This is a genomic window from Brevundimonas albigilva (assembly GCF_023503965.1).
GTDB classification, from domain to species: Bacteria; Pseudomonadota; Alphaproteobacteria; order Caulobacterales; family Caulobacteraceae; genus Brevundimonas; species Brevundimonas albigilva.
The window spans coordinates 1,166,345-1,276,061 of sequence record NZ_CP097298.1 but is presented as its reverse complement, the minus strand read 5'-3'; the positions used below and the strand labels follow the sequence as shown (position 1 = coordinate 1,276,061).

Genomic DNA, 109,717 nt, shown 5'->3' with positions numbered 1-109,717 from the left:
CGCCGCCGCCTAGACCGGCGCCGGGCGTCCCGGACCGATCGCGAGGGCGGCGTCCTGTCCGCTGGCGACCAGCCTTCGGGCGACGAAGCCGGAGGCGACCAGATCTTTGAGAAGCGCCTCCAGGAAACCGCGCCCGTGAGGCCGCTCGCGGGGAGGGCGACGGCCTGCTCGATGGCCTGGAAACTGTCCGGGAGCAGGCGGACGCCGGCCCGGTCGTGCGCCGCCGCCTCGAGCGTCTGGCGCACACCGGCGCAGACGTCTGCGCCGCCCTCCAGGAAGAGGGCGACGGCCGCCTGGGAGGAGGGCGTATGAATCCGTCGGGCCTGTTTCAGCGAGCGGTTGAGAAAGAGATCGTAGGCGGTGTTCAGGCCCGACGCGATCGTCACATCCGCGACGTCCACGTCGCGGACGGAGCGGAAGCGGGACTCGGAGGGAACCAGATAGGAGGCTTCGATCCGGACGTAGGGCGCGGTATAGTCCAGGACGGCGCGACGATCCGGATCGATTGCGAGGAAGGCGAGATCGCAGGCCTGATCCTGAAGCGCCGCCACCGCCGCCCCCGCCGTGGCGAGGTTCGACAGCTCCATCTCCACGCCGAGGCGCACAGCGATCTCCCAGGCGAGATCGACAGACACGCCGGCGAGAGCCCCGTCCGCCGCCCTCTGCGCCAAGACTGGATTGCCGAGATTGATCGCCACGCGCAACCGTCCCAGGGGCGCCAGTTCGGACCGGATGATCTGCATCGACACGTCCATTGCCATCCTCAAGCGCCGCACCGTTTCGACCGGTCTGGCTGACGATAGGTGTTTGGTCCTCGCCGTTCCACTCCGGCGAGAGCCGCGTCCGTCATATCCTCGTGGTCCGCAGCCGAAGCGCATTGCCGATCACGCTGACCGACGAGAGAGCCATGGCCGCGGCGGCGATGACCGGCGACAGCAGCAGGCCGAACACCGGATAGAGCGCCCCCGCCGCGATCGGCACGCCGGCGGCGTTGTAGAGGAAGGCGAAAGCCAGGTTCTGCCGGATGTTGGCCATGGTCGCCCGCGACAGGCGCCGCGCCCGGACGATGCCGGTCAGATCGCCCCTCAACAGTGTCACGCCGGCGCTTTCGATCGCCACGTCCGTGCCCGAGCCCATGGCGATTCCGACATCGGCGGCGGCGAGCGCGGGCGCGTCGTTGACGCCGTCGCCCGCCATGGCGACCACCCTGCCTTGAGCCCTCAACCGTGCGACGACCGCCGCCTTCTGGTCGGGCAGCACATCGGCCTCGACGTCGTCGATGCCGAGCTCGCGGGCGACCGCCTCGGCGGTCGTGCGATTGTCGCCGGTCAGCATGACGATGCGGATGCCCTCGCCGTGCAAGGCCTTCAGCGCCGCCGGCGTCGTGGCCTTGATCGGATCGGCGATGGCGAAGACCCCGCCGAGCGCGCGGTCGATGGCGATGTAGATGGCGCTGGCGCCGTCGCGTCTCAGAGCGTCCGCCTCCCGCGCGAGCGCGGCCGTATCGACGCCGTGTTCCGCAAGGAAGGCCGCGCCGCCGAGAAGGACGAACTGCCCGTCCACAAGACCGGTCGCCCCCTGGCCGATCGGCGAATCGAAGTCGGACACCTCGGGTATCGGAATGCGGCGTTGTTCGGCCGCGGCGACGATCGCCCGGGCGAGCGGGTGCTCCGACGCCTTTTCCACCCCGGCGGCGAAGCGCAGGAGGGGCTCCTCGCCGAAGCCGGGCGCGGCGACGATCCGGACCACTGACGGCCGGCCTTCGGTCAGGGTGCCGGTCTTGTCCACCACCAGGGTGTCGACCGTCTCCATCCGTTCGAGCGCCTCGGCGTTTCGGATCAGAACGCCGCTGGCCGCGCCCTTGCCGACGCCGACCATGATCGACATCGGCGTCGCGAGCCCGAGGGCGCATGGACAGGCGATGATCAGGACGGAGACGGCGGCGATCAGACCATGGGCGAGGCGAGGTTCCGGCCCCCAGATCGCCCATGCCGTGAACGCCGACAGGGCGATGGCGATGACGATCGGGACGAACCATCCCGAAACCCTGTCCGCCATGCGCTGGATCGGCGCACGCGACCGCTGCGCATCGGCCACCATCTGGACGATCCGGGCCAGCATGGTGTCGCGCCCGACCTTTTCCGCGCGGATGATGAGCGCTCCCGTCTGGTTCAACGTGCCTCCGGTCACGGCCTGGCCGGCCGTGCGGGTGACCGGCATGGATTCTCCGGTCACCATGGATTCGTCGATCGACGAGCGCCCCTCCTCGACCACCCCGTCGACCGGCACGGTTTCGCCGGGCCGGATCCTGAGCCTGTCGCCGATGGCGACGGCGTCGATCGGCACATCCTCCTCCCGACCGTCCCGTCCGATCCTCCGCGCGGTCTTCGGTGCGAGGTCGAGCAAAGCGCGGATCGCGCCGGAGGTCTGTTCGCGGGCGCGCAACTCCAACACCTGGCCGAGCAGCACCAGAACCGTGATGACGGCGGCCGCCTCGAAATAGACCGGGACCGCGCCGTCGGCGGTGCGGAAGGCCCGGGGAAGAGGTGCGGCGCCAGGGTCGCGACGACGCTGTAGACCCAGGCGACGCCTGTTCCCATGGCGATCAGGGTGAACATGTTGAGATTGCGGTTCGCCAGCGAGGCCCAGCCGCGTTCGAAGAACGGCCATCCCGCCCAGAGGACCACCGGCGTCGCCAGGACGAACTGAATCCAGACAGAGACGCGCATCGGCACGAGATGGTGCAGCGCCGGGACCAGGTGAGCGCCCATTTCCAGCAGAAAGACCGGAAGAGCCAGCGCCAGACCGATCCAGAACCGCCGCGTCATGTCGGCCAGCTCGGGACTTAGGCCGAGGTCCGCCGTCGCGACCAGAGGCTCCAGCGCCATGCCGCAGATCGGGCAGCTTCCCGGCGCGTCGCGGCGAATTTCCGGATGCATCGGACAGGTCCAGATCACGTCCATGGATGCCGACGCCGTGTTTCGGCTTGCAGGTTTTCCGTGCGGATGGGGGCGGGCATGCGGACGGTCATCGGCGCTCAAGGCGTTGTTCTGGCCGGCCGATGACGCATAGCGGTGCGGATCGGCAACGAACTTCGCCTTGCAGCCTGACGAGCAGAAGAAGAAGCGCCGACCCTCGTGCTCCGTATGAACGGCGGTCGCTGGATCGACCGCCATGCCGCAGACCGGATCGCGCAGGGGCGGGCCGGCCGGCGTCGCGCCGTCCGATCCCTTAGGATGGTGATGTCGCCGGCCTGCGGCGGGGCCGCTGCGGCGATCGTCGTTGGTCATTCTTCACCTTCTTTCGCGACGACGTCGCGCTTCGCTCACTCCGATATCAGGTGAAACTCCTCGATCAGTTTCGCAATCTCGGTGCCTTCAAGCTTCTTCATCAGCAGTTTGCGCAGGAAGGCGGGGCCGGGAACTTCTATGCCTTCGCCATCCCGAAGAGGCGTGATGGCGGCGAGCAGGGTCCGAATGTCATAGGTGGAGTTGAACACTTCCGGCACGCCGCGTTCGACATTCATCAACGTATAAACGGCCTCCATCGGCGTACGCACCGAATATTCGGTGGTGAAGATGCAGTCGCGTTGTCTGGATTCCGCGAACTGGCCAATGAAGGCGAAGTTGACCGCTCCCTCCGGCACCACGTCGGGCCGATCGCCGACCTGGCGCGGCATGAAGAAGGCGGTGATGTAGGCTCAGGACCCATTGAAGTGAGGCGTGCGATCTGATTCAGGCTCCTGAGGAGTCTGGATATGAGCGACCTGTATTGGCTGACGGACGAGCAGATGGCTCGGCTGGAGCCCTTCTTCCCCAAGAGCCACGGCAAGCCGCGCGTTGACGACCGCCGGGTATTGAGCGGGATCATCTTCGTCAACCGCAACGGCCTGCGCTGGCGGGATGCGCCGTCGGCCTATGGGCCGCACAAGACGCTCTACAATCGCTGGAAGCGGTGGAGCGAGGCGGGCGTCTTCGTCCGGATGATGGAGGGCCTGTCCGGCGCCCAGACCGAACGTCGGACTGTCATGATCGACGCGACCTATCTGAAGGCGCACCGCACGGCTTCGAGCCTCGCGGTAAAAAAGGGGCCTCGGGCGGCTGATCGGACGCACGAAAGGCGGCATGAACACCAAGCTTCACGCCGTGACAGACGTCAACGGAAGGCCCATCAGCCTCTTCATGACAGCGGGTCAGGTCAGCGACTACATCGGCGCTGCCGCTCGCTCTCGGACAGTCTGCCCCGCGCCCAGTGGCTGCTGGGGGACCGGGGCTACGACGCCGACTGGTTCCGGGACGCCTTGCAGGCCAGGGGATCACGCCGTGCATCCCTGGCCGCAAATCCCGGACCGAACCCATCCGCTACGACAAGCGACGCTACAAGCGGCGAAACCGGATCGAAATCATGTTTGGCCGCCTGAAAGACTGGCGACGGGTCGCCACTCGCTACGATCGCTGCCCGACCGTCTTCCTGTCCGCCATAGCCCTCGCCGCCACAGTGCTGTTCTGGCTATGAGTCCTGAGCCTAGTGTTGATGCAGGCCATTCGAGAGCGACTGACGGCCGGGCTGACGCCCTATCAGGCCGCCATCGAAGGCGCGTCCAGCCGTCTGCGGGCCGTGCTGACGACGGCGCTCGTCGCCATCGTCGGCTTCATCCCGATGGCCCTGGCGCACGGAGCGGGCGCCGAGGTGCAGAAGCCCCTGGCGACGGTCGTCATCGGCAGCCTTCTGACCGCCACCGCGTTGACCCTGCTGGTATTGCCGACATTCGCCGCCAAAGCGGTCAAGCACCGCGCTTCGGAAGGAATTGACGAGTGACCGCCTTCAACGCCCAAGACCAGCGGCAGCGCCGAACGCTGCTGCTGGTGCTCGTCCTGAACTTTGGTCTCTTCCTGGCGCTGGCGCTGGCGGGCTGGCTGGCCGACTCCAGCGCCTTGCTGGCGAACGCGGCCGATAACGCGTCGGACAGCGCCGTTTATCTGATCAGTTTTCTGGCTGTGGGCCGCGCCCCGCGATGGAAGAAGACGGCGGCCACGGTGTCCGGGGTTCTCCTGCTCCTGTTCGCCATCGGGGTTCTGGCGGACGTTGCCCGTCGATGGCTGATGGGGACGGAGCCCATCGGGCCGACCATGATGGTCATGGCGCTCGCGGCGGCCCTGGTGAACCTCTGGTGCCTTAAGCTACTGCAAAAGGTGGACAGCGACGACGTCAACATGCGCGCCGCCGAAACCTTCAGCTTCAACGACTTCGTGTCGAACGGCGGCATCCTGGTTGCGGGGGCTTGGTGCTCTGGCTCGGCCAGGCTTGGCCCGACCTGGTCGTCGGCGCCCTGGTCGCGATTGTGGCAGCCAAGGGAGCGTTCGAGATATTGCGCGACGTCAGGGATCAGCCTTCCTGAAACGCAGAACGCCGGGCCTGCAAGCCCGGCGTTTTTCGTCAGCGCCCGCGAGCCAAAGCCCGCGCCATCTCTCGGAGTTCTTCCCGCGTAGGCCGGGGTGCTCCGCTTTTACCTCAGCCATCAAGGCTTCCTCTGTGGCCGTGATAGGCGTTTCGTCGTCTTCAGTTTCGCCCGAAAACCGGCGGGCGGCCCGCACCATGCGGGCCGCTCGCTCGTCATCGCGCGTCCTGTCTCTTCGCGTCATCCGCACCTCGTCTCGGTCAGCATAGCACGCATCGCCGGCTTAGGTCAGGCCGCCGGAGAGTAGGCGAGACGGCGCAGGCGAGAGCAAACGGCGCCCTCCTTGGTCGGCGACTGCACGCAGACGCGGCCATCGACTCGACCGATGTAGCGGACTACCCCTCCGATGAACTCCTGAGCGACGGTGAGCGTCTGGTTTCCCCGACGCAGTTCCATGGTTTCGATGTTGTAGCGCATGGCGATCTCCTCTGTTCGCCACGCATCGCTCCGGCCGCTGATCACCGTTATCAATCCAGAAAATCAAACTGCGTCACCACCCGGAAAGCGTGGCCGCTGGGTCGCTTAGACGAGTGACGGTTCCATGGCCCAGTGGGTCGGAAGGGCTATCGCTAGATAAATGCCGATGGCACTGGCCAGACCTCTCTGGCGGCCGCAAACAACTCGAAGGCGCGGCGCTTCATGCATCCCTCGTCCCAGCGCTCTGGATGATCGCGAACAAGGCGGGCATTCATGTCCAGCTTGCTGTGGAGTTCGAGCGCGGCTCGCTTCGAGTTTTTGACGCCGCCGTCGGCAACCAGGGAGCGTTGGAGAGCGATGGATTCAGCTTGTCGCTGACCAGCGTCAGGTTGCCGACGCCATGTAGCGCGATGTCACGCTCGTAGCTTGCAACGCCATCCGTCAACGGCCAGTGGTTCTGCCAAGTCTGCGGCAGGATGTGTTCGATCGTCAGCTTGGAGAAGTCGAATTTCAGGACCGGCTCCGACTTGGTAGAGGCCTTCTGGTTCCATTCCTCGATCGCCTGAAGGATCATCAGCACCCGGTCCTTGCGCAGGCTGCCGTAGAACCGCCGGTTCGTGAACTCGTGCTTGAACAGGGCATCGTCCGGCCACTGCATGGCGGATTGGGGCGGCTGGTCCAGCGCCTTGATGATCGCTGGCGCGGCCGGCTCGCCCGCCGGCACGCCGGCCAACACGTCCAGCAGGTCTAGCGCCAAGGCACCGTAACCGCGCGTCTGCAAATTGCAGATCATGCGCCGCACCAAGTAGCTTTCGAGTGCCAAGGCGATCCGATCCCGATCGTTGAGGTCGGTATCCTCGCGCCCCATGACGGCGAGGATTAAGGGGTAGAATACAACGACGTCCAGCCGATCGAGGCGACGCAGAAAGTCGTCGAACCGGGTCGATCCCGTGGGCGACTGGATTTCGCGGAACCGCACCGCATCGTCGCGGATGTCGCCTAGGACCGCGTGAATGTCGGTGATGGCGTCCTCGACCTTCGGAGCGGCACCCGCCATGTAGCGGATGAACCCGTCGTAAATGTGCTTGGGCGAGACCGGCTTCTTCGTATGCCGGGTGAGCCAGTTCTGGAAGAAGGTGTCAATGCGCGGCCGCGCGGCGTGGCCCACACCAGTCTTCTCGCGCCAGTGGCCGGCATCCTTGTCGAACGGGCGCCAGTATTCCTCATAGAGGGCGGCGACCGGCAACTTCTGCTTGGTCGCCTCCCAGAGAATCCAGTTTTTCATCAGGTCGGCGGGCAGAAGCGGCGTGCCGTGAGCGTTGAGGGTCTCGAAGATCGCCTGGGGTTCGTCGGTCTCGTCAAGGTCTAGAACAATCAGACGCAGATGGTCCTTCAGTCCGGACGCCAGCGCCTGGGCGCGATTGGCGACGTTCGCGCCGGTGAGCCACTTGATGAAGGTCTCACGGAAGTAGGCATAGGCGTCAGCCATGCGGGTGGTCTGTCCCGTGACGCCGACGCGGGCGCCGGTGTTCATCACCGCCTGGAACGGCAACCGGTCCTCGTTGGTCGGCCAGACCTTGAAAGACTCCTCGTCCGTGGACGTCGCCATGTTCTTGGTGAGGAATGCCAACTGCTCAGACGCCCGTCGCACGAGCATCGCCTCCTCGGCCTCTGTGGACGTTTCGGCGACAACCGCCAGGGCGTGTTCGGCGGCTTTGAGCAGGATTTGCAGTGTCGTCAGGCGCTGCTGACCGTCGATGACTTCACGGCGCGGCAGGTTCACGATCGAGACGGGCGTCTGCTCCAACACGACGGTGCCGAGGAAGTGGCCCGCGATGGGCTTGCCCGCCTCGGTGACGAGGACACGTTCGACCAACTGGCGCAGATCATCCCACAGCGGTTCCCACTGGTCGGTCTTGGACCAGACGTAAGGACGCTGAAATAACGGCACGGTGTAGCGAGTCTGGACGCCGAATAAGTTGGCTATCGAGATGTAGTTCGGCTGCAAGTGATTTCCCCCGAAAGCGCAACGCCCAGTTGCGGTTACGTCAAAGCGATCCCGCTGTCATCCGCTCGGCGACTGGGCCTTGGAAACAACCGCTGCCAATGTCTCCGTCAGGAGCCGATTGTCGGTGATCCAAGCCCTGAGGACTTCCGCCTGCCTGAGGCCTTCAATGACGGCGACCTCTTGGTCGAGCAGCGGCTTCTGGTTTGACACGGCCGGCGTCATGCTGACGATCATCAGGCCGGATCGACCGCCTTTACGCTTGTTCACGGTTGGCATGATCTTGAAGCCGGTGCCCTTCAACGCGACGCTCAACGGGGTCACCAGATCGGCGAAGTGGTCTCCCCAGCCGTAGAAGCACAGGTTCACGTTCGCTTCTCGAAGTTGATGAACCAGTCGCATCTGCGGGAGGTGCGACCATTTGGGCAACGTGTCGGGGGCGAAGATCATCGTGACGCTCTCGCCCGGTGAAGCCGCCTTCAACATGGCGGGGCCAGGCTTCAGGTTGGGAAAATCTCGACGACAGAGGGTTACGTAGGCCGAGTTGAAATCCGCAATGACGGGCAATGGCACAGCCCTATAGCCGCGCCTTCCCTTGGTGACGGCCTGGTCCAGCAAGCGGGCGCGATGCGATAGGCGTTCGCCGAGTTCGCCACCGATATCGTCGGCACGCTGACTCAGGAAGCGGGCTATCTCCTCATAGGACAGACGGTGGTCGAACTGCGTCAAAGGCCGCGTTCGTCAGGCCGTATTCTTTCGGCCGAACCAAGACCGTCTTGACCGTGGACGCCGCCCCGGTGGCTTCGAGATGAGCAGCTTCCTCCCGGTAAGATAGCGCTTGATCGACCTGTTCTCCGGCGTCCAGCTTGTTCTCGATCAGAAGGATGATCGGCTTCCCCGCCGCTGTTTTGATCTCGACGGTGATGTCAATCTCGCGCCTGTTATGCATTCGGCGACTGCTATGCAGCACCCGGTGCGAGAGGTAGTCCATATCAGTCAAGGTTTGGCCGATGATTTGATTAGCGAGGAAGGCCAGAAATGCGCTGCCAGAGATGATCTCTTCTACAAGCAACAGATCGACGTCACGCTCCGTCGCGTGCGATAATGTCAGGATTTCCTCTTCAGGCATCTCTAGTCTCGCATCCGCCCTGTGAGCCGTGGGCTCTGTCAGGTAAGGCAGTCTGACGGGGATAGGCGGGGTCGGTGTTCAGGTCTTCGAACGACGTGATCCCTGCGGCTCGCCCGGCACGCGAAGCCGAGCGCCTGCACCCAATTCATCGGCATCAATAAAAATCACGCCTTCGTCCTCCAGGGCTTGCCGGAGCAATTGGGCATTGGGCCTGTAGACAGACATGTAGTTCTGGGCGCTTTCCGCCTTACGGACAGTGTTGATTGCCAGGCCGGTTCGTTCCGACAACTCCGAAACCGACCAATTTAGTAGCCCTCGCGCGGCCCGCAGTTGGGCGGGAGTGACGACGGGAACGTCCTGACGATCACTTTCTTTAGCTGCCATAGTTGACGTTTAACACCATCGATGCATAATAGCACCTCCACAACAGGGGGTGCCCTTGAATCAGCATAACGTCATTCCCGCCACCTGTCCGGTCCACGGTTCGCCCAGGCATCGCCAAAAGTGCTCGGGCTGCAACGCCGCCTACATGCGCGGCTACCAGCGGACGAGCCGCAGGAAGAGGCCTGTTCGCGCCCTGCTGGACCGGGCGAAGCAGCGTGCCCGCACCCAGAGCGCCAGCTTCTCACTGCGCTTGGATGACATTTGTGTCCCGGATGTCTGTCCTGTGCTCGGCATTCCGCTCGTGATTGGCGGCCCTCGCTCCGATGCCTCGCCCTCCCTTGATCGTATTGAACCCGACAAGGGTTATGTGGCGGGCAACGTCCGTGTGATCAGCGATAAGGCCAACCGGCTCAAGGGGAGCCGCACCTTGGCTGAGGTCGAAATCCTGAGCCGCTCGGGGCGGCTCGCCCGCCGCAAGGAGTTCGCCGCTATCGCGCGCTACCTGGAACGCGAAGCGTTGCTGCTCGATGTCAAACGTAAGGCTCGCGAGGCCGGCCCCGATAGTCCGTGGGCCAAAATCGCTGAGTTCCTTGAAGCCAAGTTCCGCCGCTTCTTGCCTGTCGCCAAATAGATGCGAAAGTAAAAAGTAACTATTCGTTCGGGTTAATCACTTATTAATGAAAGATGACAGCGATTCCGTGTGAATTTCTCTTGACTTTCGGAAGTAGTTAATCCACCGTAAACCATCAACCGCCCGCACCGACCAATGGAGACGTGCAACGAAACAGGAGGATTCATGACCGACGCGACCCACGCCTTTTCCCCGCTGGATGACCGCTGGCTTACGCCGAAAGAAGCAGCGGCATATCTCAGCGTTCAAATCGAGACGCTGGCGAAGTGGCGGCAGCGCGGACATGGTCCGCTTTACTCGGCCGCGATCGGCAAGGTCCCTCGTTATCGCGTCTCTGATCTCGTTGAGTTCATGAGCACGAAGATGGCGGCCAATACCCGTGAGGCGAAGGCCGTTCGTCGCGAAACGCCCAGCGTTATCGGGGTCCGCTATACTGCCCGCCGTCAGCAGCGTCCCATGGGGCGCCACGCTTGATGATCTCGCACCCGTCCCACATCCATCTCACATCCGCCCTCCAACGGAACACCGGGATCGTGCCCGCCGGTGGCGGCTTCTACGCAGCGGTCTCCCAACTCGAACACCGAATCCACCCGCCGACCGCTGGGGAGGTGCTAGTGCTCCCGCCGGGCACGCCTCTGATCTGTGGGCCTGTCAAGACTTTCAGCGACGCGGTGCACGCCCATCTGCACGGCACGTTCGCCCAGTCGGACCTTCGTCTCGGCGTCGCAATCATGCTGGGCCACCACCCCGATGACGGGCTCGACGGCGCCTACGGCGCGCGGGTCCGCGCTGAGATCGACAACTGGCTCGGCACCCTGACGGCCTTCCATTTCTGGTGCGGCGACGAGACGCCTCCGATGGACAAGGTGTTTGGGTTCTTCGACGGCGTTGCCGGTTCCTGGGCCAATCGACGCACTGGCGGGCGCCGCCGCCTGAACTAGGTCGCCGGGGTCTGTCTCCGATAGCGGTCAGGGTGTTGCTGGCACTCCTCCAGCACCCGATTCACCCAAGGCTCATACCAGCACCAGGTGTTGCCGACCGCTACGGCCCCATAGCCCTTGGCTGGATCCTTGGCCCCCAATTGCTTCCACAGCTTGGTGTGGCTATCCATCGTGAACCGGTTCCAGCCTTCGGCCCGAATCTTTTTCACGACCTCGCCTGGCAGATACTTCCGCTTCTCGACTTCCTTCAACGCCATCTGGAACTTGTCGTCGACCTCGGAGCCAGGCGGAACGAGTTCAACCGCAAGGTCGGCGCCGGGCGCACGGTTGGCCGTGCGGTGGATCATGAAGACCCGGTAGGCGAACCTCGGATCGGCCTGCTGCTCGGCTGTCAGGTTCTGCTCAAAGCCTTCCATGCGCGTCATGACGTGACCCGGCAGACCGCTAGCCTTCTTGAGGAGCGCCCTCTGGTCCGGGCTGAAGGTGACGAACTGAAGGGCGATCGGCAGCCGACGCTCCAAGGCATACTGGGCGCCGAACTGCGACTTGATCGCGTCGTTGAAGTTGATGCAGCAGGCCTGAAGCTTGGCGCTGACCGTGTCGTCGATCCGACTGGTCGAGCGATGCTCGATCTCGTGTCGCAGTTCGAGCAGGAAGTTCAGATTGTCTGCCGCGCCGCGTTCGACGGGGCAGCGCGCGTGCTTGAGGCACTGGGCGAGTTCCCAGTATTTGTCGGCTCCGCCCGGCGTTTTCATCACGACCTTCTGGCCGTTCTCGTTGCGGGTATGGCGGTAGTCGATTCCTTCGCGCTTGAACCAGGCGTGCAGCAGGTAGGTCCAGGCGATCACCGCCGTGACGATGAACAGTTCGGCCCGGAAGGTGAGGCCCGCGCTGTTGAACGTATGAACCGCCGAGATCATGGCCTCGCGCGCCTTGATCAGCAGTTCGTCACCACGGATGCTGAGACCCGTCTCGGCATCGATCTCGGGCCACGAGGCTATGAAGCCGTCCAACTCGTCTGCGGTCGCGGCCTTAACCGTCGTGTGCTTCGACTTGGTCCTGATCTCGGCGATGGCGCGATGGTTCACCGACCGGGTCGGGCGCGTGAAATAGGCTAGGATGTCCTGATCGTTCGGCCACCGCCCGTCATCGATCATGGCCTTGATCAACGCGATCTCCCAGCGCTCCAGGGAGTTGCCGCGCCGACGGACGGGCACCTTTGGCTTTGCTGGTGCTGATGCTGGTGCTGGTGCTGGTGCTGGCGCAGGTGCCGCAGGGGCTGGGGAACTGCTGGTGGCACCTGCCCGACGAACGGCGTCTTCATCCCGCGATCACCGCGTCAGGCTCGCCGGCTAACAAGGCGTTGATCCAGGCGAGCGTGAGGTCACGGCTCCTGTAGCGGCCCCACTTTGCTGTCTCCTCGCGCTCCACGATGGGGAAGGTCGAGTAGATGTAGCGGATGTCGTCGCGACTGCGGGCCGGGTCGGTGGGGTCATGGACGCCGTAGAGGATGAAGTAGAGGGCATCCAGCTTGGCGCGTAGGATCAGACGCCGGTCCTCGTCCCAGACAAACGGCGGCAGGACCTCGCCGTCCTCGTCCACACGGTCTAAGTCGCGGGCGAACGGCGCCAGGTCGTGGGCGGTGTAGCTAAGTTCGAGGACGGCCTCCCTAACGATGTTACCGGCGGTCTTGCCGCCGAAGGCGCGGTCGTAGGCGACTGGCGGAACGACAGGCAGCTGTTCGACAATATACCAGTTGAGGTGGGTGCTCTGCGCCTTCTGGCGTGCGACGTAATCGAGAACCAACGCATTCAGGTTGGCGAGAAGGAGGACCTGCTCGGTGGCGGGCATCGACGAGACGATCAAAGGAGCAGTATTGCCGGCTGCGCGATGGGGAAGCATGGCGGCGATCATTGTGCGCGCATCTGTGGCGCGCGCGATGTCGCGGAAGGCGATCGCCGACCCGTCCATCACGCCTTGGTGTTGAAGCCAATACTGAGGTTCCGGAACGAAAGCAGGGTCCGCCTTCTGTTCGTCGGTGACCTCACCGCTGAGCGCGGCGTTGTGAACGTTGGCGGCGTTGACCGTGACGGAGGCGGCCCGGTGGTCGAACTGGTGGATCATCCGCCCAGCGTAAAGTGGTAGCCAATCCCCCGACGTCGAACGGAACCGATTGCCCTCAACGGCCCAGGCTCCTTCTCGCTCCTCCAACTCCGTGCGCGTGCGGAAAAGGTGGCTGTCATTGGTCATGTGGAACATGGTCGCGTAGCGCACCGGCCAGGCCGCCACGGCGGCGGCGCCCGAGCGATCCACCAGCACTGGGAGCCGTTGGTAGATCGCCGTGGTCAGGGCCATATCGCGCCGGGACCGGAAGATGGGCGCGGTTCCCGTATTTGGGTTCACGGCCGCAAAGTCGTCGGCGGTGATCGAGAAAGCGCGGTCCGGGTCGCGGGTCTCGCCCGTCGCCTGGAGGAAGAAGCCGCACTGGGCCGACGGGAACATCCGCCCTGGGCTGGCGATCATGGCGACGAATTTGAACCGACTATCCACGTCCGGGAAGAAAGGTTCCAGCCCGTGCCGCGTCCGACGGTTTTCGAAATCGTAGAGCGCCTTCAACCGCCCCTCGGTCGCCACACCCCGGAAAAAGGCACTGGCCGACAGGTCCGATGCGATGCCGCTTGGTGTCAACAAACCCACCATGCCGGACGGCTTCACCAAGGCGTGCGCCCGTTCGACGAACAGGCTGTAAAGGTTGATGTCGCCTCGGCTGAGCAGGGGATATTGGCCCGACGCCCGCGCCATCCGGGCTGTATCCAGCGCCCGAGCCTCGGCCTTCTCGAAGTCGCCGTGCAGCGGGTCGTCCGCCTTCTTGAGCACCGAGATCATCTTTGTCCGATCCGACGCGCGCTGGGCCAGAGCGATCTCAGGCCTGCGGGCCGCGAACCATTCGATCTGTTGCAGCTTGATCCGGTCCCAAGGCGGATTGCCGACGACGGCGTCGAACCCGCCGTGCCGCTCCTCGTCGTCCCAGCGGTCCCACACGCCGGGGAATGCGATCTGCCAGTTCAGGAATCGCTCTTCGGCGATCAGGTCGCGAGCCCGGCGCCAGATGTCGGCGAAGGCCTCGAAGTCTTCCTTCTTGGATCGCCGCCGCTCGGGCTCGGCACGACCGCGCGCGATGGCCAAGGCGTCACCGAACTGTCCATCCAGCCATAGCCGGATCAGCCCCTTCTCGGTCCGGTTCAGGTTCAGCCACTCCAAGGCGTGCATGAAGCTGACAAAGCTATCCAGCGGACCGACCTGGGCCTCCACGTCGGTCCACATGGCAGCGGACCGGTGCGCCTCGGCGATCTCGGCATCCGTCGCCATCTCGATCGTCTTCATCGCCAGCGCCTGACGCTGGGCGTTCTTCAGGGCCTCGTCGTAGAACAGTGGGGCGCCAAAACCGTGGGCCTTGTCGATCGCGTCGCGGACCCAAAGGCCAAACAGACTGTCGCCAGCGTGCAGGTGGTGGTCGATGAATGACAGGGGCGCGCCGACGGTGAAGGTGTGGAGCCACAGGGCCACCTTCGCCAGCTCGACCGCCATCGGGTTCTTGTCGACGCCGTAGACGCAACGCTTCAGCACCATGCGCCGGACGATGTGGCGGTCATCCAGTTGCGCTTCATCGATCGCCCAGCCGGCGGCCTTGGCGTTCTTCAGGATGGTGGCGCGGATGTCGTCGATCTTCTCCGCCAGGGGGAGACGTAACCGAGGTCCTCGCCCAAGGCGGCGGCCTCGGCCATGGCGTCGAGAACGTGGTCAGCCAGAGTATCGACCAGGCTGACCAGGAAGTGCCCCGACCCCATCGCTGGGTCGCAGACCCGCAGGGACAAGATCGCTTCGGCGGCGTCGGCGTCCTTCAGCGCACGGCGGCGGACGCCTTCGTCGTCGTTGTCGGAAAAGCCTTCGAGTGCTGCCGAGAACGCATCGCGCCGTTCCTCAACAAGCGGCTCCAGCGTCTCGTCCAGGATCAGTCCGACCAGTTCATCGGGTGTGTAGTAGCTGCCCGAGTTCTTGCGGGCGAAGAGGTTGGGTCGAACGGTCAGGTGTCCCGCTTCGCCAGCCAGCCCTTCCCGGACGATCTCGAACTCCAGCAGCCGTTCGTAGATCGAGCCCAATGCTGGACCGACAAGTCGCGGTAGTTGATATATCGGCGCTGGCCGGTCGATCGTTCGAAGGAAAGGGCGTCGAGAGCGGGTGCCATGACGCTGTCAGGGATTGCGCGCGCTCGCCAGCAGGGTCGTGCCCGACGTCGCGAACAGGCCCCCGTTGTAGGGCGGGATGCCCACTGAGGCGTCGCCCTTGTCGACGATCCGCGACAGGTCCGAAATGTGCGCCCAGACCTTGGCGGCGGTCGATGAGAAGGTGTCGCCGTTGGTGACCCGCTCGCCGATGTCGAGGCGGACGGGCCGGAGCGCATAATCGTCATACCGGTCGTCGTTTACAGGCAGCAGGTCCCGGTCCTCGGCGTAGAGAAGGAACAGCAGCCGGTAGAGAAGGATCAGTGCCGCATCCCGCACGTCATCCAGCGAGGCCTCGGGCGCGGACTCGGCCAGCGCGCGAGCGAGGCTCGGGAAGACCTGATCGAAGACAACCCTGGACAGGCTGGCGGCGACCCGCTCCTCGTAGAAGGCCGCCTCGGACCTGGCGCGCTCGTGGAACGTCTTCTGGTCGATCCCGGTGGCCAGGAAGGCCTCGCGGCCGAACATGACCGCAAAGACGCGCAGCCAGTGGTCGCTGGCTTCCTCGTCGCTGAACAGATCAACGCCCACGAGCCCCAACACGCGGCCGAGGTCGATCTCCAGGAACTCTTCCGAGATCGACCGAGCGCCCGCCCAATAAAGCCTCCAGCGCAGCCCGTTGGTCAGGATGCCCCAGCGCAGCTTACCGTTCGTCAGATCGTCGATCCGCCGGAGGTAGCGCAACATCTGTGTCGACGGCGCGGTGGTCTCGTGGCGGCCCGACGCCCGGTCGAGAGGGCGAGCCCATCGCTTGCTCTCAACGACGGCCAGACCATGTTCATACCGCCGCCACTGTTCCGGCTGGGCGTTGGCAGCCGCCTTGGCCTCGGCGTTGGCGAACAGGAGGCCGTCCGGGACGTCGTCGCGACCACTGACGGTGAGATTCTGTTGCCGCAGCGACTCCGACCAGCCCAGCGCGGCTAACACGGGCCAGATGAAGTCGTCCTCGGTCTGGCTCTCGTTGGTCTTGGTGTCCTGCGGGAAGGCGGCGGCGATCCGGTTCAGGTCACCACGGAGCGTCGCCACATCGACACCCTGATAGGCCGGCGACGACTTGATGGCCTCGGCCAAGTAGTCGGTGCTGAACAAAGAGCCAGCGCTGAACAATGTCGATCAGCCAAGCCGGCCCCTCCAGTCACCCCGCCATCCTTTAGCAGGCCATCATCGTAGGCAACGGGAGAGGCGCGGCGAGGCGGTCACGCGCAAATGTTTTCGAGATGGGCGATCAAGCGAGACAGTTCGCCCCCGTCATGCGCTCGACTTCCTCGCCCCATTTGAGGTGCGCTTCCGTCATATGCGGGAGCATCTCTTCAACATCATAAAGACGGGCCCCCTCGTGTTGTTGGCCGACGTGGTTGATCACCGCCTCTGCTACGTCATTCGAGAACCCCAGTTTGGCGCGAATCTGAGTGCGACCGAACCTCCTGCCATCGTAGAGTTCGACATCCTCGTCATCGAGCAGACCGGCCTTGATCAGACGGCGACGCGCTCGTATCCAGCCAGTGGTCAAGGAATGCTCGTCCATGTGCGGGCCGTTTGCGCGATTGCTGGGGAAGAGCATCTCCCCGTCTGCGATCGACATGACGATCCGAAGCAGTCGGGCCACCGGGTCAGACAGTGGGACGTGATACTCGTGACCTGTCTTTGTGTAGTCCTCCGGGATAATCCACATACGCTTGGACAGGTTGATGTGAGAGCGGATCGCACGGGCCACATCGATCGGCCGCTGTAGGGTCAACAGGAACAGCAGGATCGCCAGCAGGCCCGGCTTCGGGCTCGACATGGAGTAGAGGCGCCCGGACAGATCGGCCCAGAACTGCGCAAACCGCTCCTCGGTCAAGCGCCCGCGCCGCTTTTCGCGCTTGATCTCGAACAGCGGCGGGAAGTCAGCGGGGTTCTTCGTGGCAACTTCCTTCTTGCACGCCCACTTGTAGACGCGCTTGATCGCACGATGACATGCGTTGGCTGTCGTCTTGCCGTTTGCCCCCTTCCTGCGGTGGCGAGCGCCGACTTCGTTCTTCACTGCGATCACCAAGTCCTCAACGCACTGGGCGGTGACCTTGTCGAACTTCCGCGACCCGAGAACGGGCAGGACGTAGCGGTTCAAGAAGAAGACCTCGTCCAAAGGCTTCTGCCCTGGCCGCTGCTCGGCCTTGGCGGCCATGAACGCCACCGCGAGATCGCCGAACGTCTTTAACTTAGGCGCCTTGGCTTCTTCCCGGGCTTCTCGACGGGCCTCGACCGGATCGATGCCGTGCGCGTGCAGGTCGTTGAGCAACCGTCGCGCCTCAGTGCGAGCGCTGTCGATCGCGATCTTGTCGACCGAGCCGATAGAGTAGTCGCCGTCCGTGCCGTCCAGTTTGGTGTAGCGCAGCATGAAGCTGGGCCGGCCCGTCCGTTTGGCGTTGAACTGCACACACAGGTCCGGGACGGTCGTGTCCCAGTATCGGCGAGCCCGCTCGTCGGCGGACAGGGAACACACCTCGTCGATTACGCGGTTGGTCAACCGCTGGCGGGTGGGGATAGGGGCCTTCATCTAAATCACTCCGTTCTGAACGACGGAGGAGGTCCGGCAATTGACGGGCCGCCGAGGCTGGGCCTGAACCACCTGACAAACCACCTTTGGAGGTCTCAAAAGGTCCGACTCAGTCCTACTTGATCCGCATTGCCGCCCGGCGATTAATGCACTGAAATAATTCGCAAAATGACACATCTTGTTGATGCGATTGGCCATTTTGAAACAGCCGTGCCTCTGCACCTGCTACAGATGATTTTCCCCTTGCGGGAGAAGGTGGGCCCGAAGGGCTCGGATGAGGGGGCTCTGTCCGCATCCAGAACGGAAAGAGGGAGGCCGGGTCAACCAGCCCCCTCATCCGTCTTGCGGAGTTTATCCTCGGGATCGCCGGAGGCGATACCCAGGGGCGTTCTAGTTCTTACTCCACGCCCAGTTCTTCCAGCAGGCGGGGCTGGTGATAGACGTTGCGCAGCGCCTCGGTGATGGCGGCGGTGGAGACCGTGACCGTGCGGTTCAGGTTTCCGTCGTAGCCGAAGCTGCCGCCCAGCGAGTGGATGTTGCCGTCGAAGGCGGCGCCGATCACCTCGCCCTTGGCGTTGATCACCGGCGAGCCGGAGTTGCCGCCGATGATGTCGTTGGTCGAGACGAAGTCATAGACGGTCTGCTTGTTGACCTTGTCCTCGGCCGCCAGCCAGTCCTCGGCCGCGTTGAAGGGCTCGGCGCCGGTGTTCCGCTCATACAGGCCGCCGATGTAGGTGAAGGGCTCCACCGTCACTCCCTGGTAGGTCCAGCCCTTGACCGAGCCGTAGGACAGGCGAAGGCTGAAGGTGGCGTCCGGATAGAGATTGGTGCCGTAGGCGGCGAAGCGGGCCTGGGCGATCTTTTCTCCCGCGCGGCTGGTCGGGCCCGAGACGGCCGATTCCCACTGGGTGCGGATGGCCTGGGCCGCGTCGTCGTTGGCCAGGACGAACTGGATCATGGCGTCGCCCGAGGCGGCCAGCTGTTCCGGCGTCATGGCCAGGGCCTGGGCGCGGAAGGCCGGGTCGGCCAGGCGGGTGCCCGAGACGGTGCGCTGGGCGATCTGTTCGGGGCTGTCTTTGCCCAGCAGCGCCTTCACCTGCGGATTGTCGACGGTCAGGTATTCGCGGGTCTTGGACAGCCAGAACGCCATGTAGATCTCCTCGATGTCGTTCGAGATCGGCGCGTTCTGGGCCAGGCGGCGGCCCAGGGCGGCGATGTCGGCGTCGGTGTAGCCGGGGCGGCGTTCGGCGACCGGCTTGGCGCGTTCCTTGGCCGCGCGGACGATGGCCTTGGCGTAGCTGTAGAGCTGCGAACGCGGGCCGGATTCCAGCTGGCGATAGGGCAGGTAGAGGTCGCGCTGGGCCTGGGCCACGCGCTCCAGGTCGGCCCAGGGGTCGCCGATGCGGGCGGCCAGTTCGGGGTCGGCGGCGACGCGCTGGCGCAGGTCGGCCTCTTCCTGGCGCTTCCTGGCCATGAAGGCCGGATCGGTCAGGGCGCCCTGCTGCCCGTAATAGACCTTGAAGCTGTTCTCCAGGCCGAAGATCGGATCGACGGCGACGCGCTTGGCCTCATCGCCGGTGGTCGAATACTCCAGCAGGCGGCCGCGCAGTTCGGAGAACTGGATCAGGCTGATCGGCAGCTGCTGGTCGCGCAGCGCCTCCAGCTGGGCCACCGTCAGCAGGCGCTGGGTCGTGCCGGGGTTGCCGGCGACGAAGGTGACGTCGCCTTCCTTGGGCGCGTTCGGATTCCAGGTCAGGTGGTTGGGCGTGGCGACCGGCTTGCCGTCCTCGTAGATGCGCAGGAAGCCGCTATCCAGGGCATAGCGCGGGAAGTTGAAGTTGTCCGGATCGCCGCCGAAGAAGGCGGCCTGGAACTCGGGCGCGAAGACCAGGCGCACGTCGTCGTACTTGCGGAACTTGTAGAGCTTGTATTGGCCGCCGCGGTACAGGCTGATGACCTGGCAGGTCCACTTCGGATCGTCGCCGCAGCCTTCCTTCTGGATTTTCTCAGCCTCGGCGTTGCGGGCCTGGACGAAGGCGGCGCCCTCCAGGCCCTGGCCGGCGCCCTGGACGCGTTCGGTGACGTCGGTGATGTCGGTCAGGATCTCGGCCGTCTGGCCGGGGCACTTCTTCTCGTCCTCGCGGGTCGCGGGCATCCAGCCGTTCTTGACGTAGTCGTGCTGGGCGTCCGACAGGTCCTGGACGCAGCCGACGACGCAGTGGTGGTTGGTCAGGATCAGGCCTTCGCCCGACACCAGCGACGCCGAGCAGCCCTGCAGCCGCACCGCCGCCTCACGCACCCGGTCCAGCCAGGCCTGGTCGATGTTCACGCCATAGGTCTGGTTCACCGTGGCGATCGGGAAGTTGTCGAACGTCCACATTCCCTCCTCGGCCTTGGCCGGAGCGGCGGGCGCGGACAGGACGGCGGTCGCGGCGCCCAGGGCGGCCAGCGAGGCGGTGAGACGAAGCGAAGGCAGGGACATCGGGCGTGTTCTCCGGGCGCCGGGATCGGGTCGATCCGGCCGTTATTCTGTAACTAGACCCGCCGCCGCGGCGTGGGCAAGTCGGTGCGTCGGCGCCGCCTTACCCCGATTTAACTTGGCCGCGAGCAAGCGCGCGGTCAGATAGAACTCGGTTCGGGGGATTTCAGCGCTTCATGTCGCTCGCTTTATCTACATTGCTGTTCGAATGGCGTCGCTACATGGCCGCGGTCATGGCCCTGGCGCTGTCGGGGTTGCTGGTCCTGGCCATGACCGGGGTGTTCATCGGCATCGGCAAGGGGTTCACCGCCGCCATCGAGCGGTCGCGCGCCGACGTCATCATCATGCAGCCCGGCGCGACCCAGCTGTTCGGCGGCTCCATGGGCGTGCCCCGGCGGTTCATCCCCCTGGCCTACAACCACCCCGAGGTGGTCGAGGTGCGGGCCATGGAGATCAACGGCGGCAACCTGCAGAACGTCGCGCGACGTCGATCCGACGATGAGCCAGGCCGAGCGCGCGCGCCAGGGCGCGCCCAAGTCGCGTCAGGTGATGGTCAACGTCATCGACACCCAGCCCGGCTCGGTCACCATACCGACCGACTATTCCGACGAACTGGTCGCGGCGCTGCGCCAGCCCTTCACCATCGCGGTGGACGAGACCGCGCTGGGAACCCTGGGCGTCAAGCTGGGCGACCGCGCCATCTACGCCGGCCAGACGGTGACGGTGGTGGGGGTGCTGCGCGGCTATCCCAACATGATGCAGCCGACCATCGTGATGTCGCGGGACTCGCTGCGGATGCTGGGCCAGTCGTGGGGCAACACCATGGGCGGCCCGCTGATGATCAAGCTGCGCGACCCGGCCAAGGCGACGGTGGTCGCGGCCCAGCTGAACGAGATGGGCAAGGGCCAGTGGCGCGCCTGGACCCGTCAGGAGCTGGCCGACGCCAACGCCAAGTCGATGTTCGAGGAAGGCATACTGGTCATCATCATCGGCGGCTGCGTGGTGCTGGGCATCATCATCGGCGTGGCCATCACCTGGCAGACCCTGCGCGGCGCCATCATGGCCAACATCAAGGAGTTCGCCTCGCTGCGGGCCCTGGGCGTGGGCATGGGCAGCCTGCGCCGGATCGTCGTCGAACTGAGTTTCTGGGTCGGTCTGGTGGGGGTGGCGGCGGCCGTCCTGCTGACGTGGCTGCTGTCGCTGCTGGCGCGGATGGGCGGGGTCATCATCGCCCTGCCGTTCAGCCTGCTGCTGGTGGTCGGCGTCGGTCTGGTCCTGATCGCCATGGGGTCGGGCCTGCTGTCGCTGGGCGTCCTGAAGAAGAGCCAACCGGCGGATTTGCTGCGATGATCCATACCAAGACCCACGGCAAGCATGGCGACTACGCCATCGAGGCCACCGGCCTGATCAAGCGGTTCAAGTCGGGCCGCGCCTTCGTCGAGGTGCTGAAGGGCGTCGATTTCGACGCGCGGCACGGCGACCTGACCATGGTCATGGGGCCGTCCGGCTCAGGCAAGTCGACGCTGATCGCGGCGCTGTCCGGCCTGCTGAAGCCCGAGGAAGGGCGCGTCGACGCCCTGGACGTCGACGACCTGTGGAAGCTGTCGACCGGACGGATCGACCGGTTCCGGCTGGAGAACTGCGGCTTCATCTTCCAGGGCTTCAACCTGTTCCCGTCGCTGACCGCCCTGCAGCAGGTCGAGACGGTGCTGAAGTTCCAGGGCCTGTCCTCGGGCCAGGCCAAGAAGCGCGCCACGACGGCGCTGGAGGAGGTCGGCCTGGGCCATCGCCTGCACCAGCGGCCGGCGGCCCTGTCGGGCGGCGAGAAGCAGCGCGTGGCCATCGCCCGCGCCCTGGCCAAGGATCCCAAGATCCTGTTCGCCGACGAACCGACCTCGGCCCTGGACGGCGAGAACGGGCAGGTGGTGATCAAGCTGCTGCGCCGGGCCGCCACCGAACACGGCGCGGCCGTCATCTGCGTGACCCACGACCCGCGCCTGGAAGCCTGGGCCGACCGAGTGATCCACATCGAGGACGGCAAGATCCTGGACGATCAGCGCCGTAATCCCGACCCGGACGCCGTCCTGGCGTCGCATCACTGAACCCCCAAGACGAACCCCTTAGGACGACACGCCCCATGCCCGGCTTCCTGAAGAAAAAACGCACCTGGCTCGGCCTGCTGGTCATCATCGTGCTGGTGGTGGGCTTCATGCTGTTCCAGTCGGCCGCCAAGACCAAGAAGGCCGAGGCCGAGAAGGCGGCCGCCACCAAGGTCGAAAGCCCCTATGCGGCCATCGCCAACGGCAAGGTGGACGTCGAGGGCGGCATCATCCAGATCGCCGCCCGGCGCGGCGGCGTGGTGCGCGACGTCCTGGTGCAGGAAGGCGACCGCGTCGTGGCCGGCCAGATCCTGGCCCGCCAGGAGGACGACGAGGCGCGCCTGGCCGTGCAGAGCGCCCAGGCCGCCGTCAACCAGGCCGGAGAGCCAACTGGCCCAGATCCAGGTCGACATCCGCACCGCCCAGCGCGAGCACGATCGCCTGTCGCGACTGGTCGCCACCAACTTCGTCGCCGCCCAGCGCATGGACCAGGCCCAGGACGCCATCGCCACGGCCCAGGCCCGGCTGGGATCGCAGACCGCCGCCGTCCAGACCGCCCGCGCCCAGCTGGCCCAGGCCCGCTATGACGAGGAGCTGACGGTCATCCGCGCCCCGACCGCGGGCCGCATCGTGCGTCGCTACGCCAACCCCGGCGCCGGCGCCTCGACCCTGAACGTCTCGACCATGTTCGACCTGGAGCCCGACGCGCCGCGCATCGTCCGCGCCGAGGTGGTCGAGAGCGACCTGCCCAACCTGACCGACGGCCAGGCGGTGGAGATCACCCCGGAGGGCGACCCGTCCAAGGTCTATGTCGGCTCGGTCATGCGTCGGGCGGCGGTGTTCGGCGCGCGCAAGCTGGCGTCCGACGATCCCTCGCAGCGCACCGACGAGCGGGTGGTCGAGGTGGTGGCCTCGGCCGGCGACGCGCCGCTGCTGATCGGCCAGCGCGTCCTGGTCAAGTTCATGAAGCCGGGCGAGACCGCGGGCGCCAAGCGCGAAGCCGCCGTCGGCGTCGGCCCCGAGCGGGCGATGGTGCGGCCGCAGTAGGCCGCACGACCCCTGACCTCGACTAGCGCCCCGTGAAGTCGGCGGGGCGCTTTTCCAGGACGGCGGCGACGCCTTCCCGGTGGTCGTCGGTCTGGTGGGCCAGGGCCTGCAGGGCGGCCGACAACTCCAGGATCTGCTCGAAGGTCTGGTCGCGGCCCTGGCGCATCAGGGCTTTGGCCATGCGCAGGGCGTGGGGCGGCTGGGCCGCGATCTGGCCGGCGGTCAGCAGGGCCTCGTCCATCAGCCGGTCGTGGGGACCACGCGATTGACCAGGCCCCAGCGCTCGGCCGTCTCGGCGTCGACGCTGCGGCCGGTGAACAGCATTTCGGCGGCGCGGGCGTAGCCGACGTCGCGCGGCAGCCGCCAGGCCCCGCCGTCGCCGGGGATGATGCCCAGCTTGAGGAAGGGCACGCCGAAGCTGGCCCGGTCCGAGGCGATGCGGATGTCGGCGGTGCAGGCGATGCCGCATCCCAGGCCCATGGCCGGGCCGTTGACGGCCGAGACCAGCGGAACCTCCAGATCGTAGAGCGCGCGCACGATGCGGTGAACCACGCGGCGATAGCGCTGGCGGATTTCGGCGCCCGAGCCCGCGAACAGGTCGCGCCCGTCGCGCATGGCCGTCAGGTCGCCGCCGGCGGAAAAGGCGCGCCCCGCGCCGGTCAGCACCACGCAGCGGACGCCGTGATCCGCATTGGCCTCGGCGCAGGCGGCGGCGAATTCCTCGCCGTCGGTCAGGTCGGGCAGGGCGTTCAGCCGATGCTCGCGGTCCAGCGTCCAGATCAGGACGCCGCCCTGGCGGTCGTGACGGATCAGGCGATGTTCGGGGACCGGGGCCATGCGTCGTCTCCTTCGGCTGGCCCCGTCATCGACGCTGGACGCCGGGTCAGGCAAGCCCGGATTGCAAAAGCCCCGGTCGAACCGGGGCTTTCGTATCGCCGGCCGCGGGCGGCTTCAGCGTTTCTTGATCGGATAGGGGACGAAGTTGGAGGGATGGCTGACCACCCGGCCCGCGTTCGACGGCATATGCCGACTGTTCACCAGCATCCCGCCCCACAGGGCGAAGGACATCATGGCGTGCTGGAGGTTGCGCTCCTTATCGTTCATCTTGGCGTCTCCTTTCGCAGAACGATGAAAAGAGACGCGTCGTACTTATGGGGGTCTCACCCTCAGTCGTTTCGCGTCATCGGACAATATAAGGCGGTTTCGTGAATTTGCAAATTTATAAGTCCGAGGTCGGAGCATTATTCGCTTCGATGTCACAATGAGCGAGGGGCCGCCGCGCGCCATCGCCAGCCCGTGCGTGATGGTCTGCGCCGTCGACGGCGAGAGCGGCCTGTGCCTGGGATGCTTTCGCACGCTGAAGGAGATCGCGGGCTGGCGGGCGCTGAGCGATGCGGAGCGGGCGGCGGTGATGGCGGACCTGCCGTCGCGGCGGGGGCGCATCGACCCGGTCAAGCTGGGCGGGTAAGGTTTCGTCAGCCACGTCGCTTCACCGCATCCCAAGACCGGTCCGCTAGACCGGGGCCATGATCCGGTTCGACCTGCAGTCCGTCATCGTGATCGGCGTCGCCCTGACGCTCTCGTGCGCCACCGCGCTGGCGGTGCGCAGCCTGGACGGCGCGGGCCAGGCCCAGGCCGCCGTGGTCGCGCCCCGGCCGCCCCAGGCCAGCGGCGCCTCGGCCCAGGTCGTGCGTGGCGCCGACGGCCATTACTGGACCCAGGCCCGCATCGACGGCCGGGCCGTGGACGTGCTGGTCGACACCGGCGCCACGGTGGTGGCCCTGACCCGCCAGGACGCGCGCCGGCTGGGCGTCGATCCCGGCCCGGACGCCTTCACGCGGCAGGTGCAGACGGCCTCGGGCCTGGCGCGGGCCGCGCCGGTGCGGCTGTCCTCCGTCTCCGTCGGCGGGACGCGGGTCGAGGCGGTCGAGGCCCTGGTGGTCGAGGAAGGCCTGGCCTATTCGCTGCTGGGCATGAGCTTCCTGGGCCGGCTGTCGGGCTTCGAAGCCACGCCGCACGGCCTGACCCTGAGGCCCTGATTTTGCGGCCCTAGATCGCCCGCATCTGGCGGCGCGCCTCGCGGAAATACTGCCAGCCGGTCCACAGGGTGATGATGGCCGCCAGCCAGATCAGCACGTCCGAGAAAAACTGGAACTCGTCCAGATATTCGAACGACAGGCCGAAGCCGTCCCAGTTGCGGGCGAACAGCTGGCAGCCCAGAGCCACCATCTGCAGCGTCGTCTTCCACTTGGCGGCCAGGGTGACCGGCAGCTCGATGCGGCCGGCCATCGTCTCGCGCAGGGCCGAGACGGCGAATTCGCGGAACAGGATCAGCCCGCAGGGAATGATGATCTGCGGCACCGAGCCCGAGGTCAGCACGCCCAGGATGGCGCCGGTGGTCAGCACCTTGTCGGCGATCGGGTCCAGGATGGCGCCCCAGTTGGAGGTCGCGTTCCAGCGCCGCGCCAGCCAGCCGTCGAACCAGTCGGTCGAGGCGGCGATGACGAAGATCCAGAACCCCGTCCGGTAGAGGGCGAACTGATCGTCCGGGCTCATCCACTGATCGGCGAAGGGAAAGCCGCTGGTGGCGCCGGCCAGGATCAGGAACATCACCACGCCCGCGAACAGGCGAAGGCCCGTCAGGATGTTGGGGATGGGATTGGCGCGGTGGGCGGGCGCGGTCATGACGGGGTCTCCAGCAGCGACGCCAGCAGGGGGTGCAAGGTTTCCGCGAACGGATTGGCGACGGTCACGCCTCGATAGACGAAGCCGTCCTGCATGTCTTCGGAAAGCAGAAGCGCGCAGCCCGCCTCGGCGGCGATGCTCAGAACTAGCGCATCCCAGATCTGCAGGTTGAAGAAGGCCGCGCCTTCCAAAGCCGCCTCCATCGTCGCGGCGGTCGGCGCGGTCAGGCCGATGGCGTCCGCCCAGTTCCGGACGACGCCGCGGGCTGTCTTCGGGTCGTGGCCGCCCTTGCGGGTCAGGATGTTGTAGAATTCCCCCGCGACCTGGGTCGGCAGAACCATGGACGATCCAGCGAGAGCCCGGATCAGCCCCAGCGCCAGCCGCCGCTTCACCTCGTCGTCGCCGATGCCGGCGGCGTAGCCCAGGACGTTGGTGTCCAGGGCGACCTTCAAGCGTAGCCGTCTTCGCGGGTGATCGGACCCGGCGCCCGGCCAGGCAGGACCGCCAGTTCGTCCGCCAGGACCCGAAGGCGCGCGGCGCGGTCTTCGACTGTCGCCGGCTCCGCCGCAGGCTCCATCCGCACCATGGGCTTGCCGTGGGCGGTGATGACATAGCGCTCGCCGCGCGCCACATCGCGGAAGATGCGGGAGAAGTCCCGATTGGCCTCGGTCGCGGTTACCGTGCGTTCCATGCGATTAAAGTAGTGGAAGACACTACTTTGCGCAACTCAGGCCAACGGTTCGAACCGGGGGGCGTCGGTCAGAGCGGTCAGGACGCCGTCGGCGATGCCGAAGTGCAGGCCGCTGAGCCGCAGGGCGCCGCTGGCTTCGCGCTCGGCGATCCAGGGGAAGGTGCGCAGGTTTCGGATCGACAGGCGCACGATGGCTTCCTCGGCCGCGCGTTCCAGCTGGTCGGGGGCGACGGTCTCGGCGACGTGCTGGACGACGGGCGCGCCCTGGGCGATCCAGGGGCCGACGAAATCGGCGACGACGTCGGGCGCGCCGTTGATCATGGCGTTGACCCCGCCGCAGTGGGCGTGACCCATGACGACGATCCGCTTAACCCCCAGCACCTTGACCCCGAACTCCAGCGCCGCCGACACGCCGTGCAGCTTGCCGTCCGGCTCATACGGCGGGACCAGATTGGCGACGTTGCGCACCACGAACAGTTCGCCCGGCTTGGCGTCGAAGATCAGGGCCGGGTCGGCGCGGCTGTCGGAACAGGCCACGATCAGGGTGTGCGGCTTCTGGCCCTTCTCGGCCAGGGTTTCGTACTCGGCGCGCGCTTCGGGCCAGTGATCGGCCCGGAAACGGTGATAGCCGGCGGTCAGTTCGTCGTCATGATGGTCGCACATGCAGCGTCGTGTAGCGCCTTGGGCGGCGCTGCAAAATCGTGTATACGCGTATATACCAGGGAGCGCGCGATGGCCGTCACCAGTCGAACTTTCAAAAGCGGCAATAGCGACGCCGTGCGCCTGCCCAAGGAAATCTCCTTCGGCCCCGGCGTGGAGGTCGAAATCGAGCGCAAGGGCGATGTGGTGACGATTTCACCCAAGCGTAAATCGGTGAGAGAGATGCTGGCGAAGCTGCGGAGCTTGCCGAAGCCGTCCAGCGTCGGCGTCCGCCACGAAATCGAAATCCCCGAACGTTCAGGTCTTTAGGTTTGGCCTATATGCTCGACACCAACGTCGCCATCCATCTGCGGGATGGCGACGAGCGGATCGACGAACGGGTGGATGCTCTGGATCCGCCGCTTCTGCTTTCCGTCATCACCCGGATAGAGCTCGAGGCGGATCTCGGGCGGGCGGATGAAGACGCCGACAATCGGCGAGCAAGGCTGGACGCCCTGCTGGACGCGGTGCCCGTCCTGCCGTTCGGCGAGGCCGAAGCGAGGGCTTATCGCACCATTGTCGAGACCTGTGGGTTTTCGCGCCGGAAGGCTCTGGACCGGATGATCGCCGCTCAAGCGATCGCGGCCGAGGCGGCTCTGGTGACACGCAACGGCGACGACTTCCGCGACATTCCCGGACTGACGCTGCTGGAGTGGTGAAGGCCGCTCACGCCTTGCGGAAGAAGGCGTGGATGCGTTCGGCCAGGGGCTGGCTGACGCCGTCCACCTTCACCAGGTCGGCGACCGAGGCGCGGCCCACGCCCTTGGCCGAGCCGAAGGCGTGCAGCAGGGCCTTCTTGCGGCCGGGGCCCACGCCCTCGATCTCGTCCAGCGGGTTCCTCTTGATGTCCATCGAGCGGCGCTTGGCGTGGGCGCCGTTGGCGAAGCGGTGGGCCTCGTCGCGCAGGCGCTGCAGGTAGTAGAGCGCCGGCGACTTCAGCGGCAGCATGAAGGGCGGCTTGCCGGGCATGAAGAACTTCTCCATGCCCGCATCCCGGTCCGGCCCCTTGGCGACGCCGACCACGGCGATGTCGTCGACGCCCATCTCGGCCATCACCGCCAGCACCTCGGCCAGCTGGCCCGCGCCGCCGTCGATCAGCAGCAGGTCGGGGCGCACGACCTCCTCGCCCTCGGCCTCGTCCTTGACCAGGCGCGAGAAGCGGCGGCGCAGCACCTCGCGCATCATGCCGTAGTCGTCGCCGGGGGTCAGGTCGTCGCCCCGGATGTTGAACTTGCGGTACTGGGATTTCTGGAAGCCCTCGGGCCCGGCCACGATCATGCCGCCGACGGCGTTGGTCCCCTGGATGTGGGCGTTGTCATAGACCTCGATCCGTTCGGGTCGGGCCTCCAGGCCGAAGGCCTCGCACACCTCGTCCAGGATTTTCCCTTGCGCCGAGCTTTCCGCCAGGCGGCGGCCCAGGGCCTCGCGGGCGTTCGTCAGGGCGTGGTCGACCAGGGCCTTGCGGTCGCCGCGCTGGGGACGCTCGATGGCGACGACGCGCCGGCCGTCGGCCTGCTTGGCCTTCATCGAGAAGGCCTCTTCCAGCAGTTCCAGCTCGTGCGGGCGGACGTTGGACAGGATCAGGCGCGGAACCGGCTTGTCCTCGTAGAACTGCCCCAGGAACGACGCCAGGATCTCCGGATCCGTGTCCGACTTGTCCACGCGCGGGAAATAGGCGCGCCCGCCCCAGTTCTGGCCGGCGCGATAGAAGAAGACCTGGACGCAGGCCTGGCCGCCGTCGGAATGCAGGGCGAAGACGTCCGCCTCGGCCAGGCCCTCGGCGCTGACGGAATTCTCCATGGCGATGGCCGACAGGGCGCGGATGCGGTCGCGGATGCGCGCCGCCTGTTCGAAGTCCATGTCGTCGGACGCGGCCTGCATCTCCTGGGACAGGCGGCCGATGACGGCGCGCGACTTGCCGCGCAGGAACTGCTCGGCCTCGGTGACCAGCTCGCCATAGTCCTCAAGGCTGATCAGGCCGGTGCAGGGCGCCGAGCAGCGCTTGATCTGGTGCAGCATGCACGGGCGGGTGCGGGTCTCATAGACGCTGTCCGAGCAGGACCGCAGCAGGAAGGCCTTCTGAAGGGTGTTCAGCGTGTTGTTGACCGCCCAGGTGGAGGCGAAGGGGCCGAAATAGTCGCCCTTGATGGTGTGGGCGCCGCGATGCTTTCGGACCTGCGGCGCGCGGTGGTCGCGCCGGATCATCAGTTCGGCGAAGGACTTGTCGTCGCGCAGCACCACGTTGAAGCGCGGCTTCAGCTTCTTGATGAAGTTGGATTCCAGCAGCAAGGCCTCGGTCTCGGACGCCGTGACCACCAGCTCCATCGACCGGGTCAGCGACACCATCAGGCCGATGCGCTGGGTGTGGAACCGCCCCTGGGCGTACTGGACGATGCGCTTCTTCAGGCTGCGGGCCTTGCCGACATAGAGGCACGTCCCGTCCTCGCCGTACATGCGATAGACGCCCGGCTTGTCGGGCGCGCGCCGCGCCTCGTCGGCGATCAGCGCGGCGGCCTTAAGGTCGGTGAGCGGCTCCTCGGTCATCGCCGGGGATATAGGGCGCTTCGCCCGTTCGCGCGACGCCATCGCATGGCCATCAAGGTTTCGTTCACCATATGGCGCAAACCTTCGTTAACCCTGCTCGATTCGGAGCCGACCATGCAGACCCGAAATCCCCTCCTCGACGAGTTCGCCAAGCTGACGACCGGGGCGATGGGCCTGGCCCAGGCGGCGGGGGAAGAGGCCAGGACCGCCTGGCGCGCCCAGACCGACCGCCTGGCGGCCGAGATGGATCTGGTGCGCCGCGACGAATTCGACGTGCTGAAGGACGAGATCGCGGCCCTGCGCGCCGAGATCGCGGCGCTGAAGGCGGCGGAAAAGCCCGCCGGCAAGCCTCGCAAGGGAACGTCCACAGGCGGAACTCCCCGCAGGACGCAGCCGGTTGAGCCGAATCCGCGAACACGCCTAACGTCCCGTTAACGGTCGCGAATCGCGTGGCCTGAGTCAGAATCGAGATTGCTCTCCATGGACGCAGCCCGGCCCGAAGAGGTGGAGATCCCCGTCGACCCGCTGGAAGTCGTCGAACATGTGCTGACGGCCGAGAACCTGCCGTTCGACCGCACCGACGACGGGGACCTGGCCTTTTCCCTGGCCGGCGACTGGAAGGACTACGAGCTGTGGTTCGCCTGGCGGCCCGAGGGCGACTGCCTGCAGCTGTGCTGCGCCCTGGACCTGCGCGTGGCCAAGAGCCGCAAGACGGCGGCCTATGAACTGGTCGGACTGATCAACCAGCGCACCTGGATGGGCCATTTCGAGGTGTGGGCCGAGGACGGCGAGATCGTCTTCCGCCACTCTCTGGCCCTGCCGCTGGGCGAGCGGCCGACCCTGGCCCAGGCGGCGTCGATGATCGACGCGGCCATCGAGGCGGCGGACCGCTACTATCCCGCCTTCGACTTCATGGTCCGGGGCAACAAGAAGCCGCAGGAGGCGATCGACGCCTGCCTGTTCGAGACGGTCGGCACGGCCTGATGGCGGTTTCCGGTCCCGTCGTCCTGGTCGGCTGCGGCCGGCTGGGGTCCGCCATTCTGGAGGGCTGGCTGCTGACCGGCGCGGTCGCGCCCGCCGATTTGATCGTCCTGACCCCGTCCGAAAAGCCGGCCTCGGAGGCGGCGCGGGCGCGCGGCGCGCGGATCAATCCCGAGCCCGAGGCGCTGAGGGACGCGCGCGCCGTGGTGATCGCGGTCAAGCCGGCGATGTGGCGCACGGTGATGCCGCCGCTGCTGCCCTTCCTGGGCGACCAGGCGGTGATCCTGTCGGTGATGGCGGGCGTGACGGCGCCGACCCTGGCCGAAGGGCTGGGCGGATGGCCCATCGGGCGGGTGATGCCGACGACGGGCGTGTCGCGCGGCCGGGGCGTGGCCTCGGTCTGGGCGGCCGATCCCGCGGCGCGGGCGCTGGGACGCGCCCTGTTCGAGCCGATGGCCGAGACGGTCGACCTGCCGGACGAAGGCCTGATGGACGCCGCGACCGCCGTCGCCGGATCGGGCGCGGCCTATGTGTACGCCTTCACCGAAGCGCTGGCGCGCGGCGGCCAGGCGGCGGGCCTGGACAAGCAGACGGCCGACGTGCTGGCGCGCGCGACCCTGCGTTCGGCGGCGGACTCCATGGGCGACGACGCCTTGGAGACCCTGATCGCGCGCATCGCCTCGCCCGGCGGCTCGACCCGGGCGGGTCTGGACGCCCTGGACCAGGACGGCCGGCTGACGACGGCGTTGCGGGAAACGGTTGCGGCGGCGGTGCGCCGCAACCGAGAGATGGGCTGACGCTCTAAGGCGTCAGTAGCGCCCGCGCTCGATGCCCGCGCCCAGACGGTCGAAGGCGCGATCGGCGTCGTGCCAGACCCCGTAGCCATAGACGTCGCGGATGCTGGGCGAGAAGTAGGAGAACTTCACCGGGCGGCTTTCGCCGTCGGCGGTGACGATGGTTCCCTCGACCGCCGCGCCGCCGATCGAGACGCTGCGGATCGGGTCCAGGCCCGGGGTGTCGCGCATCTGCTGCATGGTCGGACGATTGGGCTTCAGGTCGGTCAGCACCAGTTGGGCCGAGGCGCCGGGATAGCGCTGGGACAGGGCCTGTTCGACCTCGGTCTGCAGGCGCGCGACCTGTTCGCCGACTTCTCGGTCGCCCAGCTTGTCGACGCGGCTCTGAAGCTCCGCGCCCAGGGTGACGTTGACGGCCGATTGAGCGGCCTCCGGTTGCGCCTGGGCGGCGCCGGCGACCGCGAGGGCGGCGGCCACGGCGGCGGCGGGCGCGAAGAAAGGCGATTTACGCATGGTGATCCATCTCCAGTCCCTGTCGGACCTGAAGATGACCCCTAGGGCGCCGTTTCGCTAGAGGGGGCGGCGGTGGAAACCGGCGTCGGCAGGCGGATGATCGCCTTCAGCCCGCCCAGGTCGCTGCGCCCCAGGGTCACCTCGCCGCCGTGGCCGCGCGCCACGTCGCGGGCGATGGCCAGGCCCAGGCCCACGCCCTTGCGGTTCTGGTTGCGGGATTCGTCCAGGCGCGAGAAGGGGCGGAACGCCTCCTCGTGCAACCCCTCGGGAATGCCCGGCCCGTCGTCCTCGACCAGGATCTCCAGCCCGCCCGAGGCCAGGGGACGGGCCGACAGCCGCACCCGGTCGCCGTGGGCGGCGGCGTTGCCGGTCAGGTTCACCAGGGCGCGCTTGAAGGCCAGGGGGCGCACGGCCGTGGTCAGGCCGGCGGGGCGACCACCTCGACCTCGGCGCCCACGCGGCGGGCGTCCGCGGCGGCGGCCTCCAGCAGATCGGGGATGACGACGGGGGCCGGCGGCTCCCCGGCCTCGCCGCGGGCGAAGTCCAGGTATTCGTCGATCATGTGCTCCATCTCGTCCAGGTCGCCGCGCATGGCGGCCTGGCGCTTGAAGGGCGGGGCCAGCGCCAGTTCCAGCCGCAGACGGGTCAGGGGCGTGCGCAGGTCGTGGCTGACCGAGGCCAGAAGAGCCGTGCGCTGGTCGATGTGGCGCTGGATGCGGTCGCGCATGGCCAGAAAGGCGGTGGCGGCGGCCCGGACCTCGCGCGCGCCGTGCGGCTTGAAGCGCGGCACGGTCTCGCCGCGCCCGAAGGCCTCGGCGGCGTCGGCCAGCCGCTCGATGGCGCGCACCTGGTTGCGGATGAACAGGATGGCCACCCCCATCAGCAGGATGGTCGCCACCGCCAGCCACAGCACGAAGATGTGCGCTGGGTCGCCACCGCCCGTTCGCGCGGGGCGATGATGCGCAGCACGCCCTGCGGCTCCTGCACCTGGATGTCGACATAGGCGGGGTAGCGGGTGGTGTCGAACCAGTAGGGGCGGTCCAGCCGGCCCGCCAGCGCCCGGTCCAGCACCCGGTCGACCACGCCGATGGCCCCGCGGCGCTGCTCGGTGGGCAGGGTGCGGTCCTCCTGCAAGGCGATGGACAGGGACATGGATCGTTCGGCCCGTTCGGCGATCCGGTCCAGGTTCTCGCGCGTCGGATCGTCCTCGTAGCTTTCGACCGCCCAGGCGATGTCGCCGGCCAGCCCCTCCGACAGGCGCGCGGTCACGGTCTGCCAGTGGGCGTCGAAGAAGATCCAGGTCACCGCCGTCTGCATCACCAGCACCGGCAGGACGATGATCAGCAGCGACCGGCCCCACAGCGAGGTGGGCAGGCGCCGCTTCAGGAAGCGCGGCCACAGATAGGCGGGCAGCAGCCGCATGGCGCGCTCCGGGGCTCAGTCCGGCGCCAGCATGTAGCCGACGCCGCGCACGGTCTGGAGATAGCGCGGGTTCTTGGGGTCGGCCTCCAGCTTGCGGCGCAGGCGCGTGACCTGGACGTCGACCGCGCGGCCGGTGATGTCGGCGGTGTCGGGCGACAGGCTCATCCGCTCGACCGGGGCGTGGGCGTGCAGCGCCAGGGTCTTCAGCAGCTGCGCCTCGGCCTCGGTCAGGCGCTGGGGCTTGCCCTCGCGGGTCAGCTCCAGCCGCTCCATGTCGAAGACGGCGGCGCCCAGCTTGATCTCGCGCGGGGTCAGGGGCTTGCCGCCCGTGCGGCGCAGGATGGCCTCGATCCGAAGCACCAGTTCGCGCGGTTCGAACGGCTTGGCCATATAGTCGTCGGCGCCGCGCGACAGGCCCTCGATCCGGTCCTCGGCGTCGCCCCGGGCGGTCAGCAGCAGGACGGGGGTCTTGGAGGTCTCGGCCTTCTCGCGAACCCAGGTGGTCAGGTCCAGGCCGCTTTCGCCGGGCATCATGACGTCCAGCACGACCAGGTCGAACTCGATCAGCTCCATCATCCGCTTGGCCGCCGCCGCGTGGGCGGCGCCCGTGACCCGGTAGCCCTCGCGCGAGAGGAACTCCTTCAGCAGCTCACGAATGCGGTCGTCGTCGTCGACGATCAGCAGATGGCGGCCCACGCCGGGTCCCGCGATCGGCCCGGAACGGCCGTAAGGACGCGATTCCGTCAGGCTCATGCGGCCTTCTCCCCGCTCAAGGCGTTGACCTGAGCGATTCGGGCGGGTCTAACACCCTCAGTTCCGCGGGAGACGTATTGCAATGGCCTTCGTTCCTTTCGACGATCGTGACGGCTGGATCTGGGTAGATGGCGATTTCGTGCCCTGGCGGGAAGCGAAAACGCACGTTCTGACCCATGCCCTGCATTACGGATCGTCCGTGTTCGAGGGTGAGCGTATGTATGGCGGCGAAATCTTCAAGCTGACGCCCCATTCTGAGCGCCTGAAGCGGTCGGCCGAACTGCTCGATTTCGAAATCCCTTACAGCGTCGCCGAGATCGACGCCATCTGCAACGACACCTGCGCCCGGAACGGCCTGACCGACTGCTACGTGCGGCCCGTCGCCTTCCTGGGGCCGGAGCAGACCAGCGTCTCGGCCCTGAACAACAAGGTGCACCTGGCCGTCGCCGTGTGGGACTGGCCCAGCTATTTCGACCCCGAGGTCAAGGCGCGCGGCCTGCGGCTGGAATGGTCCAAGTGGCGCCGCCCCGATCCGGCCACCGCCCCGACCACGGCCAAGGCGGCGGGTCTGTACATGATCTGCACCATGTCCAAGAACGCGGCCGAGCGGCGCGGCTTCGCCGACGCCATGATGCTGGACTGGCGCGGCTTCGTGGCCGAGGCGACCGGCGCCAACGTCTTCTTCGTCAAGGACGGCGTGCTGCACACGCCAAGGGTCGACCACATCCTGGACGGCATCACCCGCCAGACGGTGATCGAGATCGCCCAGGCCAAGGGGATCGAGGTGGTGGTGCGCGACATCCGGCCGGAGGAACTGTCGGACTTCTCCGAATGCTTCCTGACCGGCACGGCGGTCGAGGTGACCCCGGTCAGCGAGATCGGCGACTATCGCTTCACGCCCGGCGCCCTGTCGCTGGACTTGATGGAGCACTACGGCAGGCTGGTGCGCCGCCAGCTGTAGGGCGTCACCAGCGCAGGGCGAAACGGCCGACCACGGCGCCGATCAGGCCCGCCGCGGCCACGCCCAGCGTGTACCAGGTGGCGACGAAGGCTGCCGTCGCCTCGCCGCAATGCAGCAGGCCGTAGGCGGTCGCGGCGATGCCGCCGGCCGCCACGCCCAGCGCCAGGCCCGCCGCCGTCGGGCGCGTGGGGGCCAGCTTGCGCGCCGACAGGAAGACCAGCGGCGCGGCGAAGGCCGACGCCAGCACGATGTTGCGCCCGCAGACGGTCCAGGTTCCGCCCAGCCAGCCGGCCATGCGCTGGTCCGCCGGGGTCATCGCCGTCTCAATCCCGCCCCACAGGACGGCGGCCGCCACCACCGCCAGCAGCATCGCCGCCGCCGGGCGCGCGTCGATGCCGGGACGCCCCAGGCGCGTGGCCAGCCGGATCGCCGCCCCCGCCAGAAGGGCGGTGTAGATCGCCTTGAGCCAGGGCGTCGGCGCCTGCAGCGCCTCGGTCAGGTCGGGGCGGACGCCCAGGAGCAGGGCCACCGCGACCGTCGCCGCGCCGCCCGCCCAGCAGAGCCATGCCGGGTCCATCCGCGCGGGCGCGACGGGTTCCAGTCCCGCCGCCAGGGCGTCGATCAGGTCGTCAGTCTTCATCGGTCTTCACGCTGGCGGACAGCGTCTTCATGGAGCGGTGGACGCTGACCTTGGCCGCGCCCTCGGTGAAGCCGTTGCGGGCGGCCGCCTCGGCCAGGCTGAAACCGCCGATGCGCACGTCCTCGATCAGGCGGCGCTGGCGCAGCGGCAGATGGACAGGACCGTCTTCAAGTCGCGGCGGATGACGCCGTCCTCGACCGTGTGTTCGGCCAGAAGGACCGAGGCCTCCTCCAGCGGCACGTCGGGGCGCCGGCCCAGGCGGCGGAAATGGTCGATCAGCTTGTAGCGGGCGATCGCATAGGCCCAGGCCGTGAACGGCAGCGACCGGTCATAGGTCGCGCGCTTGGCGTGGATGGCGATCAGACAGTCCTGCACGAGATCCTCCGCATCGGCCTCGCAGCCGATCAGGCGACGTTTGAAGAAGGGGGTCAGGGCGCCGCGCATCTCGGACAGCAGGGCGCGCCAGGCCGCGGCGTCGCCATCGAGACCCCGCAACATCAGACGCTTGAGCTCGGCTTCCCTGTCGACCACGCAGCGTTCCATTCGCGTCGGACCGGTCGATGGTTACACGACGGCGCGGAAATTCCTCGAGGACTTTTTTCGTAACCTGCGCCGCCGTCGCGACGAACCCTCTCCCGTCAGGCCGCTCCGCCCCGGACCGGTCCCCTACAGGAGACGACCCCGATGCAAACCACCCTCGCCACCTCCGCCAAGATCGCGATCGGCGCCGGCGCCCTTCTGGCCCTGGGCGCCCACGCCGCCGCCGCGCAAAACCGTCCCTCCGCCGAGCAGGAACGCGCGATGGAGAAGTGCTACGGCGTGGCCAAGGCCGGCCAGAACGACTGCGCCGCCGGCCCCGGCACCACCTGCGCCGGCACCTCGGTGCGCGACTATCAGGGCAACGCCTGGAAGCTGGTCGCCAAGGGCACCTGCACCTCGATCCAGACGCCCAAGGGCAATGGCTCGCTGACCGCCATTCCGAACCGCTGATGTCCGTCGCCCCGACCGCCGGGCTCGGTCTGAAGCCCCAGCACTATGCCGAGGCGGACGGCCAGCCGGCGGTCGGCGCGCAGGACGGCCTGTGGTTCGAGGTCCATCCCGAGAACTACATGGTCGCCGGCGGGCCGCGCCTGACCTGGCTGGAGCGCATCGCGCGCGCCGGCCGCTGTCGCTGCACGGCGTGGGCCTGTCGCTGGCCGGGGACGAGCGCCCCGACCGCGCGCACCTGGCCCGCTTCCGCGCCCTGATCGATCGGTTCGAGCCCTTCGTGGTGTCCGAACATCTGGCCTGGTCGCGGCGCGGGAACGTCTATCACCCTGACCTCCTGCCGGTCCCGCGCAGCCGCGAGATGCTGCGACTGGTCTGCGACCACGTTGAAGAGGCGCAGGAACATCTGGGACGCCGCCTGCTGATCGAGAACCCGACCGCCTATCTGCCGATGGCCGGTCATGAGTGGGACGAGGTCGACTTTCTGGTCGAGATCGCCCGGCGCACCGGCTGCGGCCTGCTGGTGGACGTCAACAATGTGCACGTCAGCGCCGCCAACATGGGCCTGTCGGCCGAGGCGTGGCTGGACGCCGTGCCCGGCGACTTGGTCGGCGAAATCCACCTGGCGGGGCATCGCCCCGATCCGGTCTGGGGCGAAAGCCTGCTGATCGACAGCCACGACGCCCCGGTCGACGAGGCCGTCTGGCGCCTGCACCGGCGCCTAGTCGACCGCATCGGCGCCCGGCCGACCCTGATCGAGCGGGACGGACAGGTCCCCGCCTTTGCCGAGCTTCTGGCCGAACAGGCCCGCGCCGCCGACGCGCTGGCCGCCGTGGAGACCCACGCATGACCGCCTTTCACGACGCCTTCGAGACCGCGCTTCAGGGCCGGTTCGACGATCTGTGGCCGCATCTGGCGCCGGACGACCGAACGCTGGGCGCCGTCGCCGTCTATCGCAACACCGCCATCAAAGGCCGCATCGACGCCTTGGAGGCCAACTATCCGACCGTGTCGCAGCTGGTTGGCGGCGAATGGTTCCGCGCCGCCGCGCGCGAGTTCGTCGAGGAACAGCCCGGCGACGATCCCGTCCTGGCCGCCTATGGCGCGGGCTTTCCCGACTGGCTGGCCCGGTTCGAGCCGGCGCGGGAGATGGCCTATCTGGCGCGCCGCGCGCTTGGACCGCGCCTGGACCGAGGCGCACCTGGCGCCGGACGCGCGCACGCTGAACGCCCGTCAGGCCGCGGCCCTGGGCCTGGCCCTGACCGGCGTCCCCGCCCGGCTGCACCCGTCGGCGCGCCTGTTCTGGTTCGACTGGACCGCGCCTTCGCTGTGGCTGGCGCACCGCTATCCTCAGTCCGGGGCCGAACTGGCCTGGCGCGCCGAGCCGGAGGGCCTGCTGGTCCACCGTCCGGACGCCGAGGTCCGGGCGCGCCGCCTGACCCGCGCCGAATGGGTCTTCCTGGGCGCCTGCCGCAAGGGCCGCGCCTTCGGCGCCGCCGCGCTTTCCGCCCAGTCGGCCCAGCCGGGCCTGGACGTCCCCGCCCTGTTCGCCGGCCTGATCGCGCTCGGCGTCTTCGAAACCATCCAGAGACCGAACCCATGACCGTCATCGCCCGTTTCCACCAGCGCCTCACCGACGCCGTTCCCGAATGGCCGCTGGCCCTGCTGCTGCGCGTCGGCGTCGCCGCGCCCTTCTTCCTGTCCGGCCGCACCAAGGTCGACGGCCTGCTGACCCTGTCGCCGTCAACGGAGTATCTGTTCGCCGAGGAGTACCGCGTGCCGCTGCTGCCGCCGGACCTGGCGGCGCATCTGGCGACCTATGCCGAACACGCCCTGCCGATCCTGCTGGTGCTGGGCCTGCTGACCCGGCCGGCGGCGATCGGCCTGCTGCTGATGACGGCGGTGATCCAGCTGTTCGTCGTGCCGACCGGCTGGCCCACCCACCTGCTGTGGGCCGGGCCGCTGGTCTATCTGATCGCGCGCGGGCCCGGCGCGGCCAGCCTGGATCGGGTTTTCCGTCTGGACTGAGGCCCCGGCGCCCTTGCCAGCCGCGTCAACTTGTCCTTGAAGCGGATGAAGCCGCCGCGCGGCGTGGGAATCCGACTTCATGTTCAGCCTCCTGAACCTCCAGAGCCTGTTCGGCCTGGTCGTCATCGTCGCCCTGTGCTGGGCGATCTCGGAGAACCGCCGGGTGTTCCCGTGGAAGCTGGCGCTGGGCGCGGTGGCGGTGCAGGCGGCGCTGGTCCTGGCCCTGTTCGCCATCCCCGGATCGCGCGGCGTGCTGGCGGCGGTGACGGGCGCCATCGACGGCCTGGCGGCCGCCACGGCCCAGGGCACGCGGTTCGTGTTCGGCTATCTGGCGGGCGGCGAGCAGCCCTATGCGGTGGCCAACGAGGGGGCGCTGTTCACCTTCGCCTTCAACGTGCTGCCGCTGATCCTGGTGATCTCGGCCCTGTCGGCCCTGCTGTGGCACTGGAAAATCCTGAAGTGGCTGATCCGGGGCTTCGGCTTCCTGTTCCAGCGGACCATGGGTCTGGGCGGCGCCTCGGCCCTGGCGGTGGCGGCCAACATCTTTCTGGGCACGATCGAGAGCCCGATCGTCATCAAGGCCTATCTGGACAAGCTGAGCCGGTCGGAGATCTTCCTGATGATGACCGTCGGCCTGCCACCGTCGCGGGTTCGACCATGGTGGCCTACGCCAGCATCCTGTCCCAGACCCTGCCCAATGCGGCGGGGCACGTGCTGGTCGCCTCCATCGTCTCGGCGCCCGCCGGGGTGCTGCTGGCGCGGATCATCGTGCCGGAGCCCAACAAGGAGGCCGCCCAGGCCATCAGCTACGATTCCGCGCTGAAGTACGACAGCGCCATCGACGCCATCTCCAAAGGCACGTCGGACGGGCTGATGGTGGTGCTGAACATTTCGGCGGTGCTGATCGTCTTCGTGGCGCTGGTGGCTCTGGTCAATGTGATGCTGAGCGGTTTCGTCGTGTTCGGCGAGCCGCTGACGGTCGAGCGGATGCTGGGCGTGCTGTTCACCCCCCTGGCCTGGCTGACGGGGGTCGAGGCGTCCGAGGCGGGCAAGGCCGGCTGGCTCTTGGGCGTCAAACTGACCCTGACCGAGTTCGTCGCCTTCATCGACCTGGGTCGCATTCCGGCGGGCGAGATGAGCGAGCGCACGCGGATGCTGATGACCTACGCCCTGTGCGGCTTCGCCAACATCGGTTCGGTCGGCATCACGGTGACCGGCCTGTCGGTCCTGATGCCCGAGCGGCGCGAAGAGGTGCTGGGCCTGATCTGGAAGGCCCTGTTCGCCGGCTTCATGGCCACCTTGATGAGCGCGGCCATCGTCGGCGCCTTGCCCGCGGCGGTGTTCGCGCAGTAGCGTTTCCAAACGCAACGGGAACGCCGCTATGAAGCTGTACACCTCACACCGCGCGCCCAACCCGCGCCGGGTCCGCTGGATCATGGCCGAGAAGGGCATCCAGGACGTCGAGGTCGTCGAGATCGACATCATGTCGGGCGAACACCGCACGCCCGACTACCGGGCGAAGTTCGGCGTGCCGCACGTTCCGGCCTTGGAGCTGGCTGACGGAACCCGGCTGACGGAATCGATCGCTATCGGCCGCTATCTGGAGGCGCTGCATCCGGAGCCGAACCTGTTCGGCCGCGACCCGAAGGAGCAGGCCGTCATCGAGATGTGGATGCGCCGGTGCGAAATCTATCTGGCCAATCCGATGATGCTGACCGTGCGCTTCAGCCATCCGGCCCTGGCGGTGCTGGAGACGCCGCAGCCCCAGGTGGCCGAGTACAATCGCGCGGGCGCCGAGAGGTTCATGAAGACGCTGGACCGGCGCCTGGCCGACACCGAATTCATCGCCGACCGCTTCACCATCGCCGACATCGTCGCCGTGGTGGGCCTGGATTTCGGCCGGCTGATCAAATACCGCCCGCCGGCCGAGCTGGAGAACCTGGCGCGCTGGCTGGAGACGTGCCGCGCGCGGCCGGCGGCGCAGGCGGGGGTGTGATTGAAAATTCGGGTTAGCTAGGTTAGCTTACCGGCATGGCCGTCACCGCGAACATCCACGAAGCCAAGACCACGCTGTCGAAGCTGATCGAACGCGCGCTGGCGGGCGAGGAGGTGGTGATCGCCAAGGCGGGCAGGCCGCTGGTGCGGCTCAATCCGATCCAGCCGGAGGAGAGTCCGAAAAGGAAGCGGGAGTTCGGCCGGATGCGAGACGAAATCCACTTGGCGGACGATTGGGACAGCCCCGAAACCAACGAGGAGATCGCCCGCATGTTCTATGAAAGCGAAATCTCTCCGGGCGATCCGAGCCCCACGGATTGAGATACCTGCTCGACACCAACGTCGCGATCTGGCTGATCGCGAAGCCCGAGAGATTGTCGGGCTTAACCCTTGAACGACTGGGCGACACGTCCAACGAAATAGTCGTCAGCGCCGTGTCCGTGGTGGAAGTCGCGATCAAGCGCTCTCTCGGCAAGCTCGATATCAACGAGCGCTTCATCGAGGAGTTGCAGGCCCAGGACTGTCGGTTCCTGTCGGTGAACGTTCGTCATGCCTGGCAAGTCTCCAGCCTGCCTTGGATTCATCGGGATCCCTTCGATCGATTGATCGTCGCGCAGGCCCAGATAGAAGGTGCGACGTTGGTCACGTCCGACCGGACCTTGATCGACTATGACGTCCAGGTCCTGCTGGTCTGACCCGATCACCTGGGCGTGAACTTCCGGATCACGCCCGAGAAGGTCATCAGCAGACGCTCGCCGGCGGTGATCTGGCCGCGCACGAAGATCAGGCTCTTGCCGGCCTTGCTGACCTGGCCGGTCGCCTCGATCAGTTCGCCGACATAGGCGCCGTCGATGAACGTGGAATCCAGCTGCACCGTGACGCCCGAGGCGCCTTCCAGCTCCTGATAGGCAATCTGGAACAGGGCGATGTCGGCGAAGGTCATCAGGCAGCCGCCGTGCATCCGCCCGCCGGCGTTCATGTGCTTGGGCTCGGCGCGGAAGGCGCAGCGCATCTGGCCGTCCGGGTCCGGGCGGCCGTAGAAGGGTCCCACGACGGTGTCGAAGGTGGCGTGGTGGTCGTAGGTCTGCCAGCCGGCGAACTCGCCCTCGGTCACGGTGATCTTGTTGGCCATGTCTTGGTCTTACTTCTGAGCGTGCGGTGCAGCATATAGGCGCGATGAGCGATCCGATCGAAGCCGCAATTTTCGAAAAACTGTCCGCCCTCGGCCCGGGCAAGAGCATAGAGCCGGCCGAGGTGGCCAAGGCGCTGCAGCCCGAACAGTGGCAGCGCATGCTGCCCAAGGTGCGCACGACCGCGCTGGGGCTGATGCGCCAGGGCCGTCTGACCATCACCAAGAAGGGCAAGCCCGTCGATCCGGACGACTTCCGGGGCGTGACCCGGCTGCGGCTGCCGACCGAGGAGGAGACGGCCCTGGCCCTGAGCCGCCGCCCGCCGGTCGAAGAAGGCGATGACGACTGACCTCGACGCGGTCGTCGCCGACATCCGCGCCTGCCGCGCCTGCGCCGGGGCGCTGCCGCATACGCCCCGGCCGGTGGTCTGGGTCTCGCCCGAGACGCGTCTGCTGATCTGCGGCCAGGCGCCGGGTCGGCGGGTGCACGAGAGCGGGCGGCCCTTCACCGACCCTTCGGGCGACCGGCTGCGCGACTGGATGGGGGTGGATTACGAGACCTTCTACGGCGATCCCCGCATCGGGGTGGCGGCCCAGGCCTTCTGCTATCCGGGAACCGCTCCGAAAGGCGGCGACTATCCGCCGCCGCGGCGCTGCGCCGAGCTGTGGCGGCCGCGCTTGCTGGAGGCCCTGCCGGCGGTGGAGCTGACCCTGCTGGTCGGCGGCTACGCCCAGGCCTGGGCGCTGGGCGGACGGGCCAAGGCCAACATGACGGAGACGGTGCGGGCCTGGCGCGACTACGGCCCGGCGGTCCTGCCCCTGCCGCACCCGTCATGGCGCAACACCGCCTGGCTGAAGCGCAATCCCTGGTTCGAGGCCGAGGTCCTGCCGCACCTCAGACAAAGGGTCCGCGCGCTGCGGGAGCGCGCGGACCCCTGAGGTCGTCGTGACGAAATCAGCCGCGGCGGTTGTCGCGGTCGCGACGCTCGTAGCGGACCTGGGCCGACAGGCGGTCGAAGCGACGATCCAGGTCGTTGCGCTCCCAGGCGCTCAGGCCGCCGCGGCGGTAGTTGGCTTCCAGACGCAGCAGGCTGGCGAATTCGCCGCGCACCCGGGTGGCTTCCCGGCGGCTCAGCTGGCCGGTGCGGACGCCCTGGTCGATGCGGCGGTCCAGATTGGCCTGGCGGGCGTTGATCGACTGCCACGAGCCGTAGCTGACGGCGTGCGGCGCCGGGCGATGATAGGATTGGGCGAACGACGGCGCGGCGACCGAAACGGCGGCCAGGGCGACGGCGGTGATGACGAACTTCCGCATGGGAGGACTCCTCGTTTTCGGCGCCGGTCGGGGCGACCAGCGATGAGGCCAGATGACCACCCGGCGGCTGAGCCCGATCTGAACAGGGACGATCAGGTTCGGTTCATCCAGATGAGAAATCGGTCACGATCACCGTTCCTTGGTTTTGCCGCGCCGCCCATTTCACCTATACGGACCATTCAGCGCCTGTTCAGGCGCACGGGGCTAGATCGACCGCCATGTTCCGCAAACCCGCCAGTCTCATCGTCGCCGTCGCGGCCCTGGCCTTCGCTCCCGTCCTGTCGACGGAGGCGGTCGCCCAGTCGCGCGATCAACGTCAGCAGTCGCAGGAGCGGCCCGCGCCGCGCGTCAGCCCGGACGAGGCCCGCCGACGCGGCGGCCAGGCCGGCGGCGGCCGCGTGATCGACACCCAGCCGCGCCGCAACGGCGACTATTCCGTGCTGGTCGAGCGCGACGGCCGGGTGCGCGAGGTCGTGGTCGACGGCCAGACCGGCCGCACCAGCCAGGGCGGAAACGACAACAACACCCAGCGTCGCAGGCCGAACTGATGCGCGTGCTTCTGGTCGAGGACGACGCGGACCTGTCGCGTCAGCTGAAGACGGCCCTGGGCGACGCCGGCTATGCGGTCGATCACGCCCCGGGCGGCGAGGAAGCCCATTATCTGGGCGAGAACGAACCCTATGACGTCATCGTGCTGGACCTGGGCCTGCCCAAGATCGACGGCGTGTCGGTGCTGGAGCGCTGGCGGCGCGAGGGCAAGGCGACGCCGGTGCTGATCCTGACCGCGCGCGGCGCCTGGTCGGACAAGGTGGCGGGCTTCGACGCCGGGGCCGACGACTATCTGACCAAGCCCTTCCATACCGAGGAGCTGCTGGCGCGGCTGCGCGCGCTGCTGCGCCGCTCGGCCGGCCACGCCTCGGCGACGCTGTCGTGCGGCGGCCTGCGGCTGGACCCGCGCGCGGCGCGGGCCAGCGTCAACGGCGAGCCCCTGCGCCTGACCAGCCTGGAATACCGGCTGCTGCACTACATGATGATGCACCAGGGCCGGGTCATCAGCCGCACCGAACTGGTCGAGCACCTGTATGACCAGGACTTCGACCGCGACTCCAACACCATCGAGGTGTTCATCGGCCGGGTGCGCAAGAAGGTCGGATCGGATCGGATCGAGACCGTGCGCGGCCTGGGCTATCGGCTGACGCCCCTGCCGGGCGAGACCGAAGCGGCGTGAACGAGGCCCCGGCCCCCGCGTCCGCGCGGCCGCCGCGGCGGGACTGGGGCCGCTGGTTCGGGCGGCCCGGCCGTTCGCTGACCCGGCGCCTGATCTGGCTGGCGGCGGCGTGGATCCTGCTGGCCCTGGTGATCGCGGCCCTGTTCCTGACCCAGGCCTTCCAGGAATCGGCCCTGCGCCGGCTGGGAAACGTGCTGAACGAGACGGTCGACGAGATCGTGGTTGCGGCGGCGCGCACGCCGCGCGACCAGGCCGTGCCCCAGATCCAGGACGCCCGCACCCTGCGCCTGCTGTCGGGCAAGTACTGGGCGATCGCGCGCGAGGGGGCGGACGGGCGGCTGGTGATGCTGGAGCGGTCCCGCTCGCTGTGGAACTACGACCTGGACACCCCGCCGGACCTGCCCGACCGGTTGGACGCGGCCTTCGGCGACGTCATCAGCTTCAACACCGTGGGCCCCAAGGGCGAGCCCCTGCGCGCGGCCGCCAGCATGAAGTCCATCCCGCGCTACGACGAGCCGGTCGTCTTCCTGGCCGCGCTGGACCGGTCGAATATCGACGCCGACACCCGCCAGTTCGCCACCGTGACCTGGATCGCCCTGCTGGTGATGGGCTTCGGCCTGGTGTCGGCGGTCTTCATCCAGGTCCAGGTCGGCCTGCGCCCCCTCTATGATCTGAGGAACGAGATCGCCGATGTCCGCAAGGGCAAGGCGGCGCGGATCGGGCGCAGCTATCCGGTCGAGATCCAGCCCCTGGCCGAGCAGGTCAACCGCCTGCTGGACCACAATCAGGAGGTCGTGGAGCGCCAGCGCACCCACGTCGGCAACCTGGCCCATGCGCTGAAGACGCCGATCTCGGTGATGATGGCCGAAGCGGGGACGGCCGAGGGGACGCTGCCGGAACTGGTCCGGCGCCAGACCAAGGTGATGCAGGGCCAGGTCGATCACCACCTGCGCCGCGCCCGCGCCGCCGCCCGCGCCGCCCACGGCCTGGGCGAGAAGACCGACGTGCCCGAGGTGCTGGACGAACTGGCGGTGATGATCGAGCAGGTGTTCCGCGACAAGGGGGTGGAGATCGACTGGCGCGCGCCCGACGGCCTGGCCTTCCTGGGCGAGCGGCAGGACCTGCAGGAAATCCTGGGCAATCTGATCGAGAACGCGGCCAAGTTCAGCCGACGGCGCGTGCGCGTGTCGGCGGGGCCGGACGGGCTTGGACGGCTGGTCACGGTGATCGAGGACGACGGGCCAGGCCTGCCCGAGGCCGCCCGCGCCGAGGTGCTGAAGCGCGGCGCGCGCCTGGACGAGGACGCGCCGGGATCGGGCCTGGGCCTGTCCATCGTCGACGACCTGACGCGGGCCTATGGCGGCCGGATGAGGCTGGGGGACAGCGACATGGGCGGGCTGAAGGTGGTGCTGGAGCTGCCCGCCGCCGAACTGTGACGCCAAGCGCTTGTTAATCTCGGCGGCCCACCATGTCGCCGAACGGCGGAGACGGGGTTGGCCACGCTATCCGAAACGCAACGGTCGGTCCTGACGGGCCTCATCCAGCGCTGCGGCGACGCGGTGCTGGACGGCCTGCGCGGCGGCTTTCCGGTCGAGGGGGCGGCCGACGACCGCACCGCCGACCTGGCCCGGATGATCGAGGACGAGTGGCGCGGCCGCCGCCGTCGCGACATCGCCCTGGCGCCCCTGGCCCCGATGTTCGCGCCCCGCCAGGACGGCGTCGCCGGCCTGACCTTCCCCCCGGGCGCGCGCGACCGCGCCTGGCGCGTCGCCGCCGAGCGCGAGGCCGACCTGCTGCCGCTGCTGGACGGGGCGGGCCCGACCGAGGGCGACTGGACGACGGCCGCCGACCGGCTGTGCGCCGCCGCCGCCGCCGCCGTGCGCGACCGCCACGGCCAGGTCTGGCCCGACGCCCCGCGGGAGGCGCGCGAGGAACTGGCCGGCTGTTTCGACCTGGGACCGCTGGCGCGCCGCGCCCTGCCGCGCCTGCCGGCCTGGCTGGAGCGGCCCGACGACGAGCAGGCGGCGGGGCTGCGGCTGCTGATCCAGGACGCCAACGCCGTCGGCGAGCAGGGCGGCCGGCGGATCGTCGACATCCTGTTCGCCCATGTGGCCGACGCCGAACGGATGCTGCGCGTCGTCACCCGGACCAGCCGCTCGGCCGGCAACGAACTGGTGCTCAGCCATTCGGAGATGGCGGTCTTCGTCGACCGGCTGCTGGCCTCGGTGACGGAACGGGTGGCGCGGCTGGGCGCCCTGGGGTCGGCGCCGGGCGAGGCGGAGGCCCAGGCCGCCGTGACCGACGCGGAATGGTGCGCCGCCGTCCTGTCGGAACTGGACCTGACGCTGCAGCTGCGTCCGGACTCGCCGTGGGGCAAGACCACGCGAATGGCGCGGGTCAAGCTGTCCGGCCAGCTGTCGGGGCTGATGCGCTCGGCCGGGGCGGCGGCCCATGCGGCCTTGCCGATGAAACGCCAGACCATCGCCGGGCGGATGACGCGCATGGCGCCCTGGCTGGAGGCGCCGACCGAGGGCGAGCCGATCGAGGCGGCGGCGGCCCTGCTGGGACTGGTGACGGCCTTGCGCGGACCGGCGGTGGTGTTCGGCAGCGAATCCGACCGCCAGCGGCTGAACGCCGAACTGACCGACTATCTGACCATCTGGGCCAACGAGGCCCTGGACAGCGTCGCCGACGGCGAGGCGCCGGACGTGGACCGGGCGCTTCGGCTGGTCGGGATCGCCGCGCGCTATCTGACCCTGATCGAAGCGCTGGAGGCGGCGCGCACCGTGCGGCGGCGCGCGGCGACGGCCGAGACGGCGCGGGCCACGGCGGGCGCGGCGTCGCGGGCGCTTTGACGGCCGGCCCGCATGGGCTAGACGGCGGGCCATGATCGTCTTCTGGATGATGACTGGCCTCGCCGCCGCCCTGGCCGCCCTGGCGGTGCTGGGCGGCGCGCGGCGCGGCGCGACGGCGGCGCCCCGGGCGGAAACCGCCGCGGGACTGCGCGAGATCGAGGAACTGGACCGGCTGAAGGCGCGGGGCCTGATGGACGAGGCCGCCCACGCGGCGGCGCGGGCCGAGGCGGCGCGGCGGCTGCTGGCGGGCGAGGCGGCCCAGGCGGACCGCCCGGTCCGCGCCGGGCCCCGCGACCGGCTGTGGGTGCTGGCCGGGATCGGGGCGGCGACGGCGGCGGCGCTGGGCCTCTATGTCCTGGTCGGGGCGCCCGGCCTGCCGGACCAGGGCTACGAAGGCCGGGTCGATCAATGGGCCGAGACGCCGGACGCGCTGCAGCCGCCGCAGCTGGCCGCCGTGGTCGCCCGCGTGGTGCGCGAGCGGCCCGACGATCCGCAGGCGCTGGCCATGCTGGGCGCCGCGCGGTTCCAGGCCGACGACCCCTTGGGTGCGGCCTCGGCCTTCCGTCGTCTGGTCGCGTTGCGTCCCGACGACGGCCAGGCCTGGGCGCGGCTGGGCGAAAGCCTGGTGCGGGCCAACGACGACCGGATCGGCACCGACGCCGAGGCCGCCTTCCGCGAGGCCGTGCGCCACGATCCCGACCAGCTGGGCGCGCGCTTCTTCCTGGGCGAGGCGGCGCTGAGGCGCGGCGATGCGGCGCAGACGCGCGCCCAGTGGACGCCGCTGATCGCCGCCCTGGACCCCAGCGATCCGCGCCGCCAGGACCTGGAGCGGCGGATCCCCCGGCGGGGGCGCAATGACGCTTTGGCGCCGCGCCGCACGGCGGCTATATCGGCGCCTTCCGTTCGCCGTTCCCGGATCGTCCGCCGCATGAGCTGGCTGCCCAAATCGCCGAAGGCGCGTCGCCGCCTGTGGGTCGTCGCCGCCGCGGCGCCGATCCTGGCCCTGGCGGTCGGCCTGTCGCTGTGGGCGATGCAGGACAGCGTGACCTTCTTCTATTCCCCGTCCGAGGCGACGGCCGAGACGGCGCCGGCGGGCCGTCCCATCCGCCGGGCGGCCTGGTCGAGGCGGGCAGCGTGCACAAGGCGGCCGATGGCTCGGTGGCCTTCGTCGTCACCGACAACGCCGGAACCGCGCGGGTGCTGTATCACGGCGACCTGCCCGACCTGTTCCGCGAGGGGCAGGGCATCGTGGCGCAGGGGTCGTTCGGCCCCGACCGGGTCTTCCAGGCCAGCCAGGTCCTGGCCAAGCACGACGAAAACTACATGCCGCGCGAGGTCGCCGACCGCCTGAAGGAAAAGGGCGAATGGCGGCCTGAGGGCGCCGGCGCCGGCCAGGGCCGGGAGACCCTATGATCGTCGAGTTCGGGACCTTCGCCCTGGTCCTGGCCCTGGCGCTGTCGGTGTTGCAGACCGCGATGTCGGCGGCGGGGCGCTGGCGGCGCAGCCCGGTGCTGGCCGGGGCGGGCGAGGGGGCGGCCCTGGCGGCGGCGGCGGCGGTCGCCCTGGCCTTCGCCGCCCTGATCTACGCCTTCGTGACGTCCGACTTCTCGGTGTCGAATGTGGCGGGCAACAGCCACACCGACAAGCCGATGCTGTACAAGGTCGCCGGCGCCTGGGGCAGCCACGAGGGATCGCTGTTGCTGTGGTGCCTGGTGCTGACGGTGTTCGGCGGCGCGTTGGCGCGGGCGCGGGGCCTGCCGTTCGGGCTGAAGGCCTCGGCGGTCGCGACCCAGGGCGCGCTGGGATCGCTGTTCCTGGCCTTCGCCGTCTTCACCTCCAGCCCCTTCGTCCGGTTGGACCCGGCCCCGTTCCAGGGGGCGTCGCTGAATCCGCTGCTGCAGGACCCGGCGCTGGCCGTGCATCCGCCGCTGCTCTACGCCGGCTACGTCGGCTTTTCCGTCTGCTTCTCCCTGGCCGTCGCGGCCCTGATCGAGGGGCGGGCGCAGACCGCCTTCTGGCCCGCCTGGGGGCGCTGGGTGCGGCCGTGGGCACTGGCCAGCTGGGCCTTCCTGACGGTGGGCATCGCCCTGGGCAGCTTCTGGGCCTATTACGAACTGGGCTGGGGCGGCTGGTGGTTCTGGGACCCGGTGGAGAACGCCAGCTTCATGCCCTGGCTGGCCGGGGCGGCCCTGCTGCACAGCGCGGTGGTGACGGAACGGCGCGGGGCGCTGGCGGGATGGACGGTCTTCCTGGCGCTCCTGGCCTTCACCTTCTCGATGCTGGGAGCCTTCCTGGTGCGCTCGGGCGTGCTGACCAGCGTTCACGCCTTCGCCGTCGATCCGCAGCGGGGGCTGATGCTGCTGGCCATCCTGGGCGTCACGGCCGGCGCCGCCTTCGCCCTGTTCGCCTGGCGCAGCCCGCAGCTGAAGGGCGGCGGAATGTTCGCCCCCGTCAGCCGCGAGGGCGCGCTGGTGCTGAACAACCTGTTCCTGACGGCGGCGGCGGCGACGGTGCTGCTGGGCACCCTCTATCCGCTGATCCTGGAGGCGGCGTCGGGCGCGACCATCTCGGTCGGCCCGCCCTATTTCGCCGCGACCTTCGTTCCCTGATGACGGTCGCCTTCCTGATCCTTCCGGCCGGGCCGCTGCTGGCGTGGAAGCGGGGCGATCTGACCGGGGCGTTTCAGCGCCTGTGGGTCGCCGCGGTCCTGGCCGTGGTCGCGGGCCTGGCCGCCTTCGCCCTGTTCGAGCCGAGGAAGGCGCTGGCCGCCGCCGGCGTCGCCCTGGGGGCCTGGCTGATCGCCGGGCCGCTGGCCGAGGTCGCCGAACGCGGCCGGCTGATGCGCGCGCCCCTGGCCGAGAGCCTGCGCCGGCTCCGGGGGCTGCCGCTGGGCGCCTGGGGCATGACCCTGGCGCATCTGGGGCTGGGGGTCTTCATCCTGGGCGCCGTGGTCGAGACCGGCTTCAAGGCCGAGGCCGCGCGCGCCCTGACCCTGGGCCAGAGCGTCTCGGCCGGACCGTGGGCGGTCACGCTGGACCAGGTGCAGGTGGTGGAGGGGCCGAACTATCTGGCCGAACAGGGCCGGCTGACGGTGCGCCGCGCGGATGGCGCCGGGCGGGCCGCGACGGTGACGCCCGAGCGCCGCTTCTTCCCCGCGGGGGGACAGACGACGACCGAGGTGGGGCTGGATTTCCGCGGGCTGGACGACGTCTATGTGGTGCTGGGCGAGCGGACCGAGGTCGCGGGCCGGCCGGCCTGGACCGTGCGCCTGTACTGGAACCCGTGGGCGCGGCTGATCTTCCTGGGGCCGGCGATCATGGCGCTGGGCGGCGCGCTTTCCCTGATGGACCGGCGCCTGAGGCTGGGCGTCGGCGCGCGGCGGAGGAAGCCGGCGTGAAGCGCCTGTCCGTCCTGCTGGCCGCGCCGATCCTGGCCGTGATGCTGGTTGCGGCCGAGCCTGCGGCGGCGCCCGACCGTCCGCTGCCCGACGCGGCGCAGGAGGCCCGCGCCCGCGCCCTGTTCGCCGACGTGCGCTGCGTGGTCTGCCAGCACGAATCCATCGCCGACAGCCCGGCGGGCGTCGCGGGCGACATGCGCCGCCTGATCGCGAGGAGATCGCCGCCGGGGCCGACGACGCGGCGGTGCGGGCCGACCTGGTGCGCCGCTTCGGCGACTATGTGCTGTTCCGCCCGCCGGTGCGGCCGGGGACCTGGCTACTGTGGTTCGGCCCGTTCGCCCTGGTGCTGTCGGCCGGGGCGGTGCTGCTGGCGCGCCGTCGCGCGGCGTCGGCGGAGCCCGCGCCCCTGTCGGCGGACGAGCAACGCCGGCTGGACGATCTTCTCCAAAATGAGAACCTTCGCCGCGATCCTGACGCAACCTCGCCTCACGACGGGCGCTAGGCGGGAACAACGATCGTCGGCCGGGTTTTGGCCTTCGGGCGGATCGGCCTATATCAGACGCGACCCGGGCCCGCTCGGCCCGGACAGAGGATCGCAAGGACCACGATGCTGAAGCGCAAGGAGTTCATTCTGGGGGCCGCGGCCGGCCTGACCCTGGCGGCGGCCGCGACCGCCGGCGGCGTCATCACCTGGCCCGGCGCGCACGCCGAGCCCCAGGCCGTGAACCGGATCACCCCGGTGCCCGCCAACGGCGACAGCTTCTCGCCCCCGCCCGGCGCGCCCAACAGCTTCGCCACCATCTTCGAACAGGTGGCGCCGGCGGTGGTGCAGATCGACGTGACCGTGCCGGTCGAGCAGCCGCAAGGGTTGTTCCAGATCCCCGGCCTGCCGTTCCAGTTCGTGCCGCCGAATGGCCGCGGCGGCCAGGGCCAGGACGCCGAACCGCAGACGACGCAAGGGGCCGGCTCGGGCTTCTTCATCTCGCAGGACGGCTACATCGTCACCAACAACCACGTCGTCGCCGACGCCACCGAGATTAAGGTGAAGATGTCCGACGGCCGCGAACTGCCGGCCCGCCTGATCGGCCGCGACCAGGGCACCGACCTGGCCGTCATCAAGGTCGAGGGCGACGACTTCAAATACGTCAGCTTCGAAGAGACGGCCCAGCCCCGCGTGGGCGACTGGGTCATCGCCGTGGGCAATCCCTTCGGCCTGGGCGGCACCGCCACGGCCGGCATCGTCTCGGCCAAGGCGCGCGACATCGATCCCTCGGGCTACAACGATTACATCCAGATCGACGCGGCCATCAACCGGGGCAACTCGGGCGGGCCGACCTTCGACATCTACGGCCGCGTCATCGGCGTGAACTCGGCCATCTATTCGCCGACCGGCGGCTCGGTCGGCATCGGCTTCGCCATCCCGGCCGAGACCGCCAAGTCGATCACCGCCCGCCTGATGCGCGGCGAAACGATCGAGCGCGGCTATCTGGGGGTGCAGATCACCAACCTGGCCGACGAATATCGCGAAAGCCTGGGGCTGCCCGCCACGCAGAAGGGCGCCTATGTCGCCGAGGTGACGCCGGACGCGCCGGCGGCGCGCGGCGGCCTGCGCCCGGGCGATGTGGTGGTTTCGCTGAACGGCAAGGCGGTCGAGGGCTCCACCGAGCTGACCCGCGCCGTCGGCGCCGCCAAGCCGGGCGACAACCTGCGCCTGGAGGTCCTGCGCGAAGGCCGTCGCCAGACGATCGACATCCGCGCCGGCACCCGCCCGGCGGATCTCGAGATCGCCGCCGACGACGACAGCGGCTCGGGCGCGCCGGCCAACCCCGGCGCCGCCGCCGGCGAGGTGGTCGAGGGCATGACGGTGGCGCCGCTGAACGGCGCCCTGCGTCGTCGCTTCGACATCCCCGAGACGGTCGACGGCCTGGTGGTCACCGCGGTCAGTCCGCAGTCGCGGGCCGGACGGATGCAGTTCCAGCCGGGCTTCGTCATCATGCAGGCGAACGGCCGCAGCCTCGGTTCGGCCGCCGACCTGAAGGGCGCGGTCGAAACGGTGAAGAGCGCCGGCCGTCCGGGCGTCCTGCTGCTGGTCCGCACGCCCCAGGGCAACCGTCCGGTGGTCCTGCCGCTTGGGGACAAGAACTGATCGGCAGTCTGAACAAGCCTTAACTCGTCAATCGCCGCCGATGCGCTACCATCGGCGGCGATTTTGATTCCGGGAGGGGTTCATGCGGATTCTGGTGGTCGAGGACGACGCCGAGGCGGCGACCGCCATGGTGCGGGGCCTGACCGAGGCGGGCCACGACGTGACCCACGCGGTGGACGGCGCCTTCGGCCTGCTGGAGGCGCAGAAGGGCGGCTACGACGTCTATGTCGTGGACCGGATGATGCCGCGCCTGGACGGCGTCGGCATGGTCGAGACGGTGAGGAAGGGCGGCGACCAGACGCCGGTGCTGTTCCTGTCGGCGCTGGGCGAGGTCGAGGACCGCGTCACGGGCCTGAAGGCCGGGGCCGACGACTATCTGGTCAAGCCCTACGCCTTCGCCGAACTGATCGCCCGGGTCGAGGCCCTGGCCCGCCGTCGCGAGACCGGCGGCGTCCTGACCGTGCTGAAAGTCGGCGAACTGGAGATGAACCTGATCGCCCGCACCGTGCACCGCGAGGGCCAGGAGATCGACCTTCAGCCGCGCGAGTTCCAGCTGCTGGAGTTCCTGATGCGCCACGCCGGCCAGTCGGTGACGCGCACCATGCTGCTGGAAAAGGTCTGGGAATACCACTTCGACCCCCAGACCAACGTCATCGACGTCCACATCAGCCGCCTGCGCTCCAAGATCGACAAGGGCTTCGAAAAGGCCATGCTGCAGACCGTGCGCGGCGCGGGGTATCGGCTGGAGGCGTAACTTTTCTCCCTCCCCTTCATGGGGAGGGTGGTCGAGCGAAGCGAGACCGGGTGGGGGAATATCCGTGTCAGAAGCCACGAGCCGCGCTCGCGCCATGCGCAAGACGATGACGCCGCCAGAGGCGCGGATGTGGGTGAACCTGAAGCGTCTTCGCGCCCAAGGGTATCATTTCCGACGACAGGCTCCGTTTCGCGGCTACTTCCTGGATTTTGTCTGTTTCGAGAGACGGCTGGTGATTGAAGTCGACGGTCAGCATCACGGCGAGGAGGCGCAGGCTCTGCATGACGCGCGTCGCGATGCGACCCTGGCGACCGAGGGCTTTCTGACTTTGCGTTTCGACAATCCATCTATCCGCGATCACATCGGCGACGTGATGGATCATGTGCTGAGGACGCTTCAGGCGCGCCCCACCCGGTCGCTGCGCGACCACCCTCCCCATGAAGGGGAGGGAGAATAGGTGCGCCTTCCCTCCCTTCTCCGCCGCACGCCGTTCCGGCTGACGCTGCTGTTCCTGGCGCTGTTCGTGGCGGCGGCGGGGGCGATCCTGGCCTATGTCTATTTCGCCTCGGCGTCGGAGGCCCAGGCCCGGGCGCAGGCCGACGTGCAGGGGGAACTGAACGCCCTGACCGCCATACACCGGACGCGCGGCGTCGACGCCCTGAACCAGGCGCTGGTGGAGCGCACCATCCGGGGCGGACCCTATCTGTATCTGCTGACCGGGCCGGACGGGAAGATCGTCACCGGCAACCTGTCGGTCATGCCGTTCGACCTGAAGCAGCCCCGCCAGGCCGGGCGCGGCGAATGGAGCACCTTCCGCCTGACCACGACCGACGAGGACGGCCGGGTCGAGAACCGCCGCTCGATCGGCGTGATCCTGCCGCTGACCGGCGGCGAAACCCTGTTCGTGGGCGAGGACATCGGCGGGATCGAGGAATATCTGTCGCGCCTGACCCAGGCGCTGTGGGGGGCGATGGCGCTGGTCATCCTGCTGGGCCTGGCCGGCGGCCTCTATGTCAGCCGGCGCGTCGAGGCGGCGATGGCCGGGTTGAACCGCGTCGTCCAGGCGGTGCAGGAGGGCGACCTGAAGCAGCGCGCGCCCTTGCGCCATTCCGGCGACGAACTGGACGAACTGGGCCAGGGGCTGAACATCATGCTGGACCGGCTGGAGACCTCGATGGCCTCGATCCGCCACGCCGGGGACGCCATCGCCCACGACCTGCGCTCGCCGCTGACCCGGATGCGGGCCAAGCTGGAGGTCGCCCTGATCGACGCCGAGGCGGGCAAGGTGAACGGGGTCGACGCCCTGACCATCGCCCTGGACGAGGCGGACCAGTTGCTCAAGACCTTCAACACCGTGCTGGCCATCGCCCGTCTGCAGGCGGGCGGGGCCCCGGACCCCAAGGTGTTCGACGCCGCCGACCTGGCCGCCGACATGGCCGAACTGTACGAGCCCGCCGCCGAGGACAAGGCCATCGACTTCTCCGCCGAGGTCGAGAAGGGGCTGATGGTCGAGGGCAACCAGCCCTTCCTGGCCCAGGCCCTGGCCAATCTGATCGACAACGCCATCAAATACACCCCGGCCGGCGGCGCGGTGAAGCTGCGGGCGCGGCGGCGATCGTCGGGCGAGATCGAATATTCCGTGACCGACACCGGACCGGGCGTGCCCGAGGAAGACCGCGAGCGGGTCGTGCAGCGCTTCGTGCGCCTGGACAACAGCCGCACCGAGGCCGGTTCGGGCCTGGGCCTGTCGCTGGTCACGGCGGTGGCCGAGGCGCACGGCGGGCGGATCGTGCTGGACGAAGGCCCCGGGGCGTACGGCGACTTCGGGCCCGGCCTGCGCGTGGCGCTGGTGCTGCCGCCGGCGGCGAACTGACCCTTTTTCCGTTCCTCCCGGCGAACGCCGGGACTCAGGTCTTTGGGCGTTCCAACTTGTGGAACGTGTCGGGGTCGTGGTCCAACGCAAGCGATGCGAAAGCGCTGGGTCCGGCTTTCGCCGGGATGAGCGGACGATTCATGGCCAAGCCCCTGTTCCACAGCCTGAAGCCCGCCGGCCCGGTGGCGAACGCCGCCGCCGCCGACCGCCTGCATGAGGCCCTGATCGAGGCCGCGGGGACCGACGGCTGGTCCGACACCCTGGCCGCAGCCTGGCCCGCGCTGGCGCCCGTGGCGGGGGCCTCGCCCTATCTGTCCGGGCTGATGCGACGGCGCCCCGCACACCTGCGCCGGATCCTGGAGACCGACCCGGACGCGGCCCTGGCCGATATCCTGTCGCGAACCGACGCCCTGGATGACGAACCGGAGGCGATGAAACAGCCGCTGCGCGTGCTGAAGGCGGACCTGCACCTGCTGACGGCCCTGGCGGACCTGGGCGGGGTTTGGGGGCTGGACGCGGTGACGGGCGCCCTGTCGCGCTTCGCCGACGCCGCCTGCCGTGCGGCGCTCAGGGCCGTGGGCGCCGAACAGCGCGCGCGCGGGCGTCTGATCTCGCCCGCCGACGACGCGCGCGGTCCCGTGCCGGGCCTGTTCGGCCTGGCCATGGGCAAGCACGGCGCGAATGAGCTGAACTATTCCTCCGACATCGACATCTCGCTCTTCTTCGAGCCCCGGCTGCTGACCCTGGCCCTGCGCGAGGGCGAGGAGATGCAGGATTTCGTCAACCGCGCGGCGCGGACCCTGGCCACCCTGCTGACCGAACGGACGGCCGACGGCTACGTCTTCCGCGTCGATCTGCGTCTGCGGCCCGACCCGTCGTCGACCCCGCCGGTGGTCGCCGCCCCCGCCGCCCTGGCCTATTACGAAAGCGTCGGCCAGAACTGGGAACGGGCCGCCTTCATCAAGGCGCGGCCGGTGCTGGGCGACCTGCGATCGGCCGGCCGGTTCCTGAAGGCGCTGCAGCCCTTCATCTGGCGGCGCAGCCTGGACTACGCCGCCGTGCTCGACATCCAGGCGATCAAGCGCCAGATCCACGTGCACAAGACCGGCGAGGGGCTGCAGGCGGCGGGCGCCAATCTGAAGCTGGGCCGCGGCGGCATCCGCGAGATCGAATTCTACGCCCAGACCCAGCAGCTGATCCTGGGCGGACGCGATCCGGCCCTGCGGGCGTCGCGCACCCTGGAGGCCCTGAGCGCCCTGTCGGCCGCCGGCCACGTGCCCGCCGACGTGACGCGGGAGCTTTCGGCGGCCTATGTCGAACTGCGCGGGCTGGAGCACCGCGTGCAGATGCTGGATGACGAGCAGACCCATCGCCTGCCCGAGGCGGCCGACCGGCGCGCGGCCGTGGCGGCCCTGGCGGGGCAGGGCGACCTGGCCGCCTTCGACGCGCACGTCGAGCGGCTGCTGGTCGGGGTCAACCGGCGCTACGGCGAACTGTTCGAGGGCGGCGAGGAGCTGGACTCCGCCTATGGCAGTCTGGTGTTCACCGGGGTCGAGAACGATCCGGAGACGCTGGAGACGCTGAGGCGGATGGGCTTTTCCGAGCCGGGGCCGGTGGCCGACACGATCCGCAGCTGGCACCACGGCCGCATCCCGGCGACGCGGACCGAGCGCGGGCGCGAGCTGTTCACCCGCCTGGCGCCGCGCCTGCTGGAGGCCCTGGCGCGCTCCGGCGCGCCCGACGCCGCCTTTCCGCGTTTCGCCGCCTTCTTCTCGGGGCTGGCGGCGGGGGTCCAGGTCCAGGCCCTGTTCCTGAACCAGCCCAGGCTGTTCGAGATGGTGGTGGGGGTGATGGCCTTCGCCCCGCGCCTGGCGCGCACCCTGGCGCGCCAGCCCGCGGCCCTGGACGGGGTGTTGGACGCCCGTTTCCTGACCGACCTGGCCGAGGACACCGGCCTGACCGAGCAGATGGCGCGCGAGGCGGGCGAGGCGGGCGATTTCGAGGGGGCGATGAACGCGGTCCGGCGGCTGCACCGCGAACAGCTGTTCCGCATCGGCATGCACGCCCTGTCGGGGCGGGCGGGGCCGGAGGCGGCCGGCCGCGCCTACGCCGCCCTGGCCGACGCGGCGATGCGGACCCTGGCCCCGGCGGCCCTGGCCGAGACCGAACGGCTGGGCGGCGCCCTGCCCGGCGCGGTGGCGGTGGTCGCGCTGGGCAAGGCCGGATCGCGCGAGATGACGGCCGGGTCGGACCTGGACCTGATGACCCTCTACGACGCGCCGGCGGGCGCGGCCTCGACGATCAAGGACTGGAGCGCGGACGTCTTCTACGTGCGTTTCACCCAGCGGCTGATCTCGGCCCTGTCGGCGCACACGGCCGAGGGCGGGCTGTATGAGGTGGACATGCGGCTGCGGCCGACCGGCTCCAAGGGGCCGGTGTCGGTGCGGCTGTCGGCCTTCGACGATTATTACGCCCGCGAGGCCGAGACGTGGGAGTTCATGGTCCTGACCCGGGCGCGCGTGGTCTGGGCCAGCGATCCGGCGTTCGCAGAGCGGGTGTCGGCGGCGATCGAGGCGGCGCTGCGCCGGCCCCGGCCGGGGGTGGACGTGGCCGCCGACGTCCGCAAGATGCGCGCCCTGATGGACCGCGAGCGCCGGCCGCACGGCTTCTGGGACCTGAAACTGTCGGCGGGCGGCCAGGTGGACGCCGAATTCGTCGCCCAGTATCGCCAGCTGCAGGCCGCCGTCATCGGCGAGCCGCTGACCGTCTCGACCCTGGAGGCGCTGCACGACGACGCCGTCCTGGCCGAGGCCTGGCGGCTGCAGCAGCGGCTGGGCCAGCTGCTGGCCGCCGCCTTCGAGGGGCGGGTCGACCCGGAGAGCGAGCCGGCCGTGTTCCGCCATCGGCTGGCCGAGGCCGCCGGCGCGCCGGACTTCGACACGCTGAAGCGCGAGCTGACGGAGCTGAGGACGCGCGCGCGCGCCGCCTTCGAACGCGCGGTTCCCGCCGGTCGCGACGGATAGTCGTTGGTTCTCCGTTCAACGTCTCGACAGGGTTGAACACCGGCCGCCGCGCGCGGCCTCAGGAGACCATCGACATGAGAAAGACCATCATCGCCGGCGTCGCCGCCGCCGCCCTGGCCGCCATGACCGGCGCGGCCGCGGCCCAGACCGCCGCGCCCGCGCCGAGGGGCGAGGCGCGCCCCCATCGGCTGGCCGGGGACGCCGACCGCGACGGCCGCGTGACCCAGGCCGAGTTCGTCGACGGCCGCGTGGCGCGCCTGACGGCCATGGACGCCAACGGCGACGGCGCGGTCTCGCGCGAGGAAATGCAGGCGGCCGGCCAGGCGCGGCGCGCCGAGAGGGCCGACCGGCGCTTCGCGCGTCTGGACGCCGATTCCAACGGCGCGGTCAGCCGTGCGGAGTTCGACGCCGGCATGGCCGCGCACGGCGCGCGCGGGCCGCGGGCGGAGCGGGCCGGTCGCGGCGGCGGTCGTCACGGTCCGATGCGCTCGGGCGCTCGCGACAAGGCCGAGCGCGGACCCGTCGTCATCGCCGACGCCCGCGCCAAGCTGACCGAGCAGTTCGCCCGGCTGGACGCCAACCGAGACGGCGTGGCGACCGCCGACGAACAGCGCGTCGCGCGCCGGGCGTGGGCGGAACAGCGCCGCGAACGCCGGGCGTCCCGTCCGGCGCAACAACCGGCTTCCCCGCTCCGGCTTCGGAGTAAGACAGGTGTCGGGGTCGGCCGTGACGCGCGAATCGGTCCCTGTCTTGGGCAAAGCGAGAGGCGGGCTTGGTCGCAGTCGTCGACCCCGACGAGGATCTGGTGCGCCGCGTGGGTCAGGGCGATCCCGCGGCGTCGCAGGCCTTGGTCACGCGCAAGCTGCCGCGCGTCCTGGCCCTGGCCCAGCGGATGCTGGGCGATGCGGCCGAGGCGGAGGACGTGGCGCAGGAAACCCTGCTGAAGGCCTGGCGGCAGGCCCCCCGGTGGACGCCGGGCCGGGCGCGGTTCGACACCTGGCTTCACCGGGTGGCGCTGAACCTCTGCTACGACCGGCTGAGGCGGCGGCGGGAAATTCCCACCGATGCGCCGCCCGAACGGCCGGACGAGGGGCCGGCGCCGGATCGCGGATTGCTGGCGGCCGAGACGGGCGCGCGCGTCGACGCCGCCCTGGCCGGCCTGCCCCAGCGCCAGCGCGAGGCCATCGTGCTGTGCCACTATCAGGAGCTGTCCAACATCGAGGCGGCCGCCCTGATGGACATCAGCGTCGAGGCGCTGGAAAGTTTGCTGTCACGGGGGCGGCGCGCCTTGCGCCACGCCCTCGCTGACGTGTCGCCGAAAGGAGACGGATGATGACGATCGAACGGCTGAAGGCGCTGGCGCAGGCTTACGGCGCCGACCTGCGCCGCTGGCCCGCGTCCGAGCGGCCCTTCGCCGAGAGCCTGATCGCCGCCGATCCCGCCGCCCGCGCCGCGCTGGACGAGGCGGCGGCCCTGGATGCGCTGCTGGCCGCCTCGCCCGCGCCTTCGCCGTCGGCGCAACTGACCGCGCGCGTCCTGGCCGGGGCGCCGAGGCCGCGCGCGCGCCAGGCGCGGCGGGGCCGGCTGGCCTGGTTCCTGGGGGCGGGCTGGACGGCGGCGGCCTGCGCCGGCGTGGTCGCGGGCCTGGGCCTGACCACCCATCTGACCGCCGACGCGCGCGCCGACGCGGTGCTCTATCAATCGACGCTCAGCGGCGTGGACGACGCCGAGGTGCTGGGATGAGCGAACGCGGACTGAAGATCGCCCTGGCCGTTTCGGTCGCCTTGAACGTCTTCGCCCTGGCGGGCGGCGGCGCCTTCCTGATCAGCCGCCAACAGGTGGAGCGCAAGGTCGAGGATCAGGTCCGGCCGGGCCGCAGGCCGTTCGACGCGGTGCTGGCCGATCTGGACCCGGCCACGCGTCGCAGCGTGCGCCAGCAGATGCGCCAGGCCGCCCTGGCCGCGCGCCCCGATTTCGAGGCCGCCCGCGCCGCCCGTCGCCAGGCGACCGAGCTGGCGGGGGCGCCGACGATGGACGCCGCGCGCGTGCGCGCCCTGCTGGAGCAGTCGCGCGAGGCCGAGATGCGCGGGCGCGGGCGGCTGGAAGGCGACGCCGTGGACATTCTGGCCGGCCTCAGCGTCGAGGAGCGCAAGGCCCTGACGCCGATCCTCGCGCGCAAGAGCGATCACCGCCGGGCGGTGGCGCGCGAAGACGCCGCGCCCCACGCCCGCTAGGCCGAACGGATCAGCCGCGCGCGCGGAAGGCGGCGACGGCCTCGACCGCCGCGCGCGTCGAAGCCTCGATCCCGGCCCAGTCGCCCGACTTCACCGCGGCGTCGGTGATCAGCTTGGAGCCCATGCCGGCCGCCACGATGCCCGCGCCGAACCATTTGGCGATGGAGGCCTCGTCCGGATCGACGCCGCCGGTCGGCATGATCTTGGCCCAGGGCATCGGTCCCCGGACCGCCTTGACGAAGTCCGGGCCGCCGACGGACGCGCCGGGGAACAGCTTGACGATGTCGCAGCCCAGTTCGTGCGCCTCGCCGATGTCGGTGACCGATCCGCAACCGGGGAAATAGGCGACCCTGCGCCGGTTGCAGACCTTGGCCACGTCCGGGACCAGGCAGGGGCTGACCACGAAGCGGGCGCCCCGGTTCAGATACAGCGCCGCCGTGCCCGCATCGACCACCGAGCCGATGCCCAGCACGATGTCCGGGTCGGTGCGGATCAGTTCGCGGTTGATCTCGCCGAACAGGTCGCAGGCGAAGTCGCCCCGATTGGTGAACTCCACCACCTTCGCTCCGCCGCGCGCGCTGGCGCGGATGACGTTCAGGCAGACCTCGGGATCGGGATGGTAGAAGACCGGGCACACGCCCTGAGCTTCCAGCGCCTGAAGCACGCTGACGCGGTCGTGTCGTGGTCATGGTCGACATCCTCTGCAACGGTTCGCGCCCGACCTCCGACGTCGCCGCCGCCGCGTCAAGTCAAACCACGTTAGCGCGTCAGGCCGCCTGGGCGGGTTCGCCCTCGGCGCCCCAGCCGTGCGCGTCCAGGGCGACGCTCAGGACGAAGGTCGAGCCCTCGCCCGGCGCCGAGCGGACGGTCATCTCGCCGTTCATCATCTCGGCCAGCCGCTTGCAGATGCTCAGGCCCAGGCCGGTGCCGCCGAACCGGCGGGTGGAGGAGGCGTCGACCTGGCTGAACGGCTGGAACAGGGCGGCCTGGTCCTCGGGCGCGATGCCGATGCCGCTGTCGCGCACCTCCAGCCGCAGGGCCAGCCGGCCGTCGTCCCGCCGCCGGCCGTCCAGGCGCAGGCCCACCTCGCCCGCCGCGGTGAACTTGATGGCGTTGGCCAGCAGGTTGTGGCTGATCTGGGCCAGGCGCAGCACGTCGGCGCGCACCAGCGTCGGCCAGTCGCCGGTGGTCTCCGCGACGAAGCCCAGGCCCTTGGCCTCGGCCTGGGCGGCGAAGGGGCCCACCAGGCGCGGGGCCAGGGACTGCGCCTCGACCAGGGCCTGGGACAGCTCCATCTTGCCGGCCTCGATCTTGGTCACGTCCAGGATGTCGTTCAGCAGCACCATCAGGCCCTCGCCCGAGCGGGTGATGATCTGCACGAACTCGGTCTGGCGCGCGTCCAGGTCGGACAGGCGCAGCAGTTCGGCCGCGCCCAGGACGCCGTTCATCGGCGTGCGCAGCTCGTGGGAGATGACGCCCAGGAAGTTGGACTTGGCGGCGCTGGCGGCGTCGGCGCGATCGCGCGCCTGTTCCAGCTCGGTGATCAGGGCGGCCTGGCGCCGGTTCACGGCGCCCAGTTCCTCGTCTTTCATCTGGGTGATGACGACCTTGATCAGCAGGGCGAGGCCCAGCACTGGCACGATGCTCAGCACCACCCAGAAGCCGGACGTGCCCCACAGGCTGAGGACGAGCAGGATCACGACGATCGAATAGGGCGTCGACACCATCAGCGCCTCGTGCGGGGCGGCGCGCATCTGGGTGAAGACCAGGACATAGCCGGCCATCAGCAGGGCCACCCCGACCGCCACGCCGAACAGGCTTCCGGCGCTGAAGGACAGCCACGGCGCGGCGGCCCAGATGGCGCAGGACAGGGTGGCGACGGCCAGCCGCAGCCGGGTGGGATTGGCGCCGCGCGGCCCCTGGCGTCCGTCGACGACCGTGCGGATCAGCCCCGCCACCGTGGCCAGGACGAACCAGGTGGCGGCTGTGTGGAAGTCGGTCGTCGTCCACAGCGCCAGCGACCAGCTGGCGATGATCCAGTAGCGCAGGTGTCCGGCGGCGATCAGCCGGTGCAGCAGGGGTCGGGGATCGTCGGCGGCTGAGGTCATCGTCACGCGCTCCTTGCCGCCGTTTTAGTTCATGACTGATAAGAGACCGTGAACGTTGAACTTTTTCGTTTCTGTGGGTTCGATACCGTACCTTGGCGACCCTGGAGATGCGGCCTTATCGGCGCGGCCGCGATGGTCTAGGAAGGCGTCAGGGAGACCGCCGCCATGATGACCGCCATCTTCGTCTTCATCAAAACCGAACTGGGCTACGCCAACGACGTGGCCGCCGACATCGTCGACAATGTCGAGAACGTGTCGGAGGTCTATTCGACCTCGGGCCAGCACGACCTGCTGGCCAAGTTCAACCTGCCGCGCGACGCCGACATCGGGACCTTCGTGACCAGGCAGGTCCAGACCCGCCCCCACGTGCGCGACACCTTCACCGTCATCACCTTCTCGCCCTTCCTGCCCAGCGGGGCTGAGGTCAGGCGTCGCTTCGGCGGCGGGCCTTTTCCTTGCGCTCCTCGGCCTCGTCGTCGTCGCCGACCTTCTCCTCCACCGTCGCCGAAAAGCGCTGGAAGGCTCCCAGGCCGACCAGGACCAGGACCGAAGCCAGCAGCAGGGCGGTCGGATAGATCAGTTGGGAGACGTCCGCGCGGGCCGTCTTGAACACCACCACCAGGGCCTCCAGGAACAGGGCGATGACGATGGTGGACAGGAATTTGGTCAGGCTGCGCCGGGCCTCGGCGGCGCTGCGCTTGTCGTTGCCGCGCCGCACCTCGTCCTCGAAGATGTACTTGGCCACGTCGAACACGGCGATGGCGACGATGACATAGCCCAGCACGTCCAGCACCGCGTCGGCGCCCGACTGTTCCGGCGAGCGGATGCTCTGGATCGCATCGCTGACGCCGAAGCCGATCAGCGCCATCGCCGACAGCAGCAGCAACAGGCTGGCGCCGGCGAAGACGGCGCGGCTGAGATAGGTCATGGTCGGCTCCAAACGGGCCTGACGAACGCGCGAACGGCGAAGCTGTTGCCGAGGCTTCCCCTACGTGACCGTAGCCAATCGAAACGCATCTGCTAACGTCGTCGCCAGAGGAAACGCGGGGAACACGCGAATGAGCGATCTGGAAGGCTTCCGCGCCGAGACGCGCGCCTGGCTGGAGGCGAACTGCCCGCCCGAGGCGCGCGGGCCGATGGGCTCCGAGGCGGACATGATCTGGGGCGGGCGCGACGCCGTCTTCGCCACGCCCGGCCACAAGCTCTGGCTGGAGCGGATGGGCGAACGCGGCTGGACGGCGCCGGAATGGCCCCGGGAATACGGCGGCGGGGGGCTGAGCCGTGAGGAGGCCAAGGTGCTGGCCTCGGAACTGCGCCGCATCAAGGCCCAGCCGGCGCTGAACAGCTTCGGCGTCTGGATGCTGGGGCCGGCGCTGCTGGCCTTCGGGACCGAGGAACAGAAGAAGCGGTTCCTGCCCGAGATCGTGCGCGGCGAGATCCGCTGGTGCCAGGGCTATTCCGAACCGGGCGCCGGCTCCGACCTGGCCTCGATCCAGACCCGGGCCGAGGATCGGGGCGACCACTGGATCGTCAACGGCCAGAAGATCTGGACCAGCTACGCCGACAAGGCCGACTGGATCTTCTGCCTGGTGCGGACGGACCCGGAGGCGCCCAAGCACCTGGGCATTTCCTTCGTCCTGTTCGACATGAGGACGCCGGGCGTGACGACGCGGCCGATCACCCTGATCAGCGGCAAGTCGCCTTTCTGCGAGACCTTCTTCGACGATGTTCGGGTCGAGAAGGAAAACCTGGTCGGGACGCTGAACCGGGGCTGGGACGTGGCCAAATATCTGCTGGCCCACGAGCGGACCATGATCGGCGCCATGGGCGAGGTCGCGGGCGGGCGGCCGGTGGGCCAGGTCGCCCTGGACGCCATCGGGACGGACGAGGCCGGCCGGCTGGACGAGCCCATGCTGCGCGCGCGCATCGCCGAACTGGAGATCGATCAGGCCGCCTTCCGCCTGGCGATGGAGCGGGTGGGCGACCAGGTGAAGGCCAAGCAGGCCCATCCGGCCATCGCCTCCATGCTGAAATACTATGGGTCCGAACTGAACAAGCGCCGCCACGAACTGCTGATGGCGGCCGGCGGCGCCGACGCGCTGGAGTGGGAGAGCGAGCGCTCGCGCGGCGGTTCGGCCGCCCGCGACTGGCTGCGCACCAAGGCCAACTCCATCGAGGGCGGAACCAGCGAGATCCAGCTGAACATCATCGCCAAACACCTGCTGCAGCTGCCGGGAGCCTGAGCCCATGCCCCTGATCCTGACCGAAGAGCAGGCCATGCTGCAGGAGGCCGCCGACGGCTTCCTGGCCGAGCGCGCGCCCATCGCCCACCTGCGCCAGCTGCGCGACGCGCGCGACCCTGATGGACTGTCCCGCGACCTGTGGCGGGCGTTCGGAGAGATGGGCTTCGCCGGCGTCATCATTCCTGAAGAATACGGCGGCGCCGGGCTGGGCGCGGTCGAGGCGGGGGTGATCGCCGAGAGCCTGGGCCGCACCCTGACGCCGTCGCCCTTCATGGGTTCGGCCGTGCTGTCCGCCAGGGTGCTGGCCGACGGCGGGTCCGAGGCCCAGCAGGCCTGGCTGCCGAAGATCGCGGCGGGCGAGGCCATCCTGTCGCTGGCCGTGGACGAGGGTCCCAAGCACGCCCCGGCCAAGATCGCCACGCGGGCCGAACGGGCGGGCAACGGCTTTCGTCTGAACGGCGCCAAGGCCTTCGTGCTGGACGGCCATGTCGCGGACGCCCTGATCGTCGTGGCCAGGGCGGAAGAGGGGACGACCCTGTTCCTGGTCGATCCCAAGGCGGCGGGCGTGGAGATCGAGCGGACCGTCATGGTCGACGCCCACAACGCCGCGCGGGTCGTCCTGACCGACGTCGCGGTCGATGCGGATGCGGTGATCGGCGAGGTTGGAAATGGCGAGGCGCTGCTGGACGGCGCCCTGGCGTTGGGCCGGGCCTGCGCGGCCTCCAGCCTGACCGGCGCGGGCGACCAGGCGTTCAAGATTACGCTGGAGTATCTGCGCACCCGCAAGCAGTTCGGCAAGCTGATCGGCGAGTTCCAGGCGCTTCAGCACCGGGCGGCGCACCTGTTCACCGAACTGGAGCTGGCCCGCGCCGCGACCCTGGGCGCGCTTCAGGCCCTCGACGCCGGGCGGCAGGACGCCGCCCTGGCCGCCTCGGTCGCCAAGGCCAAGGCCGGGCGGGTGGCCGAACTGGCGGTCCAGGAGGCGGTGCAGATGCACGGCGGCGTCGGCATGACCGACGAATTCGACGTCGGCCTGTTCATGAAGCGGGTGCGCGTGCTGAACGAACTGCTGGGCGACGCCGGTTTCCACAGCGAGCGGCTGGCGCAAGCTCAAGGGTTCTGAGATTCCGCCTGACCGCCCCCGTCCTTCGCGGTAAGACGGGGCCATGACGGACAGCGACCCGAATCTGGACGGCCCGCCCTGGGACGAGGATGTCGTCGAACGCGACGAGAACACCGACGACATGTTCGGCGCGCCGGCGGCTGCACCGGAACCGCCGCCTGCGCCCGTCGCCGCCGCTCCCGTCGAGGCCCGTGCCGAGCCGGCGGCCGAGGATGGCGCCGCCTATCAGGTGCTGGCGCGCAAGTACCGGCCGCGCACCTTCGAGGACCTGATCGGCCAGGAGGCGATGGTCCGCACCCTGACCAACGCCTTCGCCACCGGCCGCATCGCCCACGCCTTCATGCTGACCGGCGTGCGGGGCGTCGGCAAGACGACCACCGCCCGCCTGCTGGCCCGCGCCCTGAACAACGAGACCGACGCCATCGACAAGCCGTCGCTGGCCCTGACCGCCCACGGCCGGCACGACGCCGCCATCATGGCCGGCCAGCACATGGACGTGATGGAGATGGACGCGGCGTCCCACACCGGCGTCAACGACATCCGCGACATCCTGGAAAGCGTCCGCTATGCGCCGGTAGAGGCGCGCTACAAGGTCTATGTGCTGGACGAGGTCCACATGCTGTCGACGCAGGCGTTCAACGCCCTGCTGAAGACGCTGGAGGAGCCGCCGCCCCACGCCAAATCATCTTCGCCACCACCGAGATCCGCAAGGTGCCGGTGACGATCCTGAGCCGGTGCCAGCGCTTCGACCTGCGTCGTGTCGAGCCCGAGATCCTGGTCGAGCACCTGGCGCGCGTCGCCGACCGCGAGGGCATGAAGATCGAGGGCGACGCCCTGGCCCTGATCGCGCGCGCGGCCGAAGGGTCGGTGCGCGACGGCCTGTCGCTGCTGGACCAGGCCCTGGTCCAGGCCGAGGGCGGCGAGACGGTCAAGACCGAGACCGTGCGCGACATGCTGGGCCTGGCCGACCGCAGCCAGACCATCGCCCTGTTCGAATCCGTCATGGCCGGCCGCACGCCCGAGGCGCTGGAGACCTTCCGCACGCTTTACGGCTTCGGCGCCGATCCGGTGCAGGTGACCAACGACCTCTTGGAACATTGTCACGCCGCCTCGGTGGCCAAGATGCTGGGGCCGAACGCGACGCGCCTGCCCAACGACCAGGCGCAGAAGCTGGCGGCGCTGGGCGCGGCCATTCCGGCGGCGACCCTGTCGCGCACCTGGCAGATGCTGCTGAAGGCGCTGGACGAGGTGCGGCGTGCGCCCAATCCGGCCGATGCGGTGGAAATGGCCCTGGTGCGCCTGGCCTACGCCGCCGACCTGCCCGGACCGGAAGAGGCGCTGAAGCGGCTGCAGTCCGGCGAGCCCCTGGGCGGCGGCTCGGCCCCGCGCGGCGGCGGCGGCGGGAGCGGCGGGGGCGGCGGCGCGTCCGCCCAACTGGCCGCGCGACCGATGGCGGCGCCGGCCCTGCCGGATCCGCAGAGCTTCGAACAGGTCGTGGCCCTGATCGGCGAGCGGCGCGAGATCGGCCTGCAGATGGACGTCGAACGCTATGTGAAGCCGGTGTCGTTCAAGCCCGGCGCCATCGTCTATGAGAGCGTCCAGGGCGCGCCGGTCGAACTGGCGCGCAAGCTGGCCTCGCGCCTGAAGGACTGGACCGGCCGCACCTGGCTGATCGCCGCCAACGGCCAGGGCGGCGGCGAGACCCTGATCGAACAGCAGAAGAAGGCCCGCGCCGCCGAGCGCGAGGCCGTCGAAAGCGACGCCTTCATCCAGTCTGTGCTGACGGCCTTCCCCGGCGCGAAGCTGGGCGAAATCCGCACGGTCGCGCCGACCCTGGTCACGCCGGAAATCCCGGACGAGGCGGAAGGCGACGAGGACTGAGGGGGCGCACCGCGCTCTCCCTCCCCCTGCGGGGGAGGGTGGTCGAGCCAAAGGCGAGACCGGATGGGGGCGGCAAGGCGACGCCGACTCGGTCTGTCTCTGTTCGCCCAGCCCTCCCCACCCGGCTTCGCTGCGCTCAGCCACCCTCCCCCGCAGGGGGAGGGAGAAGCCTTGCGTCGTCGCTCACAGAATCTTCGCCGCCTCGTCGAAGCTCAGGCGCGGCGAGCGGGGGAACAGGTTCTCGTCCGAACCGTAGCCCAGATTGACGATGAAGTTGGGCTCCACATTGCCTTCGGGAAAGAACTCGGCCTTCACCGCCGCGGCGTCGAAGCCGGACATGGGGCCGACGTCCAGGCCCAGGGCGCGGGCCGCGATCAGGAAATAGCCGCCCTGAAGCGAGCTGTTGCGGAAGGCGGCCTCGCGGCGGCCGGCCTCGTCGGCGAACCAGTCGCGGGCGCCGGGCGCATGCGGGAACAGCGCGGGCAGGTGGTCGTGGAAGTCGATGTCCTGGCCGATGATGACGGTGACCGGCGCCTGGGCCGTCTTGGCCTGGTTGCCTTCGCTCATCAGCGGGACCAGGCGGGCCTTGGCCTGTGGCGACGTCACGAACAGGAAGCGGGCCGGCGTCATGTTCACCGCCGTCGGCCCGAACTTGGTCAGGTCGTAGAGCCGATGCAGCAGCTCGGGCGCGACCGGCCGGTCGGTCCAGCCGTTGCGGGTGCGCGCCTCGGTGAACAGTTGCGACAGGGCGGCGTCCGACAGCGGGGCGTCGCGTTGGGGAATGGCGTCATAGGCCATGGGAGCGTTCCTGACTTGATTAGCAACGAATGCGCGAGTGCTAATTAAGCCGTATCGCAACAGTCGCAAGTGCGAATCGCGCATCACAGCGTTTCCATTTGCGTGATGTCGGCGAAAGACCCCTGTGCGACCGGGGCGCTTGGCCCTATCTAGGGGCCATGAAAGACCTGACCCAACTGATGCAGCAGGCCCAGGCGATGCAGCAAAAGCTGCAGGACGCCCAGGCCAAGATGGCCGAAACCTCCGCCGAGGGCACGTCCGGCGGCGGCCTAGTGAGCGTGGCGCTGAAGGGCGCCGGCGAGATCACCGCGATCAGGATCGACGACAGCCTGCTGGCGCCGGGCGAGGGTGAGATCCTGGCCGATCTGATCGTCGCCGCCCATGCCGACGCCAAGCGCAAGCTGGACGAGGTCAACACCGCTCTGATGCGCGAGGCCGCCGGGCCGATGGCCGGGATGAACATTCCCGGAATGCCGAAACTGTTCTGATGGCCGCCTCCGCCGGGCCCGAGATCGAGCGGCTCATCTCCCTTCTCGCCAAGCTGCCGGGCCTGGGCCCGCGCTCGGCCCGGCGCGCGGCCCTGGCGCTGCTGAAGCGGCGCGAGCAGCTGCTGGTCCCGCTGGCCGCCTCGCTGGCCGAGACGGCGGACAAGGTGGTGTCGTGCTCGGTGTGCGGCGCGCCCGACACCCGCGACCCCTGCGCCATCTGCGCGGACGGCGCGCGCGACAACGGCCTGATCTGCGTGGTCGAGGAGGCCGGCGCCCTGTGGGCGATGGAGCGGTCTGGCGCCTTTCGCGGCAAATACCACGTGCTGGGCGGCCTGCTGTCGGCCCTGGACGGCGTGGGGCCGGACCAGTTGCGCGTCGCCGAACTGGTCGGCCGGGTGAGGGGCGGCGAGGTGCGCGAGGTCGTCCTGGCCCTGCCCGCCACCGTCGACGGTCAGACCACCGCCCACTACATCGCCGAACGCATCTCCGGGCCGGGGGTGGAGGTGACCTCCCTGGCGCGCGGCGTGCCCGTCGGGGGCGAACTGGACTGGCTGGACGACGGCACCATCGTCCAGGCCCTGCGCGCGCGCCGGCCGACCTGACGACCGATTCCGTCGCAGGGAGGGCGCAACTGGCCTGATCCTTCGACTCCGTTTAAGGAACGGACCATGAACATGCTCGCGCCGATCCTCGCCGTCGTCGCCGTCGCCCTGGGCGGCGGTTTCCTGTGGGCCTTCATGGGATGGCAGCGGACCCGCGCCGAGCTCTCCGCCGCCCTGGCGCGGATCGAGGTGGTCGAGGAAAGCCGCGTCACCCTGGGCGAGCTGCTGAAGGCCCAGGCCGCCCAGTCGGCGCAGGTCGTCGCCGACCAGATGGTCAGTCGCGCGACCGAGACCTTCCGCGCCCAGGACCAGCTGGCGCGCGAGCGGATGGCGGCGCAGCTGAAGCCGGTCGCCGACACCCTGAGCAAGTTCCAGGAACACGTCGCGGCGCTGGAAAAGACCCGTTCCGAGGAAACCGGCGGCCTGCGCGAGCAGCTGGCCCAGCTGATGGCGGCCTCCTCGGCGACGCGCGACGAGGCGCGCAAGCTGACCGAGGCCCTGCGCGGCAACACCGGCCGGCGCGGCCGCTGGGGCGAGCAGACCTGCCGCAACGTGCTGGAGGCCGCCGGCATGGCCGGCCGGTTCGACTTCACTGAACAGACCTCCAGCGCCGACGACGAGGGGCGCCAGAACCGTCCGGACTTCATCGTGCGCCTGCCGGGCGGCGGCATGTTCGTGATCGACGCCAAGGTGCCCCTGGCCTTCGACGACGGGGAGGGGGACGAGGAGGCGCGCGCCCGCTCGGTCGGCCTGCGCACCGCCGCCAGCCTGAAGACCCACGTCCGGCAGCTGTCGTCCAAGGCCTATCAGGACCAGTTCAAGCCCAGCCCCGATTTCGTCGCCCTGTTCGTGCCCGGCGACGCCTTCCTGGCCACCGCCCTGGACCACGAGCCGGACCTGATGACCCACGCCATGACCTCGCGCGTCGTCATCGTCACGCCCACGACCCTGTTCGCCCTGTGCAAGGCCGTCGCCTACGGCTGGCGCGCCGAGGAGCAGGCCGCCAACGCCGACCGCGTCGCGGCCCTGGGACGCGAGCTCTACAAGCGGCTGTCGGTCATGGGCGGCCACGCCTCGGCGGTCGGCCGCGCGCTGGATGCGGCGGTCGGCAAGTACAACCAGTTCGTCGGCTCGCTGGAGAGCCAGGTCATGGTTTCGGCCCGCCGGTTTGAGGACCTGCAGGTCGATCACGAAGGCAAGACCCTGCCCGAACTGGCCCCGGTCGACGCCAGCCCGCGCGCCGTCAGCCGGCCGGAACTGCTGACGTCAGCCACTCGCGACGCCGCCGAATAGCAAGCGAGCTTGTCCATAAGGAAAGGGTGCTTGACATTGCCGTCATTGGACGTAAAGTGACCTTGTCATAAAGACAAGGAGGGCTGTCATGCAGCCGAAACTGAAGCGACTGCTGGGCTGGGTCTTCCTGGGCGGGCTGCTGACCGGGTTCCTGGCGGGACTGGCCGGGTTCGGCGCGGGCTATCTGTCGGCGTCCAGCCCGGAAGCCGCCGACCGCGTCGCCGCGTTCGAGATCGTCGGTTTCGGCGTGTTCGGACTGATCGCCGTCGGCGTCAGCCTGTGGGTCAGCGTCTATTGGATGCGCACGATCGACGAGGCGGCGCGCGAGGCGCACAAGGCCGCCTGGTTCTGGGGCGGATCGGGCGCGCTGCTGCTGGGCCTGCCGCTGATGCTGATCGCCACCCTGCCGCAGACGGCGGACTGGCGCCTGCCCGACTGGTTCTACGGCCGCAGCGATCCCGTGGCCCACGCCGCCCTGGGCGCCGGCGGCCTGCTGGTCCTGATGCTGGTCGGCTACACGGTCGCCTGGGCGTGGTGGTGGTTCCGGCGGCGATAGGAGAACCCCATGAACAACCGCCTCAAGGTTCTGCGCGCCGAGCGCGACTGGTCCCAGGCGCAGCTGGCCGAGCTGCTGGCCGTGTCGCGCCAGACCGTCAATGCGCTGGAGACCGGCCGCTACGACCCGTCCCTGCCGCTGGCCTTCAAGATCGCCCGCGTCTTCGGCCAACCCATCGAATCCATCTTCTCGGAACAGGAGACCGACGGATGACCGCGTCTTCACGCAAGACCTCCCCGCTGCCGCGCCGCCTGCTGACCGCCTTCGGCTTCGGCCTGGCGACGGGCGCCGCCGGCTATCTGTTCGGTCGGCTGATCCTGCCCGACCTGATCGGGCCCGACGCCCTGGACGGCGTCGACGTGCGCTGGTCCGACGCCCTGGCCGCCCTGACCGGCGCCGCCCTGATCATCGGCGCCGGGGCGGTCATGCTCATCAGCCTGGATCCGCGCCGCCTGGGCCGGATGTACGGCATGGACGACCCCGCCTCGGCCGAGGAAGGGCGCCAGGCGCGCTTCCAGGCGGCCGTCATGGGCTTTTCCGGCCTGATCCTGCTGCTGCCGATCGTCTTCGCCCTGGCCGGGCTGGCGGGCGGCGTGGCGATGGGGTCGATCGTCCTGCTGCTGGCCGTCCACACGGTGCTGAACTTCAAGGTTTGGCGCGGCGTCGACGAACTGCTGCGCCGCACGGCCCTGGAAGCCGCGGCCGCGACCCTCTTCCTGGGCCAGGGCCTGCTGTTCCTGTGGGCGGCGGCCGAGCGTCTGGGCGTTCTGGCGCCCCTGACCGCCTGGGACATCTACGCCGTCCTGATGACCCTGTACCTGCTGGTCTCCGCCGTCGCCTCGGCCCGTCGAGGCCTGGCCTGAGGGCCGCCGCCTTCCCTTTTTCAACGAGGACTGAACCCATGACCCTGTCGACCCTTCTGAAGACCTCCGCCTCCACCCTTGCGCGCGGCGCGGCCGGCGTGGCCGGCGGCCTGGCGCTCTACTTCGCCCTGACCGGCCAGCCGGCCCTGGCCCAGGAAGCCGCCCAGCCGGCGGCCCCGCCCGCCATTCGCGGCGAGGGCCCGGCCCTCTGGGTGGTCAAGGACGCGGACTCCACCTGTATCTGTTCGGCACCGTCCATGTGCTGCGCCCGACCATCGGCTGGTCCAGCCCGCGCGTGGAGGCCGCCTTCGACAGCGCCGACGAGGTCTGGTTCGAGATCAGCGATCCCGACAACCAGGCGGCCGTCATGCCCCTGGTCCAGCAGTACGGCCTGTCGCCGGACAAGCCCCTGTCCAGCATCCTGACCGCCGAGGAGATGGCCGAACTGGACGCCGCCGCCCGCACCGTGGGCATGAGCGCCGCGCAGCTGGATCCGATGCGGCCGTGGCTGGCGGGCCTGACCCTGTCGGTCGCACCGCTGGTCAAGGCGGGCTACGATCCCCAGTCGGGGGTGGAACTGGTGCTGAAGGCGCGCGCCGAGGCCGCCGGCAAGCCGATCAAGGCGTTCGAGACCATCGACAAGCAGATCCGCATCCTGGCCACGATGGACGAGCCGGTGCAGCTGGAGTTCATCCGCCAGACGCTGGAGGACTTCGACGACGCCGTCGAGATGCTGGACGGCATGGTCGACGCCTGGTCGCGCGGCGACGTGGCCGAACTGGACCGGGTCGTGGTCGAGGACATGAAGGACACGGCGCCGCACGTCTATCAGGCGATCCTGGTCGACCGGAACCTCGATTGGGCCAACCAGATCCAGACCCTGCTGCAGGGCTCGGGCACGGCCTTCATCGCCGTGGGCGCCGCCCACCTGGCGGGCGACGACAGCGTCCAGGCCCTGCTGGCGCAGCGCGGCGTCGACGTGGCGCGCGTCGCCGACTGACCCGGAACGGCGGCGGTCTCAGCCCTGATTGACGTCCCAGACGAAGATCACCCAGAGCGCCGCCGCCACGCCCGCCCCGATCAGGAGCACGGCCAGGCAGCCGAACATGGCCGCCCTTCCCGCGCCCGCTCCCTTTTCGCGCCTCATGATCTCGTCCGCCCGCCTTGCGCCTTGAGCCCCGCCTCGGGCGAGGCTAAGGAAACCGGGAGCGCGGGTATAGTTCAGAGGTAGAACGTCAGCTTCCCAAGCTGAATGTCGCGAGTTCGATTCTCGCTACCCGCTCCAATTTCAACAGCTTATGGAAATGGCTGAGGCCGCGTTTTGTGGTTTTTGCAGTCATTTTGGAATCGCGGGCACCTTTTGTTCCCGCGCTCCTGATCCTTGAGCGCCAACTATTTGAACTTTCGTGGCGGGTAGAAGGCGCCGGGTGACGTGCCCCCTCTGGTCCCTCGATCTTTATGAAAGCCCAGGGTGCTGTCAGGTTACCGCCTGCGGATGAAGTTCGCCCAACCCCGGCCGATCTAAGCGGTCGCCGCCGCCCAGGCGGCATCCGCATCGGCGCGGAAGCGCCGAAGGGTAGGACCGCTGATGAGATGTCGTTGGACGTTGAAGGTGTTGTAGATCGCGGCGTGGGTGGTGAGGAAACGCTGGGCTGAGGCTTTGGATTTGAAGCCCTGTTGTTGTCGCTCTCGTCGTCGGATCGGCAGGTGCGAGTTCTCGACCCGGTTGTTTTCCCGCAGCTGGCCCGGTCGATGGATCTGAGCCCGGCCGAGCTCACGAAGCGCCGCGCCGTATGACACTAGGCCGTCGGTCGTGATCCTCTTCGGCTCAATGGGTTGGTTACGCAGCAGGCGGCCCAGCAGTTTCAACGCCGCTTGCGTATCCCGCCGGCGCTGGACGACGAGGTCGAGGACCTCGCCTTCGTCGTCCACGGCGCGCCACAGATACATCTGCCGGCCGCCGATCCAACAGACCATTTCGTCCAGATGCCATCGCGGCGATGGCGCTGGCCGGCGCTTCCTCAGCCGCCTGGCGATCAAGGGGCCGAACTTGCGTGTCCAGCAGCGGATCGTCTCGTAACTGACCTCAATCCCGCGTTGAGCCAGCATCTCCTCGACGTCGCGCAGGCTGAGGCTGAAGCGAAAATACAGCCAGACGGCGTGACGGATCACTTCCGCCGGAAAGCGGTGGCGCTTGAACGACAGCGGTTTCATGAAAATCGTTCCCGGTCAGCCATTTACGCCATCGTCAGTGGAGACAAGTTAGCGTTAGACTGACAGCACCCCTACTATGTGCGCCAATGCCCGTCGGCGTGGCGCGCTTCAGACTGAGCGCGGGAGACGCACGGTGAAGCGGCTGCCCTGGTCCTCGCCCTCGCTGGAGACGGCGATGGCGCCCCGGTGCAACTCCACCAGCTGCTTGACCAGGGCCAGGCCGATGCCCAGTCCTTCGGAGGAGCGCGTGTCCGGTCCCGGAACCTGGGTGTAGAGGGCGAAGATCCGCTCCTGCATCTCGGGTGGGACGCCGACGCCGTTGTCCTCGACCTCGATCTCAACCGTGTCGGCCTCTAGTCGCGCCGACAGTCGGATCTCGCCCCCGGAGGGAGTGTATTTGGCGGCGTTGGTCAGCAGGTTGCTGACCACCTGGGACAGCCGCGTGAAGTCCCCCGCGATCCACGCCGGTTCGTCCGGCAGGTCCACGGTCAGCGCGTGCAACCCGGCGTCGATCTTCGGACGGCTGGTGTCGATCGCCGACTCCAGCACGGCCTGCAGCGACACGCGTTCTAGACGCAGGGCGATCTTGCCCTGGTCGATGCGCGAGACGTCGAGCAGATCCTCGATCAGGCGCGACAGATGGAGCACCTGGGTCCCCATCCTCTCCCGGATCACCCCGGCCTTGGACCCGTCCGCCTCGCGCTCCAGCAGTTGCAGCCCCGCCCTCAGCGCCATCAGCGGGTTGCGCAGCTCATGGCCCAGGACGGCCAGGAACTCGTCCTTGCGGCGGTCGGCCGCCCTCAACTGAGCGGCGTAGGCCTTCAGTTCGTCGCGCTGGCGCAGCACCTGGCGGCGCTGGTCGAACAGATCGAAGAAGACCTCGGCCTTGCTGCGCAGGATGTCGGCCTCGATCGGCTTCTGGATGAAGTCCACCGCTCCGGCCTCATAGCCGCGGAAGCGTCTCTGGTGGTCCGCGCTGCCCGCCGTGACGAAGATGATGGGCACGTGGCGGGTCCGCGTCGAGGCGCGCATGTATTCGCCCAGCTGGAAGCCGTCCATGCCGGGCATCTGCACGTCGAGCAACGCAAGGGCCACCTCATGGGCGAGCAGCAGCTCCAGCGCCTCGTCGCCGGTGCGGGCCTTGAGGAAGGTCAGGCCGTCACGTCGGAGCAGGGCCTCGAGCGCGAGCAGATTCTCCTCCAGATCATCCACCAAGAGGACAGGGATGGGATCGTCGGTCTGGGTCATCCGGTCATCCGTGCAAGGTGGTCGGCGATGGCGTCGAGGCTGAGGATCCGGGCGGAGGAACCGACCAGGGCGGCCTCGGGCATGGTCGAGGCGTAGGCCTGTCGCGGGTCCTCGACGATCGTCTCGCCGCCCGCGGTCGCCACGGCCTGCAGCCCTGCGGCGCCGTCGCTGTTGGCGCCGGTCAGGATGATCCCGGTCAGGCCCGCGCCATAGGCGTCGGCGGCGCTCTCAAACAGGACGTCGATCGAAGGGCGGGAATAGTTGACCAACTCGTCCGAAGACAGGGCCAGGCTCCCGTCGCGTTCGACCAGGAGGTGATAGTCCGAGGGCGCGAAATACACCACGCCGGCCGCGACCGGCTCCTTGTCCTCGGCCTCCTTGACGCGAACACTGCACCGCGACTGCAGCAGCGGCACGAGGGCGTTGTCACGGTCCGGCGGCACGTGGACCGCGATCAGCGCGGGCGCCGGAAACTCCGCCGGCAGGGCGGGCAGGATCTTCAGCAGGGCCTGGACCGCACCGGCCGAGGCGCCGATGACGACGGCGCGTGTCTCGTTCGTCGTCATGCCGCGCGCTTCCTGTAGATTTTCTCCTCGCGCACGAACTCGCCGAAGGCGTCGGCGTGGGCGGAGAAGCGCAGGCTTTCCTTGGCGCCCAAGCCGAGGAAGCCGTTGCGGGGGAGGGCGTCGCGGAACAGCCCGACCGCCCTATCCTGCAGCGCCCGGTCGAAATAGATCATGACGTTGCGGCACGAAATCAGCTGCATCTCGGCGAAGAGACGGCGTCGGTCACCAGGCTGTGGTCCGAGAAGACGATCCGGCTTCGCAGGCTCTTGTCGAATACCGCTCGGCCATAGTCGGCGGTGTAGTAGTCCGACAGCGACGAGCGCCCGCCGGATTTCTGATGGTTCTCGGTGAACGTCCGCACCCGGTCCAGCGGATAGACGCCTGCCTCCGCGATGCGCAGCGCCTCGGGATTGATGTCGGTCGCATAGAAGAGCGTGCGGTCGTAGAGCCCTTCCTCGCGGAACAGGATGGCCAGCGAATAGACCTCCTCCCCATGGCTGCATCCGGCGACCCAGACCTTCAGGGACGGATAGGTGCGCAGGTGCGGCAACACCGTCTCGCGCAGCGCCCGGAAGTAGGACGGATCGCGGAACATCTCGCTGACCTGCACCGTCAGATACCCGAGCAGGCGCGGCAACATGCCGGGATCATGCAACATCGCGTCCTGCAGCGCCGATAGCGTGGCGTAGCCCATCTGCTCCCGGGCCTGGACGAGGCGGCGCTTGATTGACGCCCGCGCATAGTGGCGGAAGTCGTAGTGGTAGCGCTGGAAGAGGCCCTCCAGCAGCAGATCAATCTCCAGGTCCTCGATGCTGTCGGGCGCGGGGAGAGGGCTCACCGGGGCATCCACACGCGCACCAGCGACAGCAGCTTGTCCACGTCGATGGGCTTGGCCATGTAGTCGTTGGCGCCGGCGTCCAGGCAGCGCGCCTGGTCGTCCGGCATAGCCTTGGCGGTCAGCATCAGGATCGGCAGCCGCGCCCAGCGTGGGTCGGCGCGGATCTTCGTCGTCGCCGTGAGGCCGTCCATCACCGGCATCATCACGTCCATCAGCACCAGGTCGATGGCCAAGGCCGGATCAGCCTCGGCCGCGGCGAGGGCGTCGATCGCCTCCTGGCCGTTGCGGGCGATCTCCACCACGGCGCCCCTCGGTTCCAACACCTGGGTCAGGGAGTAGACGTTGCGCACGTCGTCCTCGACGACGAGGATGCGGCGGCCTTCCAGCACGGCGTCGCGATGGCGCGCCTTCTGGATCATCCGCTGCTGCTCCGGCGGCAGGTCGGACACCACCTGGTGAAGGAACAGCGACACCTCGTCGAGCAGCCGTTCCGGCGACTTGGCGCCCTTGATGATAATCGAGCTGGAATAGCGCTGCAGCTGCTGCTCGTGCTCGGCCGACAGGTCCCGGCCGGTGTAGACGATCACCGGCGGGAAGGCCCGGTCGCCGTCCTCGCTCAGCGTCTCCAGCAAAGAGAAGCCCGAGGCGTCCGGCAGGGTCAGGTCCAGCACCATGCATTCGAAGGTCTGACGCGCGAGGGCGTCCAGGCACTCCGCCGCGGTGCCGACGCCGACGATCTCGACTTGGCTTGAGCCCAGCAGGCGCTCGACGGCGTCGCGCTGGATCGGATCGTCCTCGACCACCAGGACCCGGCGGACCGTGCGCGCCAGAGTCTCCTCTAGGTCTGTCAGCACCTCGGCCAAATCCTCGCGTCGGACCGGCTTCATCGTATAGCCGCGGGCACCGAGCGTGAGGGCGGTCTGGCTGTGATCGTCGGCCGAGACGATGTGGATCGGGATGTGCCGGGTCCGGTCGTCACGCTTGAGGCTATCGAGCACCGTCAGTCCGGACTGGTCCGGCAGGCCGATGTCGAGGACGATGGCGCTGGGGCCGTGACGTCGCGCCAGCGCCAGCGCCTCTTCGGCCGTGCTCGCCACCAGGCACTGGAAGCCGAGCTCGCGCGACAGGTCGCGGACGATGGCGGCGAAACGGTCGTCGTCCTCGATGACCAGCAGCAGGCGCCGCGCGCCCGCGATCCGCTCGCGGTCGTCCTCGATGGCCCGCAGCATGGCCGGGCGCGTCGCGGCAGGCGACGAGGACGGCGACGGCACCTCGCCTAACGCGGGCGCCTTGGCAGGGACGGGACGCGCGGCCACGGCGTCAGGGTCGTACATCCGAGGCGTCGTCAGGGTGAAGGTGCTGCCCTCGCCGGGCTCGCTCTCGAGCGCGATGGAGCCGCCCAGCAGCCGCGCCAGCTCCCGCGAGATCGACAGGCCCAGGCCGGTGCCGCCATAGCGACGGCTGATGGTGCCGTCCGCTTGCTGGAAAGCCTCGAATACGCTCGCCTGCTGGTCACGCGAGATGCCGATGCCCGTGTCCTTCACCGCGAAGGCCACGCCGTCGCCGTCCGCCCGGATGAAGAGGCGTACGCCGCCAGTCTCGGTGAATTTGAAGGCGTTCGACAGCAGGTTCTTGAGGATCTGCTCCAGCCGCTGCCGGTCGGTCTCCACGATTTCCGGCGCGCCCTCGTCGATCTCGACGGCGAACTCCAGGCCCCGCGTCTCGGCCACCGGCTGGAACAGCTGGCGCAGCTCGGCGGCCACGCGCTCGACCGACACCCCTTCGGCCCGCACTTGGACGTGGCCCGCCTCGATCTTGGACAGGTCGAGAATGTCGTTGATCAGCGTCAGCAGGTCGTCGCCCGAGGACTGGATGGTGCGGGCGAAGCGCACCTGGTCCTCGCTCAGATTGCCGTCGGCGTTGTCGCCCAGCAACTTGGCCAGAATCAGCAGCGAGTTCAGCGGCGTGCGCAGCTCGTGCGACATATTGGCCAGGAAGTCCGACTTGTACTGGCTGGCCTGCTCCAGGTCCCGGGCCTGACGCGCCAGATCGGCGCCGACCTTCTCAAGGTCGTCGCGCTGCGTTTCCAGGGTCTGGGCCTGCTCCTCCAGCTGGCTGTTGGTCTGTTCGAGTTCGACCTGCTGCTGCTCCAGGCGGACCTGGGATTCCTTCAGGGCCCGACCCTGCTCCTCCAACTCTTCGTTGGAGACGCGCAGTTCCTCGCTCTGCACCTGCAGTTCCTCGGCTTGGCGCTGCGTTTCCTCCAGCGCGTCCTGCAGCTCCGAGCGATAGCGCGCGGACCGCAGCGCCACGCCGACGGCGTCGGCGGCCGCATCAAGCAATTCCAGAACGAGGTCGTCCGGCGGATGATGAAGGAAGCCAAGCTCGATCACGCCGTTGACGGACCCATCGACGCGGGCCGGCGCGATGAGCAGGTGCCGCGGGGTGTCGCGGCCCAGGGCCGAACCGATGGTCAGATAGCCGTCCGGCACCTCGGACAGCAGCACCGGACGACCGTCGGCCGCGACCTGGCCGAGCAGACCTTCCTTGAGGCGGAAGGTCTCTGGCGTCGGCGCGTCGGCGGGAACGCCGAGCGCGCCGGCCTGCTGGAAGCGGTCGCCCTGGCCGGCGAACAGCACAGCCGCCTGCGAGCCGACGTAACGGGACAGGAAGGCCAGGACATTGTCGGCCAGCTGTTCGAGCGTCAGGTCGCCGCCAATAGCCTCGGCCAGACCGACCTGGCCCGACTGCAGCCAATCCTGCCGCGCTCGGGCGCGGGCGCTGCGGCGGATCAGCAGGAAGACGCTCACGGTCAGGACACCGCCCAGCAGCGCCGACAGAATCCCGCTCACGATAGCTGTGCGATAGGCGGCCTCCATTTGCGCAAGCCAGTCCTGCCGCTGCCGCAGACCCTCTGCCCGCACCGCGGCGACCCGCTCCCGGATGGCCTCCATCTCCGTCTTGCCCCGATCGGTCGCGACGACGGCCAGCGCGGGAGCGAGCCCCTCGTTACGGCGCAGCGCCACCGTCGCCCGCAGTTCCTCCGTCTTGGCGGCGACGTTGCGGCGCAGCTGGGCGATATTGGCCTGCTGCCGTGGATTGGCCTGCGTCAGCGCCGCCAGGCCGTCCAGGCGCTCGTCCACGACGGCCATGGCGCGGTCGTAGGGCTCCAGATAGCGCTCGTTCCCGGTCAGGATGTAGCCGCGTTGGCCCGTCTCGGCGTCCTGGACCGCGCTGAGTAGATCGTCGGCGCCGATCAGGACGGAGTGGGTGTGGACGACCCGCTGATTGTTCGAGCGCAGGTCCTGGATGTTGGCGTAAGCGATGACGCCGCTGATCAGGAAGAAAGCCAGGACCACGGCAAGGCCCGCGCCCGCCCAGAGCTCGACCTTGGAGCGAGCGAACATCTCACGGGGCTTGAGAAGGGGCATGGGCGATCTCGGCGTGAAAAGGGGGCGAGCCTGCCTACCCGCTCGATCCTCTCCCGCAAAGCTCAAACTGGTGACCAAGCGGCTTGTCGATCATCAGCCGCATCGACTACCCGACGCGGCGCACCTGCTGCCTGACCGATTAGGCCCCGCTGCGCCAAGGCAGCGGGGCCGTGGAGGCGACGGGCTTCGCCTTATTCGCCGTCGGTGACGTCTCGAACGACTTCAGGGGCCGTCGTCACGCTCGAGCGCCGGTCCTTGACGCGGAGATTGTTCTGTACGTGCTTCACGCCCGAGCAATCGTCGGTGATATCCTCGGCCCGCCGCTTGTCCTCGCGGCTGCCGACCGTGCCACTTAGTGTGACCTCCCCCGCAGCGACCGTCACTTCGATATCCGAGGCGTCGACGCGCCAGTCGTCGCTGAGGCGGTCAGATACGTCTTCGCGAATACGCTCATCCGACCGCGTGTAGCCTCGCGGACCGCGTCCGCGGTTATGCTCCACCTCGTCCATCTCGCGGCGGCGGCGTGCGTCATCGTCGCCGCCCCAAGCCTTGACCTGGTCTTTCGTGCGATCCCACCAATTGCGGTCGTCATCGCGGTCGTCACGCCAATCGCTCGGACCATATGCGCGACGCCGATCCGCTTCGCCGGTGCGTTCATAATCGTAGCCGGCGTACCCCTGTCCGTAGGTTGAGCCATACCCGCGCGATCGGCGACGACCGTAGCCCTCGTTGTAATCGTAGCCCCGCCCGTAGTCGCTGCGCCCATAAGTCGAGCCTTCGTCGAAGCTGCGACCTTCGCCGATGCCATAACCGCGATTTTCTCTTGAAAATTCTCGGCCGCCGCGATCGGCGGCATGGGTTCGATCATAGGGGGAATGATAGCGATTGCGATCACCGTAGCTGCGTTCGCCGGTTTGGCGGAAGCGATCCTCGGACCAATCCTGCCTGTTGTCGTCGTTTCTCCAGCGGTCGTCTGCCACGTCTCGCTCCCTTGGCTGATGTTGGTGTGCGCCGCTTAAGCGGTCGATTTGATAAATGACCGAGCGGATGAGCCGTTCCGTAATAAGAAATTGCGAACGTCAGTGACGCTCAAGCTTAAGCGTTACTGTTCGAATATTGATTGGCGTGGTCTTACCTACCCCGCATTACGCGGCTTCGAGAGCGCCGAACCTTTCTTCGGACCGGACGTTCACGAGAAATCCCAGGAGGAAACAATGTTTAAGCCCGAGGGCTATAATAGCCTTTCGCCGTACCTCATCGTCGATGACACACAGGCGACAGTGGATTTCATCAAGGCAGTCTTCGACGTTGAACCTGACGTGCCCCCTCTGGTCCCTCGATCATTATGAGAGCCCAGGGGGTTGATAAAGTCGTCCACGATGCACAGGATGCGGAAGCGTCGGCCCCACGACAGACTGTCGGCCACGAAGTCCAACGACCAGCGCTGGTTGGGGCCGTCCGGCAGGGCCATGGGCGCACGGGTTCCGGTGGCCCGCTTTCGGCCCCGTCGCCGTCGCACCGTCAGGCCTTCCACCCGATAGAGCCGGAACAGGCGCTTCTTGTTCATGCTGACGCCCTCCCGTTGCAACAGGATGCCCAGGCGCCGATAGCCGAACCGGCGGCGCTCAGCCGCCAGGCTGCGCAGGCGCTCGCGCACCTCCACGTCGCCCTGTTCAGGCTCGCGACGCACCGTCTTGGGATCGATCTGAACCAGCCCGCAGGCGCGCTTTTGGGAGAAGCCGCGCTCCGCCATCAGGCGAAGCACGGCCGCCCTGCGCGCTGCAGGCCCGATCAGTTTTTTCCCAGAAGATCCTTCAGCGCCGACACGTCCAACATCGATTCCGCCAGCAGCTTCTTCAGCCGCCGGTTCTCGTCTTCCAGCGTCTTCAGCTTCGTGGCGTCCGACACCGTCATGCCGCTGTACTTCGCCTTCCACCGATAGAAGGTCTGCTCGCTGATCCCGTGCCCCCGACAAACCTCCGCTGTCGGGCTTCCGGCCTCCTGCTCGCGCAGCACGCCAATGATCTGCGCCTCGTTGAACCTGCTCTTCTTGGCTGCTTCACGCCGCCCTTCGGGTCACGTCCGTCTCCTTGATGAAACGGACTCTCACTCAAATCGAGGGATCAGGAAGGGGGCACGTCACAAGGTCGCGTACTCGCTTGGCGACCTTGAGTTGCTGTCGGATCGCCCAGATGTGCTTCGGCTTCAACGGCGCCTTGGGGCCGATTAGACGGCCCGCGTTCCAAGGCCGACGAGGGATGATGAAAAGGTCAGACTGGCGCATGGCCAACCTCCCACGGATGGCCTCCCTGCCTGGGCAGATTCTACTCCTGTTTCGTCAGGCCTGCGCCAGCCGACGTTGGCAGAGGCCCCGATTTCAGACATTGTGCCAGCAGACCACGGGGGGGCAGGAAATGTCCGGGTTCACCGACGAGGAACGCCGCGCCGACGTCGCGCGGAGAGCCGCTGAAGAAGCACGGCGCGACGCCAGCAAACGAAACGCTCAGACGTACCGGCCGGGAGCCAAACACCCTGTCTGCATGATCTGCAATCTGCAGTTTCCATCCCATCAAACGAGCACACCTGACACGCCCATCTGCTTGTCCTGCTTCTAGGCCCCAAATGCGCCAGAAGCGGTCCTTGCTTGGCTGCCTAAAAGCGGACGTCCAACCGGCCACGGCCTTCACGCCCGCTTTCGACCCGTTGCGGACATAGTTAGATCAGTTCAGGTATAGATGGCTTATGACCACCACCACTCCAACGCGGGATGCCGAAGCTACCCGACACGCGATCCTTCGGGCTGCGCTGGACCTCTTCGCTGAGGAGGGTTTCGAGGCAGTCGGAGTCCGCTCGATTGGAGCGCGCGCGGGCGTCGATTCTTCGCTGATCAGCCGATACTTCGGTGGAAAGGACGAGCTTTTCGTCGAAGTGATCAAATCTGGGAGCGTGAACTGGCAGCGTCGCTGGGGAGATCGTGAGAGCTTCGCTGAGCGCGTGACGGATGATGTTCTGGCGGTTCCAAATGGCGGAAGGGTGCTGCGCGACTTGCTCGTTCTGATGCGCTCCGCTGGATCAGATAAGGCCAAACGCCTCATCGATGAAGCGTTGGGTCACCAAGGCTTTCGCGACCTTGAAGCATGGATCGGGGGCGAGGACGCAGATGTCCGTGCGCGCCTGCTTATGGGCTTTCTCGCCGGTATGGCCATCACCCGCGATCTGAACAGTAAGTTTGACCTCAGTCACGAACGCGCCGTCGTAATGCGCGAGCAACTCCGTTCAGCGGTTGCTGCCTTCCTCATGCCAGCGACTTGAGAACGCCAGTCCGCTTTCCACCCGTTCCGGACGTTAGGACGATCGCGGCCCCTGGGTCGGCAGAGCGCCAGCAGCGGACATGGGCACTTGGCCCGGAAGCGGAACTCTGATCGTGGGCAGATCGTTGGCTAGCGCCGTTCAAGGCTGGAAAGCGCCTGCTCCTCCCGCGACGAGAAGGATCACGGGGGGCGCCAGCTTGCTTTTCCAGAGGTAGGTCGCTGCGAGCGCAGCCAGCAGGATCGCGGTCGTCGCCAGTCTTCGGTCCGCTTCCGACAGCAGGCCCCCGAGGAGCTGTCCCACTGTCACCGCGATCAGACCGACGACCGCCGCCGTCACCCCTTCCAGAAAGGCGTGCAGGCGCCGGTTCTCGAGAACCGCCTCGAGCCGGTCGTAGAAGATCAGCGAGAAGGCGAAGGCGGGCAGGAAGACACCCGCCGTAATCGCGACGGCGCCGGATGGTCCGCCCGCGACATAGCCGACAAATGTCGAGAAGATGATCAGCGGCGCCGGCAACACCCCGGACAGCGCCAGGCCGTCCAGGAACTGGGCGTCGCCCATCCAGCCCTGTCGTGCGCTGTCCGCGCGCAAGAAGGGTATGGCGGTGTAGGCGCCGCCGAAGGTCAACAGGCCGGCTTTCAACCCGGCCAGGAACAGCACCCAGGCCGCGACGTCGCCGGGCCGCGAGACTGCGCTTCCATGGAAGACCACCGACGAGCTCGCCTCGGAGTTCAGGACGAGCCCGGCGCCCAACGCCACGCCGGCCAGGGCCAGGCAAGCGGCCGAAACCCGCCGGCCGGACCGCGCCAGCGCATAGACCGCGCCGCCCAGAGGCAGAACCAGCCAGAAGCTTACGCCGGCTGCGGACGCCGCCGCCGCTCCTGCCGCGACGCCCCACAGCCATTTGTCCTGAAGCCCATGCGCGCCGATGCGGTGGACGGCCCTGATGATCAACGCCACCACCGCGGCCTGCACGCCCATCAACGCCGCGCCGACCCAGCCGCGCTCGAAGTCGATCCGAAAATAGAGCCACGACAGCGCCATCATCAGCACGAAGCCGGGCAGCATGAAGCCCAGGCCCGCCAGCAGCCCGCCCAGCCGTCCGCGGGCCCTCATGCCCAGGTGCACGCAGAGTTCGTGCGCTTCCGGCCCCGGCAGAACCTGCATCACCGCCAGCAGTCGGTTGAAGCGCGCCGACGACATCCAGCGCTCTTGGTCCACCAGCTCGCTCCGCAACATGGCGATCTGCGCGACCGGCCCGCCGAAGGCGAACAGGCCAAATCGCAAGAAGCGCAGAAAGAGCGCGCCAAGGCTCAGGGCCGGCGGACCAGGCTCTGTCAGTTCGGGCTCGGCTTCAGCCATGGGTCGCTCCGCGCCTCTCGCAGGGGATTGGGACGACCGCCTGTCCAGGCGACCGCGCCAGCCCGGACGGGCATCTAGGGCGATTTCCCGCCCGGCGTCCATGGCGGCGGCTGTCGCGTCGTTGCGTCGTTCGAGGCGGTCGCCACGCATCGGGCAGGTTGCCTCCCGTCGTCCTCCTCGCCACAAGGGTCGGGTCATGATTTCGATGAAAACGCGGTACGCGCTTCAGGCCCTGATCTTCCTTGCGCAGCGGTCGCCCACGCCCGCGCCCATCAGCGTCATCGCCCAGGGATCGAAGGCCCCGCGCAAGTTTCTCGAAGCGATCCTTCTGGAGCTGAAGACCGACGGCGTGCTTGTCAGCCGGATGGGCCGCGCCGGCGGTTACGGACTGGCGCGATCCGCATCGACGATCACGGTCGCGGACGTGCTGCGCTGCCTGGACGGGCCGCTGGCCCTGGCGCCCTGCGCGGCGCGCAACTCGACCCGCACCTGCCCGGGGTGCGAAGACGTTCGCACCTGCGCGATCCGGCCCGCACTCAAGGCTGCGCGAACGGCCGTCGCGGAGGTTCTGGAGAACCGCACCATCGCCGATCTGGCGAAGGTTCCCGCGGCTCTCGAAGAGTTCAGCTAGGATCACGTTTCAGAAATCCTCTCCAAACTCCCCCTTGGCAGATAGGCGTTTCTGCGGTCCCTTGCGGATCACAGGCAGGGAGGACTGACCGTGTTTCATCGTCGCGGACTGCTCATGGGGGCCGGCGCCCTCACATTGGCGGCGTGCTCGCCGCGCGGCGGGGGCGAAGGGGGCGCGTCCCTGCTCAACGTCTCCTACGACCCGACGCGCGAGCTCTACCGCGCCTACAACGGACTGTTCGCCACCCATTGGCGGGATACGGGCCAGGGCGCCGTCAGCGTGGAGCAATCCCACGGCGGGTCGGGCAAACAGGCGCGCGCCGTCATCGACGGCCTTCAGGCCGATGTGGTCACCCTGGCGCTGGCGGCGGACATCGACGCCATCGCCGAGCGGGGCCTGCTGCGGCGCGGATGGGCCGACAGCCTGCCCGACAACGCCTGCCCCTACACCTCGACGATCGTCTTCCTGGTCCGCAAGGGCAATCCGAAGAACATCAAGGACTGGCCCGATCTGGTGCGGCAGGGCGTGGAGGTCATCACGCCCAATCCGAAGACGTCGGGCGGCGCGCGCTGGAACTATCTGGCGGCCTGGGGCGATGCGCTCCGCCGGCCCGGCGGCTCCGAGGCGACGGCCACCGCCTATCTGACGGAGCTGTTCCGCCATGTGCCCGTGCTGGACACGGGCGCGCGCGGCGCGACGACCACCTTCGTGCAGCGCGGGATCGGCGACGTGCTGCTGGCCTGGGAGAACGAGGCCTTCCTGGCGGTCGAGGAGCTGGGGCCGGACAAGGTCGATATCGTCGTGCCCCCTTCTCCATCCTGGCGGAGCCGCCGGTGGCCGTGGTCGATAAGGTCGTCGACCAGAAGGGCACGCGCGCCGTGGCCGAAGCCTATCTGAAGTTCCTATACGAGGAGCCTTCCCAGGTGCTGGTGGCGCAGAACTACTATCGTCCGCGCAACGCCGCCGTGGCCCAGCGCTTCGCTAGCCGGTTCCCGCAGCTCGAACTGGCCACGATCGGCGACTTCGGCGGCTGGCCGGAGGCGCAGGCCAAGCATTTCGCCGACGGCGGCGTGTTCGACCGGATCTACCAGCCGAGCGGCGCGTGACGGCCGTTCCGCTGTCCCGTCGATGGCGTTGGAAGGAGCCGAGCGTCCTGCCCGGCTTCGGCCTGACCTTCGGCTTCACCGTCCTGTATCTGTCGCTGATCGTGCTCATCCCTCTAGCCGCGCTGGTCGTGCGGCCATGGGAGTTGGGTCCGGCGGGCGTGTGGGAGGCCGCGACCAACCCGCGCGCCCTGGCGGCGCTGCGTCTCAGCTTCGTCGCCGGCGGCCTGGCGGCCCTGATCAATGCGGTTATGGGCCTTGTGCTGGCCTGGGTGCTGGTCCGGTACGATTTTCCGGGCAAGCGGATCATCGACGCGCTGGTCGACCTGCCGTTCGCCCTGCCGACCGCGGTGGCGGGCATCGCCCTGACTGCGCTCTATGCGCCCAACGGTCCCATCGGGTCCGTCCTGACCGACTGGGGCGTGCGCGTGGCCTACACGCCGCTGGGCGTGCTGATCGCCCTGATCTTCGTCGGTCTGCCCTTCGTCGTCCGGTCGGTCCAGCCCGTGCTGGAAGACCTTGACCACGAGATCGAGGAGGCCGCTGAGACCCTGGGCGCCACGCCGTTCCAGCGGGCGCGGCTGGTGGTCCTGCCCGCCCTGCTGCCGGCGCTGATCTCGGGTGCGGGCCTCGCGTTCGCCCGGGCGGTGGGCGAGTACGGCTCGGTCATCTTCATCGCCGGCAACATGCCGCAGAGGTCCGAGATCGCCCCTCTGCTGGTCGTCATCCAGCTGGAGCAGTTCAACTACGCCGGCGCGGCCGCGATCGGCCTGGCGATGCTGGCCTTGTCCTTCCTGATCCTGCTGACGCTCAACGGGCTCCAGGCGGTCATCGCGCGCCGGGGCCGGGCATGAGCGCCGTCCGCCGTTCCCCGGTTCGCGGCCTGGCGCCGCTTCTGATCGGCGTCGCCCTGCTGTGGCTGGCGCTGGTCGTGCTGCTGCCGCTCGGCATGGTGTTCGCCGAAGCCTTCCGGCGCGGACTGGACGGGTTCCTGGATGCGTTCAGCGAGCCGGACGCCTGGTCCGCGGTGCGGCTGACCCTGCTGGTGGCCGCGATCTCGGTGCCGCTGAACGCGCTCTTCGGCCTGGCCGCCGCCTGGTGCATCACCCGTTACGAGTTTCGCGGCAAGGCGTTGCTGACCACCCTGATCGACCTGCCCTTTTCGGTGTCGCCGGTCATCTCCGGCCTGGTCTGGGTGCTGTTGTTCGGCACGGCCGGATGGTTCGCGCCGCTGCTGGACGCGCTGGGCGTGCGGGTCATCTTCACCGTCACGGGCCTGGTGTTGGCGACCATCCTGGTCACCCTGCCGTTCGTGGCGCGCGAGCTGATCCCGCTGATGCAGCAGCAGGGCGCCGACGAGGAGCTGGCGGCCGTGACGCTGGGCGCCGGCCCGTGGGCCATCTTCTCCCGCGTCACCCTGCCGAACGTGCGCTGGGCGCTGCTGTACGGCGTGCTGCTGTGCAACGCCCGCGCCATGGGCGAGTTCGGCGCGGTGTCGGTGGTCTCGGGCCATATCCGGGGCCTGACCAACACCCTGCCGCTGCACGTCGAGATCCTGTACAACGAATACGACTTCGTCGGCGCCTTCGCGACCGCCACGGTGCTGGCGAGCCTGGCTCTGGTCACCCTGCTGATCAAGAGCCTGCTGGAATGGCGTTTCGCCGACGAACTGGCCGCCACGAGGCGACACTAGAATGCCCCTGTCCATTCAGAACCTGACCAAGACCTTTCGGGGCTTCACCGCCCTGGACGCCATCGCCCTGGAGGTCGGCGAAGGCGAGTTCCTGGCGTTGCTCGGCCCCTCGGGCTCGGGAAAGACCACCCTGCTGCGCATCATGGCGGGGCTGGACCAGCCCGACGCCGGCGCCGTGGCCTTCGACGGCGAGGACTTCCTGGTCCAGACCCCGAGGCAGCGCCGCGTCGGCCTGGTGTTCCAGCACTACGCCCTGTTCCGCCATATGACGGTGGCCGACAACATCGCCTTCGGCCTGAAGGTGCGGCCACGGGGACAGCGCCCGTCCAAGGCGGACATCGCCGCGCGGGTGTCGGAGTTGTTGCGACTGGTCCAGCTGGAGGGGCTGGAGAAGCGCTATCCAGCCCAACTGTCCGGCGGCCAGCGCCAGCGCGTCGCCCTGGCGCGGGCCCTGGCCATCCAGCCGCGCCTGCTGCTGCTGGACGAGCCCTTCGGCGCGCTGGACGCCAAGGTGCGCCGCGAGCTGCGCCGCTGGCTGCGCCACATCCACAACGAGACCGGCGTCACCACCGTCTTCGTCACCCACGACCAGGAAGAGGCGCTGGACCTGGCGGACCGTGTGGCCATCCTGAAGGACGGCCGGATCGAGCAGGTCGCGACGCCGCTGGACCTGTATCAGCACCCGGCCTCGGCCTTCGTGCACGACTTCCTGGGCGGGGCGGTCCACCTGCCGGGCGAGGTCGTCGATGGCGTGCTGGCGGTCGACGGCTGGCGCGCGCCCGCGCCCGACGGGTCGCCGGTCGGCCCGGTCGTGCTGGCGGTTCGCGGCGAGGATCTGATCCTGTCGGACGGGTCTGGAGACCCGGGTTCTGACGGTCAGCCCGCGCGGTCCCCGCTCCCGAGTCGGCATCGAGATCGAGGGCCAGGCGCTGGATCTCGAGCGCCCCGCGCACGACCCCATTGCCCAGCTCGCCGTCGGCCAGACCGTGCGGCTTCGACCCGACCTCATCCACCTGTTCAAAGAGTGAAGCGTGCGGGGCGCGAAGCCGCGCCTTAATTTCCTACAAACTCGATAGATCAACGAGGCCGCCATGCGTCTGTTTTCGATCACCGTGTCCGCCGCCGCCCTGCTGGCCGCGCCCGCCCTGGCGCAGTCCGGGGACGGCCCCCTGACGTTCAGCGGCAGCGCCCGCATGCGATATGAAAGCCTCGGCGGCCAGTACCGCCCCGGCCGCAGCGCGACGGACCAGTTCCTGTCGACCAGGCTGTCGCTCGGCGCCGAGCTGGACCTGGGCGCGCTGTCGCTCGTCGGCGAACTCGTCGATGCGCGGGGCTGGAAGGCGGACGAGGGGGGGCAGCCTGTCGAGCTCCGAGGTCAACACCTTCGACATTCCCGTCCTCCACCTCCGTTACGACGCGGAAGGGTGGCTGGGCGACGGCTCAAAGACGGAGGTCCGCCTCGGCCGCTTCTACCTGAATCAGGGCTCGCGTCGGCTGGTCGCGATCAGCGCCTATCCGAACGTCACCACCGCCTTCACCGGTGCCTCGATCGACTGGAAGCGCGGCGACGACGCCTTCAGCGCCTTCTACACCCTGCCTCAGAACCGCCTGCCGTCGGACCTGCCGGCCCTGCTGGACAACGACCACGACTGGGACGAGGAAAGCGGCGACCTGCGCTTCTGGGGGTTGTTCTACACCCGCGGCAAGGCGATCGGCGACGCGACGGTCGAGGCCTATCTCTACGGCCTGAACGAGGAGGACTCCGCCGATCTGCCGACGCGGAACCGCGACCTGTGGACCGTCGGCGGCCGCATCGTTCGCGCCCCGGCCAAGAAGGCCTGGGACGCCGAGCTGGAAGGCGCGTGGCAAGGCGGCTCGGCGCGCAACTCGACCGCCGCCGCCGATGTGACCGACCTCGACGTCCGCGCCTGGTTCGTCCACGCCGAGGCGGGCTACACCTTTGACGCCCCCTGGAGCCCGCGCCTGGCGCTGATCTACGACATCGCCAGCGGCGACAAGGATCCGACCGACGATGCGGTCAACCGCTTCGACCCGCTGTACGGCTCGCGCACCGGCGACTTCGGCCCGAGCGCCCTCTACGGCCCGCTGGACCGGTCCAACATCAGCGCGCCGGGCGTGCGGGTGCAGGTCAAGCCCAGTGACCGGCTGGACGGCTTCGTCTCCGCGCGCGGCCTGTGGCTCCAGCAAGCCCGCGACAGCTTCGCGCGCACCGGCGTGCGCGACAGCGCGGGCGGCTCCGGCCGCTTCGCCGGCTATCAGCTGGAGACCAAGGTGCGGTACTGGCTGGTTCCCCGGTCGCTGCGGCTCGAGATCAGCGGCGCCGTCCTGTTCGACGAGGGCTTCCTCCGCGACGCGCCGAACGCCACGGGCCTGGGCGACACGGTCTATGGCGCCATCGACATCACCAAGACCTTCTGATCCAAAGCGCAGATGAGCGTTCGCCCGCCCCATGTGATCGTGATCGGCGTCGGCTTCAGCGGCCTGCTGACGGCGATCCACCTGCTGCGGAGCGGCCCCGCCGTTCGCGTGACCCTGCTCGAGCGTCGAAGCGCCCTCGGCCCCGGCACGGCCTATGACACGGGCAACGCCGACCATCTGCTGAATGTCCGCCTCGGCAATATGAGCGCCTTTCCCGACGAGCCTGAGCATCTGTCGGAGTGGCTGGCGCAGCAGCCCAGTTGGCAGGCCAGCGGCGAGTTCATCACGCGCGGAACCTACGGCGCCTATCTGCGTACGCTTCTGGAAAAGGCGGTGGCCGACAATCCGCGTCGGCTGGATTTGGTCCACGGCCAGGCGACCGCGCTGGACCGCCTTGATGATCGATGGATGGTGGCGCTGGCGGACGGTCGGACGCTTGACGGCGACGCCGTGGTTCTAGCGATCGGCAACCAGGAGCCGTCGACGCCGCCCGGGATCGATGACGACCTTCGCCGGTCGTCCCTGTATGTCGAAAATCCCTGGGTCGGCGACAGGCTTGCGCCGGACGCCGCGCGCCAGGTGCTGCTCATCGGCGCGGGTCTGACCGCCGTCGATGTCGCCATTGCGCTCGAGCGGCCGGGTCGGACGGTGACCGCCCTGTCGCGCCACGGCCTCCTGCCGCGCGCGCACGCGACCGTCGCCGCCGCGGCCGCCGACCTCTCCTTTTCCGGCGATCCGTTGGAGATCCTGCGCAAGGTGCGCCTGGTCTCCCGCACGCGGGACTGGCGCGAAGTCTTCGACGCGCTCCGCCATCAGGCCGGCGCCCTCTGGGCCGGCTGGACGCCGATGGAGCGTCAACGCTTCATCCGCCACGTCCGCCCGGTCTGGGACGTCCACCGCCATCGCGTGGCGCCCACCATCGCGCGGCGGATCGCCAGCCAGATCGCCGACGGCGCCCTGTCGGTGACAGCCGGAAAGATCGTCGAACTGAAACGCGACGGCGACGCGGTCCTGGCCGTCTACCGGCCGCGCGGCCGTCGCCGCGTCGTCAGCCGCCGCTTCGACCTGGAGATCAACTGCACCGGTCCCTTGGGGCGCGTCGCGGACAGCACCGATCCGCTGATCCGCGACATCCTGACCAAGGGGTTCGCCGCCCCGGATCCGATGGGCCTGGGCTTTCAGGTGAACGCCGACGGCGCCCTCGTCGTCGACGGCGCGGCGTCGCCCCATCTGCACATTATCGGCCCCCTGGCCCGCGCCGCCTTCTGGGAAATGACCTCCGTGCCCGACTTGCGCGAGCAGGCGCGAAGGCTGGCGGGCACGATCCGGGCGGAGCTGGGGTCGCGAGAAGCTTGACCTTCTCTCTGCCTCTAGGCGGACTTTCGGAGGGACCGCTTTGAGTCAGATCTGCGCCTTCGGCAACTGATCAACACCTTTCCCGAAAGCGGACGTCGCCAAAGACCGCGTTGAGTCAGGATGAGCCCTTCGTCATGTAACGCAGATCGGCTATTAACCTCCCGGCTCTCGATAGACACCGCCTTCTCCGCGATGATCTCCGCTAAACGAGCGGCGCTCGCCCGATCGCCACCGCCACTCTTTATGAGAACATCGCCTTGACGAAGCGCCGCCGCGATCTCTTGCCCGCTATTTGCTGTGAGGGGCCCATCAACTGCCAAGTTGTCCGTCTGGCGAACCAGGTCGAAACGCGCATCCTGAGGTGATGCCTGACAGCTAGCCGCAGTCGGTGAATTTCAGCTTTGCTGACGATGGGTGCGCACTCATACCGTAGTCTTGCGCGCCTCAGCCCGTTTTCGGATGCGTTCGGCAATGACTCGCACCACACTTTCGCGGTCCACATATCGCTCCAGCAACCGCTCGACTCGGCTCTCCGACCAGCCAAGAATTTGGGAGATTTCAGCAGCCGTCGCCCCATCCTTGCGCAGACGCGTTGCGAACGTGCCCCGCGCATCGTGAAGGTGCTTGTCGACATCAGCGAGATGCTTGGCGTCGATCACCTGATGCTCGGCGCCGTTGACGGACCACGGCCGTCCTCGGGTCGTCGACAACACGGTGCGGGGCCGGGGCGGCGGCAGGCGCGACTTCGCCATCGCGCGCTCGACCAGGGCCGCCCACGGCTGTCCTGCTGGGCCTTGATCTCGGCCAGGAGTTCCAGCGTCTCGTCCAGAAGGGGGATCGTCACCGCTTTGCCGGGCCGGCGCCGTCGGCTCTTGTTCGGTTCGATCACTATGGCGATGTCGCCTACGTGATCCCATTCCAGCCGAACTAGGTCGCCCCGCCTCAATCCCGTGAGGCAGGCGAGGCGAACGATATAGCCGACCTCCGGCGACGGCGCCGCCTTGACAAAACGTGCGATCTCCTCGTCGGACCAGATCTGATCGGCGCGGTCGGAGGCATAGAGACCCTTGTGACCGATCAGGACGTTCACGGCGAGGGTTCCGCGATCAACGGCCCAGGACAGCACGGCAGACAACACCTGCATGGCGTAATCCGCCTTGCGCGGCGTCGCGCGCCATTGATCCCGCCACGCCAGAAGATGCTGCCGCACCCGGGGATCGCCCAGGCCGGCGACGGGGAGGGAGGCGATCGCCAAGGGCCCGTCATCGGCCTGGATCATGTCGAGGTGACGCGACCATTCCCTGAGTCGACGCCGAGCGATTCTCGAACTCAGGCGAGGCGCGATAGGCGGCCGCGAGCCCGGCCAGGGTGTCGCCATGGCGCGCCTGATTCCGACGTCTGATCGCACGACGATAGCTGGCCTCGAAGGCCGGCGTGCCCGGCTCCCCTTCCAGGCGAGGCCCGCCCTTCCAGGCGTACCAGTAGGTCCGTCGGCTCCCATCGGCCACACGCGCGGTGACCTTGTGCAGCCCCTTAATGGGGCCGACGGCCACGGGCGGTCTCCCACGCGGTCAGAGGGTCGTCCTTGTCCTCGCCGCCGACGTCGCCATGCAGGATCACCGCGCCGGTGGGCGACAGTTCCACCTTGGCGGCGGTGAAGCCGAACGGCGTCAACACCTCGAGCAGGGCGCGCAGTTGGGCTGGGGTGACGGCGAGGCGGCGGGACATGGTCAGTCGCCCGCCTCCTCGTCGGGACGCGGCGGTTGCTCCACGATCACCACCACGACCTCCGGCGGGATGATGCGAAGGACGGGAATGGTGCGGGTCATGGGCGGCTCAGCGATGCGGGCCTTCCATTCGTCGTCGCTCAGCCCCCGATCGTTCCAGACATAGCCCGTGTCGGGGCTGCGCATGTTGATGCAGCGGGTGAAGCCCCAGGTCTGAAGGTAGCTGACGGCGTTGCGGGCGCGTTGGTCCGGCGAGCGATCGGCGTCGGGTCCCGCCGTCGGGCCAGCGTCGCAGAGGGCCTGCGCCATCGCCTCCATGGACACCGGCACGTCGGCTTCATCGAGCAGGCGGGCGATGATCGGCAGATCGGCGTGCACCGTGGCGAGGCGGGGATCGCGCCATTTCAGGACATAAGAGAAGGTCCAGACGGCAGTCGCGTTATGCAGACCGAACATCGGCCGGTGTCCATGCTTGGCAACGCGATCGATGTTGAGGTCGGCGAGATCGATCAGGGCCGCCATGGGTCCTTCCACGGTGACCGTCATGTCGCCGGCGCCGCGACCGTCCGTAACCGAGCCCGGCGTGGGGATCAGAACGATCCGAGTGATCAAGCCCCGCAGCACCTCCTTCGCGCGCGAGGCTTCGGCGTCGTCGGCTTGAAGGGCCTGATGCAGACGGCCCAGCGTGCCGGAGATGGAACTGATGATGGCGTTGACGTCGCCGGTGACAGGCGGAGCCGATGGGGCCTGCTTGACCTGACGCTCCAGATTGCGCTTCTCGGCGCCCAGACGCTCCAATTCCTCCATCATCAACTGGCTGGCGAAAGACGCCTCGCCGGCGCTGCCCAACTGAACCATGAGGTTGGCGATGCGCTGATCGATCTCCTTTAGCCGGGCGCCTTGGCTGGCGACCCTGGCGACATGATCGGCGCGTACGCGTTCGACTTCTTCGCGGAACGCCGTCAGCGCCGGTCCCAGGACGGCCGTGTTCAGCACGTGGACCTTGATACGGTCGAAGATGGAGGTCTCGACAGCCTCGCGCGCCACGCGCCGTGGGTTGGAGCAGATGCCCTTCTGCTGCCGACCGGTGCAGACGTACTTGCCGTCGCTGACGATGCAGGTGGAATTGCAGACGCCGCAGTGAACCTTGCCGGTGAAGACGTACTCGACCTTGCGCTTCGCATGGAAGGGCCGGTCGATGTTCTCGGCCAAGCGCGCCTGGTTGCGATCCCACAGGTCTTGATCGACGATAGCCAGTTCGGGATGCTGGGTGACCATGCGCTCCGACTGGTCGGTGAAGCGCATCTTCATCTTGCCCTTGCGGCGACGGCGGCTGGTCTTCCGGAACTGGTATTCGCCGACGTAGATGGGATTGCGCAGGATACCCAATCCGCCGTGACGATTGCCGAGCAGGGCGCCGGGACGCCAGGGTTTGCCCTTGGGACCCGGCACGCCCTCGGCGTTCAGGGTGGCGCAGATTTCGAAAGTGGTGCGGCCGGCGTCGAACTCTTCGTGAATGCGGCGAACTATGGCCGCCTTCTCGGGATCGATCTCCCGCAGACCGTTGATCGGTTCCCCGCGCGCATCCACTTCCGGACCTTGCGATAACCATAGGGAATGGAGCCCGACATGCGGCCCTGGCTGACCGCCAACTCCTGCCCCCGCTTGGACTTCAGGACGTTCTGCTTGATGAACTCTTGGTTCTGGACCGCCTTGAAAGCCAGTTCGATGTCCGTGACCACGCCGCCGGCGACGGTACAGATCACGATGTCCAACTCGTGCAGGTCCTTTGCGATCTTGTGCATGTCGGCCGCGTCGCGGCTGGTGCGGTCGATGTCCCCCACCAGAAGGACGTCGAACTCGCCGCGCTCGGCCGACGCCAACATCTCGAACAGACCGGCGCGGCCCATGGTGGTGGTGCCGGATCGTTCGGAGTCGCTGAAGCGCTTGTACTCCCCCCATTTCCGTTCGGCGGCATAGGCGGCGCAAAGCCGCTCCTGACCTTCGATGGAAGTCTGCTTCTGACGGTCGGTGGAGAAGCGACTATAGAAGGCGACCCGGCTGCCGGGCGGGGGCATGGTCCGCATTACTGGATTCCCGCTCCCTCGGCGATCGGAGACGTGCTGGGGGTCCCTTCGAAGGAGGGGCGGAACTCATAGAGATCGTCGCCGGCGACCATCAGCAACCGGTCGAACTCGTCGCCCAGGCGCTCGACTAGGGTCGTCAGCGCGCAGGCACCGGACGATTTCTGGGCCAGCGTCACCACGCGATCGCCGGCGGTCTGGACCGTATCGAAAGCGGCGCGGATCACATCGCGATCAATCGGGGGCAGGTCAGCGAGATAGATGGCGACCCGGCTCATTGCGCGCCCTCCGCCGTCTGCATCCGCGCCGACAGCCGAGCCACCGCCAGGGTGAGCGGCAACAGCAGGGCGTCCAGTTCGGCCATGCCCTCGCTCAATGCGGCTTCGCTGCGCCGACGACGGTCCTTCGCCAAGGTCTCGGCCATATCGTAGCCGCTGACGTCGATTTGATTGGTCATCATCCTTCTCCTTTCTAGTGCTTGCGTGTCGCTGCGGCGCAGGCCATAACGTAACCAACACCTCATACCGTGTCGACGACACGGATAGTGATCGGATCACACGGAATAGGCTGGATGTCAACCGCCCAGATTTCGCTGCGCTATCGGGAGGGGCAGTTCACGCCCTCGGAGACGGCGGCCATCACCGGCACGCCCCTGCATCTGCAACGGGACTGGCGCAGCCAGGGTCTGCTGCGCGCACGACAAGGCGGGCGGGCCAGCTTCACGCCCCGAGAACTCGCCGAGATGCGGCTGATGATGCGACTGCGCGGTCTAGGTGTTTCGTTGCCGGATGCACGGCGGGCGGCAGTGGAGGCGGCGCCCGGCGTGGTGTTCATCGCGCTGGCCCATCATCAGGACCAGACCTTGACCGTTGAGGGGACAGCGGCGGAAGCCACCGCCTACATCGACTCCCTCGAGCAGGCTGGCGATCACGCTTACATGCTGATTTTGGCTGAACTCGAGGGTATGGATCAGGTTTACCGGCACGCCGTCATTGAGGACGGCGAATGCAGGCTTCTCCACGCCCTGAGCGAAGACGCCGCCGACGAGAAGATCGAGGCGGCGGGGCTGATCAACCTTTGGGCCGTGGCGCGCGCAATAGCCGAGGCGTTGCCCCGCCCGCTCTTCACCTTGGTCATTCCGAAACGGTAGACTGCCGCCCTTCGAAGCGCGCCTCGATCAGCCGAAATGCACAGGCGCCAAAGCGCCCGATGCCATTTTGGAGGTAAGCCTCTGACGTTGTGGTGATAACTTCAGCCCCAAGCTGAATGTCGCGAGTTCGATTCTCGCTACCCGCTCCATCCCTTCGGACACTCTCTCGGCCGCCCAGGCCTTCAGGCCCCGGCGCGGTTCTTGACCAGGTCGTCCACGACTGACGGATCGGCCAGGGTGGAGGTGTCGCCCAGGGCGCCGACCTCGTTCTCGGCGATCTTGCGCAGGATGCGGCGCATGATCTTGCCGGAGCGGGTCTTGGGCAGGCCCGGCGCCCACTGGATCACGTCGGGCGTGGCGATCGGCCCGATCTCGCGCCGCACATGGGCGCCCAGCGCCTTTCGCAGGTCCTCGGTCGCCTCGATCCCGGCGTTCAGGGTGACATAGGCGTAGATGCCCTGGCCCTTGATGTCGTGGGGGAAGCCGACCACGGCCGCCTCGGCCACCACGTCGTGCAGCACCAGGGCGCTCTCGATCTCGGCGGTGCCCATGCGGTGGCCCGAGACGTTGATGACGTCGTCCACCCGCCCGGTGATCCAGTAATAGCCGTCTTCGTCCCGGCGACAGCCGTCGCCGGTGAAATACCGGCCCGGATAGGTCGAGAAATAGGTGTCGAAGAAGCGCTGGTCGTCGCCATAGACGGTCCGCATCTGGCCCGGCCAGCTGTCGGTGATGCACAGGTTGCCCGACACGGAGCCCTCCAGCGGCTGGCCCTCGGCGTCCACGATCTGAAGCTCGACGCCCGGCAGGGGCAGGGTGGCCGAGCCGGGCTTCAGGTCGGTCGCGCCCGGCAGGGGCGTGATCAGATGGCCGCCCGTCTCGGTCTGCCACCAGGTGTCCACGATGGGGCAACGGCCGTCGCCGACCACCTCGTGATACCAGCGCCAGGCCTCGGGGTTGATCGGTTCGCCGACGGTGCCCAGGATCCGCAGCGACTGGCGCGAGGTCCGCTTCACCGGTTCGTCGCCCTCGCGCATCAGGGCGCGCAGGGCCGTGGGGGCGGTGTAGAAAATCTCCACCTTGTGCTTGTCCACCACCTGCCAGAAGCGGCTGGTGTCGGGATAGTTGGGCACGCCCTCGAACATCAGCGTCGTCGCCGCGTTCGCCAGCGGCCCATAGACCAGATAACTGTGCCCCGTGACCCAGCCCACGTCGGCGGTGCACCAGAAGACCTCGCCCGGGCGATAGTCGAAGACGATCTCGTGCGTCCAGGCGGCCCAGAACAGGTATCCGCCCGTGGTGTGCAGCACGCCCTTGGGCTTTCCGGTCGAGCCCGAGGTGTAGAGGATGAACAGCGGGTCCTCGGCGTTCATCGGCTCGGGCGGGCAGTCGGTCGCGGCCTTGGCCGCCTCGACGGCGTAGTCGACGTCGCGGCCCTCGATCATCGGCACGTCGGCGCCGGTGCGGCGGATGACCAGGACGGTGTCGACCTTCACCTTCTCCAGCGCCGCGTCGACATTGGCCTTCAGCGGGATGGTCTTGCCGCCGCGCAGACCCTCGTCGGCGGTGATGACCAGGGTGGAGCCGCAGTCCTCGATCCGGCCGCACAGGCTGTCGGGCGAGAAGCCGCCGAACACGACCGAATGCACCGCGCCGATGCGGGCGCAGGCCAGCATGGCGTAGGCGGCCTCGGGGATCATGGGCAGATACAGGGTGATCCGGTCGCCCTTCTTGGCCCCGTGCGCCTTCAGCACATTGGCCATGCGGCACACCTCGGCGTGCAGTTCGCCGAAGGTGATCAGCCGGCTGTCGGCCGGGTCGTCGCCTTCCCAGATGATCGCCGTCTCGTCCTTCCGGTGGGGCAGGTGGCGGTCGATGCAGTTGGCCGAGACGTTCAGGACGCCGTCCTCGAACCAGCGGATGCGGAAGTCCTCCTTCTTGAAGGAGACGTCCTTGATCCGGGTCGGGAAGGTCATCCAGTCCAGGCGGCGGGCCTGTTCCGACCAGAAGGCGTCGGGGGTCTCGCGCGCCGCGATCCGCGCCGCCTCATAGGCTTGCCGGTCCATGTGGGCGCGGGCGGCCAGGTCGGCGGGAACGGGATAGAGTTCGGAATCGGGCACGCGAGACGTCTCCAGCATCAATCAGAATCCGTATTTGGCGAACAGGGACAGGCGGGTCATGTCGCCGTTGACGCCGGACTCCAGCTTACGCTCACCGAACATCAACTCGGCCCCGACATCAAATCCCGTCAGCGGAGTCCAGATCAGGTTTCCGCGAACGCTCTGGGCCGAACTGTTGACGCCCAGGCCGGTCAGGACGGTGTCGTTGTCCACCTCCTGCACCGAATAGATCAGGTTCGAGCGCCAGCCCGGCGACCAGATGTGGCGATAGGCGGCGAAGCCGGCGATGACGCCGATCGTGTCCAGTTCGCCCGAGGCGTCCAGCACCGCGTCGTTGGAGAAGTTCAGGCCGATGTAGCGGCCCACGCCGTCGCCGCCGCTCAGCATCAGGCGCAGGTCGTCCTGCGCCCCGACCTTGATCTTGGCCGAGGCGGACAGGCCCCAGCCGGTGGCCGAACTGTCGATGGTCAGCGCCGGGTTCTCGTATTTCAGCTGGCGCAGCAGGCCCGACAGCTGGACCTCGCCCCAGGGCCTGGCCATCACATAGCGGGCGGTCAGGTCGGGCAGGCCGTTGTCGTCGGCGACGATGCGCGTCCCGCCGCCGAACGGGGTCACGGTCGTCTCCGGGTTCTCGACCGCGATCGAGAACGGGCCGCGCGTATAGCGGATCTGGGCCTGGCGGGCGAAGACGGTGCCCTCGGCCGGGCCGATGTAGTCGGCCGTCTCGGGCAGGACGTTGGTGTTCTGGAAGTTGGTCCACTCCTGGCCGAACAGCCAGTTGTCGATGGTGACGAAGGCGCGGCGCAGCGCCGGGTTGGCCGGGCTGGTCGTGCGCTGGTCGCCGGCCCCGGGCAGGACCTGGAAGTCCATCTCGATCCGGCTGCCGACCTTGTGGCCGCCGACCATGCCGTCGGTGGTGAACCAGAAGCGGGTCTGGCGCGCGTTGAAATCGGTCGCCGTGTCCTCGTCGGCGCCGCCGACGGGGATCGAGCCGGGCAGGTAGAATTCGCGCAGCGCATCGCCATTGGCCGGGTCGCCGCCGGAATAGCTCGACGCCGTGGCGTCCAGCTTGATGAAGCCGCCGAACTTCACCGTATGGGCGCCGATGCGGAAGCCGTCGCCGGGTGTCGCGGGGGCGGCCGGCGCGGGCGCCGCGGCCGGGCGGGTCTCCAGCCGGATGATGTCCTGCTGTTGCGCGGCCTGCTGGGTTCGGGCCGCCACCACCTCGGTCTTGAGAGCGTTCAGCTCGGCCTCCAGCTGGGCGATGCGGGCCTCCAGGGCCGAGGCGTCCTGGGCCATCGCGGCGCCGGGACCAAGGAGGATGGCGGCCACGCCGACGCCTCCCAGAAGAACGGATCGTTTCATGGTCTCTCCTCCCGCGCCCGTCTGATGCAGGCGTCCGGCCGCAGCTTTTCGCCTCGGGGGAGTGGCGGCCATTAGCCAATGGTCTACTTTCGACCAAAGTCGATCCGCGCCATGCTGTCGCAAACGCGACCGTCAGCCGTCGCGGCCAGGGGAAGACGCTCATGGATCGTATCGTCGTCGCCGACGATCACCCGCTGTTCCGCGCCGCCTTGCGCTCGGCGGTGGAAAAGGCCGCGCCGGGCGCCGCGATCGAGGAATGCGCCAGCCTGGCCGAGGCCAAGGCGGCCCTGTCGCGTCCCGTCGACCTGCTGCTGCTGGACCTCAAGCTGTCGGACAGCGAAGGCATGGCCGGCCTGGCCGCCGTCCGCGTGGAGCATCCGGCCGTGCCGGTCGTCGTCGTCTCGGCCAGCGAGGACGCGCCGGTGGTCCGCCATGTCCAGGGCCTGGGCGCCGCCGGCTTCATCCCCAAGTCCGCCGCCCTGCCGCAGATGGTCGCCGCCATCGGCGCGGCCCTGGCCGGCGACGGCTGGTGGCCCGACCTGCCCGAGGACGAGGCGGGCGAGGGCGATCTGGCCGCGCGCGTGGGCAGCCTGACGCCGTCGCAACTGCGCATCCTGGAGGGGCTGAAGGCCGGGCGGCTGAACAAGCAGATCGCCTTCGACCTGGGCGTGTCGGAGGCCACCATCAAGGCGCACCTGACCAGCGTCTTCCGCAAGCTGGGCGTCCAGAACCGCACCCAGGCGGTGATCCTGGCCAAGCAGCTGGACGGGGCGTGAATCCAGTTCCGCCGGGATGAGCGGATAAGGATCAGCTCGACAGAAACGCCTTCAGCGCCGCCGGCTTGATCGGCTTGGGCAGCAGCACCGCCCCCGCCGCCGTCGCCTGCTCCTTCAGCCCGTCGCGAGTGTCGGCGGTCACCAGGGCGATGCGGCGTACGCCGTGCGGACGCAGGCGGTCGATCACCGCGAACCCGTCCGGCCCCTCGCCCAGATGCAGGTCGACGACCGCCGCGTCGAAGCCGCCGCCCGCGGCCCAGGCCTGATCCGCCGTCGCCGCCAGGGTCGGCCGCGCCCCCCAGCGGGTCAGCAGGGCCGACAGGGCGTCCAGGATGGCCGGCTCGTTGTCCACGCACAGCACCCTCAGGCCCGCAAGCGGCAGGCGCGGGTCGGCCTCGCGCGCGGCGTCCCGCGCCGGCTCGGCCGGGGCGCGGGGCAGGGTGATGCGGAAGGCGGTGCCGCGCCCGACGCGCGAGGTCAGGTCCAGCGGATGGTCCAGCAGGCTGGACAGCCTACGCACGATGGCCAGGCCCAGGCCCGCGCCGGGCTCATCCGCCGCCGCGCCGGGCAGGCGGACGAACTCGCCGAAGACGTGTTCGCGGTCGGCTTCGGGAATGCCCCGGCCGGTGTCGCACACCAGGATGCGCGCCGTCTCGCCGTCTCGCCGCGCCCCCACCAGGATGCGGCCCCGGTCGGTGTAGCGGATGGCGTTGACGATCAGGTTCTGCAGCATCGAGCGCAGCAGATCGGCGTCGGTGGCGACCCACAGTCCCGAGCCGACGATGGTCAGCCGCAGCGCCTTGGCCTCGGCCACCGGCTGGAACTCGCGCCGCAGCTCGTCGAACAGGGCGTCCAGCGACAGCCGCCGCACCGCCGGCTGGACCCCGCCGGCCTCCAGCTTGGACAGGTTCAGCAGCGCCGTCAGCAGACGGTGGGCGCTGTCGATGGCGCGGTCGGCGTTGGTGGCCAGCCCCTGCGCCCCCTCGTCCAGCGCCGGCTCCTCCTTCAGGGCGGCGATGAACAGGCGCGCGGCGTGCAGCGGCTGCAGCAGGTCATGGCTGGCGGCGGCCAGGAACCGGGTCTTGGAGGCGGTGGCGTCCTCGGCGACGCGGCGCGCCTCCTCCAGCCGTTCGGTGCGATCCGCGACCCGCGCCTCCAGCCGCTCGTTGGCCTCTTCCAGCTGGCGGGCGGCGCGGCGCAGGGCCGTGATGTCGGTGTAGCTGGTGGCGTAGCCGCCGCCGGGGATCGGCGCCCCGGACGAGCCCAGCACCCGCCCGTCGGGGCGCGCCCGCTCGTGCTCGTGCGGGATGCGCCGGCTCAGCGCCTCCAGCCGCCGCTCGACCCAGGCCTCGACGTCCTCGGGGCTTTCGCCGCGCTCGGCGTTCAGCCGGTAGATCTGGGCGATGGGCAGGCCGACGTGGACGAAGCCGGGCGGCAGGTCGAACATCTCGACGTAGCGCCGGTTCCAGGCGGTGACGCGCAGGTCCTCGTCGACCACGATCACCCCCTGGTCGATGTTGTCCAGCGTGGTCTGCAGCAGGTCGCGGTTGAACTGGACGGCCTGGGACGCCTCGTCCAGCATTCGCACCACGTCCTCGGGCGCGCGGCCGCCCCCGGCCAGGGCGGCGGCGATGACCCGCCGGGCCGAGGCCGCGCCGATGGCGCCGGCCAGCATCCGTTCGGCCCCGCGCGCCAGGGCGGCGTCGGCGGGATCGGCGTCCCTCAGGGGGGTGTCGGTCTCGCGCGCCCAGGCGGCGAAGGCGCGCTCGGCCCGTTCGTCGCCGATGAAGCGGGCGACCAGGGCGCGCAGGTCGCCGACCGAGGCCCCCGCCGGCGAGGGGCGGCCCTCCAGCCAGTCCGGCCCCAGCCGGTCGACGAAGGCCCGCGCCTGCACCCGGTCGATCAGCCTGGGCTTGGCCCAGCGGGACACCGCCACATAGGTCGCCAGGTTCAGCGTCAGGCTGACGAAAACGCCGGGAGCGAAGGCGTCGGTCAGGCCCAGCAGGGCGGGAACCTGCCAGGCGGCGCCCGGCGCCAGCTGCGGCAGGGCCAGCATCACCAGCCACACCGCCACCCCGACCCCGACGCCGGCCAGGGCGCCGTGGGCGTGGCCGCCGCGCCAGATCACAGCCCCCAGCAGCGCCGGGGCCAGCTGGGCCATGGCCGCGAAGGACACCAGCCCCATCGCCGCCAGGCCGTGCGTCTGGTCGGTCGCCTGGTAATAGACCCACGCCAGCAGCAGCACCGCCACGATGGCCACCCGGCGCACCTGCAGGATGGTTCCGGCCATGTCCGAGGCGTCGCCGCGTCGCCGCCAGCGGTCGCGCGCCACGAACGGCAGGATCAGGCTGTTGGAGACCATGGCCGACAGGGCCACCGCCTCGACGATCACCATGGCCGTCGCGGCCGAGAAGCCGCCGACGAAGACGATGGCGGTCAGCGTCTGGTCGCCGCGGCCGAAGGGCAGGGCCAGGACCAGCAGGTCCGGATTGACGCTGGGCGCGAACAGGGCGCCGGCCGCCACCAGCGGCACGACCGCCAGGCTGGTCAGGGCCAGATAGAGGGGAAACACCCAGCGCGCGCGCCGCACCTGGGCGGGCTCGGCCCCCTCCACGAAGGCGACGTGGAACTGACGCGGCAGGCAGAACAGCGCCAGGGTCGCCACCAGGGTGATGGCGGTGAAGCGCGGGGTGATCTCGGGCGGCGCGGCCAGGTCGCCGATGCCTTGCGCGATCCGGCCGGCGTCGCCCTGGCCCAGCAGCAGGAACAGGGCGAAGCCGGCCACCATCAGCAGGGCGCCCAGCTTGACCACCGATTCCAGCCCGATGGCCTGGATCAGGCCGCGATTGTGCTCGGTCAGGTCGGGCCGCCTCGCGCCGAACAGAATGGCGAAGAAGGCCAGGACCCCCGCCAGGACCAGCACGGTCAGGCGCTCCGATCCCGCCACCGGCGTGCCCGCCGTCAGCAGTTCGCCGGCCATCGACAGGCTTTTCAGCTGCAGCGCGATGTAGGGCAGGGATCCCAGGATGGCGACGATGGTGACCACCGCCCCCAGGGTCTGGCTCTTGCCGTAGCGGGAGGCGACGAAGTCGGCCATCGAGCCGACGTTCTCGCGCCGGGCGGCGGCCGCGATCCGTCGCCAGACGGGAAACAGCACGGTCAGCCCCAGGATCGGGCCGATGTAGATGGGCAGATACTCCCATCCCGTCCGCGCCGCCGTGCCGACCGCGCCGTAATAGGTCCAGGAGGTGCAGTAGATGGCCAGCGACAGCGCATAGACCGACGGGCCCAGGCCGCCGCCTCGGGCGCGCGCGGCCGGGCGTTCCTGCGACCAGGCGACCGCGAACAGCACGGCCATGTAGGCGGCCACCAGGGCCAGGATCACCAGGCTGAACATGAGGGCATCTGATCCGGCCGCCGCCGCGCTCACAAGGGGCGCCGGCGCGGGCCTGGCCTAAAAAGAGCGGGGGCGGGCCGCTGGTCGACGGCCCGCCCCCTTCATCCACGCCTGAAAGCAGGATCAGGCGTTGATGTCGACGTCCTTGCCTTCCTTGACGAACAGGAAGCCGACCACGACCGTGATCAGGGCCACGACGATCGGGTACCATAGGCCGTAGTAGATGTTGCCCGTGGCCGCCACCATGGCGAAGGCGGTGGTGGGCAGGAAGCCGCCGAACCAGCCGTTGCCGATGTGATAGGGCAGCGACATCGAGGTGTAGCGGATGTTGGTCGGGAACATCTCGACCAGGGCGGCCGCGATCGGCCCGTAGACCATGGTCACGTACAGAACCAGGATGAACAGGATGCCCACCACCATGGGCTTGTTCACCTCGGCGCTGGCGGCCTTGGCGGGATAGCCGGCGGCGGCCAGGGCCTCGCCCAGCGACGCGTCCCAGGTCTTCTTGCCGGCGGCGAAGTCGGCGCCGCTCATGGATTCGCCGCGGAAGCTGGGCACCACCACGTCGTCGCCGATGCGCACCTCGGCCACCGTTCCGGCCGGGGCCTCGACGTTGGTGTAGTTGATGCCCGCCTTGGCCAGGTAGGACTTGGCTAGGTCGCACGAGTGGTTGAACACGGTCTTGCCGATCGGGTCGAACTGAACGTTGCAGTCCGCCGGGTCGGCATAGACGGTGATCGGCGAGGTCGCCGTGGCGCGCGCCAGGGCCGGGTTGGCGGCCGTGGTCAGCGCCTGGAACAGCGGGAAGTAGGTCAGCGCCGCCAACAGGCAGCCCAAGAGGATGATCGGCTTGCGGCCGACCTTGTCCGACAGCCAGCCGAAGATGACGAAGAAGGGCGTGGCCAGCAGCAGGGCGACCGCGATCAGCACGTTCGACAGCGAGGCGTCGACCTTCAGCACCCGCTCCAGGAAGAACAGGGCGTAGAACTGGCCGGTGTACCAGACCACCGCCTGACCCGCCGCCAGGCCGACCAGGGCGATCAGCACCAGCTTCAGGTTCGGCCACTTGCCGAAGGAGTCCTTCAGCGGGGTCTTGGAGCCCTTGCCCTCGGCCTTCATGCGCTTGAACGACGGGCTTTCCGACAGCTTCAGCCGGATCCACAGCGACACCGCCAGCATCAGGATCGAGACCAGGAACGGGATGCGCCAGCCCCATTCGGCGAAGGCTTCCTCGCCCACCGCCGTGCGCACGCCCAGGATGACCACCAGGCTCAGCAGAAGGCCGGCCGTGGCGGTGATCTGGATGAAGGAGGTGTAGAAGCCGCGCTTGCCGTGCGGGGCGTGCTCGGCGACATAGGTGGCCGCGCCGCCGTATTCGCCGCCCAGGGCCAGCCCCTGGATCAGGCGCATCAGCACCAGGATGATCGGCGCGGCGATGCCGATGGCCGCATAGGACGGCAGCAGGCCGACCACGAAGGTCGACAGGCCCATCAGCAGCATGGTCACCAGGAAGGTGTTCTTGCGCCCCCACAGGTCGCCCAGCCGCCCGAAGACGATGGCCCCGAACGGGCGCACCGCGAAGCCGGCCGCGAAGGCCATCAGGGCGAAGATGAAGCCGGTCGTCTCGTTGACGCCCGAGAAGAACTGCACGGTGATGATCGCCGCCAGCGATCCGTACAGATAGAAGTCGTACCATTCGATGACGGTGCCGACCGAAGAGGCCAGGATCACCAGGCGATCGTTGCGACCCACCTGATGCTCTTCCCCCCGGACGCAGCTGCGGCGTCGGTAGCCATTGTCCTGTTTCCTCCATGTCGCCGTTGATCGGCCGTTCTGACGCGGCCTCTGGCGGACGCGCGGATCGGGACTTTGACGCACGCCGATACGGCTGGAGAGACAGACTTTGGTCGCAGACGGGCCTCAGCCCTCCAGCGAGATCACCGGCCCGGCTTCCGGGCGGCGGGCCGCGCGAGCGCCGGCGCGGCGCTTGAACCAGCGGCGGATGCGCGACTGGATCGGATTGTCGATGACGAAGTGGAAGGCGAAGGCGAACGCCACCGCCGCGGCCACGCCCATCGCCCACAGGCCCCACTGGGCCGCGACCGGCAGGGCGAAGCGGGCGATCAGCACATTGACCGCGCCGAACCAGGCGATGCGCACCACCTCGTTGGTGATGAACATGGAGAAGGACACCATGGCCGCCGTCTCGACAAGCTTGGAGGGCCGGCGCACGGGCGTGGCGCCGGCGGCCAGGATGATCACCGAGATCAGCGCCAGGGCGATCAGGGCGTGCTTGTCGTGGAGCTCGACGGCGAAGAAGCCGACCGCCGCCAGCACCCCGGCCCAGCCGGCCAGCCGGGGCGAGATCCAGACCTTCTGGGCGAACCAGGCCAGGCACATCCCCAGGAAGAACAGCGGCAGGGCGCGGATGAAGCCGTAGCGCATCGGCATCTGATAGACGGGGTAGTCCAGCATCCACCAGCACAGCTGGTTGGCGGCCAGATAGACGCCCACGCCCAGCGCCAGGGCGGACCACGGCCCCAGCCGCATCAGGCCCCGGATGATCCAGGGGAAGGCCAGGTAGCAGCCGATCAGGGCCGAGATCGACCAGGTCGGGGCGTTCCAGCCCAGGCCGCCGGGGACGCCGAACGACTGGACCAGCAGCAGCTGCGCCGGCAGCTGATCCCAGGCGAACCATTCGGGATTGCGCGGGGCCACGCCCACGGCGGCGCTCAGCACCACCAGGCCGACCAAGGACAGGCCCATGATCAGGTGGGCCGGGACGACGCGCAGGAAGCGCTTCAGGAAGAAGTCGCCGGGCGACATCCGCCCCCTGTCCACCGCCGCGCCATAGACCCGCATCAGGACGTAGCCGGAATCGATCAGGAAGAAGTTGGTCAGCAGGAAGCCGCCGCGCTCGAAGATCGGATTGACGACGGCGGCCAGATGCGCCGGACCCGCGGCCTGGAAGTGATGCAGGATGATCAGGAAGGCCACGATGAAACGCAGGGCGTCCAGCCAGCCGCCCCGGGCGATCTGAACTGTCTCATTCCGGGTCGAAAACAGGGTCCACGGCATCGACGGAGGCCTCCTTGGCCCCGACGACGCAAGAGGCGGGCCGTGAATGGGGCGATCAGATCAAGGGCTGGGCGCGGTCGCGAATCCACTGCGACAGCACCCATTTTTCCCCGTCCGTGGGTGGAAGGCCCGCATGCAGGCTGCGTTCGACGGGGCGTCCGTCCAGATCGACGTTGAAAAACAGCAGAGCGTCGCCCGCCTTGGCCTTGAAATCCCACTCCAGCCGGGGAAAGGCGGTTTCGCCACCCGCATAGCCGTCGTTCAGATAGGCCAGGAAGGTGGCCGTGCGTTGACCCTGGCGGTGCAGCGCCTCGGCCAGCGCCGGCGCTGCGGGATCCAGATAGTCGTAGTGCAGCCGATACTGCTGGCCGACCTGGTAGTTCAGCACATTGGCCGGCTCGAACGTCTCCAGCCGCAGGCCGGAAGCGACCGCCATGCGCGCGGCGACCAGCGTCAGCACGACATCGGTGTCCAGAAGGCCGAAGCCGGCGCCGCGGCTGGTGCGAATGCCGTCGGTCCTTACGCCGCCGGCCTCGGCGTCATAGACCCTGAGCACATCCAGCTTTCGGTCTGCGCGGCGACGGATCCAGAGACAGGCGAGGGGAGGCAGGAAGTCGCTGAAGATGCGGATTCTTGGTGTCTCGCTGATCTCCGCCGGCGTCGGCGGGCCCAGCCAGGCGGGCAGGTCTATGGCGCGGCGGGCCCTCTTCAGACGATCCTCGGACAGGGGAGCGCCGCGATCAACGCGGGCCAGGAGGTCCTCATCGTTCGCCAGCACAGCCAATTGCGCGCTGGCGTCGACATTGTCTTTCAGGGCGG

At 68.7% G+C, this 109,717-nt stretch carries 105 protein-coding genes, 1 tRNA gene and 19 pseudogenes (1 of these 125 only partly in view); 68 read left to right on the top strand and 57 right to left on the bottom strand.

Going from position 1 to position 109,717, the window contains the following annotated elements:
- Window positions 1-401: 401 nt before the first annotated feature.
- The 3 genes and pseudogenes from MU852_RS18180 to MU852_RS06675 form a co-directional block, all read right to left on the bottom strand.
- Window positions 402-743, bottom strand: a pseudogene (locus MU852_RS18180) (transporter substrate-binding domain-containing protein); the annotation flags it as partial.
- 103 nt (window positions 744-846) lie between these two features.
- Window positions 847-3,290: pseudogene (locus tag MU852_RS06680) on the bottom strand (heavy metal translocating P-type ATPase).
- Between the two features lie 35 nt (window positions 3,291-3,325).
- Complete coding sequence (locus MU852_RS06675) at window positions 3,326-3,694, bottom strand: oleate hydratase (protein ID WP_224762136.1); 369 nt, start codon at window positions 3,692-3,694, stop codon at window positions 3,326-3,328.
- 63 nt (window positions 3,695-3,757) lie between these two features.
- Here MU852_RS06675 and MU852_RS06670 point away from each other — a divergent pair, with 63 nt between their 5' ends.
- The 4 genes and pseudogenes from MU852_RS06670 (at window position 3,758) to MU852_RS06655 (ending at window position 5,489) form a co-directional block, all read left to right on the top strand.
- Window positions 3,758-4,420 carry an IS5 family transposase gene (locus tag MU852_RS06670; protein ID WP_249751538.1) on the top strand — a complete coding sequence of 221 codons (663 nt, stop codon included), beginning with the start codon at window positions 3,758-3,760 and terminating at the stop codon, window positions 4,418-4,420.
- On the top strand, window positions 4,357-4,515 hold the full coding sequence (locus MU852_RS06665; RefSeq protein WP_249751878.1) for a transposase: 159 nt from the start codon (window positions 4,357-4,359) through the stop codon (window positions 4,513-4,515). Before MU852_RS06670 ends, MU852_RS06665 begins: the two co-directional genes overlap by 64 nt.
- A 9-nt stretch (window positions 4,516-4,524) precedes the next feature.
- Window positions 4,525-4,818, top strand: a pseudogene (locus tag MU852_RS06660) (efflux RND transporter permease subunit); the annotation flags it as partial.
- Entirely contained in the window at window positions 4,815-5,489 is a 675-nt protein-coding gene (locus MU852_RS06655; protein WP_430641202.1) for a cation efflux transmembrane domain-containing protein, read from the top strand. The pseudogene MU852_RS06660 and the gene MU852_RS06655, both read left to right, overlap by 4 nt.
- 197 nt (window positions 5,490-5,686) lie before the next feature.
- Here MU852_RS06655 and MU852_RS06650 read toward each other — a convergent pair whose 3' ends face one another.
- From MU852_RS06650 to MU852_RS06630, 5 genes are all read right to left on the bottom strand, one after another.
- Window positions 5,687-5,875, bottom strand: a complete 189-nt coding sequence (locus tag MU852_RS06650) for a hypothetical protein (protein ID WP_249751537.1) — start codon at window positions 5,873-5,875, stop codon at window positions 5,687-5,689.
- A gap of 271 nt (window positions 5,876-6,146) precedes the next feature.
- The gene (locus tag MU852_RS06645; protein WP_249751536.1) at window positions 6,147-7,883 is read right to left on the bottom strand and encodes a DUF262 domain-containing protein; all 1,737 of its coding nucleotides are present in this window, start codon (window positions 7,881-7,883) and stop codon (window positions 6,147-6,149) included.
- 57 nt (window positions 7,884-7,940) lie between these two features.
- Window positions 7,941-8,609, bottom strand: a complete 669-nt coding sequence (locus MU852_RS06640; RefSeq protein WP_249751535.1) for a hypothetical protein — start codon at window positions 8,607-8,609, stop codon at window positions 7,941-7,943.
- The gene (locus tag MU852_RS06635) at window positions 8,578-9,009 is read right to left on the bottom strand and encodes a PD-(D/E)XK nuclease family protein (RefSeq protein ID WP_249751534.1); all 432 of its coding nucleotides are present in this window, start codon (window positions 9,007-9,009) and stop codon (window positions 8,578-8,580) included. The genes MU852_RS06640 and MU852_RS06635 overlap by 32 nt, the downstream gene beginning before the upstream one ends.
- Before the next feature lie 78 nt (window positions 9,010-9,087).
- Window positions 9,088-9,297, bottom strand: coding sequence for a hypothetical protein (locus MU852_RS06630; protein ID WP_249751533.1), 210 nt, complete (start codon window positions 9,295-9,297; stop codon window positions 9,088-9,090).
- Window positions 9,298-9,448: 151 nt separating this feature from the next.
- Here MU852_RS06630 and MU852_RS06625 point away from each other — a divergent pair, with 151 nt between their 5' ends.
- The 3 genes from MU852_RS06625 to MU852_RS06615 all read left to right on the top strand — a co-directional run bounded on the left by MU852_RS06625 (window position 9,449) and on the right by MU852_RS06615 (window position 10,965).
- Window positions 9,449-10,024 (top strand): hypothetical protein, encoded by a 576-nt coding sequence (locus MU852_RS06625; protein WP_249751532.1) that lies wholly within the window; start codon window positions 9,449-9,451, stop codon window positions 10,022-10,024.
- 165 nt (window positions 10,025-10,189) lie between these two features.
- Window positions 10,190-10,498, top strand: a complete 309-nt coding sequence (locus MU852_RS06620; RefSeq protein ID WP_249751531.1) for a helix-turn-helix domain-containing protein — start codon at window positions 10,190-10,192, stop codon at window positions 10,496-10,498.
- The gene (locus MU852_RS06615) at window positions 10,495-10,965 is read left to right on the top strand and encodes a hypothetical protein (protein WP_249751530.1); all 471 of its coding nucleotides are present in this window, start codon (window positions 10,495-10,497) and stop codon (window positions 10,963-10,965) included. The genes MU852_RS06620 and MU852_RS06615 overlap by 4 nt, the downstream gene beginning before the upstream one ends.
- Here the strand turns inward: MU852_RS06615 and MU852_RS06610 are convergent.
- The 7 genes from MU852_RS06610 to MU852_RS06580 form a co-directional block, all read right to left on the bottom strand.
- On the bottom strand, window positions 10,962-12,134 hold the full coding sequence (locus MU852_RS06610; RefSeq protein ID WP_249751529.1) for a DUF3644 domain-containing protein: 1,173 nt from the start codon (window positions 12,132-12,134) through the stop codon (window positions 10,962-10,964). The two genes, MU852_RS06615 and MU852_RS06610, sit on opposite strands and share 4 nt — an antisense overlap.
- Window positions 12,135-12,285: 151 nt before the next feature.
- Window positions 12,286-14,595 (bottom strand): Eco57I restriction-modification methylase domain-containing protein, encoded by a 2,310-nt coding sequence (locus MU852_RS06605; protein WP_249751528.1) that lies wholly within the window; start codon window positions 14,593-14,595, stop codon window positions 12,286-12,288.
- 68 nt (window positions 14,596-14,663) lie between these two features.
- On the bottom strand, window positions 14,664-15,125 hold the full coding sequence (locus MU852_RS06600; RefSeq protein ID WP_249751527.1) for a BREX-1 system adenine-specific DNA-methyltransferase PglX: 462 nt from the start codon (window positions 15,123-15,125) through the stop codon (window positions 14,664-14,666).
- Between the two features lie 93 nt (window positions 15,126-15,218).
- Window positions 15,219-16,337: a hypothetical protein gene (locus MU852_RS06595; protein ID WP_249751526.1), complete on the bottom strand. Its 1,119-nt coding sequence runs from the start codon at window positions 16,335-16,337 to the stop codon at window positions 15,219-15,221.
- 136 nt (window positions 16,338-16,473) lie between these two features.
- Window positions 16,474-17,784 carry a tyrosine-type recombinase/integrase gene (locus MU852_RS06590; RefSeq protein ID WP_249751525.1) on the bottom strand — a complete coding sequence of 437 codons (1,311 nt, stop codon included), beginning with the start codon at window positions 17,782-17,784 and terminating at the stop codon, window positions 16,474-16,476.
- Window positions 17,785-18,181: 397 nt separating this feature from the next.
- Entirely contained in the window at window positions 18,182-20,266 is a 2,085-nt protein-coding gene (locus MU852_RS06585; protein ID WP_249751524.1) for a S46 family peptidase, read from the bottom strand.
- Between the two features lie 214 nt (window positions 20,267-20,480).
- Window positions 20,481-20,666 carry a hypothetical protein gene (locus MU852_RS06580; RefSeq protein WP_249751523.1) on the bottom strand — a complete coding sequence of 62 codons (186 nt, stop codon included), beginning with the start codon at window positions 20,664-20,666 and terminating at the stop codon, window positions 20,481-20,483.
- Between the two features lie 95 nt (window positions 20,667-20,761).
- On the opposite strand from MU852_RS06580, the gene MU852_RS06575 reads away from it, so the two are divergent.
- From MU852_RS06575 to MU852_RS06565, 3 genes and pseudogenes are all read left to right on the top strand, one after another.
- Complete coding sequence (locus MU852_RS06575) at window positions 20,762-21,613, top strand: ABC transporter permease (protein WP_249751522.1); 852 nt, start codon at window positions 20,762-20,764, stop codon at window positions 21,611-21,613.
- Complete coding sequence (locus MU852_RS06570; protein WP_249751521.1) at window positions 21,610-22,365, top strand: ABC transporter ATP-binding protein; 756 nt, start codon at window positions 21,610-21,612, stop codon at window positions 22,363-22,365. The genes MU852_RS06575 and MU852_RS06570 overlap by 4 nt, the downstream gene beginning before the upstream one ends.
- A gap of 35 nt (window positions 22,366-22,400) precedes the next feature.
- A pseudogene (locus MU852_RS06565) lies at window positions 22,401-23,409 on the top strand (HlyD family secretion protein).
- Between the two features lie 22 nt (window positions 23,410-23,431).
- Here MU852_RS06565 and MU852_RS06560 read toward each other — a convergent pair.
- Window positions 23,432-24,246 (bottom strand): annotated as a pseudogene (locus MU852_RS06560) (crotonase/enoyl-CoA hydratase family protein).
- 114 nt (window positions 24,247-24,360) lie between these two features.
- Window positions 24,361-24,513 (bottom strand): hypothetical protein, encoded by a 153-nt coding sequence (locus MU852_RS06555; RefSeq protein ID WP_249751520.1) that lies wholly within the window; start codon window positions 24,511-24,513, stop codon window positions 24,361-24,363.
- A 157-nt stretch (window positions 24,514-24,670) separates the two neighbouring features.
- Here MU852_RS06555 and MU852_RS06550 point away from each other — a divergent pair, with 157 nt between their 5' ends.
- Both MU852_RS06550 and MU852_RS06545 read left to right on the top strand, forming a co-directional pair.
- The gene (locus MU852_RS06550; RefSeq protein ID WP_249751519.1) at window positions 24,671-24,877 is read left to right on the top strand and encodes a DUF1289 domain-containing protein; all 207 of its coding nucleotides are present in this window, start codon (window positions 24,671-24,673) and stop codon (window positions 24,875-24,877) included.
- Window positions 24,878-24,935: 58 nt separating this feature from the next.
- Window positions 24,936-25,448 carry a TIGR02281 family clan AA aspartic protease gene (locus MU852_RS06545; protein ID WP_249751518.1) on the top strand — a complete coding sequence of 171 codons (513 nt, stop codon included), beginning with the start codon at window positions 24,936-24,938 and terminating at the stop codon, window positions 25,446-25,448.
- 10 nt (window positions 25,449-25,458) lie between these two features.
- Here the strand turns inward: MU852_RS06545 and pgsA are convergent, their stop codons facing one another.
- Genes pgsA through MU852_RS06525 form a run of 4 tightly spaced genes read right to left on the bottom strand, consistent with a single transcriptional unit; the run spans window position 25,459 to window position 27,448 of the window.
- Window positions 25,459-26,094, bottom strand: coding sequence for a CDP-diacylglycerol--glycerol-3-phosphate 3-phosphatidyltransferase (pgsA, locus tag MU852_RS06540; protein ID WP_249751517.1), 636 nt, complete (start codon window positions 26,092-26,094; stop codon window positions 25,459-25,461).
- On the bottom strand, window positions 26,091-26,546 hold the full coding sequence (locus MU852_RS06535; RefSeq protein ID WP_249751516.1) for a PIN domain-containing protein: 456 nt from the start codon (window positions 26,544-26,546) through the stop codon (window positions 26,091-26,093). Before MU852_RS06535 ends, pgsA begins: the two co-directional genes overlap by 4 nt.
- Window positions 26,543-26,785, bottom strand: a complete 243-nt coding sequence (locus tag MU852_RS06530; protein WP_249751515.1) for a type II toxin-antitoxin system Phd/YefM family antitoxin — start codon at window positions 26,783-26,785, stop codon at window positions 26,543-26,545. The genes MU852_RS06535 and MU852_RS06530 overlap by 4 nt, the downstream gene beginning before the upstream one ends.
- Before the next feature lie 36 nt (window positions 26,786-26,821).
- The gene (locus tag MU852_RS06525; RefSeq protein ID WP_249751514.1) at window positions 26,822-27,448 is read right to left on the bottom strand and encodes a carbonic anhydrase; all 627 of its coding nucleotides are present in this window, start codon (window positions 27,446-27,448) and stop codon (window positions 26,822-26,824) included.
- Between the two features lie 69 nt (window positions 27,449-27,517).
- Between MU852_RS06525 and MU852_RS06520 the strand changes: the two genes are divergently transcribed.
- The gene (locus MU852_RS06520; protein ID WP_249751513.1) at window positions 27,518-27,754 is read left to right on the top strand and encodes an antitoxin; all 237 of its coding nucleotides are present in this window, start codon (window positions 27,518-27,520) and stop codon (window positions 27,752-27,754) included.
- An 11-nt stretch (window positions 27,755-27,765) separates the two neighbouring features.
- Window positions 27,766-28,143 carry a PIN domain-containing protein gene (locus MU852_RS06515; protein WP_249751512.1) on the top strand — a complete coding sequence of 126 codons (378 nt, stop codon included), beginning with the start codon at window positions 27,766-27,768 and terminating at the stop codon, window positions 28,141-28,143.
- Between the two features lie 7 nt (window positions 28,144-28,150).
- Here MU852_RS06515 and uvrC read toward each other — a convergent pair whose 3' ends face one another.
- Window positions 28,151-30,028 carry an excinuclease ABC subunit UvrC gene (gene uvrC / locus MU852_RS06510; RefSeq protein ID WP_249751511.1) on the bottom strand — a complete coding sequence of 626 codons (1,878 nt, stop codon included), beginning with the start codon at window positions 30,026-30,028 and terminating at the stop codon, window positions 28,151-28,153.
- 114 nt (window positions 30,029-30,142) lie between these two features.
- Between uvrC and MU852_RS06505 the strand changes: the two genes are divergently transcribed.
- From MU852_RS06505 to MU852_RS06495, 3 genes are read left to right on the top strand one after another with little or no spacing between them, the layout of a single operon-like run.
- Window positions 30,143-30,463: an accessory factor UbiK family protein gene (locus MU852_RS06505; RefSeq protein ID WP_249751510.1), complete on the top strand. Its 321-nt coding sequence runs from the start codon at window positions 30,143-30,145 to the stop codon at window positions 30,461-30,463.
- 45 nt (window positions 30,464-30,508) lie between these two features.
- On the top strand, window positions 30,509-31,012 hold the full coding sequence (locus MU852_RS06500) for a type III secretion system chaperone family protein (RefSeq protein ID WP_249751509.1): 504 nt from the start codon (window positions 30,509-30,511) through the stop codon (window positions 31,010-31,012).
- Entirely contained in the window at window positions 31,012-31,806 is a 795-nt protein-coding gene (locus MU852_RS06495; protein WP_249751508.1) for a pyrroline-5-carboxylate reductase family protein, read from the top strand. The genes MU852_RS06500 and MU852_RS06495 overlap by 1 nt, the downstream gene beginning before the upstream one ends.
- Before the next feature lie 12 nt (window positions 31,807-31,818).
- Here MU852_RS06495 and MU852_RS06490 read toward each other — a convergent pair whose 3' ends face one another.
- The 3 genes and pseudogenes from MU852_RS06490 to MU852_RS06480 all read right to left on the bottom strand — a co-directional run bounded on the left by MU852_RS06490 (window position 31,819) and on the right by MU852_RS06480 (window position 34,491).
- A complete protein-coding gene (locus MU852_RS06490; RefSeq protein ID WP_249751507.1) occupies window positions 31,819-32,316 on the bottom strand; it encodes a hypothetical protein in 498 nt (165 codons plus the stop codon).
- Window positions 32,317-32,357: 41 nt separating this feature from the next.
- Window positions 32,358-33,738, bottom strand: a pseudogene (locus MU852_RS06485) (ATP-binding protein).
- Window positions 33,739-33,753: 15 nt separating this feature from the next.
- Window positions 33,754-34,491, bottom strand: a complete 738-nt coding sequence (locus MU852_RS06480) for a response regulator (protein WP_249751506.1) — start codon at window positions 34,489-34,491, stop codon at window positions 33,754-33,756.
- Between the two features lie 82 nt (window positions 34,492-34,573).
- Between MU852_RS06480 and MU852_RS06475 the strand changes: the two genes are divergently transcribed.
- Window positions 34,574-35,452 carry a branched-chain amino acid aminotransferase gene (locus MU852_RS06475; RefSeq protein WP_249751505.1) on the top strand — a complete coding sequence of 293 codons (879 nt, stop codon included), beginning with the start codon at window positions 34,574-34,576 and terminating at the stop codon, window positions 35,450-35,452.
- Between the two features lie 4 nt (window positions 35,453-35,456).
- Here the strand turns inward: MU852_RS06475 and MU852_RS06470 are convergent, their stop codons facing one another.
- Genes MU852_RS06470 through MU852_RS06465 form a run of 3 tightly spaced genes read right to left on the bottom strand, consistent with a single transcriptional unit; the run spans window position 35,457 to window position 36,623 of the window.
- Window positions 35,457-36,092, bottom strand: coding sequence for an NrsF family protein (locus MU852_RS06470; RefSeq protein ID WP_249751504.1), 636 nt, complete (start codon window positions 36,090-36,092; stop codon window positions 35,457-35,459).
- Window positions 36,082-36,210, bottom strand: coding sequence for a hypothetical protein (locus MU852_RS17300; protein ID WP_283843807.1), 129 nt, complete (start codon window positions 36,208-36,210; stop codon window positions 36,082-36,084). The genes MU852_RS06470 and MU852_RS17300 overlap by 11 nt, the downstream gene beginning before the upstream one ends.
- An 8-nt stretch (window positions 36,211-36,218) precedes the next feature.
- Window positions 36,219-36,623, bottom strand: a complete 405-nt coding sequence (locus tag MU852_RS06465; protein ID WP_249751503.1) for a sigma factor — start codon at window positions 36,621-36,623, stop codon at window positions 36,219-36,221.
- A 153-nt stretch (window positions 36,624-36,776) separates the two neighbouring features.
- Between MU852_RS06465 and MU852_RS06460 the strand changes: the two genes are divergently transcribed.
- From MU852_RS06460 to MU852_RS06425, 9 genes and pseudogenes are all read left to right on the top strand, one after another.
- Window positions 36,777-37,082, top strand: coding sequence for a BufA1 family periplasmic bufferin-type metallophore (locus MU852_RS06460; protein ID WP_249751502.1), 306 nt, complete (start codon window positions 36,777-36,779; stop codon window positions 37,080-37,082).
- Window positions 37,082-37,929 (top strand): annotated as a pseudogene (gene bufB / locus MU852_RS06455) (MNIO family bufferin maturase). Before MU852_RS06460 ends, bufB begins: the two are co-directional and overlap by 1 nt.
- Window positions 37,926-38,192: pseudogene (locus MU852_RS18175) on the top strand (HvfC/BufC N-terminal domain-containing protein); the annotation flags it as partial. The pseudogenes bufB and MU852_RS18175, both read left to right, overlap by 4 nt.
- A gap of 61 nt (window positions 38,193-38,253) precedes the next feature.
- The gene (locus tag MU852_RS06450; protein WP_249751501.1) at window positions 38,254-38,682 is read left to right on the top strand and encodes a hypothetical protein; all 429 of its coding nucleotides are present in this window, start codon (window positions 38,254-38,256) and stop codon (window positions 38,680-38,682) included.
- Window positions 38,679-39,107 carry a DoxX family protein gene (locus MU852_RS06445; RefSeq protein WP_249751500.1) on the top strand — a complete coding sequence of 143 codons (429 nt, stop codon included), beginning with the start codon at window positions 38,679-38,681 and terminating at the stop codon, window positions 39,105-39,107. The genes MU852_RS06450 and MU852_RS06445 overlap by 4 nt, the downstream gene beginning before the upstream one ends.
- A 79-nt stretch (window positions 39,108-39,186) precedes the next feature.
- Window positions 39,187-40,460 (top strand): annotated as a pseudogene (locus MU852_RS06440) (NupC/NupG family nucleoside CNT transporter).
- A gap of 28 nt (window positions 40,461-40,488) precedes the next feature.
- The gene (locus tag MU852_RS06435; protein ID WP_249751499.1) at window positions 40,489-41,103 is read left to right on the top strand and encodes a glutathione S-transferase family protein; all 615 of its coding nucleotides are present in this window, start codon (window positions 40,489-40,491) and stop codon (window positions 41,101-41,103) included.
- 35 nt (window positions 41,104-41,138) lie between these two features.
- Window positions 41,139-41,423 carry a type II toxin-antitoxin system Phd/YefM family antitoxin gene (locus MU852_RS06430; protein ID WP_249751498.1) on the top strand — a complete coding sequence of 95 codons (285 nt, stop codon included), beginning with the start codon at window positions 41,139-41,141 and terminating at the stop codon, window positions 41,421-41,423.
- Window positions 41,420-41,797, top strand: a complete 378-nt coding sequence (locus MU852_RS06425; protein WP_249751497.1) for a type II toxin-antitoxin system VapC family toxin — start codon at window positions 41,420-41,422, stop codon at window positions 41,795-41,797. The genes MU852_RS06430 and MU852_RS06425 overlap by 4 nt, the downstream gene beginning before the upstream one ends.
- Window positions 41,798-41,802: 5 nt before the next feature.
- Here MU852_RS06425 and MU852_RS06420 read toward each other — a convergent pair whose 3' ends face one another.
- Complete coding sequence (locus tag MU852_RS06420) at window positions 41,803-42,234, bottom strand: PaaI family thioesterase (RefSeq protein ID WP_249751496.1); 432 nt, start codon at window positions 42,232-42,234, stop codon at window positions 41,803-41,805.
- Window positions 42,235-42,278: 44 nt separating this feature from the next.
- On the opposite strand from MU852_RS06420, the gene MU852_RS06415 reads away from it, so the two are divergent.
- Both MU852_RS06415 and MU852_RS06410 read left to right on the top strand, forming a co-directional pair.
- Window positions 42,279-42,581 carry a DUF3253 domain-containing protein gene (locus MU852_RS06415; protein WP_249751495.1) on the top strand — a complete coding sequence of 101 codons (303 nt, stop codon included), beginning with the start codon at window positions 42,279-42,281 and terminating at the stop codon, window positions 42,579-42,581.
- Window positions 42,571-43,170 (top strand): uracil-DNA glycosylase family protein, encoded by a 600-nt coding sequence (locus MU852_RS06410; protein WP_249751494.1) that lies wholly within the window; start codon window positions 42,571-42,573, stop codon window positions 43,168-43,170. The genes MU852_RS06415 and MU852_RS06410 overlap by 11 nt, the downstream gene beginning before the upstream one ends.
- A 16-nt stretch (window positions 43,171-43,186) precedes the next feature.
- On the opposite strand, the gene MU852_RS06405 is transcribed toward MU852_RS06410, so the two are convergent.
- Window positions 43,187-43,546 (bottom strand): hypothetical protein, encoded by a 360-nt coding sequence (locus MU852_RS06405; RefSeq protein WP_249751493.1) that lies wholly within the window; start codon window positions 43,544-43,546, stop codon window positions 43,187-43,189.
- Between the two features lie 218 nt (window positions 43,547-43,764).
- Here MU852_RS06405 and MU852_RS06400 point away from each other — a divergent pair, with 218 nt between their 5' ends.
- From MU852_RS06400 to MU852_RS06315, 17 genes and pseudogenes are all read left to right on the top strand, one after another.
- The gene (locus MU852_RS06400; RefSeq protein WP_249751492.1) at window positions 43,765-44,094 is read left to right on the top strand and encodes a hypothetical protein; all 330 of its coding nucleotides are present in this window, start codon (window positions 43,765-43,767) and stop codon (window positions 44,092-44,094) included.
- A complete protein-coding gene (locus MU852_RS06395; RefSeq protein WP_249751491.1) occupies window positions 44,094-44,774 on the top strand; it encodes a response regulator transcription factor in 681 nt (226 codons plus the stop codon). Before MU852_RS06400 ends, MU852_RS06395 begins: the two co-directional genes overlap by 1 nt.
- Window positions 44,771-46,210 (top strand): sensor histidine kinase, encoded by a 1,440-nt coding sequence (locus tag MU852_RS06390; protein WP_249751490.1) that lies wholly within the window; start codon window positions 44,771-44,773, stop codon window positions 46,208-46,210. Before MU852_RS06395 ends, MU852_RS06390 begins: the two co-directional genes overlap by 4 nt.
- A gap of 57 nt (window positions 46,211-46,267) precedes the next feature.
- On the top strand, window positions 46,268-47,629 hold the full coding sequence (locus MU852_RS06385) for a hypothetical protein (RefSeq protein WP_249751489.1): 1,362 nt from the start codon (window positions 46,268-46,270) through the stop codon (window positions 47,627-47,629).
- Window positions 47,630-47,660: 31 nt separating this feature from the next.
- Window positions 47,661-48,434, top strand: a pseudogene (gene ccmI, locus MU852_RS18170) (c-type cytochrome biogenesis protein CcmI); the annotation flags it as partial.
- A gap of 123 nt (window positions 48,435-48,557) precedes the next feature.
- Window positions 48,558-49,042, top strand: a pseudogene (ccmE, locus tag MU852_RS06375) (cytochrome c maturation protein CcmE).
- A pseudogene (locus MU852_RS06370) lies at window positions 49,039-51,026 on the top strand (heme lyase CcmF/NrfE family subunit). Before ccmE ends, MU852_RS06370 begins: the two co-directional pseudogenes overlap by 4 nt.
- Window positions 51,027-51,067: 41 nt before the next feature.
- Window positions 51,068-51,528, top strand: a pseudogene (locus MU852_RS18165) (cytochrome c-type biogenesis protein).
- 105 nt (window positions 51,529-51,633) lie between these two features.
- The gene (locus MU852_RS06355) at window positions 51,634-53,172 is read left to right on the top strand and encodes a Do family serine endopeptidase (protein ID WP_249751487.1); all 1,539 of its coding nucleotides are present in this window, start codon (window positions 51,634-51,636) and stop codon (window positions 53,170-53,172) included.
- An 82-nt stretch (window positions 53,173-53,254) separates the two neighbouring features.
- Window positions 53,255-53,926 carry a response regulator transcription factor gene (locus MU852_RS06350; RefSeq protein ID WP_249751486.1) on the top strand — a complete coding sequence of 224 codons (672 nt, stop codon included), beginning with the start codon at window positions 53,255-53,257 and terminating at the stop codon, window positions 53,924-53,926.
- 64 nt (window positions 53,927-53,990) lie between these two features.
- Window positions 53,991-54,383 (top strand): endonuclease domain-containing protein, encoded by a 393-nt coding sequence (locus tag MU852_RS06345; RefSeq protein WP_283843804.1) that lies wholly within the window; start codon window positions 53,991-53,993, stop codon window positions 54,381-54,383.
- Window positions 54,384-55,799, top strand: coding sequence for an ATP-binding protein (locus tag MU852_RS06340; protein WP_249751484.1), 1,416 nt, complete (start codon window positions 54,384-54,386; stop codon window positions 55,797-55,799).
- A 140-nt stretch (window positions 55,800-55,939) separates the two neighbouring features.
- Window positions 55,940-58,822: a bifunctional [glutamine synthetase] adenylyltransferase/[glutamine synthetase]-adenylyl-L-tyrosine phosphorylase gene (locus MU852_RS06335; protein ID WP_249751483.1), complete on the top strand. Its 2,883-nt coding sequence runs from the start codon at window positions 55,940-55,942 to the stop codon at window positions 58,820-58,822.
- Window positions 58,823-58,896: 74 nt separating this feature from the next.
- Window positions 58,897-59,112: pseudogene (locus tag MU852_RS17295) on the top strand (EF-hand domain-containing protein); the annotation flags it as partial.
- Between the two features lie 482 nt (window positions 59,113-59,594).
- Window positions 59,595-60,155, top strand: a complete 561-nt coding sequence (locus tag MU852_RS06325; protein WP_249751482.1) for an RNA polymerase sigma factor — start codon at window positions 59,595-59,597, stop codon at window positions 60,153-60,155.
- Window positions 60,152-60,565: a hypothetical protein gene (locus MU852_RS06320; protein WP_249751481.1), complete on the top strand. Its 414-nt coding sequence runs from the start codon at window positions 60,152-60,154 to the stop codon at window positions 60,563-60,565. Before MU852_RS06325 ends, MU852_RS06320 begins: the two co-directional genes overlap by 4 nt.
- A complete protein-coding gene (locus MU852_RS06315; protein WP_249751480.1) occupies window positions 60,562-61,056 on the top strand; it encodes a periplasmic heavy metal sensor in 495 nt (164 codons plus the stop codon). Before MU852_RS06320 ends, MU852_RS06315 begins: the two co-directional genes overlap by 4 nt.
- Before the next feature lie 10 nt (window positions 61,057-61,066).
- Here MU852_RS06315 and MU852_RS06310 read toward each other — a convergent pair.
- Window positions 61,067-61,732, bottom strand: a pseudogene (locus MU852_RS06310) (bifunctional 4-hydroxy-2-oxoglutarate aldolase/2-dehydro-3-deoxy-phosphogluconate aldolase); the annotation flags it as partial.
- 91 nt (window positions 61,733-61,823) lie between these two features.
- Window positions 61,824-63,164, bottom strand: a complete 1,341-nt coding sequence (locus tag MU852_RS06305; RefSeq protein ID WP_249751478.1) for a sensor histidine kinase — start codon at window positions 63,162-63,164, stop codon at window positions 61,824-61,826.
- Between the two features lie 165 nt (window positions 63,165-63,329).
- Here MU852_RS06305 and MU852_RS06300 point away from each other — a divergent pair.
- Window positions 63,330-63,512, top strand: a pseudogene (locus tag MU852_RS06300) (Lrp/AsnC ligand binding domain-containing protein); the annotation flags it as partial.
- A 76-nt stretch (window positions 63,513-63,588) separates the two neighbouring features.
- Here the strand turns inward: MU852_RS06300 and MU852_RS06295 are convergent.
- Window positions 63,589-64,092, bottom strand: a complete 504-nt coding sequence (locus MU852_RS06295; protein WP_249751477.1) for a GNAT family acetyltransferase — start codon at window positions 64,090-64,092, stop codon at window positions 63,589-63,591.
- A 130-nt stretch (window positions 64,093-64,222) separates the two neighbouring features.
- Here MU852_RS06295 and MU852_RS06290 point away from each other — a divergent pair, with 130 nt between their 5' ends.
- From MU852_RS06290 to MU852_RS06280, 3 genes and pseudogenes are all read left to right on the top strand, one after another.
- Entirely contained in the window at window positions 64,223-65,407 is a 1,185-nt protein-coding gene (locus tag MU852_RS06290) for an acyl-CoA dehydrogenase family protein (protein WP_249751476.1), read from the top strand.
- 4 nt (window positions 65,408-65,411) lie between these two features.
- Window positions 65,412-66,530 (top strand): acyl-CoA dehydrogenase family protein, encoded by a 1,119-nt coding sequence (locus tag MU852_RS06285; RefSeq protein ID WP_249751475.1) that lies wholly within the window; start codon window positions 65,412-65,414, stop codon window positions 66,528-66,530.
- A 43-nt stretch (window positions 66,531-66,573) separates the two neighbouring features.
- A pseudogene (locus MU852_RS06280) lies at window positions 66,574-68,411 on the top strand (DNA polymerase III subunit gamma/tau).
- Between the two features lie 183 nt (window positions 68,412-68,594).
- Here MU852_RS06280 and MU852_RS06275 read toward each other — a convergent pair.
- Window positions 68,595-69,209: a malonic semialdehyde reductase gene (locus tag MU852_RS06275; RefSeq protein WP_249751474.1), complete on the bottom strand. Its 615-nt coding sequence runs from the start codon at window positions 69,207-69,209 to the stop codon at window positions 68,595-68,597.
- A 158-nt stretch (window positions 69,210-69,367) separates the two neighbouring features.
- Between MU852_RS06275 and MU852_RS06270 the strand changes: the two genes are divergently transcribed.
- The 7 genes from MU852_RS06270 to MU852_RS06240 all read left to right on the top strand — a co-directional run bounded on the left by MU852_RS06270 (window position 69,368) and on the right by MU852_RS06240 (window position 74,011).
- Window positions 69,368-69,697 carry a YbaB/EbfC family nucleoid-associated protein gene (locus MU852_RS06270; protein WP_249751473.1) on the top strand — a complete coding sequence of 110 codons (330 nt, stop codon included), beginning with the start codon at window positions 69,368-69,370 and terminating at the stop codon, window positions 69,695-69,697.
- On the top strand, window positions 69,697-70,299 hold the full coding sequence (gene recR / locus MU852_RS06265; RefSeq protein ID WP_249751472.1) for a recombination mediator RecR: 603 nt from the start codon (window positions 69,697-69,699) through the stop codon (window positions 70,297-70,299). The genes MU852_RS06270 and recR overlap by 1 nt, the downstream gene beginning before the upstream one ends.
- Window positions 70,300-70,365: 66 nt before the next feature.
- Window positions 70,366-71,592 carry a DNA recombination protein RmuC gene (locus MU852_RS06260; RefSeq protein ID WP_249751471.1) on the top strand — a complete coding sequence of 409 codons (1,227 nt, stop codon included), beginning with the start codon at window positions 70,366-70,368 and terminating at the stop codon, window positions 71,590-71,592.
- An 88-nt stretch (window positions 71,593-71,680) separates the two neighbouring features.
- Window positions 71,681-72,148: a hypothetical protein gene (locus MU852_RS06255; RefSeq protein ID WP_249751470.1), complete on the top strand. Its 468-nt coding sequence runs from the start codon at window positions 71,681-71,683 to the stop codon at window positions 72,146-72,148.
- A gap of 9 nt (window positions 72,149-72,157) precedes the next feature.
- Window positions 72,158-72,361, top strand: a complete 204-nt coding sequence (locus tag MU852_RS06250; RefSeq protein WP_249751469.1) for a helix-turn-helix transcriptional regulator — start codon at window positions 72,158-72,160, stop codon at window positions 72,359-72,361.
- Window positions 72,358-73,011, top strand: a complete 654-nt coding sequence (locus MU852_RS06245; protein ID WP_249751468.1) for a hypothetical protein — start codon at window positions 72,358-72,360, stop codon at window positions 73,009-73,011. Before MU852_RS06250 ends, MU852_RS06245 begins: the two co-directional genes overlap by 4 nt.
- A 259-nt stretch (window positions 73,012-73,270) precedes the next feature.
- Window positions 73,271-74,011 (top strand): TraB/GumN family protein, encoded by a 741-nt coding sequence (locus MU852_RS06240; RefSeq protein WP_249751467.1) that lies wholly within the window; start codon window positions 73,271-73,273, stop codon window positions 74,009-74,011.
- Window positions 74,012-74,029: 18 nt separating this feature from the next.
- Here the strand turns inward: MU852_RS06240 and MU852_RS17290 are convergent, their stop codons facing one another.
- On the bottom strand, window positions 74,030-74,158 hold the full coding sequence (locus MU852_RS17290; protein ID WP_283843803.1) for a hypothetical protein: 129 nt from the start codon (window positions 74,156-74,158) through the stop codon (window positions 74,030-74,032).
- Between the two features lie 63 nt (window positions 74,159-74,221).
- On the opposite strand from MU852_RS17290, the gene MU852_RS06235 reads away from it, so the two are divergent.
- Window positions 74,222-74,296: transfer RNA gene (locus MU852_RS06235), tRNA-Gly, on the top strand.
- A gap of 236 nt (window positions 74,297-74,532) precedes the next feature.
- On the opposite strand, the gene MU852_RS06230 is transcribed toward MU852_RS06235, so the two are convergent.
- The 8 genes and pseudogenes from MU852_RS06230 to MU852_RS06200 form a co-directional block, all read right to left on the bottom strand.
- Window positions 74,533-75,225 (bottom strand): IS6 family transposase, encoded by a 693-nt coding sequence (locus tag MU852_RS06230; RefSeq protein WP_249751466.1) that lies wholly within the window; start codon window positions 75,223-75,225, stop codon window positions 74,533-74,535.
- A gap of 108 nt (window positions 75,226-75,333) precedes the next feature.
- On the bottom strand, window positions 75,334-76,473 hold the full coding sequence (locus MU852_RS06225) for a hybrid sensor histidine kinase/response regulator (RefSeq protein ID WP_249751465.1): 1,140 nt from the start codon (window positions 76,471-76,473) through the stop codon (window positions 75,334-75,336).
- Entirely contained in the window at window positions 76,470-77,039 is a 570-nt protein-coding gene (locus MU852_RS06220) for a chemotaxis protein CheB (RefSeq protein WP_249751464.1), read from the bottom strand. Before MU852_RS06220 ends, MU852_RS06225 begins: the two co-directional genes overlap by 4 nt.
- Window positions 77,036-77,239 carry a CheR family methyltransferase gene (locus MU852_RS18160; RefSeq protein WP_430641201.1) on the bottom strand — a complete coding sequence of 68 codons (204 nt, stop codon included), beginning with the start codon at window positions 77,237-77,239 and terminating at the stop codon, window positions 77,036-77,038. The genes MU852_RS06220 and MU852_RS18160 overlap by 4 nt, the downstream gene beginning before the upstream one ends.
- Entirely contained in the window at window positions 77,230-77,877 is a 648-nt protein-coding gene (locus tag MU852_RS06215) for a CheR family methyltransferase (RefSeq protein ID WP_430641200.1), read from the bottom strand. Before MU852_RS06215 ends, MU852_RS18160 begins: the two co-directional genes overlap by 10 nt.
- Window positions 77,874-81,308, bottom strand: coding sequence for a response regulator (locus tag MU852_RS06210; RefSeq protein ID WP_249751463.1), 3,435 nt, complete (start codon window positions 81,306-81,308; stop codon window positions 77,874-77,876). Before MU852_RS06210 ends, MU852_RS06215 begins: the two co-directional genes overlap by 4 nt.
- A 191-nt stretch (window positions 81,309-81,499) precedes the next feature.
- The gene (locus tag MU852_RS06205) at window positions 81,500-82,288 is read right to left on the bottom strand and encodes a BON domain-containing protein (RefSeq protein ID WP_249751462.1); all 789 of its coding nucleotides are present in this window, start codon (window positions 82,286-82,288) and stop codon (window positions 81,500-81,502) included.
- Between the two features lie 389 nt (window positions 82,289-82,677).
- A pseudogene (locus MU852_RS06200) lies at window positions 82,678-83,333 on the bottom strand (transposase); the annotation flags it as partial.
- Between the two features lie 717 nt (window positions 83,334-84,050).
- On the opposite strand from MU852_RS06200, the gene MU852_RS06195 reads away from it, so the two are divergent.
- A complete protein-coding gene (locus MU852_RS06195) occupies window positions 84,051-84,620 on the top strand; it encodes a TetR/AcrR family transcriptional regulator (protein WP_249751461.1) in 570 nt (189 codons plus the stop codon).
- Window positions 84,621-84,758: 138 nt separating this feature from the next.
- Here the strand turns inward: MU852_RS06195 and chrA are convergent, their stop codons facing one another.
- Entirely contained in the window at window positions 84,759-85,979 is a 1,221-nt protein-coding gene (gene chrA, locus MU852_RS06190; RefSeq protein ID WP_283843801.1) for a chromate efflux transporter, read from the bottom strand.
- Between the two features lie 205 nt (window positions 85,980-86,184).
- Here chrA and MU852_RS06185 point away from each other — a divergent pair, with 205 nt between their 5' ends.
- The 7 genes and pseudogenes from MU852_RS06185 (at window position 86,185) to MU852_RS06150 (ending at window position 93,201) form a co-directional block, all read left to right on the top strand.
- On the top strand, window positions 86,185-86,610 hold the full coding sequence (locus MU852_RS06185; protein WP_347342354.1) for an RrF2 family transcriptional regulator: 426 nt from the start codon (window positions 86,185-86,187) through the stop codon (window positions 86,608-86,610).
- Between the two features lie 114 nt (window positions 86,611-86,724).
- Window positions 86,725-87,716, top strand: a pseudogene (locus tag MU852_RS06180) (sulfate ABC transporter substrate-binding protein).
- A complete protein-coding gene (gene cysT, locus MU852_RS06175; protein ID WP_249751459.1) occupies window positions 87,713-88,567 on the top strand; it encodes a sulfate ABC transporter permease subunit CysT in 855 nt (284 codons plus the stop codon). The pseudogene MU852_RS06180 and the gene cysT overlap by 4 nt, the downstream one beginning before the upstream one ends.
- A complete protein-coding gene (gene cysW / locus MU852_RS06170; protein ID WP_249751458.1) occupies window positions 88,564-89,406 on the top strand; it encodes a sulfate ABC transporter permease subunit CysW in 843 nt (280 codons plus the stop codon). The genes cysT and cysW overlap by 4 nt, the downstream gene beginning before the upstream one ends.
- Window position 89,407: 1 nt before the next feature.
- Entirely contained in the window at window positions 89,408-90,463 is a 1,056-nt protein-coding gene (locus MU852_RS18155) for a sulfate/molybdate ABC transporter ATP-binding protein (RefSeq protein ID WP_430641199.1), read from the top strand.
- A 266-nt stretch (window positions 90,464-90,729) separates the two neighbouring features.
- Window positions 90,730-91,845: an alginate export family protein gene (locus MU852_RS06155; protein WP_249751457.1), complete on the top strand. Its 1,116-nt coding sequence runs from the start codon at window positions 90,730-90,732 to the stop codon at window positions 91,843-91,845.
- Window positions 91,846-91,857: 12 nt separating this feature from the next.
- Window positions 91,858-93,201, top strand: coding sequence for an FAD/NAD(P)-binding protein (locus MU852_RS06150; protein WP_249751456.1), 1,344 nt, complete (start codon window positions 91,858-91,860; stop codon window positions 93,199-93,201).
- A 422-nt stretch (window positions 93,202-93,623) separates the two neighbouring features.
- Here the strand turns inward: MU852_RS06150 and MU852_RS06145 are convergent, their stop codons facing one another.
- From MU852_RS06145 to MU852_RS06115, 7 genes are all read right to left on the bottom strand, one after another.
- The gene (locus MU852_RS06145; protein ID WP_347342353.1) at window positions 93,624-93,953 is read right to left on the bottom strand and encodes a tyrosine-type recombinase/integrase; all 330 of its coding nucleotides are present in this window, start codon (window positions 93,951-93,953) and stop codon (window positions 93,624-93,626) included.
- Window positions 93,857-94,480, bottom strand: a complete 624-nt coding sequence (locus MU852_RS06140) for a tyrosine-type recombinase/integrase (RefSeq protein ID WP_249751454.1) — start codon at window positions 94,478-94,480, stop codon at window positions 93,857-93,859. Before MU852_RS06140 ends, MU852_RS06145 begins: the two co-directional genes overlap by 97 nt.
- A 254-nt stretch (window positions 94,481-94,734) precedes the next feature.
- A complete protein-coding gene (locus MU852_RS06135; RefSeq protein ID WP_249751453.1) occupies window positions 94,735-94,929 on the bottom strand; it encodes a hypothetical protein in 195 nt (64 codons plus the stop codon).
- A gap of 2 nt (window positions 94,930-94,931) precedes the next feature.
- Window positions 94,932-96,518, bottom strand: coding sequence for a recombinase family protein (locus tag MU852_RS06130; RefSeq protein ID WP_249751452.1), 1,587 nt, complete (start codon window positions 96,516-96,518; stop codon window positions 94,932-94,934).
- Window positions 96,455-97,015 (bottom strand): recombinase family protein, encoded by a 561-nt coding sequence (locus MU852_RS06125; protein ID WP_249751451.1) that lies wholly within the window; start codon window positions 97,013-97,015, stop codon window positions 96,455-96,457. Before MU852_RS06125 ends, MU852_RS06130 begins: the two co-directional genes overlap by 64 nt.
- Window positions 97,015-97,290 carry a hypothetical protein gene (locus MU852_RS06120; protein ID WP_249751450.1) on the bottom strand — a complete coding sequence of 92 codons (276 nt, stop codon included), beginning with the start codon at window positions 97,288-97,290 and terminating at the stop codon, window positions 97,015-97,017. The genes MU852_RS06125 and MU852_RS06120 overlap by 1 nt, the downstream gene beginning before the upstream one ends.
- Window positions 97,287-97,469 (bottom strand): hypothetical protein, encoded by a 183-nt coding sequence (locus tag MU852_RS06115; RefSeq protein WP_249751449.1) that lies wholly within the window; start codon window positions 97,467-97,469, stop codon window positions 97,287-97,289. Before MU852_RS06115 ends, MU852_RS06120 begins: the two co-directional genes overlap by 4 nt.
- Before the next feature lie 114 nt (window positions 97,470-97,583).
- On the opposite strand from MU852_RS06115, the gene MU852_RS06110 reads away from it, so the two are divergent.
- On the top strand, window positions 97,584-98,162 hold the full coding sequence (locus tag MU852_RS06110) for a helix-turn-helix domain-containing protein (RefSeq protein WP_249751448.1): 579 nt from the start codon (window positions 97,584-97,586) through the stop codon (window positions 98,160-98,162).
- Between the two features lie 182 nt (window positions 98,163-98,344).
- Here the strand turns inward: MU852_RS06110 and acs are convergent, their stop codons facing one another.
- On the bottom strand, window positions 98,345-100,300 hold the full coding sequence (acs, locus tag MU852_RS06105) for an acetate--CoA ligase (protein ID WP_249751447.1): 1,956 nt from the start codon (window positions 100,298-100,300) through the stop codon (window positions 98,345-98,347).
- 3 nt (window positions 100,301-100,303) lie between these two features.
- Entirely contained in the window at window positions 100,304-101,647 is a 1,344-nt protein-coding gene (locus tag MU852_RS06100; protein ID WP_249751446.1) for a DcaP family trimeric outer membrane transporter, read from the bottom strand.
- A gap of 161 nt (window positions 101,648-101,808) precedes the next feature.
- On the opposite strand from MU852_RS06100, the gene MU852_RS06095 reads away from it, so the two are divergent.
- Window positions 101,809-102,423 (top strand): response regulator transcription factor, encoded by a 615-nt coding sequence (locus tag MU852_RS06095; RefSeq protein WP_249751445.1) that lies wholly within the window; start codon window positions 101,809-101,811, stop codon window positions 102,421-102,423.
- A 31-nt stretch (window positions 102,424-102,454) separates the two neighbouring features.
- Here the strand turns inward: MU852_RS06095 and MU852_RS06090 are convergent, their stop codons facing one another.
- The 4 genes from MU852_RS06090 to MU852_RS06075 form a co-directional block, all read right to left on the bottom strand.
- Complete coding sequence (locus MU852_RS06090; RefSeq protein WP_249751444.1) at window positions 102,455-105,820, bottom strand: hybrid sensor histidine kinase/response regulator; 3,366 nt, start codon at window positions 105,818-105,820, stop codon at window positions 102,455-102,457.
- Window positions 105,821-105,943: 123 nt separating this feature from the next.
- Window positions 105,944-107,572, bottom strand: a complete 1,629-nt coding sequence (locus MU852_RS06085; protein ID WP_249751443.1) for an MFS transporter — start codon at window positions 107,570-107,572, stop codon at window positions 105,944-105,946.
- 168 nt (window positions 107,573-107,740) lie between these two features.
- Window positions 107,741-108,898 carry an acyltransferase family protein gene (locus MU852_RS06080; protein ID WP_249751442.1) on the bottom strand — a complete coding sequence of 386 codons (1,158 nt, stop codon included), beginning with the start codon at window positions 108,896-108,898 and terminating at the stop codon, window positions 107,741-107,743.
- Between the two features lie 55 nt (window positions 108,899-108,953).
- Window positions 108,954-109,717 carry the 3' portion of a prolyl hydroxylase family protein gene (locus MU852_RS06075; RefSeq protein WP_249751441.1) on the bottom strand. The gene runs 361 nt beyond the window's last position, so 764 of the gene's 1,125 nt are visible here — the last part of the coding sequence; its start codon lies off the right edge, out of view — the gene reads right to left on this strand; it ends in the stop codon at window positions 108,954-108,956.

What these genes read in the sequence shown, in the direction of transcription:
- MU852_RS06670 (WP_249751538.1), top strand. Translation starts at nt 3,758, where the DNA reads ATGAGCGACCTGTATTGGCTGACGGACGAGCAGATGGCTCGGCTGGAG.
- MU852_RS06650 (WP_249751537.1), bottom strand. Translation starts at nt 5,875, where the DNA reads ATGCGCTACAACATCGAAACCATGGAACTGCGTCGGGGAAACCAGACG.
- MU852_RS06635 (WP_249751534.1), bottom strand. Translation starts at nt 9,009, where the DNA reads ATGCCTGAAGAGGAAATCCTGACATTATCGCACGCGACGGAGCGTGAC.
- MU852_RS06620 (WP_249751531.1), top strand. Translation starts at nt 10,190, where the DNA reads ATGACCGACGCGACCCACGCCTTTTCCCCGCTGGATGACCGCTGGCTT.
- MU852_RS06605 (WP_249751528.1), bottom strand. Translation starts at nt 14,595, where the DNA reads ATGGTGCTGAAGCGTTGCGTCTACGGCGTCGACAAGAACCCGATGGCG.
- MU852_RS06590 (WP_249751525.1), bottom strand. Translation starts at nt 17,784, where the DNA reads ATGAAGGCCCCTATCCCCACCCGCCAGCGGTTGACCAACCGCGTAATC.
- MU852_RS06585 (WP_249751524.1), bottom strand. Translation starts at nt 20,266, where the DNA reads ATGTCCCTGCCTTCGCTTCGTCTCACCGCCTCGCTGGCCGCCCTGGGC.
- MU852_RS06580 (WP_249751523.1), bottom strand. Translation starts at nt 20,666, where the DNA reads ATGAACCGCCGGGGCACGCCCATGGAGCCGCCGAACAGCTGGGTCGCG.
- MU852_RS06575 (WP_249751522.1), top strand. Translation starts at nt 20,762, where the DNA reads ATGAGCCAGGCCGAGCGCGCGCGCCAGGGCGCGCCCAAGTCGCGTCAG.
- MU852_RS06570 (WP_249751521.1), top strand. Translation starts at nt 21,610, where the DNA reads ATGATCCATACCAAGACCCACGGCAAGCATGGCGACTACGCCATCGAG.
- MU852_RS06555 (WP_249751520.1), bottom strand. Translation starts at nt 24,513, where the DNA reads ATGAACGATAAGGAGCGCAACCTCCAGCACGCCATGATGTCCTTCGCC.
- MU852_RS06550 (WP_249751519.1), top strand. Translation starts at nt 24,671, where the DNA reads ATGAGCGAGGGGCCGCCGCGCGCCATCGCCAGCCCGTGCGTGATGGTC.
- MU852_RS06545 (WP_249751518.1), top strand. Translation starts at nt 24,936, where the DNA reads ATGATCCGGTTCGACCTGCAGTCCGTCATCGTGATCGGCGTCGCCCTG.
- pgsA (WP_249751517.1), bottom strand. Translation starts at nt 26,094, where the DNA reads ATGACCGCGCCCGCCCACCGCGCCAATCCCATCCCCAACATCCTGACG.
- MU852_RS06530 (WP_249751515.1), bottom strand. Translation starts at nt 26,785, where the DNA reads ATGGAACGCACGGTAACCGCGACCGAGGCCAATCGGGACTTCTCCCGC.
- MU852_RS06525 (WP_249751514.1), bottom strand. Translation starts at nt 27,448, where the DNA reads ATGTGCGACCATCATGACGACGAACTGACCGCCGGCTATCACCGTTTC.
- MU852_RS06520 (WP_249751513.1), top strand. Translation starts at nt 27,518, where the DNA reads ATGGCCGTCACCAGTCGAACTTTCAAAAGCGGCAATAGCGACGCCGTG.
- MU852_RS06515 (WP_249751512.1), top strand. Translation starts at nt 27,766, where the DNA reads ATGCTCGACACCAACGTCGCCATCCATCTGCGGGATGGCGACGAGCGG.
- uvrC (WP_249751511.1), bottom strand. Translation starts at nt 30,028, where the DNA reads ATGACCGAGGAGCCGCTCACCGACCTTAAGGCCGCCGCGCTGATCGCC.
- MU852_RS06505 (WP_249751510.1), top strand. Translation starts at nt 30,143, where the DNA reads ATGCAGACCCGAAATCCCCTCCTCGACGAGTTCGCCAAGCTGACGACC.
- MU852_RS06500 (WP_249751509.1), top strand. Translation starts at nt 30,509, where the DNA reads ATGGACGCAGCCCGGCCCGAAGAGGTGGAGATCCCCGTCGACCCGCTG.
- MU852_RS06495 (WP_249751508.1), top strand. Translation starts at nt 31,012, where the DNA reads ATGGCGGTTTCCGGTCCCGTCGTCCTGGTCGGCTGCGGCCGGCTGGGG.
- MU852_RS06490 (WP_249751507.1), bottom strand. Translation starts at nt 32,316, where the DNA reads ATGCGTAAATCGCCTTTCTTCGCGCCCGCCGCCGCCGTGGCCGCCGCC.
- MU852_RS06480 (WP_249751506.1), bottom strand. Translation starts at nt 34,491, where the DNA reads ATGAGCCTGACGGAATCGCGTCCTTACGGCCGTTCCGGGCCGATCGCG.
- MU852_RS06475 (WP_249751505.1), top strand. Translation starts at nt 34,574, where the DNA reads ATGGCCTTCGTTCCTTTCGACGATCGTGACGGCTGGATCTGGGTAGAT.
- MU852_RS06470 (WP_249751504.1), bottom strand. Translation starts at nt 36,092, where the DNA reads ATGAAGACTGACGACCTGATCGACGCCCTGGCGGCGGGACTGGAACCC.
- MU852_RS06460 (WP_249751502.1), top strand. Translation starts at nt 36,777, where the DNA reads ATGCAAACCACCCTCGCCACCTCCGCCAAGATCGCGATCGGCGCCGGC.
- MU852_RS06445 (WP_249751500.1), top strand. Translation starts at nt 38,679, where the DNA reads ATGACCGTCATCGCCCGTTTCCACCAGCGCCTCACCGACGCCGTTCCC.
- MU852_RS06435 (WP_249751499.1), top strand. Translation starts at nt 40,489, where the DNA reads ATGAAGCTGTACACCTCACACCGCGCGCCCAACCCGCGCCGGGTCCGC.
- MU852_RS06430 (WP_249751498.1), top strand. Translation starts at nt 41,139, where the DNA reads ATGGCCGTCACCGCGAACATCCACGAAGCCAAGACCACGCTGTCGAAG.
- MU852_RS06420 (WP_249751496.1), bottom strand. Translation starts at nt 42,234, where the DNA reads ATGGCCAACAAGATCACCGTGACCGAGGGCGAGTTCGCCGGCTGGCAG.
- MU852_RS06415 (WP_249751495.1), top strand. Translation starts at nt 42,279, where the DNA reads ATGAGCGATCCGATCGAAGCCGCAATTTTCGAAAAACTGTCCGCCCTC.
- MU852_RS06410 (WP_249751494.1), top strand. Translation starts at nt 42,571, where the DNA reads ATGACGACTGACCTCGACGCGGTCGTCGCCGACATCCGCGCCTGCCGC.
- MU852_RS06405 (WP_249751493.1), bottom strand. Translation starts at nt 43,546, where the DNA reads ATGCGGAAGTTCGTCATCACCGCCGTCGCCCTGGCCGCCGTTTCGGTC.
- MU852_RS06400 (WP_249751492.1), top strand. Translation starts at nt 43,765, where the DNA reads ATGTTCCGCAAACCCGCCAGTCTCATCGTCGCCGTCGCGGCCCTGGCC.
- MU852_RS06395 (WP_249751491.1), top strand. Translation starts at nt 44,094, where the DNA reads ATGCGCGTGCTTCTGGTCGAGGACGACGCGGACCTGTCGCGTCAGCTG.
- MU852_RS06355 (WP_249751487.1), top strand. Translation starts at nt 51,634, where the DNA reads ATGCTGAAGCGCAAGGAGTTCATTCTGGGGGCCGCGGCCGGCCTGACC.
- MU852_RS06350 (WP_249751486.1), top strand. Translation starts at nt 53,255, where the DNA reads ATGCGGATTCTGGTGGTCGAGGACGACGCCGAGGCGGCGACCGCCATG.
- MU852_RS06335 (WP_249751483.1), top strand. Translation starts at nt 55,940, where the DNA reads ATGGCCAAGCCCCTGTTCCACAGCCTGAAGCCCGCCGGCCCGGTGGCG.
- MU852_RS06320 (WP_249751481.1), top strand. Translation starts at nt 60,152, where the DNA reads ATGATGACGATCGAACGGCTGAAGGCGCTGGCGCAGGCTTACGGCGCC.
- MU852_RS06315 (WP_249751480.1), top strand. Translation starts at nt 60,562, where the DNA reads ATGAGCGAACGCGGACTGAAGATCGCCCTGGCCGTTTCGGTCGCCTTG.
- MU852_RS06305 (WP_249751478.1), bottom strand. Translation starts at nt 63,164, where the DNA reads ATGACCTCAGCCGCCGACGATCCCCGACCCCTGCTGCACCGGCTGATC.
- MU852_RS06295 (WP_249751477.1), bottom strand. Translation starts at nt 64,092, where the DNA reads ATGACCTATCTCAGCCGCGCCGTCTTCGCCGGCGCCAGCCTGTTGCTG.
- MU852_RS06290 (WP_249751476.1), top strand. Translation starts at nt 64,223, where the DNA reads ATGAGCGATCTGGAAGGCTTCCGCGCCGAGACGCGCGCCTGGCTGGAG.
- MU852_RS06285 (WP_249751475.1), top strand. Translation starts at nt 65,412, where the DNA reads ATGCCCCTGATCCTGACCGAAGAGCAGGCCATGCTGCAGGAGGCCGCC.
- MU852_RS06275 (WP_249751474.1), bottom strand. Translation starts at nt 69,209, where the DNA reads ATGGCCTATGACGCCATTCCCCAACGCGACGCCCCGCTGTCGGACGCC.
- MU852_RS06270 (WP_249751473.1), top strand. Translation starts at nt 69,368, where the DNA reads ATGAAAGACCTGACCCAACTGATGCAGCAGGCCCAGGCGATGCAGCAA.
- recR (WP_249751472.1), top strand. Translation starts at nt 69,697, where the DNA reads ATGGCCGCCTCCGCCGGGCCCGAGATCGAGCGGCTCATCTCCCTTCTC.
- MU852_RS06260 (WP_249751471.1), top strand. Translation starts at nt 70,366, where the DNA reads ATGAACATGCTCGCGCCGATCCTCGCCGTCGTCGCCGTCGCCCTGGGC.
- MU852_RS06255 (WP_249751470.1), top strand. Translation starts at nt 71,681, where the DNA reads ATGCAGCCGAAACTGAAGCGACTGCTGGGCTGGGTCTTCCTGGGCGGG.
- MU852_RS06250 (WP_249751469.1), top strand. Translation starts at nt 72,158, where the DNA reads ATGAACAACCGCCTCAAGGTTCTGCGCGCCGAGCGCGACTGGTCCCAG.
- MU852_RS06245 (WP_249751468.1), top strand. Translation starts at nt 72,358, where the DNA reads ATGACCGCGTCTTCACGCAAGACCTCCCCGCTGCCGCGCCGCCTGCTG.
- MU852_RS17290 (WP_283843803.1), bottom strand. Translation starts at nt 74,158, where the DNA reads ATGAGGCGCGAAAAGGGAGCGGGCGCGGGAAGGGCGGCCATGTTCGGC.
- MU852_RS06230 (WP_249751466.1), bottom strand. Translation starts at nt 75,225, where the DNA reads ATGAAACCGCTGTCGTTCAAGCGCCACCGCTTTCCGGCGGAAGTGATC.
- MU852_RS06225 (WP_249751465.1), bottom strand. Translation starts at nt 76,473, where the DNA reads ATGACCCAGACCGACGATCCCATCCCTGTCCTCTTGGTGGATGATCTG.
- MU852_RS06220 (WP_249751464.1), bottom strand. Translation starts at nt 77,039, where the DNA reads ATGACGACGAACGAGACACGCGCCGTCGTCATCGGCGCCTCGGCCGGT.
- MU852_RS18160 (WP_430641201.1), bottom strand. Translation starts at nt 77,239, where the DNA reads ATGCAGCTGATTTCGTGCCGCAACGTCATGATCTATTTCGACCGGGCG.
- MU852_RS06210 (WP_249751463.1), bottom strand. Translation starts at nt 81,308, where the DNA reads ATGCCCCTTCTCAAGCCCCGTGAGATGTTCGCTCGCTCCAAGGTCGAG.
- MU852_RS06195 (WP_249751461.1), top strand. Translation starts at nt 84,051, where the DNA reads ATGACCACCACCACTCCAACGCGGGATGCCGAAGCTACCCGACACGCG.
- chrA (WP_283843801.1), bottom strand. Translation starts at nt 85,979, where the DNA reads ATGGCTGAAGCCGAGCCCGAACTGACAGAGCCTGGTCCGCCGGCCCTG.
- MU852_RS06185 (WP_347342354.1), top strand. Translation starts at nt 86,185, where the DNA reads ATGAAAACGCGGTACGCGCTTCAGGCCCTGATCTTCCTTGCGCAGCGG.
- cysW (WP_249751458.1), top strand. Translation starts at nt 88,564, where the DNA reads ATGAGCGCCGTCCGCCGTTCCCCGGTTCGCGGCCTGGCGCCGCTTCTG.
- MU852_RS18155 (WP_430641199.1), top strand. Translation starts at nt 89,408, where the DNA reads ATGCCCCTGTCCATTCAGAACCTGACCAAGACCTTTCGGGGCTTCACC.
- MU852_RS06155 (WP_249751457.1), top strand. Translation starts at nt 90,730, where the DNA reads ATGCGCGGGGCTGGAAGGCGGACGAGGGGGGGCAGCCTGTCGAGCTCC.
- MU852_RS06150 (WP_249751456.1), top strand. Translation starts at nt 91,858, where the DNA reads ATGAGCGTTCGCCCGCCCCATGTGATCGTGATCGGCGTCGGCTTCAGC.
- MU852_RS06145 (WP_347342353.1), bottom strand. Translation starts at nt 93,953, where the DNA reads ATGGCGAAGTCGCGCCTGCCGCCGCCCCGGCCCCGCACCGTGTTGTCG.
- MU852_RS06140 (WP_249751454.1), bottom strand. Translation starts at nt 94,480, where the DNA reads ATGATCCAGGCCGATGACGGGCCCTTGGCGATCGCCTCCCTCCCCGTC.
- MU852_RS06135 (WP_249751453.1), bottom strand. Translation starts at nt 94,929, where the DNA reads ATGTCCCGCCGCCTCGCCGTCACCCCAGCCCAACTGCGCGCCCTGCTC.
- MU852_RS06125 (WP_249751451.1), bottom strand. Translation starts at nt 97,015, where the DNA reads ATGCGGACCATGCCCCCGCCCGGCAGCCGGGTCGCCTTCTATAGTCGC.
- MU852_RS06120 (WP_249751450.1), bottom strand. Translation starts at nt 97,290, where the DNA reads ATGAGCCGGGTCGCCATCTATCTCGCTGACCTGCCCCCGATTGATCGC.
- MU852_RS06115 (WP_249751449.1), bottom strand. Translation starts at nt 97,469, where the DNA reads ATGACCAATCAAATCGACGTCAGCGGCTACGATATGGCCGAGACCTTG.
- MU852_RS06110 (WP_249751448.1), top strand. Translation starts at nt 97,584, where the DNA reads ATGTCAACCGCCCAGATTTCGCTGCGCTATCGGGAGGGGCAGTTCACG.
- acs (WP_249751447.1), bottom strand. Translation starts at nt 100,300, where the DNA reads ATGCTGGAGACGTCTCGCGTGCCCGATTCCGAACTCTATCCCGTTCCC.
- MU852_RS06100 (WP_249751446.1), bottom strand. Translation starts at nt 101,647, where the DNA reads ATGAAACGATCCGTTCTTCTGGGAGGCGTCGGCGTGGCCGCCATCCTC.
- MU852_RS06095 (WP_249751445.1), top strand. Translation starts at nt 101,809, where the DNA reads ATGGATCGTATCGTCGTCGCCGACGATCACCCGCTGTTCCGCGCCGCC.
- MU852_RS06090 (WP_249751444.1), bottom strand. Translation starts at nt 105,820, where the DNA reads ATGTTCAGCCTGGTGATCCTGGCCCTGGTGGCCGCCTACATGGCCGTG.
- MU852_RS06080 (WP_249751442.1), bottom strand. Translation starts at nt 108,898, where the DNA reads ATGCCGTGGACCCTGTTTTCGACCCGGAATGAGACAGTTCAGATCGCC.